This is a genomic window from Butyrivibrio sp. INlla14, assembly GCF_900102515.1.
Lineage (GTDB): Bacteria > Bacillota > Clostridia > Lachnospirales > Lachnospiraceae > Butyrivibrio.
The window spans coordinates 1-115,343 of sequence record NZ_FMVS01000004.1; the positions used below are offsets into that span (position 1 = coordinate 1).

The following is a 115,343-nucleotide window of genomic DNA, read 5'->3' on the forward strand; positions in this document are numbered from 1 at the left end:
TCCGTAATGGTGCTGAGACAGTTCCGTCAATCCTGAAAAACGTCTATGGTGTAAACAAGATGTGTGTCCATGGAAAGCTCCGATGTAAATTTTTCTTTGGATGCAAAATAGCGGCATTGAATTTCAGAAAACTCTTTCGATATCGGAAGGGTCTGGGGCACTATGCTCCGAATCCGGTACTTGCCGGATGATTAATAGGGAATTCCCTGCCATATCCACACTTTGAGAGTAAAATACTCAAGTTTTACATCAAAAATCGGTTTGTATGAATTTTCAAGGAGCAGATAAATTTATGTAAAGGGCTTTTGACCCTTACATCATGGGATTAAAGGAGAAATTCTTTTGTATAAACTCCCTGAAGAGATAAAAAAATCATATGAGAGTCTTATAGTTCCTATGATCATTATGGGGCCTTCAGCAAGTGGTGGTTATGAGCCACTTGCTATTTCTGATGGCTTTCTAGAGTTTCACAGTTTATCCAGAGATGAATTATATGGCAATTATAATGAAAGGGAGAAAGAAATTTTTTTCGAGAAGGTTCATCCTGAAGAGAAGAAAAAGCTTCGCGCAATCAGCCTGGATTTTCTTGATAGGAAAACTGACTATGATATCACTTTCAGAGTGAGAATGGAAGATGGTTATCACCTGATCCATTCAACCGGCTACTGGCAGACAATGGAAGACGGGACAGATCTGGCTTTTTTGGTCTACAACGATGTTCAAAAGCATGAGAATAAATTTTTGGAAATTGCAAATAAGTATAAGCTGTTTCAAAAAGATGATTTCTATGTAGATGCCTTGACTAACCTTCCAAACTTAAACTATGTCAACAAGAATGGCGACAGCAAAATAAAGGAAATTGTAGAAAAAGGCAAAACTCCGGTATTTATTTACATAGATATAGATTCAATGCAGTCCTACAACAGAAGATATGGCGTTAAAAGAGGCGATGATCTTTTATACCTTGTAGCAAATATCCTTGTGGCAGAGTTCCACCATGGACTAGTTGCACGTATAGTTTCAGACCATTTTGGCGTTATTGATGAATATGATGGCGAAGAAGATATTGTAAGCAAAATTGAAAGTGTCAATTCCAAGGTAAAGATAAGCGCTTTTGGTACAACAACCGGATTAAATGTCGGAATATATGTAGGGAACAAGAATGTTTCGCTTACAGAATCCATTGATCACGCTATAAGAGCCAACAAACTTGTTGGTGAGGATTTGAAAAAGTATTATAGGTTCTATACTGTAGAAGACGATATTTTATATAATCACCAGAGATATATAATTGAAAACTTTGACAAAGCAATGGAAAAAGGCTGGATCAAGGTCTTTTACCAGTGCTTTTTGCGCATAGAAACCGGAAGTGGAATGGGTTTTGAAGCTCTTGCCCGTTGGATTGATCCAGAGAAAGGACTGATAAAACCAGATGATTTTATACCAGCACTTGAAAAATACCATCTTATGCATGAAATGGACCTCTACATGTTTGAAATGGTGTGTAAAGAGGTAAAAATCCGATATGATGAGGGACTTCCTCTTTTACCTGTTTCCATCAATTTCTCCAGGCAGGACTTTGACTATATAGATGTTATTGAAGAGATTAATAAGATTTATGACAAGTACGACATTGATCAGTACGGTATTGACAAGAGCTATTTTATCATTGAGATTACTGAGCAGGGTCTGGCTAAAGCCACAGATAAATTCTATGAACAGCTTAGAAAGATTCGTGAAAATGGCTATAAGCTCTGGGTTGATGATTTTGGAAGCGGATATTCATCCCTCAATGTATTTAGTAGTTTTGACATAGACCTTATCAAGTTTGATATGAGTCTTTTGATAAATCTTGATGCTCATAATGGTGCTAACAGAGTCATTCTAAAAGGAATGATAGATGTTGCTCACGAGCTAGGAATCCATACTCTTTGCGAGGGAATGGAAACTGAGGAACAAAAGAAGTTCCTTCTAAGTGTAGGATGTGAGCTGGGGCAGGGGTACCTATACCATAAACCAGAAGGCCTAGATACTATTCTGCATAGACTTCATCAGGATATTCCTATTCCGAAGTGGGAATCGGAAAAAGAGAGAATAGCTCAAGATAATAACTGGAAATGAAAAAGTAGAGCTGGCTTGATTTTCAAGCTGGCTCGTTTTTTTCTTTTCATTGGATAGCCAAAATTCATGTATAATGAAGAGTAACAATGTTAGAAAAGGAGTAATCTCATGAAATTCATATCCTGGAATATAGATTCAATAAACGCAGCACTTACAGGCACAAGCCCACGTTCAGACCTAAGCAGACAGGTTCTTGATACAATTGCAAAAGAAAATGCTGATATTATCGCCATTCAGGAGACCAAACTTCCGGAAAATGGCATGAATGCCAAGCAGGAAGAGGCGTTGAAGGCATATTTTCCTGACTATGATTATGTATATGTTAGTTCAAGAGAGCCTGCAAGAAAAGGTTATGCAGGAACTATGGCACTTTACAAAAAAGATATCAAGGTAGTAGCAAGCTTTCCTGAGATAGGTGCTCCTGATACCATGGACAGTGAAGGCAGGATGATCACATTAGAGCACGACAAGTTCTTTTTTAACCTGGTATATACTCCTAACGCAGGCGATGGCCTAAAAAGGCTGAAAGAGCGCCAGGAGTGGGACGTTCAGTACACGAAATACCTGAAATCACTTGATGAAGTTAAGCCCGTTATATCCTGCGGAGATTATAATGTGGCTCACGAAGAGATTGATCTTGCAAATCCTGACAGCAACCATATGTCAGCTGGTTTTACAGATGAAGAAAGAGCGGGCTTTACAAATCTTTTGGATGCGGGATTTACTGATACATTCAGGCATGTGCATGGCAACACCCCAAATGTGTACTCCTGGTGGGCTCAGCGTATCAAGACCAGCAAGATCAATAATTCAGGCTGGAGAATTGACTATTTCCTTGTCAGCAACAGAATAAAAGATAAGGTTACAAGGTCAGATATGCTAGATTCCGGAGCACGTCAGGATCATACTCCAATCGCCCTGGAGATTGAGCTATAGTGGCTTTTCCCTGCAACAAATACTCATGCCACGATGTATAATAGCAGTAATCAATTTCTCTAGGAGCATGTTTTATGTTTAAAAGAAAAAAATATTTGGCCCTTCTTCTGACTCTGGCTATATCTACATTCACACTATCAGGGTGTGCTGACTTTAGCTCTGATCCTGATGCAGAAACAATAAATCAGCTATTTGATGCTACTAAAGAAAGTCTTTATTATGCTACAAGCCTATCTGTTTCAGGATTTGGCCAATGTACTATAGATTGTAATTTTACGTCAACTACTGATACCAGCTCAACTTATGAAGGACTCGATGCCTATACAGCTATCGAGCATATTAATTTCTCTTTTAACCGACAATATGCCGGAACTAAAGACTATCGTAATACACTTGTAATAGATGATGCATATGAACAAAAAGACGATTCCATTACATCAATTTTTTTAGACTACAATACATATGATAAGTCAGAGAACTACGGATACACACTGGTGCAAGAGGTAAAAAACGGTGAAGAAACCTCAGCTGGTTCATATGCTGATAGTTGGGAACCTATTCCAGATGTGGATATTATGGAGTTATTATTACCAGATCTTGATAAATGCTCATTATATATAGATGAGTCAGAAGGATCCACTAATACGGTTGTGCTGAGCCAGAATCCTGAATATGGCTTTGAATATTATAAGCCTTTTTTAAAGGCTTTCAGCCAAAAGATAAACTACGATAAGATTGATAAAGTCAAATACACTTTTGACGCAAACACTCATATTTTAAAATACTTATGTATAACTGGGCATTATAGGGAGTCCAAAAAAGGCTTTACTTCTATTACGTATAATTCCACTTGTTATTATAGTATTGTTATCACAGTTGATAGCTACGAATTTTAATTTTTCTAAAATGGATCAGATTATCTGGTCCATTTTTTTCTAAAATACTTTAAGGCAGATGGAAAGCTTACCAGGAGTACCTGGATAACTGTTGGCGACGCTAAATACTATACAAAAACAACTGGTAAACTTGCATCATATGTTCATCCCAGACTGTATTATAGATATAACAATGTGGAGGAGATAGGAGATATGAAGAATGCTTCAAAGAAAACACTTGGTATTTTAATTTGTCTTTTTGTAATAATCATAAGTGTACTGGCAGTTGTAATTGGATATTTTAATAAGTCAGCAAACATAGATGGTACCCCTGTTGTGGTATTAACTTACAGCTACTGGTCGGATATTGAAGCAACCCCCAATGAATATACTAATGAATTCATTGATTTAAAAAAAGGTGAAGTCATATATGAATATGCCCATTATAAATTAACAGTAAAAAAAATCAGCGAAGATGCTGTTGTATTGTGTTCTTCGGGTGGACTTATTGAGCAAAATCCAGATGGAACAATAAATCTTAACGATAAGGGTCCAAAAACCTTTACTATCCCTGTTAACAGCGAAATGAAAATAGCCAGCCAGTCTATGGATGGGGGCGTGAGCCTGACTATCAGCTACCGTATTGAAGAAAAAGAATAATGAAAAATTTGCCCTACTGCTGACTTATAAAAAAACCAAAAATACTCGTAAAAGATGCGGAAAAAAATACCCACCTTACTGGTTGTCCAGTAAAGAGGGTACATATCACACTGGTACTGTAATAAGATGCCTGTGATAGCATTTAAAACACCTTGTACTCGTGCTTAACATCGAATTTCTTTTCTATTGCATTCATCATGATATTCATGGCCAAGTTGGCTTTTTTCTCAATATCATAATGGATGGTCTTAAGACCCTTGGAATAAACATGAAGATTATCTTCACAGGAAACTACAACTAAATCCTTGCATTTGACATTCTGCTGAATTATCATTCCCAGCTGCATTCCATAAACAAGGACCTTTTTGCTTTTTAATATAGAAAAGTCACTGTCTTCAAAATCTGAGAAAAAGAAAACATTTTCTCTTGGGAGATCTGCTAGGAGATAATCGCAATATCTTTTATTGTTGTATTTATCAATAACAAGACAGTAATCTTCACCCAGAATATCTCTGGCCTGCGCAGCGATGCTCTCCATGTCAGTATGTATCTGATAAAAAAGAAAATCGTTGATCATCATGTCAAGGCAAAGGATAGGGATGAAATACTGTCCTGACATCTGCTTGAACACAGATTCTTCCAAGTCTATAGCTATTATGCCATCAAGCCCCTCGATAGGTTTCTGATATTCTGCTGCAGATTCCAGTGGAATGAGCTGGCAATTGAAGCCAATCCTAAAAAACCTGCCAGCCAGAAGATTTATAAGAGAAAGAATCTCTGCGTTTCTAGAGGGAGTATCCGCCATGAGCGTATACATAACGCCGATAGTATAGGCGCCTTTTCTAGCATCTATATTCTTGTACTTCTCAGGAATACTGTAGTTGAGCAGATTTGCGACCTGTAGTACTTTCTTTCTGGTTACATCACTTATTTTAGTATCCTTTTTATCATTAAGTACATATGAAACTGTAGCTACTGATACACCGGCCTTTGCAGCAATATCCCGGACAGTAGCTTTCTTTTCGTTAGCCATGATTATAAGTCCTTCAGAATGTAAATAATATTAACGTGTTGGTAAGCTGGGTTAACATGTTAAGTTAATAATAGCAGAGGTGCCAGATATTGACAAGGGATATTCAAAGTGTTATTACTAATTTAACAGTTAAGTTAACAAACTTAACAAATTTAACAAGATATAAATGACAAAACAAAATCTAAATGAATGTGTAAAGGGAGGACTAAACATGAAAAAGAATGGATTAGTAACAAGAATTTTAACCGGAACAATGGCAACTTTATTTGTATTATGCGGGCTTGCAGGATGCGGAGAGAAAGATGTGCAGGAGGCACCCAAGGAAGATATCACTATTACTTTTATGAATCAGGATACAACTCTTGGTACAGCCAAGGTAGCAGCAGGTGAACTTTTGGATAAAGCTTCTTATGAAGCATTTGAACAGACAGAAGGGGCTGAATTTAATGGCTGGTTCGAGACTCCATCATATCTTGAAACCAGCAAAAAAGATCTTTCTGTAGATACCTTTGAGAAAGACACAACTCTTTACGGAGATTTTAGAGCTAATAGTGTAGCAGAAGATACAAGACACTGGTATATTGCGGGTTCATCCAAGAAAGGTACACTTGCACTTAACAACTGGGCTGGAAGCCTTAGCGATGAAGAAAAAGCTACATTTGAACTAGTTCCAACTGGAAATGCTACTAATGAATTTGCTCTGACTATTGATCTTTTTGAAGGTGACGAATTTCAGATCATAGCAGACTGGTCATGGGATACACAGAAGGGCTTTGGTAAGTTTACAGAAATAGATGAGTCTCAGATGGAAAATGCCGGAGGCCTTGCCGGAACTGATGACAAAGCAAATGTTAAGGTTCTGACTGATGGTAACTATACAATTACTCTTACAACAAATCCTGATAACCAGGCTCAGGATACTCTTTCAATAGTAAGAAATTCTGATCCATTGACTGATGGAACAGCAAATGAGTAAAAGGAGCTGCTTAAATGAACCAGTTTGCACTTTTACACATTACAGATTCGGAATACTGTTTTCCCGTATCTGAAAATGAAATTGTCATAAGGCTTCGCACAGCCAAAAATGACATAGAAAGAGCATATATTATCTACGAGAGCAAATATGTTATTGGAAATAGTCAGCAAAAGCTTCAGATGAAAAAGGAATTATCCGGAGAGCTTTACGACTACTTTTCAATCAGTCTTAAGCTAGAGGACACCAGGCTTGCATATGTCTTTTACCTTTATGATGGAAAAGAGTATTACTATTTTTCTGAGGATGGCGCAACACTCACATATGATTTCACCAAGGGCTTTTACAATTTTTTCCAGTATCCCTACATTAACAGCGCTGATATTCTTAAAAAAGAAGAATGGTTGTCGCAGGCCAGCTTTTATCAAATCTTCATAGACAGATTCTGCATGGCAGATGAAAACAAAGATAAGAACTATATTAACCTTAAGTGGGGCGATATCCCTAATCCCAAGAGCTTTGCGGGAGGTGATCTTAAGGGGATCATCTCCAAGCTTGACTACATAAAAGCGCTTGGATGTGATGCCCTTTACCTTACACCTATTTTCAAGTCTCCTTCCAATCACAAGTATGACATTGTGGATTACTTTGATGTAGATCCAGATTTTGGAGACAAGACAGATCTTAAGAATCTGGTAAAAGAGCTACACAACAGGGAAATGAAGCTTGTTCTGGATGCAGTTTTTAACCATGTAAGTGAGCTTAATGATAAATTCCAGGATGTGATTTCAAAGGGAAAAGAGTCTGAGTATTACGATTGGTTCGTTATAAAGGGCGATTATCCTTGCGCTGAGCCGCTAAACTACGAGGTTTTTGCAGGATGCACCTATATGCCCAAGTGGAATACCTCAAATATCCATGTTCAAGACTATCTGATTTCTATCGCCACCTATTATATCAAGGAGTTTGATATAGATGGGTGGAGACTGGATGTATCTGATGAAATAAGCCACGATTTTTGGAGAAGGTTCCGAAAGGAAGTTAAAGCAGCAAAAGAATCAGCGGTGATCATAGGTGAAAACTGGCATAATGCTAGTAATTACCTAAGGGGAGATCAATATGACAGTATTATGAACTATGCTTTTACTAAGGCTGCATTAGATTATTTTGCTTATGGACAGCTTGATGCTCAGGGAGTAGCCAATAAGCTTAATGATATCCTGGCGAGAAATACTGATACTGTCAATGATATGATGCTAAATCTCCTTGATAGTCATGACACAGACAGATTTTTTAGCGAAGTTCATGAAGACAGAAAGAAGCTTAAGGCTGCGCTTACTCTTTTGTATATGTTTCCAGGTGCGCCATCTATTTTTTATGGAACAGAGTGCTATACTGTTGGAGGTTATGATCCAGATTGCAGAAGATGCATGGATTTTGCAAAAGAAAAAGAGGATACTCTTAATGATTACATAAAAAAGCTTGCTGATATAAGAAAAAAGTGCAGCTTCAAGTTCAGCGGAACCCGCATTTATGCTTCGGAGGATAAAAAGCTCTTTTGCCTTCAGAGGCAGAGTAGAAACGGTGACGTGATGCTGTATATAAATGAAACAGATAGCATTGGAAAAGAAAAAGATATTCAGGTAGAACCTGGAAACTTCAGATTATTTGTTTGTGGAGGAGAAGTACTATGAGAGGATTAAAGAAAGCGTTCGCGCTGCTACTTATATCATCACTTGGCGTCAGCATGACAGCGTGTGGAAGCGATAACACAAAGGCAGGCACTGATTCTGCAAATAGTGAGGTGATCACACTTCGCATTCTTGAAAATGATACTGCCAAACAGGAAGGATACCTTGATGAACTCTTGTCTGCTTTTAATGAAGCATATAAAGATAAAGGAATTCAGGCGGTTGATGCAAACATGGAGGAATACAGCAATCTGGCAGAAAACGGCCCTTACGGCTACGGACCTGACGTGCTTTATCAGGCCAACGATAAGTTGATGGCATATGCAGAAGATAAGCACATCCTGGCACTTAACAGGGATGATTTTGAGTGCGCAAGTCTCATCCCGGAAGAAGCATGGGATGCCTTTACCATAGCAGTCGACGGCAAACAGTACACCTGCGCCATTCCTGTCAATGTTCAGGAGCCAATGCTCTTTTATAGAAAAGATAAGCTGCCTGAAGGCTGGGAAGCCCAGTGGGATGAGGATGGAGATAAGACTCCGGATTTCCTTCAGAACTGGAGCAGCTTGTACCAGTATTCACAGCAAATTGTAGAATCCTCTGATGGTCAGAACTATGGTCTTGTTGCTTCCTGCAAAGATCTTTACATGATGGCGCAGTTTGACTTTTCTTACGGCGGATATGTTTTTGGAAAAGATGAGAATGGGCTTACAAAGGCAGAGGATGTAGGCTTTGGCAAAGGAGATGCTGCTAAGGGACTGTTAGCTCTTCGCCAGTTTGCAGGTCTTATGAATGAAGAGTGTATAGATGATTCAATTGCTCAGAATAGATATGCCAAGGTTGCTGATGGAACTTATTTTTGCTCTATTTCAACTCCAGATACCTATGTCCTTTTCCATGACAGGCTTGCTGATGTATATAAAGCTGAGGGAAGTAGTGACGAAGAAGCTGACCAAAAAGCTACTGAGAATCTTGGAATGGTGGAACTTCCTGGTAAAATGCCTGCAGATGGAGATTTAAGTAAAAAGGAAGATACCGTTGATACTGTAGTAATGGGCGGTGTTAATGGCTATGGAATCAGTGCTTATACAGAGCACAGAGAGGCCTGCATTGAGTTCGTAAACTTTGCAACAAGTAGAGAAATGATAAAGAGAAGGGCCGAAATTCTTGGAGTTGCGCCAACAAGGTCAGATGTAGCACAGGAAATGGGTGGAACAACAAGTATGATCTTTGATAGTCTTAACGCCGGACATATAAGCCTTATGCCGTCTGTTAAGGCTGTTGATCAGATATGGGATCCTATGGGAACCCTTCTTAGTGATGTGGCCAAGGATGCCTTTAGAGAGAAAAAAGGTGAAACTGTCAAATATGCAGATGAAGCTTCCATGCAGGAGGCACTGGATAAAGCATCAAAGAGTATCTACGATGCAATCTATACTTTGTCTAATTAAGGGAGCTTAACATGGATTCGAGAAATATAAAGACAAAATGCTCCTACGTCATCATGGGGCTTGGGCAATTCCTGTACGGACAGAGAATAAAGGGAATGCTTTATATGGCAGTGCTTGCCTTATATTTGTGGTATCTTTTTACTGCAGGATTTGGTGATATGGCAGGTTTTTTTACCCTTGGAACAATAGAAGGTGATCCATGGCTTGGCACAAAGGGTGATGACTCTATCATCATGATGTTAAGAGGAATATTGGCATTTCTGATACTTATTTCGGTCATAGTATTTTATCTTTCTAACATAAAAGATGTTAGAAACACAGAAAAGCTAGTGGAGCAGGGCAAGCCTGTTCCCGGCTTTTTGGCATCATTGCAGCTGTTTGTGGATAAAAAATTTTATGTTGTGGCGCTGTTTCTTCCTGTTGCGGGAGTTGCACTGTTCAACGTGCTTCCTATTATTTTCATGATCCTTATTGCTTTTACAAACTATGGCGGAGATATCGTTCCTCCCAAGCTTGTGGATTGGATAGGATTTGGGAATTTCATACAGATTTTTTCCCTGTCAGAAATAAAGGATACTTTTCTAAAGATACTTGGATGGAACGTAATCTGGGCCGTGTGCGCAACAACTCTTAACTATTTTGGAGGTTTGTTTCTTGCACTTCTTCTGAATAAGAAATGTGTTAGGGGAAAGACCTTTTGGAGAGCCTTTCCTATTCTTGCCTACGCTGTTCCGGGATTTATTACCCTTCTGGGATTTAAGTTTATGTTCTCTTATGGTGGCCCGATCAATTACTACCTGAAAGTTATGGGACTTGCGCCGGTAGGCTTTTTGGATATTGATGCCGGATGGAAAGCCAGAATTATAGGGCTATTGGTTAATGCCTGGATATCAATACCTACTTCAATGTTGCTGGCTACAGGAATTCTTTCAAATATGAATAATGAACTCTATGAGGCAGCCAGTCTCGATGGAGCAGGCAGATGGAAGCAGTTTACAAAGCTCACACTTCCTTTTGTGGTATTTTCTACAACGCCAACGCTGATCACTAGCTTTGTAGGGAATTTCAATAACTTCGGTGTGTTCTACTTTCTAAGGGGAGGTCTTTATCTGGATGATTATTTCCTGGCAAGTGACACAGACCTTCTCATCAACTGGCTCTATAATCTGTCTATTGACAATAATTACTACGGAATAGGCGCAGCAGTCAGCCTTATCATTTTTATTATTACTTCAGTGATTTCTCTGGTGACTTACGTGAATTCATCAGCATTTAAAAAGGAGGATACTTTCAGATGAAAAAAGAACGACTTTCAGAAGCTGTCGTTACACATATAGTACTTATCTTTGTATCCTTCATTTTCTTTTTTCCAGTGCTGTGGCTTGTATTGGCTTCTTTTTCAGCCTCTGGATCAATTTACGATTATGATGGATTTTTTCCTAAAAGTTATAGTCTGGGGACCTATATCAAATTGTTTACAGATACCCAGATGTATGACTATCCAAGCTGGCTCAGGAATACTCTTTTTGTGGCTGTTTTCTCCTGTGTGCTATCTACAGTACTAGTGATTCTGACTGCATATACAATGAGCAGATTCAGATTCAAAATGAGAAAGCCTCTTATGAAGGCAACGCTGGTACTTAGCATGTTTCCAAGCTTTATGGGAATGACGGCGGTTTATCTTATCATGATCAACTTCAATCTCATAAACAATCTGTGGAGCCTGATACTGGTGTATTCTGCAGGGGCACCTATGGGTTATCTTGTTCAGAAAGGGTATTTCGATACAATAAGTAATTCAATCTATGAGGCTGCCAGAATTGACGGAGCATCTAATCCAACTATCTTTTGGAAGGTTACAATGCCTCTTTCAAAGCCTATTTTAGTATACACAGCTCTTACATCTTTTGCTTGGCCATGGAGCGACTTCATTCTCCCAAACATGCTCCTTAAAAATAGGGACCTCTGGACCGTAGCAGTAGGGCTAACACATCTTGGAGAGACGGAGTTTTCAAGATTTGCGGCAGGAGCGATATTTATCGCGGTGCCGATTGTAATCCTGTATTTCTCTTTATCAAGATTCCTTATTTCTGGAGTATCCGACGGGGCAGTAAAGCAGTAGAGGAAAAGAAGTTGACATACAGTTGTCAGAAAGTTATACTAAAAACTAAATATTTTCTGAAAGCGATTTGAATTATGAAAAAACTTGATCTCGTCAATTCAATGCTAACTATTAAATCCATGAACAAATTTGATCAGGGATTTATTGTTAATGCATTTGATGAGGACGAGATAAATGCTTAGGTTTATACATTTTTAGCATTTTCATATTTTAACCGATGCCTCATCAAACTATAGATTTGATGAGGTTTTTTCATATTTATTTCAAGAGGAGGATAGTTATGGACAAATTTGTTGATGAAAGAGATTTTAAGCTCCTAGACCAGGACAGATATACGTTTTTTGTTCTGCGTCGCATCCTTGGAGGCCCCTGCAAGCTAATATTATCTGATCATGAGAGAGTAATAATCTGCTTTTCAAAAGAGCCATTTCCTGTATGGATCTGGACTCCGGATGATGCTACGGATAAAGATATGGCAGCTGCCTACGATGTAATTTCAGAAAACGGCCTTCTTGATGGAAATCACAACTACAATATTAAGTATAAACTGGCTGAATACTTCATAAAGCGGGCTAAAGAAGAGGGGAAAGAGCTTTCCATCAGACAAAATATGTATGCCTATGACTGTCCCAAGTCCGTAGAGCCTCAGGAGAAGGCATCTGGAGAACTGCACAAGTGCACCCAGGATGACTTTGAAGAGCTTGTTGACCTGATAGATGGTTTCCACAACGCAGTAGGCATAGATATAATGGACAGAGCCGCCTATGAGCAGAATGCTAAGAAATTTATAGAAGACAGAAGAACATTCTTTTGGCAAGATAACGGAATTACTACAGCTTGTTGTAAGTATGTTCCAAATGGTGATATGGCCGGTATCAACCTTGTGTACACCAAGCCAGAGTGCAGGAGGAAACACTATGCCGAAAATCTGGTTTACACAGTAACTGAACTTGCAAGAGCAGAAGGATATCTTCCGATGCTCTACACAGATGCAGATTACGTAGCATCTAATGCCTGCTATGAAAAAATTGGATATATTCGCCGGGGCGAACTCTGTACTGTCGGGTGAAATAGCAAGCGGCTAAATGTTCTAGAAAAAGAAATATATTGAGGAGAGAAAAAGTATGAGTCTGAAACTGATCAAGCTAACAAAGAGCTACGAGAAACAACTTGGAGAAATGATTGATGAGTGGAAAGAGGATCAGGAAAAGAACCACACAAACCACTCACCGTGGGCCATTTTTAAGAACGATTATCACGATTTTGATTATTATCTTGAGCATTTGGAGCTTACTAATCCCAGAGATGGCCTGGTTCCTGACTCAACCTTTTTCCTGCTTGATGACGAGAAAGATAGACTTCTTGGGGCAGTAAATATCCGCCACTATCTAAATGATGGCCTATTAAAAAGCGGTGGGCATATCGGAGACGGGATCAGACCTTCAGAAAGGCGTAAGGGCTACGCTACAAAGATGATAGGCCTGGCCCTTAAAGAGTGCAAAAAGCTTGGTATTGATAGGGCACTAATCTGCTGTGACAAAGATAATATTGGTTCAGCCAAGTCAATCCAGAACAACGGCGGTGTATTGGAAAATGAGCTTGTAACTGATGATGGCGAAATAGTGCAGAGATACTGGATTTCAATAAAATGATGTTACCATTGCTGGATGGATTGAGGAAAAACTAATGTCATGAAAAAGAGAAGGGACAAATTTATGATCAAGAGTAAAACGAAATATGAAGCTTCAATTGAAGAAATAAGGGAACTTTTCTCATTTCATAAACTTGGAAATGTGAAAACCATTGCTCCACTTGGGAATGGAGAGTTTAATTCTGCATATAAAGTAATACTTGATGATGGAAAGAGTTTTGCCCTTAAGATAGCGCCTCCAGAGAGCGCTACAGTTCTTTCGTACGAGAAAAACATGATGGAATCAGAAGTGTTCTGGTATAAGATGATGCATGAAAACACGGATATTCTTTGCCCGGAAGTATATGTTTCAGATTTTTCAAAAGATATAGTAAAAAGCAATTGTTTTATCATGCAGATGATGGAAGGAGAGCCCTTGTGGGCTGTAAACTTCTCGGACAATGAATATGAAAATGTTCAAAAGCAGAAAATTGAAATGCTCACCAAGATACACAGGATCAAAAATGACAGGTTTGGCTACAGGCAGGCAGGACTCCACGACACATGGTATGATGCCCTAAAGTCCATGGCAGGTAATCTTGTTAAGGATTGTAATGCGCTTGGATACAAGACACCTGATGGTGAGAAGTTTATTTCATATATTGATAAACATGCAAAGCTCCTTCAGAACGTACCTTGTCGAATGGTAAATTTTGATTTGTGGGACAGTAATGTTCTTTATCATGATGGTAAGATCTGCTGGATTGATCCAGAGCGCGGCTTTTGGGGTGATCCGGTAGCCGATTTCATTACCCTTGGAACCGGGCAAAAAACTCCACTGTCAGCAAAAGAGAAGGAATTAGAAATTTATAATGAAACTGCTCAGGAAAAGATAGTTCTTTCCCGCGAGACTGAAATAAGATATGCATTAGCAGTTTGTTACCTGGCCCTTATTGAAGAAGTTGAAAAATATGTCAGATATGAGCCTGATGAGCCCAATTACATCAGAAACACTGTTGATTCGAGAGAAATGTACGACATGGCCTTTGCCATACTTTAACTCCGGATCAGATATGAAATGAATGAGAGTAATTTAGCGAGAGATCTGTGCTTATAAAAAGAAAGCATCAGTATGTAATTACTGAAAGGATAGAGAAGATTTATTGATGGATTAAAAATCGAAACAGCAACTACGAGTTGCGTGTATTTAGAATCACTTCGTACTAGAATATTATTAGAGGAGGGATTCACATGAATACAAAAGATGTTTTACTTGAGCTTAGAACAAAGAATAATATGTCTCAGGATGATCTGGCTGAAAAGGTCTTTGTGACTCGTCAGGCAGTTTCACGTTGGGAAACTGGTGAAACAGTCCCAAACACTGAGACCTTAAAGCTGTTGTCAAACCTTTATAATGTTTCGATAAACACATTGCTTGGCTCACCGCATAAGTTGATATGTCAGTGCTGTGGCATGCCTCTGGATGATTCAATTATTGGCAGAAACAAAGACGGCTCTCTTAATGAGGATTACTGTAAATGGTGCTATGCTGATGGAACCTACACATACAGCGATATGGATAACCTTATTGAAGTATGCATTCCTAACATGGTTAACGAAAATTATACTGAAGATCAGGCTCGTGAATATCTGAAACAGGAGCTCCCCAAACTGGAGTATTGGAAAAGATATGAAGAGCTTAGCGATGATGGGCAGTTTGAAGCTTTTAAGAAAAAGTTGATAGATGAGATCAATGACCTTCATATTGAAGGTTTGCCAAGGGTAGAAAAACTTAATGCGCTAGTAGGAAGCTACGTTAATCTTGAATATCCATTACCCAACGGATTAAAGGTGAAATTCCTGGACGATAATGTAACATATCTCGGTAACCAGCTTGAGTCTGAGTTTGGGGGAGACAGATGTTTCGGAATTCTAGCAAATATGGACTTCATAATGGTATGCACATATGAGGCAGAGGGTGCAAATCCAGAACTTGTCCTATATAAGAAAAGATAAATCCAAATGATGGTATATGAATGAACGTCACTAATAAGCACACTAGTGGTATTGTCATCTTCTTTTTCTGCTATCAGACATTGACAAATGAAAGTGTGCTGATACAATACAAATATTATGAAGCAGAACACTAAAATCTACACACTTACGCATACAATGATGCTACTTGTAGCATCATTTTTTTGGGGAACTACCTTTGTAGCTCAGAGCCTTGGCGCAGAATACGTAGGCGCAGGAACCTACCTGGCTCTCAGAACCTACATTGGAATAATCTTTCTGTTGCCCTTTGTATTATACAGAGATAAAAAAGATATCAAAAATTCAGGCCTCGGGCCACAAGAACTGCAGGATAAACGCAGCAGAGAGAAACAGGCCTTTATAAAGGGCGGCATGCTGGCAGGACTCTTTATCTTCCTGGCAAGCTTTGCGCAGCAATACGGAATCGCCTATACTTCTGTGGCCAAGGCAGGCTTTCTTACAACACTTTACGTTGTGTTCGTGCCGATAATATCATTACTTTTTGGGCGCAGATTTGATAACAAGCTCTGGATCAGTATTACGCTCTCTGTGATAGGCATGTACTTGTTGTGCATGAAGGGGAGCTTCTATCTGGAAATAGGAGATGCCCTGATGATTTTATCTGCCCTTGGCTTCTCAATTCAGATTCTGGCAGTTTCCAGGTATTCCAAGAGAATTGATCCGGTTAAACTGACACTTGCTCAGTTCATTATAGAAGCACTACTTGCTACGATAGTTATGCTCGTAATAGAGAAACCAGACCTGTTCTCTATACGTAACGCTCTGCCTGCAATACTTTATGCAGGAATATTCAGTAGCGGAATAGCATATACACTTCAATCCCTTGGGCAAAAGAACTTAAATCCGGCCATAGCTTCTATTGCAATGTGCCTTGAGAGTGTATTTGGAACCCTATCTGGCTGGATTGTACTGGGCCAGAAGCTCTCGCTTCGCGAAGCCGCCGGATGTATCCTGATGTTTGTAGCAATCGTTTTAACTCAGTTCCTTGGAAATCAGGACTAACAACAGATAGGAAAAGAAAATAAAGATATCAGTGTATGTGTATAGTTGAAATTCCTGGAAATTCTTGGAAGATAGAAACATCAATGGAAAGACATATGTAGCAGTAATGAAATAATTGTCCTACTGCTGATTTATAAAAAAACCGAAAACACTCTTAAAAGATGCATAAAAATACTAACCAAAGGTTAATGTTTTTTCATTTGGTTCCATCCTATAATTTAAAATGATGAAGAGTGCTCTTTTTTGTAAAAAGAACTCTCATTAGAGCTTAACTATAGGAGGAAACAAAATGAAAAAAAGAAATGCATTGCTTCTGTCGACTTGTCTTTTGATCGTAATGGTGCTGTCCGCATGTGGAAGTAGTTCCAACTCTAGCCAAGGTTATAGAGATATCATCACTTCTGTCAAATATGGCGATGATACAACATATGTCATAGGCCATAAAAGCCCTGACTCTGATACTGTTGGATCCGCCATTGCCTATGCATATCTGCTCAATCAGCTTGGAATAAAGGCTGAAGCCGCTATAAGCGAAGAGATAAATGGTGAGACCAAATATGCTCTCGATTATTTTGGTATTGCGGTACCAGCAGAAATCAAGGATGCAACCGGCAAACAGTTTGTCCTGGTAGATCATAGCACTTACTCACAGACTATTGATGGAATGGATTCGGCAAAAATAGTGGGAATAATTGCTGATGTTATCGCTTTTGGCGAAGATAATACAAGAGCAATGGCCGATCGCATGTATGAAGTCGCAGCTGCCAAATATGCTGATTCAGGACTTGATTACCTATATGCCAAGGTTAAAAATCATGGCGATGATGATTCAGAGAACAGAATGTACACTATTGCTTACGGAGACGGAGCCGTAGAAGTGCTTGAGGAAGCCATAGGCGGCTATGATGGAACCAAGTATTTTATTCATAAGGAATCACAGTCCCGAAAGAAGGTAATGGTCCCAGCAATTGATAAGGTTCTGGAAAAGAAATAAAGATATGTTATTAGAACAAAAATCTCATCAAACAGATAGTTTGATGAGATTTTTGTGTTATCCTAGATATGCTGATTTTCAGCAGTAAGAAAGACAGTTTTGGTTTGGAGGAGATTATGAAAAAGAATGTAGTGATAATGCTGGCATTATGTAGCATTATAGGAACGACAGGCTGCGGGATTAATTCAAATGAAGGCACAGTAAATACGAGCTCTGAGAGCACTTTGTTTGAGCCAATAAGTGAAGGTGTCGCAAGCGGAGAGGCAAGCACAGGAAATGAGCAAACTGAAGCAGCTTCTAACGGTTCATCAGAAAATGAGGCTTCATCGGAAGATAGCTACGATGCATACCAGAAATATTTGGATTATATTTCACCCAAGGATAAAGCTACTGTAAAGCTTGACCCAGAGTCTGAGAAACTATATCAGGCATTCATAGATGGCACAGAGCCAGCGCAGTACGACATTGACGTAGATATTGCTGAGTACATATGCCTGTCTGAAGTTTTGGAAAATGGTAAGAGCTATACACTAAATGAGATAAAAGAAAAACTTTCATCAGAGGGCCAGTATGGTGAAGGCTGGTTGTATGAGATTCAAAGTGAAGGATATATAGATCTTGGCCTTGATGAGAGCTATGAGCTATGCATGGATATTGGTGCGTCAGAGTTTAATCTTACTCTCGTTGTAAAAAATATTGATGGCAAGCTAAAGATTTGCTTTGCAGGTGATTCCTGGAGCAGAAATATGACGGTTGTAAAATACTCCGGATATGTTGAGTCTTATGGTTCAGGCGGAGCAAACTATCACGGTGGTCAAACAGGATATATTGATGCAAACGGCAAGTACCATTTCTGGTATAGATCAACTGAAGAGGGTATACTTCCAGATGATGATGGCAAGCTTACTCATAACGATCAGCTTATCGGAGAAAATATCGGAATGTATCTTGATAGCTTCTCCTTTGATAGATCCTATGAGGGCAAGGAATATCAGTACGTCTACATAGTAGATTCTGAGGGCAGAGAAGACGTGGATGTAGACCTTTCTCAACCAGGTAACGCTTACGAAATGGCGCAGAAAGCTATAGAGTCAAGCGGCAATACCTATGTTTCTGATACCGAAGCTAAGGCCCTTATGGACGAGCAGAGGAAAACCATAGGTCTTTCCGATGAAATCTATAAGTATGGAGATGAACTATATCCTTACTAAAAAAGAATAGATAAGCTGAAGACTGTATACAAAGAGATTGGCTTTGACGATGAGTATATTGACTGGCTAAGTGGTTTTACGTCGAGCTATGGGTACGAGGATTACTACGATTTCAGTGATTTCGATGACAGCTGGGGCGGATGGGAATCATATGAAGAAGAATATGGCAACAACATAAGTGACGGCAGTCCCTGTGAATATGGTTATGACTATGAGAACGAAGATTACAATGATGGCTGGATCTATGATTTTGAGGAAAAGATCTGGTACATGTATGAGGACGATATACTCTATCTGTATGATGATGAGACAGGCACCACGTTCTATTATGATGAGCAGAACGACAAGATCTATTATTATGATGAAGAAATTGACGACTGGCGCGAAGTAGAAGAATGAAAGAAAGCTTTTAGTTTGAATTTATGTTATTATAGAAAAGAGGCAAAGGTGCTGATTTTGTAGGCGTCTTTGCCTCTTTTTCTTTGGAAAATTTGCAATAGATGTATCTGGAAGGGGGAGTTTGTGGTATATGGTTACGCTAAATGACTATCTTTACAATGGAGATACTGTACTAAAGATAATACAGATGTATTCCAGGGACTTAAAAGAATCCTCGATAAAGACTGGGAATACAGTAGATATGTTTCATAGCAACTTCCTTCTACGCATGGAGGAATTGCTTGTTCACAACGACTTCCTAACTTCTCAGTCTCAGAGAATAAGGGAACTTTATAAATATATGACCAGACAGTATCCGCAGCTTGCATTCACCTTCAAGGGACGGATCAAGTCGCTGATCAGAGCTGAAGAGAAGTTTAATGCTTATATAGTTGAAACAATCTACAATTACTACAAGAAAAACGGATCTTTTCCTGAGCCTACACTGGTCAAGAGTAAAATTGAGCATTTCAGGGATCTTATCGCTTATAGGATTGTAATTTCTATGCCTAAATGCCATGTGAATAACTCTGATGAGAGAAAAGAGATAGAGCTTCAGTACCTTTATGAAATAGCCAATATAATCCCTGATTTCCTGGAACAGCGGGGGTTCAGCCCGGAAATATCAGCTATTGATAATGCAGTTTCATCAAATATGCTAAAAGAATCTGCTCGTCCTTATTTTAGAGATTATATCAGCAATCCAAGTTCCTATGGCTACGAGTCTCTTCACATAACGCTTTATGACAATGAATCCCGCAGTTATGTCGAGGTGCAGCTTCGTACAAAGGATATGGATGATTACGCGGAGATAGGACCTGCTAATCATCTGGGATATGAAAAGAGGCAGCTAAAAGAAAGGACTCGAAGGAATAAGATTCCAAAAGGGGAAAGTATTTATTTCGATGAAGCCTTTGAAAGAGGAATGCTTCTCCAGCAGCTTGAGCTGTCAAAGGTCGATGTAAACATGTTTGGTGCTATTGATAACAGTCTGATAAATGACGGCTGTGGACTGTACAGAGGTCGACTAATTCTTCCCTTTGAGCACTTGTCCAGATTTCAAAACGATAAAATTGATTAAAATTTCCTGTCTCTGAAGAAAAGTTGTAAAATACTTTAAGACATGAGAGTTTTACTGTTTGAGAACAGGAAGGAAGAGAGAATATGAAATCTGAGGGATTTTTTTACGGCTGTATTCTGCTAATTATTTCACTGGTTTTTGCATATGTATTATGGCAGGTTTGGGACGGCCCCAGCCAAATCTCTAGTACAGATGATGAAGATGAGACACAAAGCGGTAATCAGATTGTACGCATCCTACTGCCGATAGTTATCGGTATGTTTGCGCTTTCATTTATTTTGATAAGCGGTGTTTATGTATATTTTAACTACATCGGCGCAGGTATTGCCGCTGGCGGAGCATTGTTTAGCTATATTGGCATTTTGTTCATAACATCTGGAAATAAAAAGAAAAAAAGGTGCACTGTCAGTTGCTTGGGATATGTGTCTGATCACTTGGAACAAGAAGATTCTGAAAATCGTGTGAGCTATGTACCAATCATCACTTATACTGTAAATGGTAATAAATATACCTTGCAAGGAGATTTCGGCGGTGGTAAAAATGCAATTCCGCAGATTGGTGACACTATAGAAGTTTTTTATGATCCAATGTCCCCCAAAGTGGCTCAGAGTGTACATGACCGTAAGGAAAGCAAAGTGTTTGCTATTTGGTTCCTAGCATTTGGAATTCCGATGTTTCTGATTGGTCTTGAAATTTGTATGCCATTGGAGCGCTTGTATTGGATTTTACGAGCTTGGTTTTTGGCAAAATGGAAGTAAATATAGAATCATATTTTTAAATTAATCCAGAGGGTTTGACTGTAATTTAACTAAAAAAATCGTAAATTGAGACCACTAGACCTTTTAGCCAGGAAACACGCTAAAAGGTCTTTTTATGATATAGGAAATCTTCGCAATACCGCTCGGGCGCGAAAGCGTCGCTAGCGGCTCTTTATTCTAGAAAATCCCCACGCTGATTTTATGCTTATTTAAGATAATTACATATCTATTAATGCTATTATCGATGTATAGCCGCTTATAAATTATCGTTATCAAGGTAAAACGGCGTTAGGAGAAGATTAGCTAATGATAGGCAAAAAATGGAATGTAATTAGAAAAACTACTTCAGTTATACTTTTGGCCGCTCTGGCTGTAATGTCTGCTGGATGTGGAAGTGCAGCCAGCACGGCAGACTCTGGAATGTCTTCTCAAAAAGTAGAAAGTACAGATCTTTCCGGCGTGCCCGGAGGAGGTAAATGGGTTGATTCTGACGTTTATGGCATGGTGAAGCCTGAAGATAACATACGTCTTCAGGACGACTTTGCTGCAGCTGCCAACAAAGACTATATTTTGTCTGCAGTTATGGATCCTGCTTATGAAGAGGCCAGTATAGTCCTTGATGCATCTAAGCTGGTTTATGAAAGATGTATGGCAATTGCCTCTGATGATACTATGACAGACGACAATGCTTTAAAATACAAAACTTTGGTAAAGCTGCACTCTAACTGGGATGAGAGAAATAAGCTTGGAGTGGAACCTCTAAAAAAATATATTTCAGACATACAGAGTATATCTTCTATAAGCGATCTTACGGAATATCAGGGGAGTACCAAAAGAAATCCCTTTAAACTCGGGTTACTTATGCCTGAATCCGCAGGAGTACAAATGCAATTCCCGGACAGGAGTACATTAAACCTTACGGCTCCAAGTCTTTCCCTCGGATCTGTCTCTTCATATGTGGAATATACAGGTAAAACATTATCAGCCAAGGAAAGATGCGATGATGTAATTGGATATTTTCTTGGAAGAATCGGTTTTTCTGAAAAAGAAATCAAAGATACTTTAAAAGGAAATTACAGAATAGAAACTTTTATCGCCAGAAACAGTAATATAGATTACTTCGGCGTAAATGAAATGTTTACAAAGGCTCAAAACAACAGAGAAGGGATAGGTGCCTTGCAGGGGGCTTATCCGCTCTTACAGATCCTGGATAGCAGGGGCTATTCCGGATGCAATAGTTTTTATGTGGATTACACATATCTCAAATCCCTGTCTGGGATTTATACAGAAAAGAATCTTAAGGATATCAAGTCATTTCTTATAGTCCATACCATCGATTCGACCAAGTATCTTCTTGACCGCGAATCATATGAAAAGATGGTTGCGCTATATAACCAGGGCGCCGGAAGCCATGAGGAATTTTCAGATGGCCAGCTTAGCGTCCTCTTTAGAAATGATATGAAAATCTGTGGTTTTCTTCCATTATTGGATACGTTATACCTGGAAAAATACTATAAGGACAGCGAAAAAACAGATCAGGTAAAAGAATTTACTGACGCACTTATAAAGGCTTATTTAAAAATACTAGATGAAGAAGACTGGATGTCAGATGGTACAAAAACAGCTGCAAAAGAAAAACTGCAAAACATGGCTCTACACCTCATAAAACCTGATAATGTCGCTGATTACTCATTAGCAGAAATAAAATCCTACGAAGAAGGAGGCAACTTAGTTGAAGCTGCTGCTGAGGGCAGACGCATGTTGGAAGCTCACATGGCAGAAAAAAGTAAGAATCCTGATTGGGACAGGTTCAAATGGGATATTTATGATGCAGGTAGAACTACTACCGAGGTTAACTGTGTTTATTATACAAACGAAAACGGCATCTATATAATGGCGGGTTATCTGGCCATGTGCGATGCCGCATTCGGAGATGCTTCATCACTTGAACAGTTTGCAGGAATCGTAGGAACTACTATTGGTCATGAGATAACTCATGGATTTGATTCTAACGGAACAAAGTTTGACCTGTACGGACGGCAGTTTGATGAAAATATAAAAGCCATCGACTGGATGGCTGTAGAGGACAGGTCAAAGATGGATGAAAAGGCATCAAAACTAGCAGGCTATTTCTCACTGGCAAGACCTATTCCCGGACAACAAAAAGTAAATGGAAGCAGCATAAAAGATGAAGCCATAGCCGATATGGGCGGCATCAAGTCAGTTCTATATGTGGCAAAAGATTTGCCTGATTTTGATTATGACGAGTTTTTCAGAGCCTTTGCAAGGCAATATGCGCAGCAGACAACTAAGGAAAACGAACTTGGCACAATGAAAGCTGACATACATCCACTTCCATTTCACAGAATAAACATTATGCTTCAACAATATGATGAATTCATCGAAACCTATGATATTAAGCCGGGAGATGGAATGTACCTAAGCCCAGAAAAAAGAGTATGTGTCTGGTGATGTCTTATTCAGGAAGGAGACTAATTATGGGATCAGAGACTTCAAATGCAGCAATAAGGCTTGATAATATAATCAAAAGCTACGGCAAGCATGACGTACTAAAAGGGGTAACCATGCAGGTTAATAAAGGCGACATCTACGGTCTGGTGGGCAAAAATGGTGCAGGAAAAACCACAATATTTAAGATGATCCTTGGATTGTCAGAATACACTTCCGGCAGTGTTTCCATAGCTGGCTCACAAAATCGAAAAGAACTCTTTGCAAACAGGTCAAAGGTTGGATTTTTTGTAGGGTCTAATTTCTACGGTTATCTTTCCGGGAAAGCAAACCTTGAATACTATGCAGCTGCAAAGGGACTCAAGGGAAAAGCGCTAAAACAGGAGGTTGATCGTGTTCTAAATGTCGTGGGCCTTACAGGCGGTAAGGAAAATCAGAAAGCAAAAGGATATTCCCTTGGAATGAAACAGCGTCTTGGAATAGGCAATGCAATCCTTGGTAATCCAGATATACTCATCCTCGACGAGCCAACCAACGGTCTGGATCCTCAGGGCATAGCCGATATCCGCCACATGATACGGCGATTCAGGGATGAGTTTGGTATGACAGTCATAGTGTCAAGCCATATTCTTGGTGAACTGGAAAATACCGCAGATCGTTTCGGCATAGTACACAATGGAGTTATAGCAAAAGAGATCACACAGGATGACCTTTCTGCGAAGCGCCCTGAAGTAGAACTTACAGTTTCTGCAGGAAATTTGGAAAGAGCCAAGAGTATTCTTGCAGAAAATGGAATTGATATCCTAAAAGAAGGAAAAGAGAAAGTTACTCTGGAAGATTATTACTTTGAACTCATTGGAGGATCAGCAGAATGAGAAATTTGTTAAGAGCAGATTTGAAACGTATCTTTCGGGTTGGCCTTATCTATGGAGGTCTTTTGCTTGCGCTGATCTATATTTCATATGCAGTACTTGAAGGTGTTGTAAATGATGGCTCAATCGGACTAATAAATGGAGTGCAGAAATCACTTAGCGGAGCACCTATGGCTCTTTTCATAGTATTCCCGACATTCTATGCTGTTTTTGCGCATGAGTTATCTTCAAAATCCATGCAGACAGTGCTTGGTCATGGTATAACTAGGAATAAGCTCATAATTGCCAAGCTCCTTGATGCTGCCATTCTACTTCTTTGCCTGTATCTGGTCATAATTATAGCGGCTCTCATTGTAATAAATACAGAATCGGCAATTGTATTAAGCCCGCAGCAACAGGTAAATCTTATTATATATATCATCCTGAGGTGGCTTAGACATTTTGGCTACATTGTCTTTTCTGCCATGATCATGTACATTTCCGGTTCTACAGTTCTTGGAATCATCGCATGTATCGCGTTTACGGTTGTGTTTAAACTGGTGTTTAACATAGTAGAATTTTTTTCTTCCCTTTCATTATACGATTATACCTATGATGGGTTGCTTGATTGGGCATATACCGGAATAGAAGTGGGAACAGTCCCATGGCAGCTTCTGCCTGCTATCTGTTATCTTTTGGCGGCACTGGCGATTACGACTTATTTTTTCCGGAGAAAGGAGTTTGACTTTTGAAAAATCTAATTTTCGCAGATGTGAAAAGAATCCTGAGAAAACCGTCATATTGGATCGTACTTGGAATTTGCCTCCTTATTTCACTCTTTTGGACTATTCAGTCAAACAATGACGGGGACTTAAGTGGCTTTTCATTTGCTTCTAGTCAGGGAACAGCTATAAACACAATGAATCTGTTTATAGGAATTGCAATATACGTGAGCGTATATGCCGATGAATTCACGTCAAATTCTATGCAGTGTCTTATTGGAAGAGGGATTTCACGAAGGAGACTCCTTATTGCCAAGTTCATTAATTGTGTAATCGTAACCTTTATTTCATATGGAATCTATACTCTTTTTATCACTGTTACAGGTCTGATAACGGGAGCGAAGATGAATGTTGCGGAAAGCAGCTTTTTATATAGCACGATTCTAACCAATGCCTTTACCGTTCTGGGTTATGCAACAATATCCATGATCATTCTTTTCTGGAGTAAAAACGTTGCCTATGCAACGCTTGTGGATGCATTCCTGCTTTTTGCAGGAGATACTCTGTTAAGCGGCCTTAATGCTATTCCTGTGATCAATCTCTGGCATATAGACAGGCATGTTTTTTCACATGCCCTCGAATGTGCAAAAGTAGATTTGCTGCTTACCGGTGGCACAGCAATCTTTACACTGATTTGGCATGTTGCAAAGATCTGCGCTATTTCCATTATTTTGGCATATTTGCTCTTTAGAAAAAAAGAACTGGATTTTTGACATTTTTTTATAGGCAGGGTAAATACAGGTATAACCTACTAAGGAGGTGTTCACTATGACAATCGCAATGGCAAACGATCATGCCGGTACGCAGATGAAGGAAGAAATTAAAGCTTACCTTTTATCGCAGGGCTACGAAGTAAAAGATTTTGGCGCATATGATGAAAAATCATGTGACCTGTCAGATTTTGTTTACCCAGCGTCTCTTGCAGTTGCCAGGGGAGAATGTGACAGAGGCATTTTTTGTGATGGAGTCGGTTACGGAAGTGCTCTTATAGCCAACAAAATTAACGGATGCTATGCGGCTGTATGTCAGGATCCTTTGTGTGCGACACTTGCCAGAGAGCACACAGATTCCAATATCTTATGCCTCGGAGCCAAGATCATTGGAGGTCTTATGGCTATGGAGATAGTTAAGACATGGCTGAGCACCGAGCCTCTAATGGAAGAAAAATATAGACGAAGAGTGCAGAAAGTCTGCGAAATCAACGATAAGCATTGCGTTCCGGTTAAATAATCCTGAATCAAAAAAATAGGGAGCGGGCGACCGTTCTCTTTTTTATGTCCTGCGCAACAACGCCAAAATTTACTTATGATGGTTTCAGACTTGTTGATGCAAATGAGATAAAGATGCTATGTCCTTCAGAAATAGATAATATAAGGCACCTGGCATATACAAAAGAAGAGATTGGAGAGTCTGATGGCTAAGGCGCTTCTTGTGATAGATGTTCAGTCTAAATACATGGCTGTATAGACATGAGTATGGGGATTTTTTGAGATGATAACGCTAGAAAGGAGCAGAAATCTGGGGAATTCTGCTCCTTTTCGTTTAAGTAGGGGGTGTGTATGTATCCTCAACTAGGGTATGTACTAAGTATATAGTGAGCATTGGCCTCTGTAATGAGTGGATACCGTGAAATAGCGCCTCTTAATTTTCTCCTGTCCATATATATTCTTACCAAAAGCGGCATTATACTTGATATCCATAAGGAGATCTATGATTATGACTGCTAAATTAATAATGATGTTGGTACTTGTTGCAACTATTATGCCTGTAACTTTGCTTTTTGGTGTTTCTGTTTCAAGAAACGAAAAGGAAATGGAAAAAAGGAGAAAAATAGATACAGACTATGTGTGACAAGGTACTTGCATATCTGGCTATTATATGCGCGATGTGCGGTTTTCTTTATTGTTTTTTACATTTTCTTACTCTTTTGAGACTGAATTATAGCTGTACTAAAAAGGTTGTAGGAGAGCTTGTTGATATGGAGATAACTGTAAGGAAGGAGAAAGTCAACTGGATCTACATTTATACACCTGTTTTCAGGTATCGCTATAACCGTCACTGGTACACTTCAAGATCGGCAATAGAGATGGTGCATGTAAAGGCAGATAAGCCACTTTACAGGATAGGTGCTAAAAAGGCTGTATATATATGTCCTGATGCTCCGGATAAATGTATCCATAGTAGGCTACGGGGAGATAACTGCTCTCAGGACATGTCAATAATCCTTGGTCAGTACGGCGCTGGCCTTGGACTTATGCTTTTTCTTGTACTGTGCTTTGTGATCTTCAGATGATGCAGAGTTTTTTGGATGGGGGGATGTTTATGACAGATGTATTTACAGATATTATCATACGGATTGAAGGGTGGGGATATGTACTGATTCCTGCTTTTTGCATTATTATGATGGTCCTTTTGCGTAAGAGATGGATCTACTCTCTTTGCACGGTTGCAGTGACTGTCTTTTATGCGTGGGTGGAGCTAAAGTTTATAAATTACAGGGCCCAGTTTTCTACTGATGTTGGGGGCATAGCTCTTGCACAGCTTATTTTCCCTGGGCTGTACATCATTTTGGGACTTGTTTTTTTACTTATAGGTCTCACTGTCCTGACGAAAAAGAAAAATGGAAGGCGCGGAGAGGAATATAAAGCGCGCCATTGAACATATTGGGGAACCCCATGACCCCCTTACCCGTTTCCCGACACCCTTCCCAGGCAACGCCCACAGGGGCTTATATGTTAAAAACATAGAAAAAAAGCGCTGTAAAAGCAACTGACAATACTATATACTTGATTTTAGGCGCATTAGAGACTTTTAATGATGCAGCTTGTCTATTTCTAGACTAAGTATAAAAAACATATAAATAATGTGTATGGGGGTAGTTAGCCATGTTGTTTGAAGCAATGCCCAGAGAGGAATTGGATACTCTCTTTGGTGAAAATTCTGATTTGAATAATAAAATTATTGTTATAACACTTACTGATGGAATTTCTTTATGTGGAGAATGTGATGGACGTATTGATGGAAAATCTTTGAAGGAAGACCTGAAAAAAGGTGATTGTAATGATGAGGACAGCTTTGTTGTTTTACGCTATGGATGTATGGATCGAGAGAGAGATTTTTTCGTACCTACTGAAAGAGTGGCAGGTATAACAGAGTTTTCTTATGAGCAGCATATGTATGTTGATTTAAATGCTTACAAACCAGATATTAAGTTAGCAGAAGATATACCTTGGGCTTTAATCTATGATAGCGTTTTGCATGAGGGAGAATATAGTACTAACTATTGTTTTTATGATGTGATTTCCAAAGAGCTATATCGTAAATGTAAGGAACGAGGTTTTTTATGGAAACGTCTGGATGTCTGCCATAACTCAATTGAAGGTTCTTTTGTTTTTGGTGCACTTAAAGCTAAAGAGGGATCTCCGATTTACATAGATTGGGAATACGTGAGCCATAAGGCAGGTGGATTAAATAATATTGGTGGAGGATTTATGGTCTCTGCTAGTGTGGGAGTGCAGAGATCTCTTTACTACGAACATGGGAAGTTAATGCGTAAAAAAGCGGCTGACTTTGGAACGGTATTTGAAAATAAAGAAGATTCAGTCGTTATAAATGCTTTTATTTATCACGATTTTTTTAAGAAGGTACGTGGGAAAAGAAATATCACGATGGATGTGGAAGGCGAAGAGTGGTCTGCAGTGTTATTAAGCTCTGAGCCGATAAAAGACAAAAAAGATTTACGAGACGACAATTGGTGTGTTGGGTTTATGAAGGATAACTGTATGCAGATTCCTAAAATGGTATTTAAGGATATACAGAAGCCTTTGAAGATTCAGGGAGAAGTTATACCGATGTCAATAGATACTGCTGTTGGCACTTCTAAAGTGTTTTTTAAGATTAGAAACATAGTAACTACATGATTATTGAAGCCAAGCTATTATATACTTGAAACATTATTGGTAATGTGGATGTATATTACGTAGAAGGATTTTGACAGATACTATACTGAGGCGCTAGATGTTCCTGCAGGATTTCGTTTTTAGAGATCGGTTTGAATTCAAGTCCAGTTTCAGGTATAAACGATACTAGCGCCCATCCTTTCGGACAGGCGCTAGTAACTCATCCCTTGGCTTGAATAAAGCATCCGCTATTCTCGCTGTAGATATTCTATTGATACCTCTGAGCTAGGCATAAGCAGCTCCCAGTATCTTTTTTCCCTCTCATAAGAACTTAAGATCCATCTCTATACTTTGGTAAAGCATCGCTACCTTTGCTGGGATGTTTCCTATAAATACGGCTCGCCTTCTGTAAAACATAAGCTACTTGGACTGCTGTATTTTTGATGTTCTATATATTTATACGAGCAGGAAATATTTGTGGCAAAAATATTTTGAGTAGCTTTTTTTATTATTGGCAGATGCTGGTTTTATGCATTTTCTTCCTGCATTTCTAACAGGTGATCCAGACAATTCATTACAAAGACCTGTTTTGGTTTGGACAGATCAGAATACTTTTTGGTTATCTCAGTCAGGGATGAGTTATCAGCTTCATTATTTTCTACATAGAATCTTTCTGACAGGTCATCCTGAGCATCATCCATTTGGCACCGGTGCTTGTCATATTTCCGTAGAGGGAAAATATTAAAGGTATCAATTATACCATCCCCATAACTCTATTTTTTATTGAGTTATGGGGATGGTATAATTGATTTTTGGCCAATTGTTTTTTATAATAAATGGAAGAAAATGGTGAATAATCACGCGTTTCAATATAATAAATGGAGATTGAATATATATGGACAAAAATTTTATAGGCCGTGACAAAGAAATAGAAATATTGCAAAAGTATTATGAGTCAGATAAAACAGAGCTGGTTGCTGTTTATGGCAGAAGACGTGTAGGAAAGACATTCCTGATACGTGAGACTATGGAGAAATTTTTTGACTTCGAATATGTAGGCATGCATAAAACGCCAGCAAAAGATCAGCGCAGTCAATTCCAGAGAAATATAGATGCACGAACAGGTTCTAAAGGCAAGACCCCTAAGGACTGGTTCGAGGCATTTGATAATTTAAAGCAGTATCTATTATCAACTAAGAAAAAAAAGGTTGTTGTGTTCCTTGACGAACTTCCTTGGATGGATACGCCTAAGAGTAATTTCTTAAGTGCTTTCTCCTATTTTATAAATACTTGGGGGATTAAAGATCCTATTTTAAAGCTCTTTGTTTGTGGCTCGGCAACCACTTGGATGCTAGATAAGCTGATAGGTGATAGAGGGGGCTTATATGGAAGAATAACCCGACCTGTCTATTTATCTCCATTTTCTCTGAAAGAAACAGAGGAATACCTTAACAAAGTTAAGAAAATGAAATATGGGAAGTTACAGGTTCTTAACGCATATATGATATTTGGAGGGATTCCATTTTACCTAAATATGCTGGATAATGATCAGCCTCTTTCTGTAAATGTGGATACTCTTTTCTTTTCGGTTGGTGCTCCACTGAGAACAGAGTATGAATTCCTGTTCAGATCGTTGTTTAAGGATAGCGTGAATTATAGGAAAGTGATAGAACTCCTGGCAACTAAGCTCTGTGGACTTACCAGAGAAGAAATACTGGATGGTACTAAGATAGAAGGCGGAGAGTTAACAACTATTCTAGAAAACCTTAACTCATGTGATTTTATCAGATGCTATTCGGATCCGGTAAAAAAAGAGCGTTCAAAGGTATATCAATTGACAGATTTGTTTTCTTTGTTTTATTTAAGGTTTGTTCAGAAGAACGATGGTCAAGATGAACAGTTTTGGACCAACCTTGGTAATACTGGGAAGAAAAATGCTTGGTCTGGATATGCATTTGAACAAGTGTGCCTGCATCATATTCAACAGATAAAACAGAAACTTGGTATTAGTGGTATTTTAAGCAATGCTTATGCATGGAGCAGTAAAGCCTATACAGATAAAGATGGCAATGAATGGGATGGTGGACAAATAGATCTTATTATCGATCGAAATGATAATGTGATGAACTTGTGTGAAATGAAGTACTCTTCTGACGAATACACAATAGATAAGGCCTATTCAGACAAGATTAGAAAAAGAACAAGTTCATTCAAGAATCAGGTGAAGACAAAAAAAGACCTTAGATGTACATTTGTAACCATAAATGGCATAAAGAAGAATGCAAATAGCAATATTGTGGATAATCAGATAGTAATGGAGGATCTATTCACATGATTATACCATCCCCATAACTCTATTTTTTTTTATGTTAGGGGGATGGTATTTCTATGCTTTTCGTGTATCGAAAAACAAATGATTTTCGTTACACTTTGGGTTTATGTATAATAGGGATTGAAAGAATGTAGGACAGTTTGTAGCTGATATGAAAGGGTAATTTTATGTTGGCAATTGATCAGGCAGGAAACAAGTTGCTCGAATTTATCAATATTTCTGAAGATAAAGCCTCTTTAGATTATACTCCAATAACAGTTTGTCTTCTTGTTGTAAAAATAGAGGATGACTATCTCATGGGATTTAATCATTGGAGAAAAGCTTGGGAAATATTTGGCGGTTGTCCAGAGCCGGGCGAGGATTTACGGACCACAATGATTCGTGAAGCAAAAGAGGAACTTGGAATAGAATGTGATCCGGAATGGTTGGGGCTTGCTCACTTTGAAATACAGCCAGATTACTTTAGTGATAAGATCCGAGAAGAATACGGCGCAATTTATGGAGTATCTTTAGGAAAAGAGTATCTGTCGCAAATAGAAGAATTACGAATCGATAGAGAAGAGATCGAAGAAATAAAGCTATTAAGAGAAATTACTTCTGGTGAAATCAGGGAATTGGATAGAAGGCTAACTGAGTTTTACTAAATACAAATCGTGGCTTTTCGAACTGTTACTATAGCTGACAAAACTACGCAAAGTAGGAAATGTAACATTTCTTCATCCCATCTATAATTGCATCAACAGGAGAAAAAAGTATGGAGTGGATATCGTCATTGCAAAAGGCAATTACCTATATGGAAGAGCATCTTCTCGAAGAGATCAATTATGAAGATGTTGCAAAGCATGTGCACATTTCAAGCTATGAGTTTCATAGAGCTTTCAGCTTTCTGACAGGAACCACGGCGAATGCTTATATCCGAAATCGAAGATTATCTCTGGCCGGAAGAGAAATCGTAGATACTGATATCAGAATCACCGATATTGCACTGAAGTATGGGTACGATACACCGGAAAGTTTCACCAAGGCTTTTACCCGTTTCCATGGCATATCACCCAGTGTTGCCAGGGAAGGTAATGCCAAATTAGTACTTTTCAATCCTCTTGTAATAAAAATTACAGTAGATGGAGGAAAAACAATGGAATACAAAATCGTAAAGGCAGAAGCGAAGAAATTTATAGCATTGGTAAGGAGTTTTAAAACAGAAATCATAAATGATGAGGCCAATCATGATGTGGCGGATTTCTGGGCAGAGTGCAATGCCAAGCAGATGCTTTCTCCTATATGGATGCTTAGGGAGGATGGAAAACGTGACCTATACGGGCTATGCTCACCAACTACTGAAGACTCTGATACTTTTGATTATGGTATTGGAATCATCGTTGATGAGGATACTGCCGATTACAATCCGGAAGAAATCAAGAAAGCAGGCTTTAGAATCTGGGATGTCAATCCAGGTACATATGTAGTTTTTGAGTGTAAGGGTGAAAACGGAGACTGCATAGCTAAAACCTGGTCTCAGTTTTATAAAGAGTTCCTTCCACAATCCGGCTACGAAGCATCTGAAGAGACTGATTACGAGCTTTACTTTGATAGTGAGCATGAGGACCTCTTCTGTGAACTTTGGATTCCTGTAAGAAAGAGGTAATAGATGGATAGACCAATCACAACATTGTTCATGCTTATGTCTGTTGATGGGAAAGAACAAACTGCAGAAATATTCACACATGAGCGGGGAAAGAAGATTTACTCTTTTGTTACTGATAATGAGGATATAGTTAAATATGCATTACTGCATGAACTTGTTGGAGTAGAGAGCGCTAGTAGATCAATTTATGATAATACATACTTGGATTCTGTTTTTGCTAAAATAGATTATCCCTATAGTGCATGGCATAAGCAGGGGATTGGATTGTTTCAGTTAGATAAGATATCTGGAGAAATGAGGGATACGTGATGAAATACTATAAGGAACTTACAGCGGCAATTATCTCAGAAGACTTTTATCTGACGGATGAGATAATATCCAAAATAAAAACAGAAGATGATTCTATTGAGTATGTCACGATGATTTTGACGTTTATGGAAAACAATCCGGATATTGATTATGGCATGCCTGGGCCGATAGTTCATTACGTGGAAAAGTATTACCAGAGCGGATATGAACAGCTACTACATGAGTCAGTTATACGAAAACCAACGGTTCATACACTATGGATGTTTAACAGAGTTATCAATGGTTCTGATAAACCAGAAAAAGAGAAGTACTTATCGTCCTTAAAAGAGATATCTAACAACATAGGCAATGTAGGGGTTATACATATCTGAGATCAGATATCTGACTTCAAGACGTTCTTCTATGGGAATGGATGTGAAATAGGGTTCAGTGACATTTGTGCGACGGCTTCTGAGCAGATCTATAGGATCACCTGTATGGAAATCCTGTATGACAAGAGCGTACTTACAATAATCATCCATGTCCAGAAAGACCTCATCAACTGATATGGCATCTGTCAGAGAAAGGCGGTCAAGCTTCACATACCGGTCAAATACCTCATGTGCGAACGTATCTGAGACATTGAATCTCTTTGCAATTGATGTAGATGACTCCATGAGATCTTTGTAGGCGCTTACTATGAGCATTTCAGTAGCGTTAGACATCCTGCGGCTTTTATTCACGAACTTAAAGGATTCGTTGGTGCTGTAGTGACAGTCTGGATTGATGCAGCGCCATCTTCGCTGCTTAAGGATAAGAACGAAAGAGTAATTATCCTGTAGAATTGGATGGTTGATAGTCCTTTTCTTTACGCCACGAGAGTACATCCTGAAGCCGCATACAGGACAGAAATGAGCTGTTGGTGGTGTTTCAAGCGTAAGGACTTTGGTCTGACCTTGGACATCGATGTTGCTGATGATCACATCGTTATCTTCAAGGTCCAGTAAATCTGTGATACTATTCATGTATCCTCCTTTGATATTTTTGTCCAAGAAACATCATAAGAGAAGGGGGAAGTGCAGGGAATGATCCCTACATTAAAAGAACCAGGATTAGTTAGTTTCAATAACTGATTACCCCTGGTTTTGTTTATTATCACGGTAGACCCTCAAACCAAACCCTCAAACCAGACCCTCAAAGTAGCCCCTCACGACAGACCCTCAAACTAGACCCTCAAAAACTTTGAATACCCTCAGTTTATTAGGCTGATCATTCTTGTTTTTTACTAACAATTAATAAAATTTTAAGCCAATTGCTAAACGCATAAATGTTATAATGTTATTAATATCTAAATAACATGGAGGTGGCAGATGTTTTCAGTACGTGGAATTAAATTCAAATATTTTATAGCAGTATTTTCGGCTGTCATATTTATTTTTGGTGTGTATATCACTTTTTTTCAGTCACGGGGCTTTATACAGACGCAGGGATCAATCATAGACGTTGAGGAGGATACCACCGGTGATGATCCTACTTATTGGGCTACTGTGGAATATTCAGTTGATGGCGTAACATACGCAGACAGGGCACAGGAGGCTGTAGGCGCCGATTCTCTTGGGAAAACTGTCACCATTTTATATAACCCTGAGAATCCTGCAGAGTTCCATATTAAAAGCTGGATGAGCATTTATGCCATGGTAGCAGGCGGAGTTCTTTTACTAATTGTAATTGTTTCCAGCATAATTGGAGGCAAGGATAAAAAGGAGATAAAAAAGCTTCAGGAAGAAGGAGGTTATACCGGATATGCTCCTTCAGTAAAGGGCGATGAAAGAGAACTGTACTTTCTTACTGATCTTGGTACTGCAAAATATGGGCATCGTATTGAAGATGGAAACAGGAAGGTGCTCTATGAAGCCAAAATGAGCAAATTCTCTTTAGCTAATGCTTATAAATTTGACTTTATAGACCATGAGCATGGAACTACCACATCACATCTTGTGGGACACGAAGAGGAGTCACAATGGAGCTCGATCATACTGGATAACCATAGCACCTTTGAGTTTGATGGTGTCGATGTATGGAAGCATCTTAAGGAAAATGGTATATCTGTCGATACAAGTTATACAGCTGGAGACGCTACAATTGTGGGGATGAAATATGTTATTTCCCGTGATGGTGTAGAGATTGCGCGGGCTGAGCAGACAAGCCAATATCCTCATGAAGATGATGCAGCAGATCATAAATTGGCAGCTGCGATACCTGTTGATGGATTCTATCGTTTGTGGACCAAGGAGCAGAATCTGGACCTTTTGTTTGTAACACTTCTTGCTTTTGCGCGTTCCAAGGCAGCTGATGACAAGGGTGGCAGCAACGGAGCTATACTGGGAACTCTTAAAAATCTGCAAGGAAAAACACCCAGAGACTTTACAACATAAGTCCTGGGTGATAATATAAATATATAGTATTTTGTACAATATATTAGTATACAATTCGATAAATCTGCGTTTTGCGAATAGTTATGAGTGTGGTGCAATACTCATAGACCTCATAGACTCACCTAACGTAAATGTAAGTGTACGGATATATTCGGATATAACGCGCCTCCACTTATGACTCATTAACCAACTTTCCAGTCATATGTTCAGGTATAAACTCCAGGCATTGAACACGCGGTAATGCGTTCTTTAGCTCTTTTTCCAGATATTCTTTATCATCGGTAAACTTTCTGACCAAAGCTGTGCATATTTCTCGCGCCTTTTCTTCATCTTCTACAAGGCCGATCCTGCCAAAAGTGATAACGCTCTTTATATTAAGAGCCCAGTCACCTTCCTTACGAAATCCTTCATCATAAACGCAGTAACTGGCCTTACCACAAGCTTTTATGGAGTCAATCTTATGACCCTCTTTGGCGCCGTGAAAATAGATTTTTCCATCATCTTCGCAGTACCAGTGATCTATCGGAAGTCCGTATGGGTACCCATCATCACCTATTAATGAAAGTACACCCCTCTTAGTGTTCTCAAGTATTTCTATACACTCTGAATCAGAAATCTGCTGATTAAATCTTCTCATCTTTCTAAACATGGTAAACCTCACTCTTTTGCTAAAATCTTAAGTCCAGCAATTCCAACTACAATCAGAATAACACATATTACCTGTGGAACTGAAAGCTTTTCATGAAAAAGAAATATTCCCAGCAAGGTAGTTCCAACAATTCCCATTCCGGTCCACATAGCATAAGCCGTTCCAAGCGGCAGTTGTTTCAGCGCTATCGAAAGAAATACTGCACTGGCTATATATCCTATGCCTGTAATAATAGATGGTATCAGCAATGTAAAACCGTTCGACATCTTCATGGTTACAGCCCACGTAACCTCAAGAGCACCTGCAATAAACAAATAAATCCACTTCATAGAAACCTCCGTAGGTCTGAAATTAAAATACGCCATTTCCTTACCTGCTAAGACCTAACGGTAAAGAAATGACGTCAATCCCACTACTCGGTAGCAATGGGCGTCTGTTTATTTTGTTTTATCAACTATACTTGGTAACAAGCTATTTTGTCAATATTTACTGGAATTTTATGCGCAGCAGTTTAGATTGATTTTCCCAAAGCATAGGCCTCGTTCAACGCCTTATGCCCTGCAATCTCACCACGATCATTTACGCCGCCAGCAAAAACCTTCCCCTTGAACTTAACCTTTTCAAAGCAATCAATCCAGCCGTTCACACCACTGACAGCTTTTTCATCTGTATAATCTTCATCCTCTGCCGCAGTTGATAACAGATAAACCTCTCTGAACTTGTAATCCCTTGGATATAGAGAATTAGTCCTGTCGATCATGGTCCTATCTTTATACATATTTCCTTACAAACTCTTCGATATGGTTAAATGGGATCACATCGAGATTATCATACAAATCAGTATGAACAGCATCCGGAATGATCATGAGTTCCTTATTATCCGTATACTTGCTGTCCTTTATCATATTTGCATAGGCATCCTTCGAGAAATAGCAGGAATGCGCCTCCTCTCCATGAATAATGAGCACTGCGCTTCTGATCTCATTTGAATACTTAAGGATAGGCTGATTCATAAAAGACTCACATCCGATCACATTCCATCCGTCATTGGAGTTAAGGGATCTTTCATGATATGCCCTGCCCTTATAGTATTCGCTGTAATCTTTACTCCATGTCACACAGCCTACTCTTTCCAAGGCATTAAAGAGCCTTGAGGAAGAACTTGGAAAAAAACTATTCACAAGGCATAGTTTTTCCATCAAACTCACAGATGAAGGAATGCTACTGCGTGACCGTGCTGAGGATCTTGTTTTAATGGCAGATAAGATCGAGCAGGAATTTGTCTCCTTGGATGATATCACAGGTGGAGACATATACTTTGGTCTGGCGGAATCCTATCAGATCTGTCATCTTGCCCGAGAGATTAAAAAGCTAAAAGACAGATATCCTTCCTTCACCTACCACATCACCAGCGGTGATACTGAGCAGGTAACAGAAAAGCTTGATAAGGGGTTACTGGATTTTGGCGTAATCTGCGAAACACCTAACAAAGATAAATATGACTATGTCACATTCCCTGATACTGACCGCTGGGGTGCTATTATTTTAAAGAGTCATCCCCTGGCAAAGAAAAAGAGCATAAAAGTAGCCGACCTTATAGGACAGCCACTCTTCTGCTCTGAACAAAGCTGGAATATCGAGATCCCGGAATGGTCCGGGGAGAATTTTTCCAAGCTCCACCTGGAAGGTTCCTTCCGTCTTTCTTATAATGCATCAATGTTTGCCAAGGAAGGCCTGGGTATACTTCTGACCTTTGAGCATCTGATAGACTGCTCCGAAGAAAGCGACCTTGTATTCCGTCCACTTTCTCCCAAGCAGGAAACAAAGCTATATCTTATCTGGAACAAGTACCAGACCTTCACACCTATTGCAGAAAAATTCCTGGCACAGGTAAGGGAGACGTTTTAAATTATGCACCAACTCCCTGGCAGATGGAGCGTTTTACTGTAATCTTATATCTCTACCTCAAAAGGTGATTCGCTATCAAAAATATCACTGTAGAAGCCAAACCAGCTAAGCCCCTCCACAAGGCACTTCACATTGTAGCTTTCTTCCTCATCGAAAACGAAATCTTCGCCGGAAGCCTTCTTTACCTCAAAGACATCAATGATATTTTCCATCAATACTGCATTGACCATCATTTCCAGATGCTCAAGTTCTTCATCGGTTATGGTACACTCAGTCCGGTATCCATTAATGACTGTCTGCATATATTTTTCCATATATGCCCGTCTTTCATCTGCGTCTTCATTCCAGGCAATCCACCCAAGACCATGGGACCAATCATTTAACATAGTCTCCTCCGTCTACTAATCCCGATTCTTGTTCTAAATTATCCTGGAAGTTATTTCTTGATTCTCAACAAGTAATGCTCCGAATCCTCTCCCGCTATATATGCCCCATTATTCAACATAGCCTTTTCCTCGTTTGTCTTTTCGAATACTGTACGGAAGGATTCCAGTCATACCATCTCCATTAAAGCCGTGTTCTTATATCTTTCAGTTCCTCGATACTGAATTCTATAGGCGATGCATTATCAACCTCTATCGTATGCGACTCCTCAAATGGTATATTTCTTTTCATAGCAAGAAGCGTCATAATGACAGCACCGTGCGATATTATAAGCAGGTTTTTGTCTGAAGAAGCATCATGTTGCCCAAGAATATAATCCAGCGCATTGAATAATCTCTCCATTACCATTTGGTATGATTCACCACCAGGACTACGATTGTACCTTTTATTTGATAGCCACAGTTTATGTTCTTCAGAATATAAAGAAAGGATTTTATCCCAAGTATGCCCTTCAAACAATCCCAGATTCATTTCTTCCAGGCCTCTAACTATTTCATATCCTGTATGGAAATACTCATCTACTATCTGCGCAGTTTTTACTGCTCTAGCCTGATAGCTGGTGTATATCTTTTCAAAAGAAATATCTCTATCTTCAAGATTCTTGCAAAGAAGTTGCGCCTGCGCTATTCCATTCTCATTCAAAGGAATATCAGTCGTACCTTGAACTTTTCCTAATATATTCCAATCTGTTTGTCCATGCCTCGCAAAATATATCTTCACAATACGTCCTCACCCTTTGTACACTTTTTGTCTATCACACAGAATGGCGTTTGATGTCCACACAATTTCCAAGCTCATCAAAACTAAATACCACAATCCATGGCATCCAACTACTATATTTTTTCCTGTCTTCCATTCCTCGCGGACTTAACTCACGAGATCTGTCATCATAATTGTCATAATTTGGTTCTGCATGCCTTACAAAAAATACTTTTGTCATAATCCCTCTTATTCATCCAAACTCTTTCGAATGAAAAACTAGAATATATTCCGGTATAAAGCTCCATGCAAATCTTACTGTTTCACCCATAAAAAAGTCCCTTCCTTTTATCGCTTTAAATCAATGAAGAGATTATAACAAAAAAGAAAGAAAAAATGCTAGTATTCCCTACATTTTCTCCTTCTTTTTTGTTTGATTTAAAGCGAACTATATTAGATGTAGTCAAAGATTCCCTGAATAGCATCTGTTATGTTTATAATGTCAGGATAATGTATCCTATCTATTTTTGAATATCCTCTTACATTCATATCAAGAAGCGACATTTTTTCACACTGTACATATCCTTCAACATCATCTGTCTTGATATATATGTGAAGTGGCCCTGCTTCTCCTTTTTCGAAAATAGGACAGCCAATTATCTCATATGTCTGGTTGAAAAAATCCTTACTTACAACAAGAACCGGCTTCTTGATATGCTCAATCTTAAGTATATCCCCCTGGTGTAACTCTTCCTTCATTACCAAATCTCTCTTCCTACCGGTTCACCCCAGTCAAATTCACCATCTAAATGGAGCTGCCCACCATACTCTGCAGCACGTTCCTCTAATGACTTATGTCTAAATGGTTTAACCAGCATAATCATGCCATTAGATACCTTGACATCGAGAACATCATCAACTGAAATAGCTGCTTCCTGAAGCACTTCTTTGGGTATTCTAATTCCCTGACTATTTCCCCATGCTTTAACTTGAGCCTGCATAAGCAATACCTCCTTTGTGTATATACATTGTATATCCTTACAGTAAATAAATCAACTCATATACCACAAAAACTGTAGCGAAAATCATTTGTTTTATGGCACCCCTTAGAAGCTAAAAAGAGCCATGTCGCCTTCTTAAAAACCTCCCTTGCTTCCGGGAAGTTCCGCTCCACCTTCTTATAGATATCAATAAAGCTGATCACGCAGGTCTTCGTATATCCTGACAGCATAGTAGCCATCTGTTCAAACTGAGTGATATGCCAATCCACAGAATGTTTATCATCCACAACCTCGTAAGACAGACTGTATCTTGTCACCTGTGAAGGGTTATAGGGATTGCGTACCAGCACAAAGCCTTCTTTTATTCTGTTTATCAGCCATTCATGATAGAACGCCGGTATGTCCGTGCGCATCCCTGTATTTATGATCATGAAATCACTTCCTTAGTTTTTCTATCACCTGCCCGATATCCCCATCGATGCATATGGCCTGTTCTCTGATATCCTCAGGACAGACTGCTTCACCAAAATTCACACAGGCATAGACAGCATCCGGATTGTCAGAAGTCATCTGCCAGAAAGGATACTTGATGATACCGGGAGTATTATAACCTACACCCAGTTCCAGATACAGGATCTTTCCGTCATGGCTTTGCAGAAAATCACGATATCTCCTCGCCGCCTCATGCCAGCCTTTATCCTCAACAAATTTATCGTCCGACCTTAGATTCATCGTAAGAGGTTTCCCACATTTCGGACATTTCGGTATCAGTTCCGCCGGGATCTTCATGTCCTTCTGCTGCTCTGCCATGTTTCTGACCATCTCTTTATTTTCATAGGTCTCATCCGAACACGGTTCACTACACTGGAAGAGTCCGTAATCCCCCTGGGTATAAAACAGTCTCTTCTTATCAAAACCAGCTTTTTGGAAACAATGATCGACATTCGTTGTGATAACGAAATGATCCTTATCCTTTACCAAAGAATGCAGATGCTCATACACCGGCTTCGGGGCATCCATATATCTGTTGACAAAGATGAACTTCGACCAGTAAGCCCACATTTCTTCCGGAGTCTCATAAGGATAGAAACCGCCGGAGTACATATCCTGAAAGCCATATTTCTTCCCATACTCAGAGAAATACTTCTCAAAACGCTCTCCGTTATAAACAAAACCGGCAGAGGTCGAAAGTCCCGCTCCTGCTCCGATTACAACGGAATCCGCTTCTTCTATGGCCTTCTTAAGTTTCTTTATCTCATCTGAGTAGTTCCCGGTAGATTTCATAGTCGATATCCTTCCAAACATTAAAAATCACCTCCATTCCATTACCAAGTTCATTCCTGTATTCCCTTACAGTCTGAACTGCGATCTGTGCAGCTCTTTCATTCGGGAACATGAATACACCTGTTGAAATACAGCAGAATGCAATACTCTTCACGCCATTCTTATCCGCCAGTTCCAGACATGATCTGTAACATGATGCAAGAAGTTCTTCATGCTCTGTTGTTAAAGTTCCGCTCACAATGGGTCCGACAGTATGCAGAACATATTTACATGGAAGATTGAAACCCGGTGTGATCTTTGCCTGTCCTGTCGGCTCCTCATACCCCTGCTTTTCCATGATGTCAGCACAGGCATTTCTGAGCCTGATACCTGCATATGTATGGATACAGTTATCGATACAGTTATGGCAAGGCTGGTAGCAGCCTGTCATCCCGCTGTTAGCTGCATTGACGATTGCATCACACCGAAGCGTTGTGATATCACCCTGCCAGAGATAGATACCTTCTTCAATCGACTGCAGATCTTTAAGATCCGTAATCCCTTTTTCTAACGCCACCTCCTGAAGGTATTCATCCTGGATCTTCAGAAAATCCTCACTGATCTTACCCGGCATGCGCACATTAAAGAGGCTCCTGAGAAGTCGTTTCTGTTCTCCGGCTTCTTCAGGGATTTCCATGCCTCTGTACTTCGGCTGTTCAGCCAAAAGTGTCTTTATCAGGTATTCTCTCTTCTCTGCCAGTTCCATGCCATCACCTTCTTACTCTATGATCTGTACTCTTCCGGGCTTTCTCGGCTTGCTGACCGGCTGGTCTCCGTCAATATATCCGAGGATCACAAAGCCCTGACATATATAATTATCGGGAACGCCCCATTCTTTCATGAGTGCCCGTCCTTCTTCGCTGTCAAAAGTCTCTTCGCCTCTGGAAATGATACAGGAGGCGATACCCAGTTCCGTAGCCTGCAGAACGATGTTTTCGGCCATACAGAAAGCGTCCGCAGTCTTAAACAGGAAATTCCCCTGTGAAAAGATAGCAACAACCGTCGGTGCCCCGTAAAATCCGTCCTTCATTGTCGGATCATCGATAACACTGGGCTGCTCCTTCGACACATAAGATCCAACAAGGTTCCCTCTGTTGAACTTTGCAAGATTCATGACACCTAGCTTTCTTGTAAGCTCCCAATTGTGAAGAGCCACCATCATGCTGCGTTGTCCTCCGCCCGCATTAGGTGCATAATTTCCGGCTTCCAGAATCTTCTCAAGATCCTCACGGCTGATCTGTTCGTCCGTATATTTCCTGATCGAATGTCTGCTCTTTATGATATCCATCAACATGGTAACACCTCCCCTGTGATCTCGTTCCTTATTTTCCAGCACTGCGGATCCGCAGCATAAAAATCTCCGTATGTGCCCTTTGCTACTGCAGGACACCCCCTGCACCAGGGCTTTAGTTCGCACTTGGAGCACTTGCTGAACTTCTCATACTCTCTGTAGCTTTCCATTCTACATACCCACACATCCACAAGTCTGTCCTCGAAGACATTTCCGACTTTGCTCTCTGCCACTCTGCGGCAGGCATATATATCACCGTTTGGAAGGATCGTGATATGGCAGTTGCCACAGTTGCATCCACCGTAGATCATTCCCTCTTTTACATTCTCTGGGATCTTATACTCTCCGTTTTCATATTCATATAGCGTCCAAAGGTGGTCTTTCTTGTTAAAGTAGGTATCACATCCTTCCGCTTCATATTCTTTGAATTTCTTGTCACATACAGTCAGAAGCTCTCTGTATTCCTGCGCGGTCATGGATGCATCCAGTTCACCGCCACTTGGCACATATCTTGAAAAAGCAAATACGTTTGCACCTGCCTTAACTGCTGCATCTATGATACCCGGAACCTCCATGCGGTTTGTTTTTGAAACCGTAGTCATGATTACGCTGCGGATTCCCGCCTTATTGATACAGGTGATCTTTTCAAGCGTACAGTCAAAGGACCCCGGCTTTCTGAACCAGTCATGAGTTTCACGAAGCCCGTCAAGGGAAAGCTGGTACTTCTCGCACCCATACCCTTTAAGTTCCATACAGACCTGATCGTTTAAGTGGAAAGGATTCCCCAGGATCGTAAACTTGATATCATGTTCCTTCATCAATGACAGAAGTCTCCAGAAATCCGGATGCAGGATCGGATCTCCGCCCGTGATGTAGAAATACGGCGTGCGGCCATACATTTCACAGAAATCAAGGCAGTTATAGAACGTATCCTCCATCTGTTTCCAGTTCATAGACTGCAGACAGGTATGATTTCCTGCCGAGTAGATGTAGCAGTGCTTACATCTCTGATCGCATTCATCCGTTATATGCCATTGGAATGAAAAGTAGGCCGCCATGTCCGTATCCCTCCTATGATCTTCTTATTTGTCCCCTGCTCCGCAAGCACTACCACAAGCTGCAGGTTTCTCTTCAGGCTTATCGGCTGCTCCGCAAGCTGCAGGTGCTTCAGCATGCTTGTCTCCCGCTCCGCAAGCGCTTCCCTTCACGTTCTCGTTCCATCCTGAAATGTTTGTCAATGCCATGATATATACCTCCTGTAAATTGAGTTCAGTAGGCCCTATTGCCTTCCTGTTGTCATGATTATCACAGAGGGTGAGAAACATTGTAAGTACGCACTTTTTTATTAGATAGTTACCTTTTTGTAACTTATTGACTTACAGAAGCTAAAACAATACAATTTATATGTAACATTCAAATATGAAGTTTTGTGAAAAATGAGGTGCTGATCATGAAAACAAAGGATGAATTACCTGATTGTCCGGTGGCTACTACAGTCAGCCTTATCGGCAGCAAATGGAAACTGCTTATCATGCGAAATCTCCTTGTCCGTCCCTGGCGGTTTAATGAATTACAGAAATCCCTTGACGGGATCAGTCAGAAGGTACTTACAGACAGCTTGCGTTCCATGGAGGCAGACGGTATCATTACCCGAACCGTATATCCCGAAGTTCCACCCCGGGTTGAATACGCATTAAGTGATCTCGGCGAGTCCATGCGACCGATCATAAAGTCTATGGAAGTCTGGGGCAATAACTACAAACAAGGACTTGAAGAATGAAACAAAAATGGCGGTTATGATTTCTCATTTCCGCCATTTTTAAATCCCGACCTTATATTATTTTCCGGTATAATCGGCAATGCGCTTTTTCTGTGCCATCCCAAAATAGCCCATTTTACATAAAAAAGCGAATAAATAGTCACCTCTTTATTTACTTCATAATGATTTAATAAACTCCAAATCTTTTTTAAGAACAGCCTCAACTGGCATATCAAGCCAGTTCTTACCAGATCTTGAAACAGAATCTACATAAGCCTTATTGCTAAAAACTCTTTCCACACGTTTAACAACATCGTCCATTGTTGCTACGTTTCTAAGTGTTTCATCAGAAATGATATACTTACCAATACAATCTCTAAGTTGCTCCTTGTCCACATCATCGCTTAGATAACAGATATCAAATACATCCTTATATCTCGTCGATCTACTTGCAAATCGAACAAGTGATTTCAGTTTTTCTGTACTCATCTGCGCTTTGGAATTAATCAAAAGACTAACTGCATCTTCCTGAAATCCTATATCAAAAGCATAATCTTCCTGCTCCAATGATAAATCAGCATGAACACCTATATCCATTTTTAGTGATAAAACTGTATCATTTGAATCCGTTATAGTTATAGTAATCCTTTTTCCTTTGTAGTCTTGATGGTTGCATTCCTCGCCATTCCGCTTTCTGCAATTGCCTTGAGTACTATATCCTGACAGAGCTTAGATTCTGCGTTTGCTTCGCTATACCCCTCTGTTTTTATCTTTTCTACCTCATCCCTTAAATTCATGAAATCAAAGAACCTCCATCTGTATCTGATTCATAAGTGTATTACCATTTCGGAACATGTAGGCATACTCCTCAACAAGTCCAAAATCCATTTCCTCTACTACGCGCCTATAGTTTTGTATTATCTCCTTGTACAAATCAAACGGTACGCTTTTTCTAAAGCGCATAAGTTCTATAAGCATTCTCTCCCTATCATATATCCTAATACTCGAATTATTATACTTCATCTCAATTATGCCAGGCTCAAAAATATCATCTTTGAGAAAAGACTGTATTACTCTTTGATCCTTAATCCTTGAATCCTCTCGCCGAGTTGCAAGATGAAAATGATCCGGTATCACATCTGTAAGTGAATGGTAATAAAACGCACTTTTTCCGGTAAACACTGCCCTCGGAAATTTACTTGTTATGATATCCAGATCCGAAGTATTTCTTACAGTAGAATATATCCCCTTTTCTTTCATAAAGAGCTCTCCCTTGCTCAGCTCTTTCTTGATCTTATAATCCGATCCATATTTTTCAATACATTCATTATAGGTAAGAACCATGTTGTGCCTCCTTTGCTGAAGGTTTAGCATTTTAAAGCAATCATACACACATAGCTGTACAAGTGTGTATTTTTACTTTAATAGTACAACATCACTCAGGATAAATCAATTACATATTCAAGTATATATACACACATTTGCTCTTCGTGTGTATTTTTACTGTAATGTTTTAATAAAAATAATGGAAATGCCATTGCTTCAACCCAAGCATTCCCATTTTATGCAAGAAATATACAGATTGTTAAAGAATTTGTAAGCATTTTATCTTGATACATAAACAATCGGTGTAAGACCAAACAAAAAACAGACTTCATCCCGACAAATCTTGGAATTTAATGAGCCATTGCTTGTTCTATAGCCCATCTTTGCATCTCTAAATACATCTTATTTTCAATATCTTCAACTTTAACAAATTTAAAAACATGGTCAGGTTCAACTGGTTCTTTTACCTTATCCAATAGTTTTCCAACATAATATGTCTGAATAGGATGAAAATATCCTATCGTCGGATGTAGCATGTAGGTTTCTGCAGAACCAACTTTTCCACCAATTTCAACCTCATATCCAGACTCTTCTAAGCATTCACGTTTAATGCAATGAAAATCTGTTTCATCGGCATCCAAACCTCCGCCTAATAAAAAATAACCTTTTGGCGTTTCTACGACACCAACTTCATTTCCTTTAACCGGAATAATATAAGCGCCTATTCTGTCTTTATATTCTTTATCTTCTTTTGTGCCAAAAATCTTATGCATCATTACCTCTACAAATCTCGACTTTTCTTAATAAAATTTACTGGAACATAATAAAAGGGTGATTCTTGTCGCCTCATCCAATCATCGGTTTAATTATCGTCATTATTGTCTCTACAGCATCATCGACAAATTTGTCCGACATCTCTTTTGTAAGATACTGATAATTTCTGTGAAGATCGCCATGATTGTCACTGTGATAAAAGCCGCAATATACTCCTGCCATAACCAGCATTGCTATTGCAGACACTATAGAAAGAATGGTCTCAATATAGTCCCTTGGGTTAAGACGAGGTCAACACACTTTTGGGGGCGATTTTTCCCATGTTATAGAAAAAACCTTGGGTCAACCCAAGGTTTTGAAAGTGTAAATGCCATATTGTATTTCAATGTCTGTTTTGTTTTCAAGAATACTCCAGTCGTTAGATTCCTTTGTTAAAAGAATATTTTTCGTTTTGTAGGCTGAATGCTTTTGAAATCCAAGGTTTTTCATATCATCAAAGAATTTCTTTTCATCAGGGCTTGGCGGATCTGCCACATGAAAAATAGTCTTAAAGCTGTCTACGATTGCCCCTTTTGAAAGAAAAGCCTTTGTTGTACTCAGACAGCTTATCTTCGATTATCTTGTTTACCCTCTGAAGCTTTTCAATCTCTTTCTGATTTTCCAAAAGCTTCTTTTCAAAATCAGTCTTAAAGCTGCCAAGATAGCTGTACGTACTACTGGTAAACATAGTCTGCACGAGCAGGTATGCCTTCATTTCATCCAGCCTGAAATTCATGCTCTTCAAAAGCAGGATTGTATCCATTACCCCATCATCAATTTCAGAGAAGTTATACTGTGTATTCTCCCGAAGTGGCGTAAGCAAGCCTTCGTTTATATAGTGACGGACTGTATCAACAGTTACCTGATGCTTTTTGGCAAATTCTCCAATCTTCATACATATATTCTCACTTATTTTTAAGCTTATCCACCAATTCTCAAAACCACTTTTCTACATTCTGAAACTATGAAAAAATCAATCTTCCGTCAAATTTCAAAAGCCGTGAATGTAACATAATAAAAGTGACCTACGCATGCTCGGATACACCTTTGTTATATCATACAAATAAATCTTCCAATGTTATCACATTAGTAAATATATCACTATAGGTATTTTTCTTTAATCCATAAGTCGTTACCAGCGTATTTCTGACTACTTTTTTTCTGGAAATCTTTTCCATTACAAGTCTGTCTCTAGTCCGCATCTTTTCTTCATAATTATAGTCAACTGAAAATTCACCACTATAAAACTTTAACTCACAGAGGTTCACTACATTATCTGCGCGGTCTATCAGAAGATCTATCTGAGTTCCTTCTGAATCATCAGTTTTTTCCTTTATCCACATAGACATACTTGATTCAACACCGCTGATCTCAAGGGATTTCTTTATCTGAGGATAATGCAGGTAACAGACATTTTCAAAAGCCAGACCTCTCCAAATATTTAAACTGCTTGAGTTTACATTGGATTGCCAGAAGTTTTCTCTTTTCTTTTGGCCTTTAATAAAGTGTAAGTATGTAAGGCAATACGAATCTGACAATCTGTATTTTTCTTCCCTTTTGCCATCGGCAAATGGAATATATTTTATCAAGAAATCGCTTTCCTCAAGTGCAGACAAAATCTTATTTAGTTCACTACCTGATATATCCTTAAATTTTTCAGCTATTTCGCTTCTTGTATATCCTATGCTCTTTTCAAATAAAAACTCAACAATTTCTCTAGTTTTAGTAGGTTTATCAAACGCTGATGTAAAGAGGTTTTCATATTCTCCTTTCAGCATCGGGTTTTCATTAAACAATATCCTGTCAATGTTCTGAGCTAGTCTCAACCTGCCATCCATATATCCAAGATAAAATGGGACTCCCCCAAATACCATATAGCTTTGCGCAATATCATACCTTGAGAATTGGATGTTTTGACTCAGGAAATATTCTTCACATTCTCTTAGTGTAAAGGGCGACAATTTGATCTTATGTGTAATTCTGTTATAAAGACCACCTCTGTTATTTATCAGCTTGTTCTGAATCCACGAATTAGCGCTTCCGCATACTATCAGCATAATATTCCCACGTTCATTACACCAACCATTATAGAATTCTTCGAAAGCAGAAATGAATCGGGATCTCTTGGTATCCATCCATGGGAGTTCATCAATAAAAACCACCTGCTTTGAACCATCATCTTTTTCTGTAAGCAGCTTCTTAAGCATAAAAAATGCCTCAAGCCAACTAGATGGCCTTGCGCTTTTTTTCATTCCGTACATCTGTAGGGAAAGATAAAAGCTTTCAAGCTGATCTTTTAATGTGACGCTTTCTCCCTTTTCATTAACAGGTGACAATCCAGTATGATGAAAAGCATACATTCCTCTAAACGTGTTGTTGACCAGAAATGTTTTTCCAACACGTCTTCTACCATAGATCACCACTAGGTCTGACTGCTTTCTTTCATATATCCTATTCAGTTCTTCTTGCTCTTTTATTCTTCCTATCATGATTACAATTATATCTTATTTGTCCTATTTGTCAATTTATAAATGATAACAGGACAAATATAACGCATTTATAGCCTTATATTTGTCCTGTTATCATTATTCTGGCGCTACTAGGATTATTATAATTGAGAAAACAACTATATGATGTTTTAGTAAATAAATCGGTTCGAAAGTCAAGGACTTCTTTTTGACAGATTTTAATTATTCATGGAACTTAAATTAAAAAATCTCAGCAAGCCTAAACCTGCTGAGATCATCATCTCATGTAAACGTCGAGGAACTTAATAACCGGAGCATAGTGAAAAATAAGCAAATAATCAGCATACTTCTTTAACATCATCGTTATAGTACTGGGCCTGTGCATTCCACAGCTCATAATACTTTCCAGTTGTATCTGCAAGTAATTGCTCATGTGTACCTTTCTGAATAACGCCACCTTCATGGAAAACTGCTATTTCATCGCAGAACTTACATGATGAAAGTCTGTGGCTGATGTATACCGCAGTCTTATCTCCAACTATATCGTTGAACTTGCTGTAAATCTCTGCCTCAGCCACCGGATCAAGAGCTGCAGTGGGCTCATCAAGAATGACAAATGGCGCATCTTTGTAAAGAGCTCTGGCAAGAGCAATCTTCTGGGCTTCTCCTCCGGAAACCTCAACGCCCTCCTTATCAAGCTTCTTATAAAGAAATGTATCCAGTCCTTTAGGAAGCCGCTTTAATCTATCAGCAAAGCCGGCTTTTTCAAGACATCTTGTAACTTCATCCCTGTCATAATCAGAGCTTGTAGCGACATTTTCTCCAAGAGGCATAGCAAAAAGCTTGAAATCCTGGAATACAATGGAAAAGATATTCATGTATTCATCATATCGATACTTCTTTATATCTATGCCATTTAAAAGAATCGTACCTTCTGTGGGATCATAGAGTCTGCATAAAAGTTTAATAAAGGTAGTCTTGCCACTTCCGTTCATTCCGACAACAGCAAGCTTCTCTCCTACTGTAAACTTAAGATTTACGTTCTTCAGGGCATAATTATCACTTCCGGGATATTTGAAAGAAACGTCTCTAAACTCTACTTCATAGTGGGTATCGCTGCGTTTCTCTGTAGTAAGGCTTCCCTGATACATGTTGTTGGGATAGTCCAAGAACTCAAAAGTGTCAGCAAGGAATCTGGCTATATCCAGTGAATATGGCATTATACCGCCAAAGCCCCAGTCAATTATATAAGCCTTTCCGCCAGAGCCAACAGTATTAAACTCCATAAAATCAACATTACTATTCTCATACCTACCAATATTCAATGGTATACGCCTCCGTCCTCGTTATTCGTCTGCCTTCTTATACAAAAGCGGGAAACTAGCACGATCAAACACATTTAGTAGTAAAATCAGCATAATCGCCATGCTACCAACTGCAGCAACAAAAAGCCAGGCACTACTAAAGCCATATGTATCAAACAGTTTTCCTATCAGGATATTTCCAAGAGACGTTACGGCCATACAAAAGATATTGATTGTTGAGTTTACCCTTCCCCAATGTGTTGAAGGCACACGCCTTGTCATGTAGGGTGAACTGGCTATGGTACAGAAGATTTCTCCTATCGTAAACACTGCCATCAGCATAAAATAAATAGGAATCCATCTGCCAAAAAAATTAAAGCTGACAAGACCAATTACGATCAAGGCTTCGCCAATCAGGAATTTCCTGACATCTATAATATTTGCAAGAAGCGTTGTTATTAGCGGAGTTCCAATTACAACCACTATCGCATTTGTACTGGTTAGTAGTCCAAATATCGTTGCGCCTTTAGCATCATAAAGGTGCTCCATGTGAAGCGGCAAAAGATAATTGAACTGCGAGTAAACCAGATTGCAGAATCCCGAGGCAGCAATGTACAAAAGCAGTATTTTACGCTCCTTCAGGATTTCCAATAGCTTTGTTCCTTCGCGTTTTTCCTCATATTCGCTGACATTTTTCTTTTCCACACTTAGCTTCTTGATAAAAAGAATAATTAAAAGTGTTGAAGAAAACGTCGCTACTGAGGTTATCAAAAAGGCAAGCCATAAATAGTGTTCAAATAATAACCCGCCAAGCGTAGGCGCAAGCACAAGTCCCAAATTCATGCCAAGGTACTGAAGACTATATGCCTGCTCTCTGTTGTCAGAATCACTAAGGTCAGCAATAAGCGCATCATAAGATGGTCCTTCTACCGCTGCAAAAAGACCTGCAATATAGAAAAGAGCGACACTGACAAAGGATAGAGGAATCAAACCGCTGATAAAATAGCAGATTACAGTTACCATATCACAACAAACTATAATCTTTTTTCTACTAACACTGTCGGCAAGCTTTCCACCCAGTATTACAATTGGGAATTGGAATATTGCCAGTACCATATCTATAGTTGCAATGGTTGTAGCATTGTAACCAAGCTTATTCTTGAGAATCAGTGTCATTATGGGCCAGATAAGAGACCCCATGCTTGTTACTATGCGTCCAAAAAATAGGACGTAGATTTCTTTGCTTAAATTCTTGTATTGCTTTAAATACTTCATTGCTAGTTAATGTTCCTTATGTATGTTATTTGCTAAGTTCCTCGATGGTCTTATCGATCTCATCAAGTTCTCTGCCATATTTTACACCCCATTCGGTCTTAAGGAGCTGTTTCTTTTTCTTATAGTACTTGATGGCAGATTCTGTGTCGCCTAGCCTTAAATAGCACTGGGCTGTGGATTCGTAAAAGTCTGTATAACGCGGTTTTTCCATAGCATCATGCCCTTTGAGCCAGTATGTGATTGCCTCCTCATAGTGCTCATAATGAGAGAGCTGATTGGCTACATTAAATAAAACGCGCCAATCTTTAGGGTGTTTTTTTGCCAGCGTCCTATACTTGTCAATCACTGCATCGAAGCCATACTCGCACTCTTCAATCTGTATTTCATAGGCTTCATACAGAGTATCTTCATTAACAGTCCTTGCTTCTTCCAGCACCTCTTTTGCCTCACGAAGGCGCCCGGCGTCCATGAGATCATCCAAAAGATACAGATAAGCCCTGACGTTCTTGGGCTCAGCCTTAATGATTGATTTCCAATAATCAATAGATTCCTTGTGATTACATACATCCCAATCATAGAGCTTACAATGAAGTGCATGGGCCACAATCGTCATGTCCTGCTTGGAATTAGGCTGAAGCTCTATTGCTCTCTTTGCATATACAAAAGACTTCCTCTCCATGAAATCCGCCCAGGCCTCATAGAGATTTGCAATCAGATTAATTGGTCTGTAATTCTCCGGATTCTTTTGTATTTCTTCCATCAAGAAATTTTCCATGTTCACAAACTGAGTAGTGCTGATCTCGTTTGCATGGTCTATTGTATTTTCAATCTTTTCATACTGCTTTTCCTTTGAATACTCAAAGAGGTCATCAATTGCCACTCCGAAGCATGCAGCCAGATCCGGCAAAAGAGATATATCCGGATTTGAGATATCTTTTTCCCACTTACTGATTGCCTGGCTGGTAACTCCAAGAACCTTTGCCAGTTCACTTTGAGACATGTTCTTGTCACGTCTTAATACTCTTATTTTTTCACCTATAGTCATAGAAGTGCTCCTTCCTATATGTCGTCTATAGCCAAACAACGTTTTATTCGTTCAGATCTGATGTGTTAAAGATATCATTCATCTATTCAACAGTAAATCGATTTATTGGAGTTTTTTTACAACCATAGGTTGTAGAAATAACTTTTGACTAGAAAGGACCTTGTAAGGTCCAATGCACTGTGATAGACTACTATTTAGTTTTATTACAGCAGAGGTTGCGAAAGATGAGACGTTGATTTTCTAACGAAAAGTAAAAAAGCAAAAACAGTTATGCCTGCATGACAGGTTTATTTTTGTTATCTTAAATACTTACTTTTTGTTGGAGGATTCATACGATGAATAAAAAACTTAATATAGACAACCTTGAAGCTGTGTCATTCTTAAATGGCCTTGTTTTCTTTGCGCCAGTGGCGCTGCTGGTCAGAACCCGTGCAGGTGTCAGCCTTGACCAGTTCTTTATTTTGCAGGCGATTCTGTCTGTTACTATTTTCCTTGGAGAAATCCCAACCGGAAAGATTACTGATGTTGTTGGTTATAAGAATACTATTGTGCTTTCCCAGATCATGCTCCTTATTGCCAGAAGCATGATGCTTGCCGCCTTTCTTTCAAAAAATTACTATCTGTTTATCGCAGAGGCGATTATTGAGGGAATTGCAAACTGTTTTACATCTGGAACCATCAGCGCATATCTGTATCAGAAATATGATGAAGGTGAATACGTTGTTAAGAGCGCAAGAGTCGGGAACTTTGGTACTGCAGGATTCATCGCAAGTACCATAATGTATGCCGGTATCTATCACTTCTTTGGTATTGAGGGTTTACTACTACTCACGGCTGCAATGAACTTAAAAGCTGTTCTGGTAAGTTTTGGCATAGAAAAAGAGAAGGCCAAAAGCGGTACTGATACTGAGGCAAGTGCTGCTTCTAAGGAGTCTTGTGGCAAACTCAGCAAGCTCTTTATTCTTAAAATAAATGCTGAGAACATCATAATCATGATTACCCTTGCATGCGTCAGTATTTCTTTTATCCTTATCAATTTCTTTTACGTAGACAAGCTGGAAATTCTTGGGATTTCTGAAGAATGGATGACAGCTATCATCCTTGGATACTCAGTATTTCAGATGGCTGCTGAGAAGATACTTGATACTATCGGAGAAAAGAATTACTTCAAAACTTTTGTTATCGGCTTCATCATTTCAGGTATCTGCATGCTCCTATTCGGAAGAATAAATATCACGCTGGTTATCATACCAATCATGTTAGTTCTTCCACTTATAGTTTCAGTTCCGGCGTATATTTTTGATGAGATGGAGAATAAGGTCATAGACAAGAACCATCTTGAAGATAAAAGAGCCGAGGTTTTATCTGCATACAACATGGGCGTAAACCTTGTTGAAGTCGTATTCCTGTTTGCATCGGCATTTGTCGCAGAGCTTGGCGTATCAGCCTGCTTCACAGTTGTTGGTGTTTTGATGATATTGCTAGCGGCCGTTCATATAATCAAAAGATAATTCAAAAATATTGGCGGAGAAAGCTAAATTGCTCTCTCCGCCATTTTATCATGATAAAATATCAAATTCATTTGTAAACAATATCGAAGTTCTATTGTTCCTATGCATGTTTTGATAATTCAGATATAACAGGCTCAATAGTTCTGATTAAATATTGATGGAGCAATTCTATTCCGCTAGTTGACTTCATCTGATATTATCTATGTTTGCAGTCAATATGCAAAGTTCTACTGGTTGACTCAGCATCCAATTTTACAGTATGCGGTCATAGTGAATCAGGGTATCAATTGACTCATTATCTACAAACTGTAATTGCAGTCAACAATCTACAACTACATGATTGACCCATTTTGAATTATTAAAAAATGAGGTCAAATAAGACTTTCTAATACATTGACTCAAAAAGCAGAATATAATAATGCGAGTCAATCACCAGCATATATTTGCATGACTCATATAACAAATTTGCGAAAAGAGGTCAACTCAGATACTAATACTCCAGCGATCCAATCCCCCATCAACTTCGTCGATTATGCTGTAATATAAACACTTATAATATATTCATTTCTTCAGTCTTTCTCTGAGTGCAAATATCAGCGCCACAATCACCAAACCATGAAAGAAACTAACAGTAATTATTCCAATGTTCGCACCGATTGTGGCCGGTTCAGACATAGTGTGCAAAAAGTTGATAAATCCGATAAGAGCCGTGAAAAAACTTGCTATAACCGTGGATCTTATGGCAAATTTCAAGTCTTGAAGATATAGCTTTCTGGAATCATCATCCAAAAGAACATTATTTCTAATTGAGGCAATAAGTGCCCTAAAAAACCTTCTAAACCTTCCGGCAATCAGTTCTATTCCTATAAGTATACCCACAATCATCATAAGTGTCGGCAAGTCCAGATAATAATATAATCCTCCGATTCCTCCTGCGAATATTATTGTGAATTCAATAAAAAGCAAAAGCACCAGTATTCCACAAACAGCACCTATTATTCCAACTCTTCTTTTATTGTTTTTTCCTTCCTGAGCATCTTTAGCCAAATCCATCATATTTTCTTCCGCCTTTCCGTTATAACTCTCTTTAGAGAGTCTTTCCCCAGACAGAAGTTCATTCAGATTGACAGATAATTCCTGATTCATTTATTTATCCTCCTGTCCGCGACAATAGATTACGGATAAAGCGTATCAAGTTACATGTCATAGAGCTATCTGCGCTAAGCAGAATACCCTCTATACAACTCTACGGATCATAGAATACATAATTATTATTTTTCTCTTGTATATGGATATACCGTTCCACAGTCATTACATTTGAAATACTCAGTGAAATTTCCTTTTACTACGGGCGTACTGCTGGCCATGCGAGATCTGCCTCCGACATCAAAAGCATTAAGCAACCGCGAAAGTTCCCACAAGCCAACATACGGAAAAGACAGCTCTTTTTATTCTATTATCTGTTTCAAATTGGAGGAAATCCCCCAGAAATTGTCTGATCACAAGCAACAAGAAAAAGTTGCAGATAATATTTATCAGGTAGTATTCCATTTAGCCCTCACAACACATTTTTTTCCAACGGGAAAAGATTTTATCTTTAAAAGAATCTGCGTATTTTCTGCTGATACTGATCTGCTCATCATTATTCATGATCACATAATCAGTTCCACTCTTCTTAAGTGCATTCAGATTGATCACATATGAATTATGAATCTGCACAAAATAATCTGGAAGCTGTTTCATCTCTTCTGAAAGTTTTCCGTAATATTCTATGGTTTCATCCCTACAGACTACAGAGATTATTCTTTTGTTGCTGCTAAGATATAATATGTCCTTACAGCTGATGGTTATGTTCTCTCTTTTTACATTGCAAATGAAAAAGTCTTCCGATTCTCCAATTATTTCAAAGCCTCGCTTCAATGCCTTAAAAAGGGATTCCTCAGTGATTGGTTTTACAAGAAAGTCCAGCGGTTGAACAGAAAATAGTTTCATGGCATAAGTTTCTTTTGACGAAACATATATGATCTGAGTATGGAAGTTTCTGTTCTTCTCACGCAGAAATTTTCCAACGTCAATGCCGCTCATTCTGGCGAGTTCTATATCAAGAATCAAGAAATCATAAGACGAGCCACACCTTATACTCTCTATCAGTGCTTCCCCTGTGTAGAATATCTCAGCGTCAAATTTGGCGCCGATCTGCTGTGAATTCTCAATTAGTATCTTTTCAATTTCCTGGCAAGTTAGTGATTCATCATCACATATAGCTACTTTGTAGGTGTTCATAAGCTCCCCCATCAGCATAATAAGTATATAAACACACAAGGGAATTATACCATCCCTGCAGTAAATAAGGCCGCTAATTGTAATAATTAACGGCCAGATTGTAATAATTTGCAGTTAGTAATGAAGATTTGTGTTGTTATGATTTCTTGCATCAGAGATTCTGAATCATAGAAAAGCACTGTGGTTCAGCAAAAATAGAGAACCACAGTGCCAGACATTTCATAACTAATTCTTATATAACCATATGCTATCCAATATATCTCTTATGAGAAATCTTCAAATTGTATACTTCCTTTCCACCTATATTAAAATCGTAAACTCCCCTAAAATTTCCCTCTTCATCCAACAAAACATTCGTATCATTTATATCCGCCTGAAACACTGACGTCGGAAGCCTATGATATATCTTTTCAAGTTCTCTCCTTGATACAAGCCAGTTGTTCCATATTCTTTCAATCTGAGCAGTAAACTTCTCAGGTAACGTTTTGGCCATTTCCAGCCACTTCATGTCTTTATATACAACCGTCGGAAATGTGCCGTCCAGCGCTCTGATAAACTTAGGACAATAATATCCGAGATTGCGGTATTCTTTAGCGATCCGCTCCCACAGAACAAGATGTTTTTCATCTGTAAATCCATTTGAAGAAATCTTTATTACTATTTTCTCCTTACCTAAGTCCACAAGAAGCGTTTCTCTAAAATCATCATCCCCGTGACTAGTGTTCTTAATATCTATATTCAATGGCATAGCTTTACAGAAAAGCCCTTGTTCTATCAGTTAGATTTGTTGTCTTTCTTCCTTTTTGCAGCCTCTAGCACGCTTGCCAAATTACCTTCATTAAGAAGCTTCGGATAATTATCATCGATATCCTTGAGTATTACCCGGTTATCCGATTCTGATGTTCTGGTACTGTCATATAATTCATCCAGGTTATGCGCAGAAAAGATGCTATCAAGAAGTTTCTTTGCTTCAGCGGGATGAGACAGATTTTCGAATCCTCCATAAAAATCTACAACTGCTTTTTCTATCTGCTCTCTTGTAATATTCTCTGACTTTATGATGCCAACAGCATCTGACATATCATACTTGTACGGTCTCAATGACGCAAGTTTCATTGCTACATCGTACTCGGAAGGAAGCATCCTCGCTTCTAGAATATTTGCAAACAGCTTATAATGCTTGGAATACTGCCTGATCTTCTCAGTGTATGAACTTGTTTTTCTGAATTCCTCATTGATCCAACCTGTGGGCAGTCCATTTTTGTCACCTACGGTATTTATTGCATCCTTCATTGAAGACGAGGCAAAAATCAAACTATCAATATCCGTTGTTGACGCCCGGAAGCCATATTTGGACACTATTGCTGCTCCACCTATGATAACAATCTCTGCCGGTGTATTTTTTCTATTGATCTTTTTGTATTCTTTTGCCAGTTGGAACAGCAGATTGTCTATATTATCTTTCGTAAACAAAACTTTATCCATTTATGATCTCACATTCAACAATATTAAAATTTAGAAACTCAGGTATAGCATTATTCAAAGCTTCTTGGTGTGCATCCTTCCCCAAAAGCTTTTCTGATAACTCTGTATCAGCGGGAAAAACCGGCTTTTCCAACTTATATCGTCTGATGTTCTCATACTCAGTACATTTAGGAAGGTCGTTCCGCCTGCTCAGATAATCAAGCATTGCAAGAAGATAAAAAGCTTCTGCTTTCATATCCAATTTCCAGTAATAATCTATCTTTTTCTTTTCCAAAAGGTCGATTACGTAATCTATCTCACCAATACGATTTACTAGATGACACTGCTCACTTCTGAAAAGATTGAAGGAATGGTTCTTATCACACAGGGTAAGCAGCTCGTCTATTGTGAGGTTAAGAGCATCCGCTATCTTTTTTACAACACCAAGAGCACAGTTTAGGATATCTACCTTCCCATTAACAATGTTAAAGACCGTAGGATAAGCAACCAGAGCGCTATTCGCCACTTTATATATAGATATACTGTTATCTTCAAGATATTGCTTAATGTACATAGTCGCATCCTCCTTCCACCTTTATTATATACTTAGAATTATATATACGCAAGCGTATATATATCAAAAAATATCCGGGCAATGCGCCCGGATGAAATTTTATGCAGTTTATGCCAGTTTGTGAAGCATATAACGACCATTTTAAACTGCAAGTTAAAGGCCTGATCTTAACGCATCCCTGACTGCGTCTTTTATTACTTCACTGGACATCGTTGCACCCGAAACCGCATCAACCTCTACTGTATTACCTTTGACCAGATTACCTGCCATAGCCCAACCTCCGTAGCAGATCGCGTCAAAATCCTTGAAGTAATCAGCACTCTTTTTCTGAGCATCCCTTAGATCAAGATGCTCACCGCTCATTTTTTCTGCAATCCACTCTGCGATACCAATTTTTTAGGAATCTTTTAGGAAATCTTTTAAGGACAATTACGCATCATGGTTCACAGTTATTTTTCCTAGTGTAATCTTGCGCAATATCTTATCGCTTATTGTTACTTCATGTTTTGGGAGGATTTCTTCCTGATAATACTCTCCATCCCAGTTTAGAAGCTCATCTGGCTCTTTATCGTACTTACTAAAGTTCTGCTCGCCAGAGAGCTTCTTCGCATATTTTGAAGCAATCACATGCCTATTATGCATTTCAATGATAAGTTCTTCATCCAGCCCTGTAGCTTCAAGCTGCAGGGGAGTCATGTTTAGATAAAGAGCTCTTGCTTCTCCTATAGTCTGTGATGTCAGTGCTTCTTCGGGGCCTATTCCAGATTTAACAGCTTCCTCGTAATATATCTGATCGCAAATACAAGTGTTCAATGCCACTTTTTTAGCATAATCGCATACAAACTGTGAATCAGGGCCGGCAGAAAAATGCGTATTCCACCAGTGCTTAGGATTCTCAGGATCATACAAGAGTGCCTGGTTTTGCACAAAGCTCTCTACTTCGTAAATGTAATATCCAAATTCTCTAAGAGTAATGTCTGTTCCGTCAACAGATATCACCGTATCATCCAGATGATCCTCATAGTCGAATCTTGTAAGCATTTTTCCGGCAATAGCAAAAAGAACCAACATGACATTAGCTATGATTATGGCGATAATGGTTTTCTTATTGGATAATCTCATCAATGCTCCCGAAAATGAAACTAACACTGTACCTACATTGACTTTATCACGCACACCTCAGAAATTATATAGTACCTTTTGTCAATAACAATCGTATGTTATTTTGTTATAAGACTAGTTTACTTCAATCAGTTAGTCACTTCAAATGACTTTATCAGATTTACCATCTCTATTGCTCCCTGAGCACATTCAAAGCCCTTGTTACCAGCCTTGGTACCCGCACGCTCAACGGCCTGCTCGATAGTATCTGTGGTGAGTACTCCGAACATCACAGGAATTCCAGAGTTCATACTGACCTGCGCAATTCCTTTTGAAACCTCTGAACAGACGTAGTCATAATGAGATGTGGCACCACGAATAACCGCGCCGAGGCAGATAACTGCGTCATATTTGCCAGACTCCGCCATTTTCTTGGCGATAAGAGGGATTTCAAAGGCTCCTGGAACCCAGGCAACCTCTATATCTTCTTCCTTGACATTTTCACGCTTAAGGCCATCAATGGCGCCCCCCAGAAGCTTTGATGTGATGAACTCGTTAAATCTTGCTACAACGATTCCAACCTTAACACCTTCTGATACCAGTTTTCCTTCATAAATATTCATACCTTTATACCTCCAATAAATGTCCCATACGGGCTTTTTTTGTTCTTAAATAAAAAATGTCATAGCTATTTGCCTTGATTTCTATGGGAACTCTCCTTGAAATCTCTATCCCATAGTCTTCAAGCTGATAAACCTTGTCAGGATTATTTGTAAGGAGCTCTAATGAACGTATGCCCAAATCCCTTAATATCTGGGCTCCAGTGTAGTATTCACGCATATCACCAGGAAATCCCAGGGCAATATTGGCATCCAGAGTATCCATTCCTCCATCCTGGAGCTTATAAGCCTTTAACTTGTTAACAAGTCCTATTCCTCGACCTTCCTGTCTCATGTACAAAAGAACTCCCCTGCCTTTTGCTGCAATTGCCTTCATTGCAGCATCGAACTGCTGGCCGCAATCACATCTCATGGAACCAAAGACATCTCCTGTTAGGCACTCGGAATGGACGCGGCAAAGAACTTCCTTGCCATCTTCTATATCTCCTAAAACCAGGGCAACGTGGTGTTCTCCGTTTAATTTATTGATATAGCAATGAGCCATGAACTCGCCATATCTTGTAGGCATCTTAGCTATTGCAACACATTCTACAAGCTTGTCGTAGACCTTCCTGTATTCAATAAGCTGCGGAATTGTTATAAATGTAATGCCCTTTTCCTTGGCCAGTTTTCTAAGCTCATCTCCTCTCATCATAGAGCCATCCTCTGCCATTATTTCGCAGCAAAGGCCGCACTCTTTAAGGCCTGCAAGCTTTAAAAGATCCACTGTTGCCTCTGTATGCCCTGGGCGCTCGATCACTCCGCCCTTTCTTGCTACCAGAGGAAACATATGCCCTGGGCGCCTAAACTCCATAGGAGTAGCATCGTCTCTTACGCAGTGCCGAGCTGTCAACGCCCTTTCTGCCGCAGAAATTCCTGTGGTCGTGTCCACATGGTCAATTGACGTCATAAATGCAGTCTCATGATTATCGGTATTGTGACTAACCATAGGTAAAAGAGCTAACTTATCCGATATTTCTTCGCTCATAGGCATGCAAATGAGGCCTTTTCCCTCTGTTGCCATAAAGTTCACATTTTCTGTCGTAGCAAATTCTGCAGCGCAGATAAAATCTCCCTCATTTTCTCTGCCCTCATCATCCATGACCAAAATGATCTTTCCATTTTGTAAATCACTTATGGCTTTTTCAATTAATTCTTTTTCCATAACTTAACCTTTCCTTATGATTTTCTCTGATAATTCCGCTCTTATAAACTAACTGGGCAACTCAAAATCCATTTGCCAAGAGAAACTCTCTGGTTATACCAGTACTATCCTGGCACTCCATGAATTTCTTTACATATTTTCCAATCACGTCGTTCTCCAGGTTTACAACATCCCCTATTTTCCTGTGTCCTAAAACTGTTTCCTGTAACGTATGCGGAATTATCGATACTTTAAAGCTATCTGCAGATACCAAAGCTACAGTCAGGCTTATTCCGTCTATGGCAATAGAGCCCTTTTCTACGATTCCATCAAGGATATCTCTGGCAGTACCAATTTCAAACCAGACAGCATTTCCATCCTGACGCATACTCTTTATTTTCCCGGTACCATCTATATGTCCGCTGACTATGTGCCCTCCAAAGCGGCCATTTGCAGGCATAGCCCTTTCAAGGTCTACCGGACTTCCTATGGCAAGACTACCAAGCCCAGATCTGGAGAAAGTTTCATTCATAACATCCGCTATAAAAAAATCCTTCCCATAATCCACTACTGTAAGGCACACGCCATTGACAGCAATGCTATCCCCCACATGGATGTCCTCAAGAATCCTGTTACAACTAACAGTAATAGTCTGCCTGTCGCTCCCTCTTGTGATTCTCTTTATCTTTCCAAGTTCTTCAACTATCCCCGTAAACATCAGTAGACCACCTCGTTTTCTATGACAAGGTCATTTCCGCACCAGGTAGTGACAATGGGCTTTAACTGTATGGCGCTTCCAATGTCACTTATGCCAAGGCCTTCCACTGGTGACTTGCCATTTCCCCCAAATATCTTTGGAGCTATATGAATGTGAATTTCATCTACAATCCTGCTCTCTAGTGCACTGTAATTGATCGTGCCACCCCCCTCTAGAAGTATGCTGTCTATCCCCATTCCACCAAGTTCCTTCATAAGGATATTTAGATCAATGCCATTACTGGTCCTTGGAACCTGCAAAATCTTACAGCCTCGCTCCTCATATTTCTTTTTCCGCAGAACATCTTCACTGGATGTAGCAATTATTGTCTGGTTTTCTCTAGCCGTTGTGACAACCTTGGAATCCAGAGGCGTCCTGAGGTTTGAGTCACAGATTATTCTGACTGGATTTTGGGAGGGTTCATCAAGCCTGCAATCAAGACTTGGATCATCGGCTATAACCGTAGACACCCCAACCATGATTCCGGAGAGGTTTTTACGCAGTCTGTGAACATTTTCTCTGGCCGCATCCCCTGTGATCCACTTGGACTGGCCGCTTGCTGTTGCTATCTTGCCATCTGCTGTCATAGCGTACTTCATCACCACATAGGGAAGCCTTGAAGTCATGTATTTATTGAATACTCTGTTGAGCTTTTTACATTCTGTCTCCAGCACTCCAACCTCAACCCTGATGCCGGTTTCTGCAAGAATTCTGGCGCCTTTCCCAACTACAACGGGGTTAACATCCAAGGTTCCTATGACCACTCTTTCTATTCCGCTCTCAATTATCGCCTCTGTACAGGGCGGCGTTTTGCCGTAATGGCAGCATGGCTCAAGTGTGACATACATTGTTGCTCCCTTTGGGGATTTCCTGCAATTTTTCAGTGCATTTCTCTCGGCATGGAGTTCGCCATATTTCTCGTGGTAGCCCTCGCCTATAATTTCCCCATCTTTGACAATCACTGCTCCCACCATGGGATTTGGGCTGACAAAGCCTGCACCTTTTCTGGCAAGTTCCAGGGCCCGTTCCATGTATTTTCTATCTTCCATCCTCTCCTCCAACAAAATAGATTTAAATATTGAAAAAAGCCCCGGAAACCTAAGCTCCGGGGCAAAAATAAACTCGTTTTCCAGTAATATAAAGACATAGCTGAAATACTTCATATCAGCGGCCTTGTAAAAAGAAAAGCTCTGAGATATAAAATCTCAGAGCAATACATTACTAAAAGAACCATCTTCTTCCATCCAGACTATACTGTCGGCTTCGGAATCACACCGAATCATGCCTTGCGGCTCGTGGGCTATACCACCGGTAGGGAATCGCACCCTGCCCTGAAGATACTATTTAATTGTGTACATGATACCTCATGATACTACATTCGTCAACAATTTATCGAAATAAGTGACAACAGATCAGTAAATGCCCTGTAGTACTTGAACTGATACTGATTCCACTGATTCTTTTTCCCAACACTTGTAATGATAAGTATGCACTCTTTTTGGTTTATGTCAAAGAATCTTATGATGATCATGGAATATATGCCTCTGTTCACAAGGAATTCCTTGATATCATGTGCATGTGGTGGTAACATTTCAAGTCGGTTAATGACAACAAAATCACCCAGAGAAAAATATTTCTCTTTTGCATCACTATTAAGAATCTTGAGCACGAACTCAATCGCATCCTTATCATTGATGGCACTACTGCCGGCAGCATATCTAAACTCAAAAGGATTTCCATCAAATAGCATGACATTTTGAAACTCAAAAGTTTCCGCAAACTCATTCATGAATTTCTCATAATTGTTATCTTTATTATGAAGAGCTGTATCAAACATCCTCACAATTACATCACCACAGGAAACATCTCTTTCGTTCACCATGGCAGAAGAGCCATTTTTAAGCTTTATGTTCTCTAAAGTGCCATGCTTTTCCCGTGTGTAAACAATATATCTGTTTCTGCCCTTTTTCTTGGCCAAATACAGGCAGTGATCCGCCAGCATAAAAAGATCATCGTAACAATCTGCATCCTTCGGAAATACAGCTGCACCAATAGAAACCGAAAGAGGAGTATCCTTGTCCAGCCCCTTGTCAGGAAAAGTTGAGCTGACCTTATTCTTGATGGCCTTTAGTATAGGCCTTATCTCATCCTCTGACATAATATTGTATAGAACAATAAAAAACTCATCTCCGCCAAAGCGCCCGGAAACACCATGCGTCCCTACTTCATTGGATATTATATCTGCCACTTTTTTGATAACTTCGTCGCCAAATTGATGACCATAGCTGTCATTGACGCTTTTAAAGAAGTCCACATCTATTATAGCTACAGCTGTTCCCTCAAGGCGCCTGTCATCTATCCTCTCCTTGGCAATCCTGATAATATCCGTCTTATCTATAAGGCCGGTAAGGGAATCATGCTTGATGTCATTGACCTTGACAGATTCGTTATCTCTTTTAAGCTGAATGTGCCCAACTACGCCCTCGCTGTCCGCTCCGTAGAAAATAAAAGCCTCATCTAATACTGTATGTGTCACACTTGGATCATCACTTAAGATATTACCATCTATTATAGTAGTACTCCTACCAACACCAGATTTAACCTGGGTTATAAAGCTCTTAACGGCGTGCCTCTGCTCTTCATCTGCCTTGGCGAGCAAAAGTTCCTCAAATTCACTAAGAGAATATGTTCCTGTGTCAAAATATGCGCGCTCAGTATTAGAAACCTCTACCGTGCCAAGATCTTTGTCATACTCAAAGAAAACATCCTCATACAAATCAAGTTGTGTTCTAAAAGCATTGATTGTCTTCATAAGTGAAGAGTGTGCATTCAAAAGATCATGCGCATTGACTACAGTAAGCCTTATCAGGTCGTTATCAGCCTTAGCCCTCATATATGTGTAGTACATAGTGTCAGGTGCCATTATCTTACTGGGATAAAAGGTGCCATCGCAATTTTTGATATTATTTTTATATATTTCCATATCCTCGACGGCAATCAGCTCATACATTGGCTTAACAATATAATTGCCAAGAGCATCATAGACCTCCGAATCAGCGGAAACTATCCTCTGATCATCTCTTGATATGATTATTTCATGAAAACTTACGTCTTTCATATGGCTATTCCTGTCTAAATAACGATAATTAATCCCACATTAAAATTTTAATGCATAGATTTTTAACGGTCAACAATTGCTATCCTCTTAATATTGCACACTATATCATAAAAAATCGCCCGGCACATCTGTGCCGGACGATTCCGAATCATTTATGTTTGATTTTTATATATTATCCCTCAATAGCTATCAGATTCTTTTCTGGAATCTTCTTCTCTAATGCCTTTTTAGGCATTGTCAACGTCAATACACCGTGCCTGTAGGTAGCCTCAATGTCTTCCTTCTCTACATTGTCACCAATGTAGAAGCTCCTTGCCATAGATCCTGCGTATCTCTCCTGCCTGATAAGTTTGCCCTTCTTGTCGTTCTGGTCCTTATCAAGACCCTTGGCAGCGCTGATCGTCAGATAACCATTATCAAGTTCTACAGTTATCTCTTCCTTCTTAAAGCCTGGCAGATCGATTGATACTTCATAATTGTCATCTTTCTCTCTGATATCTGTTCTCATCATCCTGTTTGCTTTTCTGCCATAAAGTTTACGCTCCATGTCATCAAATTCCTTCATAGGGAAGCCAAACAGATCATCAATAAAATTCTCTTCAAAAATACTAGGTGCTAACATAATACATACCTCCTTTGCACAAGAACAATTATTAACTGTTATTGAGCATTGGGACGGAGGGTTTGGATCTTAGGAAACTGTAAGTCCTAACGGTCTTCTCTGTTCCTTTGTTCTACTTTATATATAACACCATAATTAGCACTCGTCAATGCAGAGTGCTAATAATTTATAATTATTTAAGAATTAGTTTATGAATTGTCTGATTTTATGCGGTTTTCCAGACTTTTGATTTTATGATTTGAATGAGATTTAATGGATTTACACCACATTTACACCAATTCAACCGATTACTGCCATAACATCAACCTTAGCCATTTCCTTTTGAACTCTCTGCAAATCAGCAATGTGATTGTAAACATCCATAGTTATTGCTATATCCTTATGTCCCATTATATATTGCAATACCTTAGGATCCATCCCTGATTCTGCCATTCTGGTACATCCAGTATGTCTTAACGAATGAGCAGAAATCTTTGGCAATAATTCTGGCTTTCTTTTTTCAGATGCAGCCTTGCCCTGTTCTAAGGAATTATACTTATTGATAATGTTATATAGAATGCTATTAACTGCATTTGGGGCTAAAGGTCCACCTGACTTAGCTGTAAATACAAAATTCTTAAGTCCATCAACCTCAACATCATGGTTTATGTTTAGTAGAAATTGCTGTTCCTTCTGCATCAACAGAACTCTATGCATTGTTTCAGTCATTGGAATAGTGCGATTTCCAGCCTCCGTCTTAGGAGTAGACTTGTGAAATTTGCAGCCATCTCCATAATTTTTGTAAACAAGCTGATGGTCAATCCTAATTTCTCTAGCCTTGAAATCAATATCATTCCATGTCAAACCACTCAATTCGCCAATTCTAAGAGCAGTTGAAATCATGAATTGAATCATAGGGTAGTGCTTATTAAAACAAGCATTACCCTGGATGAACTCCAAAAGGTTATCCTGTTCTTCATTCGACAGAGCCACTTTTTCCTTTGGCTTTACACCATAGCCGCTAAGTGTACCTTTAACTGGACTTTTCCTAACAATATCATCCTCAAGTGCACTCTCGAAAATTGGAGCAAAAATACCATGAAGAAGCTTCAAGGTTCCCCATGCATAACCAGCAATGGTCTTTTGATTGTAAAAGGTCTTAATATGAGAGGCTCTTATATCAACCAACTTCATATTGCCAATCGAATCTTCAACATGGTTTTTCCATAATGCAAGATAATTGTTACGGGTTGTTGGTTCAAGCTGAATCATTCCCATGTATCGCTCAAATGCCTCATTTAAGGTAATGTTTTTCACATTAGCAGCCACGACCAGTCCAACAGCTATATCATGTTGAATGTCCTTTTCAATCTCTCTAAGTGATGGTAAATCCTTGCTGTATTTACATACACGCTTACCTGTTTTTGGATCTGTGAACCTATACATATAGGTTCCATCCTTACGTTGACTTTCTCCTTCCTTAAGGTTTCTTCCTTTATTATCTTTACGTGCCATATTTTCCTCCTTTGATAAGCACTCAGAGTGAAAATAATTAGCACTTTGTCTAACTCTGAGTGTAAATGAAAAGGGACAGATTCTCAATAAGAACCTGTCCCTAAATGTTAATAATTGTTATTAAATTGCCATTGCTTCAACGTACTTTTCGACCTTGCTGACAGAATATAGAACTCTGCGTCCTATATTGAATCGGGCGCAGGCGTCTTCTCCAATCTTTCGCGCGCTAGCCTCTCCACAGGAAAGCATAGCCGCTAATCCATTAATATCTACTGCGATTAGCTTGTCAGCTGTTCGTTCTGTTGTTTTTCTCATATATAAAATCCTCCTCAAACTAAATGTTTAAACATCAGGTCAAAAACCTATTTCTTATTTACAAATATTTATTATTTTTGTTGTTTATTCGTTTATTGGTTTAATAGTAAATGGTATTTCTTCATTGTCTGTGATTGGTCTGAAGCCATCAGGCGAAAGTGAAGCCCTAACCCATGCTCGCTGAGTTCCGTACTTCTCAAACTTGTGCGAAGAAATTTTCTTCCATCCATTAACCTTCTGGTCCATGATTTCACCAATTTCAATTGATTCCCATTTCTTGGGGATTTCAAAAGATGCATGTCCAAGCCCCTCATAAAATAGCATCATAGTGCAAACATAATCTTCTGAAGTCTCTTCCAAGAAGTTTATAATCTGAGTCTCAATTGGGTCTTCAGGTGTAAATCCTTCTTGAAGAGCTTCTAACTCAGCTTGTAGCTCCTTTGATAGAGTCAATGTGAAATCGCCACTTTTAAACACAACCATCATTTCTGCCCACATCTGTTCAATGTAATGCCTAGATTCATCCTCATTTTCTAATATATGAACCTCAGCTTTATTTAAATTGCATTCAATAGGAATAAATCGTCTATTGCCTGATTTATCTGGTGGAAGAAACTGTCTTTTGTTTGAAGTTCCAGCAAAGACACATTTTCTTGGATGTTCAGAAGAATACTTATCATATTTGATTCTATAAGTATCAGTCTGGCGAGTAATGAATGATTTTATTTCCTCTGCATTGGCAGCTCTAATTGCTGCAAGCATTTCAGCAAGCTCAATAATTAGATGCCCCTGCAATTTCTCAAATACATCATCCCCATCAAGACGCTTTACATCATCAGTAAAATACCTGTCATCCATTGCAAGAAATCTAAGGAAAGTAGACTTACCTGCTCCCTGACCGCCTACAAGACAGAGCATATAGTCAAACTTGTGCCCAGGATCATAAACTCTCGAAATAGCACCTAGCATAAATAGCCTCAGCGCCTGATAGTTTAATTCTGTCTCATCAGCTCCGAGAAAATGATGTAAGGCATGTCTAACACGTTCAGTTCCATCCCATGCTAATGATTCCCATTTCTCTTTGATTGGATTATATGGATTATCGTAGGCAACTGTCTTGATATTTCTTGTAATCACCTTATCAAGCTTTAATTCATAATATGTCTCGACATAAGCAATGATATTCGCTTCATCAACATCACATAAAGCTTTTCCGACCCTGCGCCAAGGCATTTCAGAAACGATATCAATTCTTTCATTCAACTCGTTGTACCTAATTGCATTCTTTAAAATAGGGTCATTCTTAAGAACATATCTACAGTTCTTATTTGTTTGCTTGATACAGCCCTTATAGTCTGTATCAAGTTCATCATAAACTCTTTGTCTAACCGCTTCGACTGGAATATCATCCATGTCAGAAACTTTGTCTTTAAGCTTATCCAAGAAACCTGACTGGATTAAGACCTGTGCCATCTTTTCAATATCTTCATTATTCGTATTTATTAATTCGTTCTTCAAGTAATCTAATCTCCCTTCCGTAAGTATCAATGATTTCTATCTGTAGCTCTCTAGAGCCGAAATTCAGTCCATCTAACAACTCGTTTACAATATCCAACTTATTGCATGCTTCCACGAAAAAAGGATGCCAATTGGCATCCTCAGTTTCGATTGCTGGAGCATAATCCCTTTTCCATTTCCAAAGCAATCTGTGATATTTAGATAGAATATTAATGTAATCTCGCCTTGTAATTTCAAAAGCCTTTGTAATAGCATCACTCAATTCTTTCTGCTTCTGTCTTTGAAGCTCCTCAGGTGATTTAACAGTAGGCTTAACCTTAAAGCTGAAGTCAATTCCAAGGTTAAAATCATCATTAAGCTTTTTAGCTGCTTCAATGGGAGATAATCCATAATATTTTTCTACAAAGTTAATTACATCGCCATCAGCTCCACAAGCGAAACAATGAAAGCGATTATCAACCTTCATGCTTGGATTTTTATCATTATGAAACGGACAGCAACACATACTGTTGCGATTAACAGCAATACCATAACCTTGAACAGCTTGCTTTGTTGTTATTACGTCTTTGATTTGACTAAAAACACTCATTATCGGATTTCCTCCTTTCCACGATTGATTGATTTAATCTGAGGTCTACTCTTATCAGCTTCATCAATTTTCTTTTTGGTTTTCTTCAGCAACTCAAGAATACTTGGCTGAGCTTCTTCAACGATTTCTTTTGTATAAGCCTGTCTCTTTTCTGGAAGAAGTAAAGACTTTCTGATTTTTGAAATAACCTTTTTCTTTATTCCAGCAACTACAGAAGCAACCTTATTTAAGTGTTCAGCAACAAAAGGCTTAATCTTCTTAGGAAGCTTACACTCATCAGATTCAACCCATCTTTTATAGTCCTTGATGAGCCTTAAATCCTCAGCTTGAGTCTTATCAATAATTTCATCAACCAGAACATCACAAGCTTTGTTATAGGCTATATCTGAAACCTCTTTAACAAGACCTTCCATGTCTTCAATCTTAATTTCAAGATTGTCATTCTTCTCAGCAAGCCTCTTATTCTCAGCCAGAAGCTCCTCATACTTTGAATTAACTGCTTCAAACTTTTCTTGCGATTCTGCAATAGTAGCATTCTGCTTCTGAATTATATAATCCTGCTTCTCTAAATATTGCCTACCACCATAAATAGGTTCTTCTTCAATAGTGAGTCCATGTTTTTTGCAAATCTCAATAAAAGTCTTTCTGCATTCATCATCAAATTTCATTTTTCTGTTATTGAATTTGCTTGGCTTCTTGTCAGGATCAGGCAAGTCAATTCCCATTTCCTTAAGAGCCTGCTCCTGTTTAGGCTGACGCTCTCCATATTCATTGAATACATCAAATACGTGACGTTCATGAATGTGTGGTGTGCCTTCATCAACATGAAGTGCCCAGTTTAAAATGTGCATGTGCTCACCATACTTTTCTTGAATGGCATTTAAAAATTCCACAGTGATTTTAAGAAGCTCATCATATGAAACTGATTCATCAATATTTCCAATCTGATAAATTGTTTCTTCTGGACATGTTCTTTTATTTTTTCTAATATCTTCCATGGTCTTACAACGATTAGCATGACCGCTTTTAATATAACGATTGCTCTGACCTTCAAGATAATCCTTGTAAAGCAGATCATAAAAATCTGTTTCAACCTCAGTGAAGGTTTTGTAATCCTCTGGCCTGTCTTTGTGAAGAACAAGCTCTCTGTCAAAGCAATTCCAATAAACATTGTAGGGAGTTTTAGTTGGGTCAATATTGTCTGCCTGCTCTACATCGAACTCTCTGTCATTGTGCTTAGGATTGTAAGAACCATTTTTCCCCACGCGTCCATTGTGACGTGAACATCTCATAAATAATAATCTCCTTTGTCTTAAAGTTTTTTGTTTCTAGTTTTTCGTTTTTGCAAAAACTTTAATTGTCGACAACTCTGTCCATTGAAGGTTTTAGAGGTCTTTTTCGGCAAGAAATACCCAGTACTATATGCCGACAAGCAGCATATAACTGGGTGGGGTTTCACCCTCAACCTGACAAAAGGGCGTTGCCCTCTTGACTCCCTCTTTTTGAAAATGTGTGCACTCATTTTCAAAAACATAATGGACAAATCAAAAGCCACAAGCATTCCTATACTTGTGACTTTTCATTAGTTCATTATGAAAACCAAAACCTAAAAAATCATTTGTCATCTCCCCACATGGGTTCCTAGCAGGTAACCTCTGGTGTCGTTAGCCTCGTGGACTGTTTTGGACTGTGCCGTTTTGCTATCCTTGGTCCGCTCCGTTTTCACATCATCGCTTGACTTCCCCGAAATAGTATCCATGTGGAATGCTCATTCAGTTGTTATACTGATTTTCGCAAAATGGGGATGCCAAATCGGTATATCCGTAATGTAGGTTTTTTCTAGCGAGTAAAAATATTTCCGAGATTACGGATAGAAGTCTTTTAGCTTGAAAGTAAGAAATGATATACTTATCAATAGAAATTTTTAAGGGAGTAATAAGCTATGAAATCTAAAATCACTTTGCAGGAACGCTTAAAAGATTTAAGGGTAGAAAAAGGCTTGACGCTAAAACAACTGTCAGAGGAAACAGGACTATCTAGTTCCGCTCTGGGTGAATATGAGATTAACGAAAGCAAAGGTATTCCTCATCAAGCGCTTGTTACTCTTGCTGACTTCTATGATGTATCTCTTGATTATTTATTTGATAGAACAGAGGTTAGAAATCTTGCTGGCAGGGAAATTTCAGATTTAGGTCTTTCTGATGAAGTACTAGATGTTTTATCCTCAAAAAAATTAAATAATAGACTTCTTGGTGAAATAATTTGCCATCCAAATTTCAAAAACTTTATGGCAAATATTGAAATCTATGTTGACGGTATAGCTTCTCAGGGGATTCATGCATTGAATGCCTATACTAATATTTTAAGAAAGAAAATAACAGGGGAGTTTGAGGCTAAAGACACTGATCCAGAAATGATAATGCTAGATGCTTGTATCGTAGAAGAGGAACGATACTTTATAAATAAGCTTGAAATGGATATAGAGCCTATCGCCAAAGACATAAGAGAAGCTCACAAAAAGGATGAAGAAACCGCTACTGATACAACCGTAACTGACAGAGTAAATGAAATATTTGATGATATTGAAAAATCTCATGGAAACTTTATGAAAGTGTTAATCGGTACTTTCTGTAGAGAATCTGGAATCTATATTGATAGCCTTACCCCAATTGAGGTACAAGTTTTAGAAGGGTTATTTAGCAGAGGAAAAAATTATAAGAAAGCCTTGGCTACATCCAAAAATAACAGAAAAAAGAAGTAAACGTATCGTTTATTCACAACCTATCATAGGTAAAGGAAGCATCGGTTGTTGAATATAGTGCATTATCATAAGCTAAAAGCAAATAAAAAACATCAAAGGAGATTATTGATATGGATGCACAAAAACTTGGAGAATTTATTTCAGATCAGCGTAAAGAATGTGGAATGACTCAGTCAGATTTGGCACAAAAACTATTCGTTACCGACAAGGCTGTTTCCAGATGGGAAAGAGGTTTGGGGTTGCCAGACATCAACAATTTACTTCCATTAGCAGAAGCACTTAATGTTGATATTGCTGAACTAATGAACGCAAAAAAGGCTAATGAAGTAATCACATCTGACGATGCTTCAGGAGCTGTTAAAAATGTTTTGGATATTGTAGATCAGAAAAAGGAAGAGCGAAAAAGAGTTGAACGTGTTATAGGAGCTACTGCTACACTAGTACTACTGATTTTATTATTTGATAATGCAGGTATTGAAGGATTTATTGGTGTCTGGCTTCCTTGCTTTGGTTTAGTAGCTGGAATAGCTTTATTGGTAACAGCTATTATTCAAAAAAGAAGAAGCATGCCTATTAGACGAACTGTAGTAGTTGCTTTACTGCTATTGCTTATACCTATATTATTTGTGATATTGTTTGCAATGGTGGGAGTTTTAGGTATAGGTCCTGTTGCTAATTAAGTAATATGTAAAATGTATTTTTAAAATACTACGCAAAATAATAATATAAAAATGAACTTTTTGTTTTGGTTAATGCTCTTATAAGTAGATGCATCAATAAAACAAAGGAGGAATAATCGTGGACGACAAAAAGCTTGTCAAAGAATTGATAGCTGGAAATAAAAAAGCATTTGAAGAATTCTATGACAAATATTATTTATGTTTATATCGCAGCGCGTATTTTCTTGTTGGAAACAAGATGGATGCGGAAGATATTCTTCAGGACACTTTTATCACTGCATGGAATCACATTGGAGAACTAAGAAGTGTCAACAGCTTGAAGACTTGGCTATATAGAATTATGATTCGAAAGGCATATAGATCTGGAGAGCGTAAATCAAAGGAAGTTCCCGATGAATATGTGCAGGATAAAACGGATACCACGATGTTAGAAAGAGGTGTAAGTAGTGATTTTACTCAGGACATTTCTCAAAAAAATGAGCTTCAACAAGCTCTCCAAATGCTAGACATAAAGCATAGGGAAGTAATTGTTTTGTTCTACTATGAGGAAATGTCAATTTCTGAGATTGCAAAAACCTTGGGGTGTTTTGAAGGCACTGTAAAATCAAGATTAAGTACAGCCAGAAGAAAATTACGGATAATACTGCAAAGTAATGATGATACTTTTAATAATTTGAAGATGGAGGTTGTATAAAATGAGTATGGCATTTGAAAACAGTTTTGATATTGAATTAAATAGAGAAATGAGAAACGCTGTATCCGATATCTATCCTTCAGATTTATGCAAGGCAAAGATATTTAAAGAAATTAATGGAGGCTCCATTAACAATAAAAATATTAGAAAAATCCCAGTAACACGAGTAGCAGCCATAGCTGTAGCTTGCCTCTGCTTAATGAGTATTTCTGCATATGCTGGAGGTCTTATAACTGGAAAAGTTTCGGGACATTTGTCAAATCATAACTACTCTGAATATAAGGATATGGACAAAGTTATCGATAAGGTTGGATATGATTTCTGGATACCTGAAAGCTTTGATAATGGTTACCAGTTCGAAGGTTACTCTACAGGATTTACAGCAGATATTGATGATGACGGAAATAAGTACAACGAAAAAGGAACAGTTGTAGTAGATTATATAAATGGGGAGCAGCCAATGATTTCGCTCTATATTGAGCCAGTTGAGTCAGATGGAGATTATATATCAGACACTGAAGCTAGAGAAATTGAGGGAATTACTGTTCATTATAATCTTGATACCTATCTCGAAGTTACTGAAGATTATAAGATACCTAAAGAGGAATTAGATAGAGCTGAAACAGATCCTCATTTTTTCATATCTGATGGTGCTGATGAAGTTAAATATTCCGAAGTGGCAGCTATATCTTTTGATATGAATGATGTGAACTATTGTATGATTGCGAATAGCAATGAGTTCTTAACAGCAAATAATATGTTTGATATGGCAGAAGAAATCATTAACAATCAATAAAATGATATTGACTAATCATAGCCTTATGTTAATATATTATTAACAGGAGCCCCCACACCTCTCTTTGAAGTGTCAAATGGGGGCACATTTTTTACCTAAAATTAAGGAATGTTATGAATACCAAAGATTTTAAGAATATCGAAGAACAACTAAGCGAATTAAAGAAAAAAGGTCTCATAATTTCAGATGAAGATATTGCCAAATCTTTCTTAAAACAAGTGAGCTATTATCGTTTTTCAGGTTACTTTATCCCATTTCAACAATCAGATAAAACTTTTTTTCCAGGAATATCATTTGAACAGCTTCAGAATATATATGAGTTTGATTGTGAACTAAGGAATCTGATAACAGGAGCAATTGATACAGTAGAAACATATCTGAAAACACAGATAGCTTATTATCATGCTGAAAAATATGGTCCTGAAGGCTATATGGATGCAAACAACTTTAATAAAAATCATGATGATTCGAATTTCAAAAAAAGAGTAAATGCTTGCATAAAAGAAAATGCTAGATCTCTTGTTGTAAAGCACCACCAACTAAAATATCAAGGACATTTTCCACTTTGGGTAATGGTTGATTATTTCTCTATGGGGATGCTTTCTTACTTCTACAAGGATTTACTAAATCATGATAAAGCTGATATTGCCCAAAATTTATATGGAACAACATATCAATCGATGGAAAGCTGGTTGCGCTGCTTGACGGATTTAAGAAATAAGTGTGCTCATTACTCAAGACTATACTATTGGATATTTCCAGCATTACCGAAGCTGCCACAAAACTCAAAATATGTACCAACTCGACGTCTTTTCACACAGCTATACACATTAAAGCTTTTATATCCTGACCATGATAGATGGAATAATGATTTTGTAAAACCGCTGATAAAGCTGTTGAAGAAATATAAGCCTTATATTTCAAATAAGCACTTAGATTTTCCTTATAGATGGAAATCGATATTAAAATACTAAATTGGAGCTATAATTTGCCAGTACAGTTTGATTATGCAGTAAGTGAATATAAATATAGAGCTATGCGGGTTGCATAGCTCTTTTAATGTTAATGAATTATTATTTCGCATATTGTAAAACATTTCTAACTCAGGACATATATATATTATAAAAGTCTCGCTTCATAAGCTGAAAGTACTGTAGATATCTGCGCATCTAATGGTATTGGTACAGCATCTTTATATTCAGTTGGGGTATTTGATTTCAATATGGCTTGCCCGTTCAAGAAATCATGATATGCTCGTCTTGCATCTATTGCTTCTTGCTGCCATTTCTTTTCAAGAGCTCTTTTTTCTAATAATCTTTTTCGTTTCTCTTCTTGTTCTTCCTCAAATCTACGTTGTTCTTCCTTTGTCGGTCCAGAAATATTACCTCCACCACCAGTTACCCTAAAATGAGCAATATCTCCGTTTTCATCTAATGAAATCAAATACGAACATATTCTGCCAGGTCTTGTCGGATGATATGTAATAAAGTCAGCTACTTTATCCATCACTCTTTGTGCAAGTGCTGGGTCGTTTTTCATTTTCTCTTCCAGCTCTGGCGGAACAATAATAGACTTTTGTCCCAATGTAGAGTTTAAACGCCTTTGAACACTACCATCTGCCATAGCCGGATCCTTACCAGATGGCTGCCATTTCAAAATTGATTCATCTACATTATCTTCAAAGAACTTTTCGAATGGAAAATCATTTCTTTCCCATACTCCTTGGGAAATTTTTGATGCATCCATAACATGGTATTTTGCACCTGGATACCTTGATGTCCACATTTTTTCAAAACTATTATCTGTCTCCAGCACGTTATTTTCGTCAACAGCCTTTGACTCTTTCATCTTTGACATCAGTGTAGAAGAAAAAGTAGTAGTTGCTTCAGAAGCGGCATATGGCATTGAACTGGTCATAGTATAATCATTTTTCTTTGGATTTACAGATTGAACAAAGCTATTGTAACTACTTGTAATTCCATTTCCATTGACATTCATAATGTACCTCCAGAAACTCTTGCGCAATAGTAAAAAAACGGCAGCTATCATAGATTGACAACTACCGCCATCCTTGGCATCCATATTCCTATATCATATATCGCCATTTTTTATTTATCCTTAACTAGAATTTCATAAAACGCGTATAAAATGGAATGAATCGTTATTGCTACACCAACATTTACACCAAATTTTGTAGATTTGATAAAATCAGACAAGGTTTGAAAAAAATAGAAAAGTGCCACAAAGCCTTTATTTAAAGGCTTCATGACACTAGATAAGCTTAGACAAAGTTTACTAATTTATTTTCAATGCAGAGTGCTAATTTGGATAAAATTGTATTATGTTTTACATGACAAAATTACTGTCACCATCGACCCATAGCCGCAAATCTGCTAGGGCGGTCTTTTCAAGACATAGCCTGACATTTACCATATCACTGTAGTCAACAAAAGAAGTGGCGGTCTCTCTGTCATTTCCGCTCTTCATCTTTCTGTCAATAAGTCTGTCCCTTAGCATTTGCTCATCAGCAGCAAGGCTAATTGTGTAATCCGCATATTTTCTAAGATTTTGCCAGCCTTCCTCTTCCAATAAAAGATAATTGCCCTCTAGAAGGACTATTGGCTCTGTTATATGTATGGCATCTTCTATTGGATTGTGCAAATGTCTGTCATAGGTGGGCCAATAGCAATCTGCTCCAGAAGCCACTTTTTCTATGGCACTTGTAAGTTTCTCAAGATCAAAGGTAACTGGCGCTCCCTTGATCTCAACCATTTTTATTTCTTTTCCATCTCTGATTGTTGTATGTGTCTTAAGATATTCCTGCTTTCTGTGAAATCCATCCATTCCTATGGCCTGAACAGTAGTAATATCATCGTATTCTGATGATAGCTTCTCAAGGAAGCTACAAAGAGTACTCTTTCCAGTTCCAGGAGGAGCAGCAAGCAAGACCAATATTCGTCTTTTCTTTTCCTTTTGTATCTTAGTCAACTTCCTAAGTAGTGGTAAAAAAATGTCTTTTACAGCGGCTTCACTGTATGTGGCGTCAACTTTTATTCCGTTGATTTCTACTGAATGATTCATGTCTACTACTCCCTGATAATGCTAGTTTACTAGATACATATTACTCAGTTATAAGTCTGTCCCCTAGTATTCTTACAAGCTCAGGATCATCAGGAACTTTCTCCATGATCACATAGTCAAGCACAGACAGCTCGGATAAAGTCAGCAGTGTTTCAACTCCGACTTTGCTGCTGTCTGCAAGAAGTATCCTCTTTGAAGTATGTCGCATCATCTCCTGGCTTACCTCCACTACACGCGGCTCAAGACTGGTAAGGCCTGCAGAAGCTGATATTCCGCTGCAGGAAAAAAACATCAAATCTGTATGATACTGTCTAACAGCCTCTACGACAGTGCGCCCCGCCAATATTGTGCCTTCATAAACATGACCGCCCAGAATAATAATAGAAGCCTCTGTCTCATTGGCAAGCATCTTACTTACATGAAGGGAGTTTGTAACTACAACAAGGTTTTTCAGGTCCTTCATGTATTGTATCAGAGGTAGGCAGGTGGAGCTTGGGTCCATGAAAACCGAGCATGAATTATGAAGAAATCTTGCAGCGATCCTGGCTATTTTTTCCTTGGCCGCCTGATTAGTCTGCTCTCTGACAAAAAGAGGTGCATCCTTGTTTACTGTTGGAAGCATAGCTCCGCCCCACACCCTTTTTATCAGATTGCTCTTTTCCATATCTGACAAGTCTCTGCGGATTGTTGCCTCAGAGGTATACAGTTTTTTGCTAAGATACTGAACTGTAACACTCTTTTTATCTTTTACCAGATCATATATTTTGGAATAACGTTCGGTCTTAAGCATGATATATGCCTCTCCTGAGATGATCGATTTTGATTATATTATATCAAATTTGATTAAAAATTGATTGAATTTTCAATCTTATCACCGCCAATTGTATGAAAACTTTTCCAGCGATACATTTGATATATGGGGAAGTTCTTTCCTACAAAAAAATAAAGGGGATGGTATGAAATGAAAGAAAAGCAAAAACTAACAAAAGTATTTCTGGTTTCACTTGCAGTCTTCTTTATAGGTCTCATTATTGCCTATAGCACTATGACTGATGGAGGAAATGTAGAAATGAGGCGTCTGTCCGTCATGACAGACAGGGGTGTTGCGATCAGTCTTGAAGTATTCAAGCCAAAAAACGCAACCAGGGAGAATCCAGCACCTGCGGTAATGCTGATTCCAGGTGGAAATGCTAGCGTTGAGTACATGTCAGATGCAGGTATGGAGCTGGCTCGCAGGAACATAGTAGCCATCGGCATTGAGCCATATACTATAGGCCGCTCAGATGTAGAAAAAGATAATGACGGCCTTGGATCAATTGATGTCACTGATTATGTTTATGGTCTTGACTTCATAGATACTACAAATATTGGATATATTGGATGGTCAATGGGAGCTTCCCGCGTCAATGCTGCTCTATATGTCCCAGATCCATCTGGTGAAATGGTAAAAGATGATGCTGGCAACGAATCGCCCAAGATGATCATTCGAGATGGTATTAAAGGCGTAATGTACGTTGGAGCAGGCGGTCTTTTAACCAACGAATATCAGATAAACAGCGCATTATTTGAAGGAGAATGGGACAACCTCTATAGAGGGGACAGACGAGAAATGAACAAGAACCCTCAATATACTGAGGTTCTTGGTGTTGATCAGTTTGATTTCTGGAAATGGTATGGAGATCCAGCAAGTGGCACTGGCCGAATTTATTATGAAGGATGGACCGGCCATGTAGCAGGGCTTGCAAGCCCTTCCTTTGTAAAGGCAGCCTGTGATTTCTATACAACAACCTTTAATCTTCCTAACAATAAACCTATTCTGTTCATGTGGAAAGAACTTGGCACAGCCCTTTCCTTTATAGCTGTAATCATAGCCATGATATGTGTAGTTTCATTCCTGATCGATCTTGATTTCTTTAAAGATGATCTTGTAACAAAAGAAAGAGTAGTACTTGAGGCAAGTCCAAAGAAATGGTTTGTATGTCTTGGGCTTATTCTTCCGGCATTGTTTGGTGCTGCCACCGCAGCCTGGGCAGTTCCTACAGGACAGGGGATCCTTAATAAATGGGTTTCCAAAAATCTAGTTCATGGAACAAATATTCAAAATGTAAATGGCCTTGTATTCTGGCTTTGCTGCTTGCAGCTCTTTGGCCTTCTCTTATTTATTATCATGAATTTTGTAATTGTTAAGGCTGATAAGAAAGCACTTAAGGAGCAGATCACTTTACCAGGCACCAGAATGATTCCAATGCTGTTAAAGGGAGTATTATTCAGTTTCTTGTCACTTTTATTTGTTTACTTTATTGTTACCTTTGGTGAACAGCTTTTTGCTATCAGCCCAAGACTTTGGAAGGTCCAGCTAAATAGCCTCACAAGGCTCAGAATGGAGAAGTTCCTTATGTACTTCCCTCTGTACCTTATTCCTTTCCTTGTTGCAAATTACCTTCACTCAACAAGTTTTTACATTAAGGATAAGCCTGTTGTCTCAACGATTTTGTTCTGGCTGGCAAATGGTCTGCCACCTATGTTCTTCCTGCTCTACGCATATGGAAAAATCGCATTCTTACATACAACGCCAATCACAAGCCTTGGCATGTCGAGAGCTAACGGTTCTCTTGTAGATGCTGCCATAATGATGATTCCTGTTGGAATCCTTGCAAGCATCCTCTACAGAAAGACCAAGAATTTCTACTTACCAGCAATATTTAATTCTATGTTCTTTACATGGATGGCCGTTGCAACAGACCTTATCTTTGTAGGTAAATAGAGTTGTAGGTAAATAGAGCCCAATTAATTGCAAACAACTAATTGTTAAAAGTTGAACAATCCTCCGAATAGGTTTATAATTGCGTCTTGGTGGCTATTCACCGGAGGAGGAAAAAAAGATGTTAAAATTTGAAAAAGTATTTAACATGGAAAAGGAAAAGAATGTTGCCGCAGTTACTAAGGCTCTTGAAAATGGCCGTGGCATTGAGCATTTGAACGCATTTCTTGCAGAGGCTCAGGGCGCTGGCGCAATGAATCTGGCTAAGGCACATATCATGATCACTGCTAACTATGTATGTCACTACGGTGACTTTAAAAGATCATTAGTTATTCTTCCAATCAAGGATATCACTAATGTCTACAGTTCAAATTGCTTCTATGGCAATTATGACTACAGCTTCAAGGCTATTGCCGTTGAGACTGCTCAGAATGAAGTATTTTATTTCTCAAAGTGCTCTAAGGCACAGAACGTTGCTGACTACAATACTACACTTAGCACTTTAACAGAACGTTGCCGCATGAATGCAGGTAGCCTTATAGCATAAGAGGAGGAACAAAATGTTTATTTTATATGGTAGCAGAAAGAAGATAAAAGTTGATAAGGACCTTGGCAGATGCATATGCCCTAACTGTCATCACGATGTAAATCGTTCACTTGCAAGGGAGAAGACAGCTCTTACTGTTTTCTACATCCCAGTAATCGGCTGGACTTCAAAGCGTCTGATCATCTGCCCTTGCTGCGGAGATTCAGAAATCCTTACAGGTTCCAGATACAAAGAACTCAAGAAAGCTTAAGTTAATGGCGCAGGGATTTACCCTGCGCCATTCTTTAAAAACTTTTCTTCAATATTGTTCTTCAATTTTATTATTTATCCAAGCCCAATATCAAGGGCCATCATCAATATAAATCCCATGGCAAAAGAGATAGTGCCTACATTGGAGTGGACTCCCTCAGACATCTCAGGGATAAGTTCCTCCACAACAACATAGATCATGGCTCCTGCCGCAAAACTTAATAGGTATGGCATAAGAGGAATAAAAAAGCCAGAGGCAAAGATAACTAAAAGTGCGCCTATAGGCTCAACAATTCCTGATAACATGCCGTACAAAAAGGTTTTGCCTTTTGGAACTCCCTCACCTAGAAGGGGCATGGACACAATCGCGCCTTCAGGGAAGTTCTGAAGTGCTATACCAATTGCCAGGGCAAGTGCACCAGCAAAAGAAATAGCGCTGTTTCCATACATCCAGCCGGCACAAACTATTCCAACAGCCATTCCCTCGGGCAGGTTGTGAAGAGTTACCGCAAGAACCAGCTTTGTAGTTCTTTTAAGACCGGTTCTTGGTCCTTCCTCGCATTTATCCAGATGCATATGAGGAATCACCATGTCCATAAATAATAAGAACAACATTCCAATTCCAAATCCAATGGACGCAGGAATAAATCCCAATTTGCCCATATCATTAGACAATTCAAGAGCTGGGAGCAGAAGGCTAAAGAAAGATGCCGAAACCATTACTCCAGAAGCAAATCCCGTAAGTCCTCGCTGCAACCTGTTTCCTATTTCTCTTTTAACCAAAAAGACACTGGCCGCTCCAAGTGTTGTTCCTAAAAAAGGAATTATCAGAATGTTCCACATATGCACCCCCCTATTTACATGTCGCGAAAGTTTTATTTTGAAAAACTATCCACCATTTCCTGTAGTTCAACAAATCTATCCATTTTACGCTCTATTTCTGCGTCAACTTCCTCTTTTTCCTTAGTAAGAGCAACAAGCCTTGGATAATCAGTTGCTGCCTCGGCAATCTGCCCTTCAAGCTCCGCGCTTTTTTGTTCCAACTTCTCAATCTCTTCTTCTATACTATCGTACTCCTTTTGTTCCTTGTAAGAAAGCTTGGTTTTTTCGCGAGGAGCACGGTACTTGCCATTTGAAGGCTTCTCCAATTGGTCAGCACCATTATCGCTGCATGGTATTCCCTTCCCACCGGTATTGCCTGCATTTTTCTTGGAACTAGCACTTGAATTGCTGTTACCATCAGCGCTTTCCATGCTCTTTTTGTGTATCACATAATCTGAGTAGCCACCTTCGCTTTGGTAGAGGTCTCCGCCCTCTTCGAATGCAAAAATCCTTGTGACCACGCGATCCAGGAAATATCTGTCATGGCTGACCGTTATGATTATTCCCGCAAATCCATCAAGATAGTCTTCGAGAATCCTTAGAGTCTGAATATCAAGATCATTGGTGGGCTCGTCCAGGATGATGACATTTGGCTGCTCCATCAGTACTCTTAAGAGGTACAGCCTTCTCTTTTCCCCGCCTGAAAGCTTGGAAATAGGCGCATACTGCATATCCGGGCTAAAGAGAAATCTCTCGCACATAACTGATGCAGAAACCAGGCCCTCTGCTGTTCTGATGAACTCAGCTGTATCCTTGATGTAATCTATGACTCTTTTACTCTCATCAAGAGCTTCATTTTCCTGGCCAAAATAGCCTATCTTTATGGTCTGACCAATCTCAACAGTGCCTTCATCCGGCGTAATAGCCCCAATTATGCACTTCAAAAGAGTTGACTTACCACAGCCATTGGGCCCAATGATGCCTATTCTGTCAAGCTTGTTGAAGGTATAGGAAAAGTCCCTGAACAAAGTCCTGTTCTCATAGGCCTTGGAAATATGCTCAAGTATTATGGTCTTGTTCCCCATTCTGCTAGGAAGAGAGCTGAGCTCTACAAATCGCTCTTCCTCGGGCTTTTGCCTGTCACGAAGCTCTTCAAACCTCTGGATATGGGCCTTTTGTTTGGTTGAACGAGCTCTTGCTCCTCTAAGCATCCAGGCCAGGTCTTTTCTGTATAGAGACTGCGCCTTACGCTCAGCGGCCTGCTCATAGTCCATGCGCTGCTGCTTTAGCTCCAAAAAGCCTGAATAATTAGCTTCGTAGCGGTAAACACTTCCCTTATCTATCTCCAGGATCTGATTGGTCACTTCATCTAGGAAATATCTGTCGTGAGTGATCATAAGAAGTGCCCCTCTAAAGTGCTGCAGAAAGTCTTCCAGCCACTCGATCATCTCAGAATCCAGATGGTTAGTAGGCTCGTCCAGGATCAATAAATCTGACGGAGTCATGATAGCTGCTACAAGCGCAGCTCTTTTCTTCTGTCCACCAGATAAGATCGATGGATCACACTCCGGGTCATCTATGCCAAACTTGGCTAGGGTTGCCTTGATTTCCCCCATCTTATCCCAGTTCTCGCCGCCTGCATAAATTGTATCTGTGATATTCTGAAGAAGATTCTTGCTCATATCAAAGGCAGGATTCTGCGGAAGATATGATATCCTAAGTCCGTTACTTGCTACAACCTGCCCGCTATCCGGCTCTGTGACACCTGCCACAATAGAAAGCAAGGTAGACTTGCCTGTTCCATTTGTTCCAACTACTCCAATCTTGTCTGTATCACTGATTCCAACGGAAATGCCTTCCAAAACTGGCTTGGACATGTATGTTTTTGATACGTTTTCTACATTTAATATATTCATTAAAAAAGCTCCAATACACTGAACTGATCTGCCACCATTAGATAGCATTTCAGCATTATATCATCTGATGATATACCTTTCCAGATTAACATTATCCTCCTCAAGGAATACTGTCTCAACATATTCGCCACCATTAGCAAGAATCGTCTTTCTACTGGCCTCATTATCCGGAAGGCAGCTCACACCAATCTCCTCAATACCAAAGCTCCTCAGAAAATCACAGGCTTTGGATAGCATCTTGGTTGCGTAGCCCTTTCTTCTTTCTGATGGTCGCACGCTGTAGCCCACGTGACCTGTATAATTTTTCATTCTGTCATTCAAAACATTGTGAACCTGCATGCAGCCTACCATTTTATGGTCAGACTTTCTGATAACAAGGATAACATTTCCCCAGACTCCACGCTCATCAGCTTCTCTGCTTGGATTGGACCAATTTATACAGTCATCGACAAAGTCTCTTACATTGTCATGTCTTTTCATAGAAAAGCATCCATCAAAGCTTGAACCCGCTTCCAGCATTTCCTTTTTGTAGCTTTCAATTTCTTCCGCATAATCCATTGATGGCTCAGCAAATAACAATTCCTGTTCGACATCCTTGCCTGGAACGTACTCTAGAGAGAACTTCTCGCATACAACCTTTAAATCCTCAGTAAAGGATAAATCTGTTTCCTCAAGCTCCTCTTCAAAGAATTCCTTATGAACCTCTCTCCAGTACTTTAAAGATTTATCACCTTCACCTTCTGAATATGCATGGAAAGGCGATACTTCCTTAAAAGGTCTGACATATACATCATAATCCCTGATAATGCAGACTGCTTCATCGTTTCCATCAAGTATCACACTATAATCACCAGCCCTTGGAAGCTCGTCTAATGCGTCTTCTAATTCATACAGATCATAACTACTTGCTGTTCCAAATTTGATGCCTTCTTTTACAAGCTTCGCAAGCCTGCCAGGAACATCGTCTCCTGATCCTCCAAATCCCCATGCTTCATAAGGTGTGTTAATATCTACATTTTTCTTTGAACAAAATTCTGCCCATAACTCTTCTGCTGTCATTACTGTGTCTCCAATTCTGTCTTATTTGCTAGTGCACTATGCTTATTCAATCGCCTTTGAGATTCTAAATTACCGGCGATTAACTGCCCAAAAACACGCGTAACTACCATGCTTATGTAATCGCATGTACATCAATTATCTTTCTTTTCTTTTTGTACACGCCTTTCAGAACATAATTAATTAGTGCATGCATCCCCGTAAAGCAGTTAACACGCAGTTTATATCTCTTTTGAAATTCGCATGTTCTCAGAAATTATATCATACACGCAAATCTATCTCATCTTTGTATACGCATGTTCACTGGATATTTCTAATTGCAATGCTATACATGTATATCTTCATTACTGCATATCTTGCGTGTATCCCGCCTCTTTTGAATTTTGCATATAACACGCATTTTCTAAATTAGTCATAATATGCGTGTCGATGCATCATTTCAAATGCTCACTACAAACATACTTCGACCAATTGCCACAGCAATTTCTCCTTCGTATATATATGTAGGTGCCACAAATGAAATGAGTACCTGCTAAAACACGGAAAATTATTAAGGGGGTTAGTTAGATGAACAACTACGTTGAAAAAATCAAAAATGAAAAAGCTATAGGAGAGGGAAGCTCCTGCACTTCACAGCTTAGTAGCATTGCACTTGAAAAAAAGCTTGAATCCTTCGGCGCTCTATCAGCCGTCGGCCTGATCAGAAGAAGCACATTGCTCTTTAAATAAAAAATGATAAATCAGGTACTGTGAGTAAGTTGTCATCACAGTACCTGGTTTATTAGTTCCACATTAATTAAATCGATGCCTTCGATTTTACCTTCTTTTATTCCATCAAGTCTATTGACTTCTGCAATATCTTTCAGATGCTCAGCTTGATCAGCCTTAGGAATTTGTACCAGAAGCTTTATTGGCGTGTTTCCAGGCTTCGTATTCAGCAAAGAGCTGTGTTAGGAAGTCAGAATCATCGATTGCGGTTAATACATCTGAGGCTCGTCCATTGGCTTTTAGCCATGAGAATAACTCGGTTGTATCCTTGACCCCATTATTGTAACTTTCATCCTGAAGAACTTGCATATGACGTTCATAGGAATATTCCAACACACCCACGATTATGATCTCCTCTCTGTACTCTTCAAAGAAAGATTTAAGGACATTTTCCTGAATGCACTCATCAATGGCTAGAGTAACTGCTTTTTTGATGAGATTGTTCATTACGTCTCTTTTGTCTGCTAAAAGTTTGAGTGGAGTAGAGTGTGACAAGTCATACTCATCTTCCACTAACTGCTTATATTTTCGCACTTTTGAGACGAAAATGGAATAGCCCTTTAAGGTTTTACACGCCTCCATGAGCCCGGCATTGTGACCGTTGTTAACATTAAGCGCAGTAACTGCTAGCTCCACAGAAGGATTATCATCTTTCTTGATAAACATATCAGATAGACGATAGATTACTTTGTCGTTCATTGGAGATGTGCCGTTGTAGAATACTATAAATTTTGGCACCGGAATTTTTATCATAGCAGGACTATAGATTTTTTCTGTTGGATACCTTTCTTTCAGTGTAGCTGCCAGATAATACAGATTTCTAAGAGGAATGTTTGGACATGGAGTAGACTGGTGCTCAAAGATATTTAGCTCGAGATTTATGATAAATGACAGATCATTTTTGACTTTTAGAAAAGTTTCTCCGTTAAGGGTAGTGATTGTCAGATCATCTGGATTGGTGTAGCTGGTGCCGTTTATGGCATTATAAAGCTCTAATAAGTTGAGCTTATTGTTAAAGAGCATTCTAAATACGGTGTCTTTATACTTCTGATTTTCGATTTGCAATAATTTTGATTCCTTTCATTTTTTTCTACAATGCTTGCAAGCTGCTGTAGGAAATAGCTGGCGAATTGCCAGATATGATGGCTCATGTGTCAATAGATATGTTGACTGAAAACTTAAGCCGGAATCTATGCTAACACAAAATTCTTAAGAAATACCATCGAAATTTCTTAAGATTTTATGTATGTCGAAAAACAATATAAATATATATGCACTATTATATTATTGCATTAGTTCAGGACATCAAAAATATGTGGACCAAAACACCGCCTTCGATGCCTTCAACAGTAGACTTAAGTTCAGCATTTTCAAGAAATGATAGTGCGTTGCTGTCAGTAATGATGTGGGGGATGGCAGATATCTGGCCATTCTTGTCTACCTGGCCATTGTTCTCTATAAATATCCTACAATTTTGGCCCTCGCTGTCTTGGCCTTCGAGGATATATCTCGCGGATAGCATAGTTTCTTTCCCTGCTAAATCCTTTTGCGTATCAACTCCGCCGGGAAGAACCTTTCCTTTGAAATATTCGCAATCACAAGTACCATCAAACAATATCATTCTTGCGCACTCACTTTTTCCCTTTACCTCAAGGCAATCAGTGATAGCAACCCTTATCGTAAGTACTTCTTTCATTCAAGTTTCCCCCAACCTTCTAAAGCATCGCTAATGCTGATTCCCATTCCTCAACCCAATCCTGGTGTCCATTATCTGCAAAAGTCTTTATGTAGCTATTTAAAACATCCTTTACTTCTTCTAATGACCTTTCCTCATGAAAACTGTCATCTGCATAGAAATCATTTTCAATCCACTTGTAATCAACATAAAATTTATTATTCGAATCTATGCCCCATTCCCAGGTCTCCAAAGGGCCAAAGCTCGCTTGAGATATAAGGACACGATTGCCCTCTTTGTTTGGAGACATATTGGGAGCATTATAAAACCACCTGTCTATGTAGATTTGTTTTACCTTGGGCTTATCATTGATTTTTTCAGTTGCAACATTAGTACTTGTGCCATGCTGTGTACATGTACTCTGGGTTTTCATAGTTTTCATCTGTTTCAAAGATGATAAGATATGCTCCATGGTTTGCAAAAACATAATACTTAAAAACCTCCGTGCCGTCTTCATAAACAGTTTCCGGATATTTCATATAAAATTTGTTACCCTTTATGTACTCAACATTAGAACCTAGCGCAATGAATCTGTATCCGTTGGTGTTGTAATCATCTATACTGTACTCGCGGCTGTTATCAAATTCCTGGATTATCGCCAGATTGCCTTCCAAGCCATCACAATCCTTCTTATAGGTGTATTCACCATAAAAAGCTTCCATAGCATCATAAAAGGAGTCACTTGCATCATTAACTATTTTTTCGCTGTTATCGTCATAGCCAAACTCGGTTGCAGCCGTCGCTGCACCCCATTCAGCTTTCGCGGGCTGATCAAAGATATCCTTCATAAGCTTTTCGTACTCATCCATAGTGATCTTCTGGCCTCTAAAGGTAAAGTCACTGTCAGTGTCGTAGAAGTCATATTCAGAATCCCAATATTCTGCAGTCAGGTCAAAAGAGTCTGTGACCTCACCATCACCGTTGTAGCAGTCAAAATGATATGATTGACGGCCTCCATGAGAAGTATCCCTATGTATGATGTATGTTTTACCCTCATAATCTACATGACCAAGTTCTCCTGTAGTACCCTCACCCTGAGCCAGGACAAAGAACTTGCCTCCTCTTTCATCCAGATACATTCCCCCATAAGGGCCATTTATTATAAGCTCAGTCTTGCCGTCATTATCAAGATCAACCTTCTCATCGCTTACACTGTAACTGTCCCACTCCTGTGGATCCTGCGGAAGATCTTTAAACCATACTTCGCTCTCCTGCCCTTCGTAAATTGCTATCGCAGGAGCCTTACTTTCAAGGAAATCGCTGTAGCTATCTGCATCACCTGCACTTGCTTCAGCAACTACGCTATTACTCTCTCCCTCTTCTGCTCCGCTATTTACAGCCTCTGCTTCATCCACCTTTTGCCAGATATCATCACTTTTTTCGCTCTGGCTATGTCCGCATCCGCAAAGACATACCATGAGCCCAATGCTCATAACTAACTTGCTGTATTTTTTCATAATCCTCATCTCCAAAAAAATTTATTGAAATGCATACCTTTTTATCTCGCAGTTCCTAATGCCACAAGAGGAAAAGGTTTCATTATCCATCTCTCTAAAGTAAGATTCAATAATTCTCACAATACCATTGTGAGCCACCAGAATAACTTCTCTATCTCCAGCTTTGATATCATCCAGAAGATTGTAAATCCTCTGGGCCACCTGCAGCATAGATTCGCCTGTTCCGAAGCGGCTTGCAAGCTCTTTCTTGGCTTCATGAAACTCTTTTCCATCCCTTGGTGTTGATTCATATCTTCCAAAGTTCTGCTCTATAAGCCTAGGTTCCACCTGCATGGGAATCCCTGTCATTTCGGAAATATGTCTTGCAGTCTCAGCAGCTCTAACCAGAGGAGAAGTCAGTATGATATCTGCATGAATGCCCTTCTCCAATAGATTTTTCCCAGTTTCTATAGCCTGCTCGTGGCCTTTGGCAGTAAGCTCAATATCAGTTGCTCCGCAGATCTTGTTCTCTACGTTCCAGACAGTCTCTCCGTGCCTGATAAAATAAAAATGATCCATTATCTTTTTCTCTCCAATTTTAGGATAAGTCAAAAGAACCTTCCCCTGACTTCCACTAATTTTAGCATATTTTCATTATTGTGCTATACTATACCCATGAAAATACTAATTACTGGAACAAGCCGCGGAATAGGGCTTGCATGTGCAAAAAAATATATAGAAATGGGCCATGAAGTTATTGGCTTTGACATTGAAAAAAGCGGCCTGCAGTCGCCTTTATACACTCATATGCAGGTTGATGTGACCAAAGAGCTACCTACGATAGATGGTATCAATGTACTAATTAACAACGCCGGAATTCAGGAAGGGCCTGGCGTTATAGATACTAATCTTAAAGCCACCATTGCAGTTACTGAGAAGTATGCCTTTCAGGAAAGTATTCACTCGGTTCTTTTTATGGCCTCTTCAAGTGCTTCAAACGGCGCAGAATTTCCTGAATATGCAGCCAGTAAGGGCGGAGTAGTTACATATATGAAAAACACCGCACTTCGCCTTGCGAAATACGGTGCAACCTCTAACAGCATCTCTGCCGGCGGTGTATACACACCACTAAACGCCCATATTATTGATGATCCAAATCTCTTAGAGCAGTGTCTAAACGAGACTCTTTTACACAGATGGGCATCAGCTGAGGAAATTGCTGAACTTTCTTACTATCTGACCAATATAAACAAGAGTATGACTGGTCAGGATCTGCTCATAGACAACGGAGAGCAGCTAAAATCAAACTTTATCTGGTAGTAGCTTTAGTCTGCTACCTTTTCTTTTGCCTTCTTATTATCTTCAAAGTGTGTAAGCTCGTAAGGCAGATGTTTCATGGATACTACAACAAGAATAATAGCAATGAGCTTATCCACATAGTCTGTAACAGCCTGTGTCAGGAACGCACTGCCAAAAAGCTTAAGCGCAGTCTGTGAAAGGGCCTGAATAATGAAGGTTGTTACAACTGCAGAAGTAATGCCACCAAAAAGGAAGGTCTCAATACAGGCTGACAGAGCAGATGCAGGAAGTGTTACAACAAGGGTCTTAAGTGGCAGTAAAACCCAGGAATTCTTTTTATTATGAAAAAGAAATCCCGCAAGTACGCCCATCAAAACTCCGCTGATAGAAAAATAAATAGCGTAAATATCTCCCAGAACACCGTTTACAAGTCCGCCAACCAGCGCTGTAAGACCACCTGCAAGAGGTCCTAATGCAATTCCTGCAAGCATTGTTCCTATACTGTCAAGAAAGATAGGCAGATTCAGAAAAAGAGCTATCTTACTTCCAACGATGTTGATTGCAACTGCTACAGCCATAAATGTTAGTTTCTTAATATTGTTACTCATCTCAATTCTCCAATCTCATGTAAAAAATTGCGCAAATCTCTCCTTGTACTCAGATTGCGTGATTCCCAATATCCTGGTCAAAAACATTTCCCAAAAAGTCTTCTTGTCTACCCGGGTAAAAATTTGAGCATTACTCTCCTTGCGGTAAAAACCCATGGAATCCACAACAGTTTGTCCCATGCTGATTCCACTAGTTTCCACCTCGGTAAATGCCTCTATTCCTGTAAGAATATTGGGATTTATGAACTGCGCAACAGCCAAAGGATCATTTATGACACATCCTCTTATATGCTCCCATTCCCAATGGAATTTGAAGTAGAAGACTGTTATTTTCTCAATAAAATCACCTGTTACTGAATTGACTTTTTTCATCTGATCAAGGATTTCCGGCGTGAGAACGATTTCCCTGGTTACATCAAGGCCAACCATCTCGATTCTTCCATGGTGCTCATAAAGCGTATCAAAGACAACCTTGGCACTGTCAGGGTCTTCCCAGTAGTTGTATTCAGCAACTGGTGAGCAGTTACCATGGCTTCTAAAGTTTCCGCCCATGGACACTAACCTTTCTATTGAAAGAAATGCCTCTAAATCTTCATCAATAAGCCTTGCCAGATTTGTAAGGGGTCCAAGAGCTACAACTGAAACGCCGCCCTCTTTAAGTGTCTCCCTCAAGAACGAAACCGCAGTCTTATCCGGTATCTCCTGCCCAGGAACTTCAGGCAAAAAGCTCTCGCCAAGGCCATCTTCCCCATGCGTATCAAGGGCGTTTACATATTCTCTTACTCTTGGTCTGTCTGCTCCTACAAACACTGGCACATCAAGCCTTCCAAGGAAGCTTAGGATTTTTTTGGCATTATGAAAGCCCATAGTTACAGGAGAATTCCCAGCTACTATTGTTATTCCTACAACCTCAACCTCGGGGCTATTAAGCGCCAGCATTATGGCAAGCGAATCATCAATTCCAGGATCGCAATCGATAATAATTTTCTTCATTCTCTTCACCCATTAGAGCGCGCCCATGGCGCGCAAAATCGAGTAGGCTGACTCCTACTCGATTTCGCACACGAACATTCCGCACTTAGTGCTCCATGTTCTTACGACCGGCAAATGAATTTGTATGCAAGCATCCATTCGCTTGCCGGTCTTGTGCAACAAAAAAGCTCTGCGTATAAACGCAGAGCTACATAAATAGACATAGTTATTTCATGTAGTCCTGGTTTTGTTTAGCGACAGGAAGGTACAAATGAACTGTCGTTTATTGCGCTATCGGATTATACAGCCAAATAAGAAAATAATCAAGCATTATCCTTATTTGATTTTAGACGCTTTTCATAGCTTGTGTAAATGATCCAGGCAGCAAGGCCAAATACTACAGGACCACTAAGTGACCAAAATGTAGTCTTAAAGTCGCCATCAAGGGCTGGCTGGATAATAGCAAATACATTAGCCAGTAAAAGTGTAAGTGTTACAACATAGCCCCAGATATTAGCTGAAGCCTGTGATTTATATATTACAAAGCTTCTGTCAACGTCCTTCATTTTTTTGAACTTAGGGAAAGCAAATGATATAAACATGTAAGGCACTGTCATTCCTACATTAACCATAGCTGTCAAAATAACGAAAAACTGCTGCATTGTGTCGCCACCAAATGATACTAAAAGTACCATTATGCAAACGATCGTGCACTGTATCCACATAGCATTCCTTGGCATGCCGTCCTCAGAAATCTCGCCCATTTTTCCAGGCCAAAGTTCCTTGGGAGTGCCCTCGATAAGCTGTTTTAGCGGAGAATATACAAGAGTAAACATAGCTCCCATAAGTGCAAGAAGCATGATAAGTGCGTATACTCTGGCAAAGCCGTGAGCAAGTGCTACCTGCGTAGCCTGTGATGCGCCAAAAGCCTTACCAAATGATGCAGCAAAGTTTGACATGATCACATATGAAACGTTGCCAAGCGTGATGCTGTCTGATCCGAGGATCTCACTGTAATTTGTAAAAGAACCAACAAGCATGATCAAAAGTGCATATCCAACAACAATAACAAGTGCCGCTGACACAATTCCCATAGGAAAGTTCTTTTTGGGGTTTTCTGTCTTATCTACAAAACCGCCTACAGCTTCAATTCCGCCATATGCGAAAAGTGCATAAACGATAAATGATAAGATCATGATAGGACTCCCCTGGTAAGCTGCGTTAAGCGGAGTCTTAAGAGACTCAAAGCCTATAAATGGCTGCTCAAGCTGTCCATGGCGAGCAATGATCATAACAATTGAGCCAACTACAACCAAAATATTGATCGTAAGAACAGCTGTACCACCAACAGATGTTACAGCGCTAATCTTATCTATTCCCTTTGAATCAAAATAAGTAATAATAATGAAAAATGCTACCGCCATCAGTCCAAGTAATCTTGAACCAGATAAAAACTGTGATCCAAAAAGCGACCAATTTGCTGTGTTGTCCTCACCAAAAATGATATTTGATACTGGTACCCAGATACCTGAGGATACGTTTACCATCCACAGTATGTATGATGTGTACCACATAAGAGTTCCTACAAATGCATATTTGGGCCCTACAGATTTGCACATCCAGGAATACATACCACCAGTTTCATTTCTAAATGCGGAACCAAATTCTGCAATCATAAATGCGAAAGGTATAAAGAACAAAATACCTGCTATAACAAACCAAGGAATCGCTGCATAGCCCATCAAATAATATGACCTTGGAATGTTATTAAAACCATAAACTGATGTGAAGATCATCAGTATAAGAGGCATAAGCCCCAATTTCTTTTCTTCTTTCATTTTGTTACTAAAGACTCCCATTAAAAAATTCTTTGATAAATTTGCGACAGCGTCGTCAATTATATCACTTTTTTGAGGTTATCTCTAGAAACAATTTTTATTTGCATAATCTTTGTCCATTACTGACATTTCTCTGTACTTTAACATTTACACCATTCGTCCTTAACTCATTTAAGTTTTGCAATCATACCGGCCAATGCCAGGAAATTTTCAGTTTTGACTATGGCAATTCCCTGGCCTTCGTCTCCCAGAACAACCAGCTGGTCGCCGGCAGATATATCGAACAGCTTTCTGGCTTTTGCAGGAATCACTATCTGCCCCTTGTCTCCCACTGTCACAAGGCCAAAAAGATGCTTGCCCTTAGGTGGAACTGCAAATCCCATATTGTCCTCGGGCTCGTAATTAGCCAGGTCGTCAAGAGATACTCCAAAAATATTGGCAAGCTGCTTGCATTTATCAAGATCCGGAATACTCTCTCCGGCTTCCCATTTTGCAACGGACTGCCTTGTAACGCCAAGTTTTTCTGCCACATCCTCCTGAGTCATCTGTAATAATTTACGCAACTGAACCAGATTGTCCTTAAACATTTATTTCTCCTTTTTAATTCCCAGCACTGCCCACCTGAAGAACGGAATCCTTGAAATAATAGCATATAGCCCGTATCCGAATACAAGCCCTGCCGAAAGGCTTAATATGTAACATACAGGCGCAGACAATAGTCCAGGTTTTGCAAATATCAGAGCAACGGAAGATATTCCAAGGTAGTGGAACACATATAGTCCGAAACTATGCCCTGACATCCATTTGGATAAAGATCCCGAAAAGTCCCCAAAGCGTGCCATTCCGGCCAGCATTGCCAGTGATCCCACGTATGCATCAAGAACATATAAGAAGCCTCTGTTAATTGGCTTATCTGCATAATTATTACCAAAATACATAACAGTGAAAGTCACGCATATCGCAACAGCTAACATGATCAAAGGTACTGCTATCTTCTTCAGTCTTTCAATCACCTCATCATTGGAGAACACGAAGTAACCAAGCATGAAGAAAACGAAGTAGAACGCAACTCTGTAAACAGGAACTATGGGAGTGTTAAAAATCTGAGCCGCTCCCCAAATGGGTAAAATAAAAACTGCTACAAGCCACAAAGGAGTCTTAGCCCCTGCTTCCAAAAGCTTTCCTTTTTCAATCTTTCTGATAAGAACAAGCACAACACAGTATATCCACAGGAGATGCATATACCAGAGTACTCCACTTCCGGAGGCAACCATTATCAAATAGATAACAAGCTTCGGAACGCCCTCTGATACAAGACCTTCGAATCCTCCACCCAATGACATGCTCACATACCCCTGAATGAATTGAAATACAAAAAGACCTATTGTCGATGGAACCAGAAGCTTTAAAGTTCTAGACTTTATAAACTCTTTGTCTGAATGCGAATCAAGTGATAACCTGGCGCTGATTCCTGAAACAACGAAAAGTACAGGCATAAACCATGGATAGACCAGATACTGAAAACCATCGTAGTACTGAACCGGAAGATCTGTAATCTTTCCCAGACCTCCAAGCACGCCCTCAGCGTTATACATATAAAACACATGATAGATAACAACGATGACGACAGTGACCCAGCGAATGTTGTCCAAATAGTGTTTTCTCATACTAATCCCACCTTTGCAATTTATTTTAACACTATTCTATTGCACTAATAAGTATGAGTCCACCAACCATAATTAACATTTAAGAATCATTAGTGTTAAAAATTGTTGCCTTTCTGAAATTCATTTTGTGCTATACATACAATCTTTTCTGCGTTTACCATATTGTCTTCGACACTAAACAGTTTTTTCCCATTATGGTCAGTTGCAACGATGCTGTAGCCCATATGAAAACAACTTCCCCATCGAAGCTTCGCCGATGCTATATCTTCTCTTCGAAAATATCTTTTTTTACCAATTAATGGGACATAACAATATTCATGGCCAGATCTGATCACGTAAAGTGCTCTGCGCTTGTAATCCAGCAATAGAAGTATTCCTGGCAAAAGAAACGCTATAGTACACCCCAAAAACCATCCCAGCTGGGTCATATATCCGGTAATTATCTGATCCACCCCAATTAAAACAATGATCAAGTCCAAAAAAAGGCATAGTCCAGCCAGTATAGCAACAATTTTCGGCTCGTGAACTTTGTATTCATATTCTTTCATTTGTCTACTCCATAGCTTTTTCTATTCCGTATCCATTCCGATTCTACTATAAACTCCGTTTTTTGTGATTATATATACCATATTTCATCAAAAACAATGATCTCACGTCCACATTCAGGACAAATATCGCCGTCCTTAGGTTCTTCGGAGCAGCCAAGAACAAAACTTCTTAAGTCCAGGCAATGCAGGATTAACCATTTTTTGGATTAATCCTGCATTTTATTTCACACGCGATATGTTACCATTAATATGTGGTGACATATTTCTTTTCGTGATATCGCAAACAGCATTAACTTTTGCCTAATGCCTAATATCATTCACGGCCCCGAATTTGGGTCACTGCGCATCAGATGAGGAGGACGATTGCATGGGAAGTAATTTAGAAGCTCAGTATCTTAGGATTTTATCTAATCAGTTTCCAAATGTAGCAACGACAGCAACGGAGATCATAAACCTTCAGTCAATACTCAGCCTTCCAAAGGGCACAGAACACTATCTATCGGATATCCATGGAGAATATGAGCAGTTTGCCCATGTGCTCCGAAACGGATCTGGTGCCGTTAAACGCAAGATAGATGAGGAGTTTGGCAATATGCTCTCCGAAAAAGAGAAAAGAGATCTTGCGACTTTAATCTATTACCCTGAAGAGCGCATCAGAATGATCAAAAATACCACCTGGAACATGGATGAGTGGTATGTAGTTATGATAAATCGCCTGATACAGGTGTGTAAGAGCGCAGCCAGCAAGTACACAAGGTCCAAGGTTAGAAAGGCTCTTCCCAAGGACTTTGCATATGTGATTGAAGAGCTGATCACTGGACGAAGGGACTTGGGCAATCAGGAAGCCTATTACAACGAGATAATCCATACAGTCATCAGAATTGGCAAGGCGCCAGAGCTCATTGTGGCGCTATCAAACGCTATTACCCGCTTTGTTGTTGATCACCTTCATATTGTAGGTGATATCTATGACAGAGGCCCAGGGCCGCATCTGTGCATGGATACTCTTATGCATCACCATAGCGTTGATATTCAGTGGGGCAATCACGATGTAGTATGGATGGGCGCAGCAACCGGCCAGCTAGCCTGCATCGCCACAGTTCTGCGTTTCTCTGCAAGATATGGAAACCTTGATATTCTGGAAGACGGTTATGGTATCAATCTTCTTCCACTTTTCAAGTTTGCTCTTGATACCTACAAGGATGACCCCTGCGACTGCTTTAAGCTGCATTACAGAGAGGGCGAGTATGACCTTTCCAATGCAGATATTGACCGCAAGATGCATAAGGCAATTGCAGTAATACAGTTTAAGGTGGAAGGCCAGCTTATTAAGGCCCATCCTGAGTTCCACATGGAGGACAGGCTTCTTCTTGATAAGATGGATCTTGAGAGAGGCGTTGTCCATATCCGGAATGTTGAATACAAGCTCCTTGACACAAATTTCCCCACAATTGATCCTGCGGATCCTTATGCTCTGTCTCCGGAAGAAGCTGAAGTTATGGAAAAGCTGCGAAATGGCTTTATCAGGTGCGAGAAACTCCAGGAGCATGTGAGATTTCTTTTCCGCAAGGGAAGTTTATATAAGGTATATAACAATAACCTCTTGTATCATGGCTGTGTACCGCTTACAGAAGATGGCAAGCTCAAGGAAATAGAGCTCTGCGGCCACAAATACAAGGGCAAGGCTCTGTATGACGAGCTTGAGAAGATCCTAAGGAAAGGCTACTACGCTCTGGACCCTGATGAGAAGCAGCTTGGAATGGACATGCTGTGGTACACTTGGTGCCATGAGAATTCTCCAGTGTTTGGCAAGAACAAAATGGCTACCTTTGAGCGCTACTTTATTGCTGAGAAGGAGACTCACGAAGAGAAGAAAAATCCCTATTACAGCTGGTATGACGATGAAGAAACAATAAACATGATCATGAGTGAGTTTGGTCTTACATCTCCTGAGAGCCGCATTGTAAACGGTCATGTGCCTGTGGAAGCCAAGAAGGGCGAACTTCCTATTAAGTGCGGCGGAAGACTTATCGTTATTGACGGCGGATTTTCCAAGGCTTATCAGCCAAAGACCGGAATTGCAGGCTATACCTTGACCTACAATTCTTATGGATTCCTTCTGGCAGCCCATGAGCCTTTTGAATCTGTTGAAAAGGCCGTGGAGACTGGAAGTGACATCCATTCAGATACTGTACTGGTCCAGCATGTTGACAAGAGAAAGACCGTGGCAGACACTGACATCGGCCAGAACATCAAGGAAACTATTGCTCAGCTTGAAAAGCTCTTAAATGCCTATAGAACAGGACTTCTTGCTGAGAAGGAGTAAGGTAATATTAAAATGCAGGATCAATCCAAGAAGGATTAATCCTGCAGCTAAAACTAAATTAGAATTTTATAGTATATAAATTCCCAGACTAATTCATCCAGTATATATTACAGTTCCTCTACAACCCTAAGCTTTGCAGACTTAATGCAAAGTCCGCCCTGAGTCAGGAAGAACTTAAGATAGAAAGTGCCGATATAAGAAGGGAAAAGAGTAACTTTCACTGTCTTCCAGTCTCTGTCCATACCGGTAAGTGTAATAGTCTTTACAAGACCCTTATCCTGGAAGATAGAAATAGGAAGCTGCGCCACATCAGGCTGATCATCAGCTTTAAGCACAAGCTCCAGTTCAACAACGCTTCTCTTAACTTCAGTTAAAAGAAATGTTGTCTCATCTCCTCTTCCTGTCTTTATGAGAGATGTATCCAGGGAAACCTCGTTGCCAGGCATCTTTACATCTATTATCTCCTGAAGACGAACATCCTCCGCAGTAACTGCACTCTTTAATTCCTCATCAAGCTCTGACTCTTCTCCCAAGAGGTGTCTGTAAGCCGGGCTCTTTAGCAGGAATCTTAGGATATTCTCTGCACATCTTGCAAGCTCTGCTCTTGAAAGTCTTCCATCCTGTAGAGCCTTCTCAAGGTCATCTCCGTTTGAGTTAGTCTCTGCATTTCCATTTACCATGTTAAGGTCGTTCTGAGCGCGAACCTGAGAAGATACATTCTTGTAATCACCAGCATCTCCTGCAAAGTTATTGCCCATTGCCCACCAGTCTGTCATTACAATTCCGTCAAATCCCCACTCTCCGCGCAGGATAGTAGTAAGAAGATCATAGCTGCTGGCAGTCCAGATGCCATTTACAGGGCCATAGGTGCTCATTATTGCTCTGGCATTGCCCTCTCTTACTGCGATTTCAAAGCCCTTTAAATAAATCTCACGAAGGGCTCTCTCAGAAACAATATTATTAACGTTATGTCTCTTAAACTCCTGTGTGTTTCCAGCAAAGTGCTTGATAACACCAGTCACATCATACTTGTGAAGTCCACGCAGCTGAGCAGCAACAAGCTTACCTGTAAGGAAAGGATCCTCAGAGAAATACTCAAAATTTCTACCATTCATAGGATTTCTGTGAATGTTCATACCAGGTCCCAAAAGGGCATCAATCCTATATCTTCTAAGATCAAGTCCTTCCCAGTTAAAGAGCTCTTCGTTAAGCTCCTCGTTGAAAGTGCAGGCAAGACAGGTTCCGTTTGGAAGAGAAAATGCATGGGTTCCGCAGTCCATACGAATTCCAGATGGGCCATCAGAGCAGCCCGCAACAGGTATTCCAAATGCCGCAAGCTTATCTGTAACTCCGCCGAAGGCTCCTGCAATTCCTGCTGTTACCTTAGGTGAGCACATTCCTTCACCTCTCATCATGCAGCAAAGATCTTCATCTGAGAGCTGTGCAATAAACTCATCCATGGAGACCTTCTTATTCTCCACATCCACAAGCTTATAGCCCTTATCTCCTGTAAAGGGAAGTGCCTTAGGAAGTCTGTCCTTGCTTCTCTTATTTGGGTCAACTGTTCTTACAGGAACTTTCTCATAGGTCTTTTCTACACTTCCATCCATGCAAACCGCCTTAAGGCGCTTGAAGTCATAGATTGGCGCATATGCCTCCTCACAGGAGCACACAACTTCAGTCTTTTCAACAGTAAAAGAACCCGCAAGCTTAGCGCTTCTTATATCGCTTCCGATATATATGTTATATATACCATCCTCTAACACATAGCAGGACTTATGACCTGTAACACCGCTATCATCATAGGATGCAAGATAGTACAGAGGTATCTCAAAGCTAATTCTCTGGGAATCTCCCTTGCGTAAAAGATCTGTCTTATTAAATCCACATAAGGCTCTGCTTGCCTTGCCTAGCTTGCCCATAGGAGCCTCTACATAAACCTGTACAGCCTCCTTACCATCTACATCTCCAGTATTGCGAACCAGAACCTCCAGAGATATTCCATCTTTTTTGTCAAAAGAAAAAGCTCCCGGCGCTATATCAAAGCTTGTATATGAAAGTCCATAGCCAAAAGGATAAAGAACGCTTTCTTTGTCAAAGGTCTCGAAATAGCGGTATCCTACATAGATATCCTCAGTCTGATAGTTTTCCTTATCAGAGCCAAAGTTTTCTGTAGATGAATAGTCGCTTATATTAGCTGCTATTGTATCAGGAAGCTTACCTGATGGATTTACCCTGCCGCTTAATACGTCAAATACGGCGTTTCCGCCTTCCTGACCTCCCTGCCATACATAGAGAACTGAAGAAGGCTTTATCTCTTTTACCCACTTCATATCTATGATATTTCCAACATTTAAAAGAACTACTGTCTTATCAAAAGCTCTGCAGACCTTGCTCAGAGCATCCTTCTCCTCATCAGTCAGAAGAAAACTGCCCTTTTCATTCTTGTTATCCTGATCCTCACCTGCTGTTCTACCAATGATAAAAATAGCAGTTCCAGACTCTTTAGCTGCCTCTTCTACAAAGTCTTCTGTAAGAGGCATTTCCTTCTGAAACCATGGCTCAGCGGCCCAGCCTATACCTGTGTCAAAAGGATTTTCCTTAACAAATTCTTCATAGGCCTTTCTTACAGCCTTATTAATCTTAAAATATCGTGAATTTTCCAGGGCTTCAAAGATTCCAACAACATAGTCAACATTTACCATGCCGCCTGACCCGGTTCCACTCTTGTAATAATTCATCTGGCTTCTGCCAAATACTGCAATCTTCTCATTCTTTTTAAGAGGAAGAACATTCCCCTCGTTCTCCAAAAGAACTATTCCTTCCGCAGCTGCAGCGCGGATAACTTCCTGAAACTTTTTGTAATCCCAGATTTTACTCATAACATTCTCCTACTTTGAACCTCAGCCAACTCTCATTGATTCTTAAACACACTTTACCTATGATATCCTAAGTTGCTTACAATAGTATATGGTACTATTCAATAATATTTTGGCCTTTTCTTAGTTAACCTTTCCTTAAAAAATGTTTCGATACTAATCTATTTTGCATTATTTTTTACCATATTTTTAGTCACTTTATTTATTTTGGGTATTGATTTTTTGTAAGCTTTATTAATTGACACTAATAATGCCGTACTATAGACTATTATTACACTATTTAAATTTCTAATTAATTATTGGGGTAGGGGGAAAAGTGAAAGACTTAAGGCATCTGATATTCTTTGAGAATCTTCTCTTAGAAGCAAATAATGAACTCGTTCAGAAGGCTCAGGCAGATTCAAAGGTTTGTGTGGCATACACCTGTGAAAATGTTCCTGAACCTCTTATTAATCTAGAGGGGTGTTTTTCTGCAAGACTGCGTGCACCCAGGACAGGATCTCTTGATATTTCCACATATTATATGACCAGCTTTTTATGTGAATACTCTCGTGCTCTTCTCGAGCGCGCTATAGAAGGCGGCTTTAACTTTGCCGATTGTATGATCACGCCAGATGGCTGTTCCATGATGAACCGCTGTGTAGAGAATATGGAACTTTTAAAGACCCTTGGCAGTGGCAAAGAGAAGTTCTTCTTCGAGTACATGGAAATTCCAATGAAGGCCGACGATAACGGTCTTAATCTATATGTAGTACAGTGCCGCAACCATATTTTAAAGCCACTAAACGAAAAATATGGCATAGACATTTCTGATGCAGCCATCAGAAAAGCTGTGGAGGATCACAACCGTATCTGCAGGCTGATCCGCGCCATAGGCGAATTTAAAAAAGAGGAAAAGCCAAGGATCACCGGTTATGAGTTTGCTGTAATAACACTGGCAACCTACGTAGCTCCGAAATATCTTTTAATAGACAAATTAGAGGAAACTCTTGAAGAAATAAAGACCAGAGAACCTGATGAAAAGAGTAAATTCAGAGCAAGAGTACTCGTAGCGGGCTCTGAAATTGACGATACTGATTTCATAAAGCTTGTGGAAGACTGCGGAGCTTATGTCTGTGCAGACCGCTTCTGCTATGGCTCTCTCCCCGGCAGAAATCCTATCGAACTTAATGATAAAGAAGATGCTCTAACTCAGGTCTGCAGAGCATACATGAACAGGGGCGAATGTCCAAGATTCATGAATACCCACAAAATGGATCACCGTCGCGAATACGTCGATCAGCTGGCAAAAGAGTATAAGGCTGACGGTATCATCTATGAACAGATGAAGTTCTGCGACCCTTGGGCCTATGAAAAGATGATGGGCTCTACCATCTTAAGAGACAAGTACGGATATCCTGTTCTTGCAGTTGACAGGCCTTACTCAATTGGAACATCAGGTCAGATGCAGACAAGAGTTCAGGCCTTTGTCGAGAGTATTGAGATTAAAAAGATCCAGAGAGGTGGGGAAAATGGCTAAACAGATTGGCGCCGACAGATTAGGCGATTTTTATAAAGAAGGTTCAAGAGTCCGCAAACGCCGCGAATGGCGAGGCTTTAGAGATACAATGTACGATTACTCCAGATGGCTCTGGATCATGATGACTCTGGGCAAGTTCGTTATGAAGCCCAGAAACGTCAAGGCCATGTTCCGCTATCGCTGGATGGCCAATTATCTTGCAGTACCTATGATGGTTGACAGACACACTCAGGGTCTTCGTGGTGAATACCTCAGAATCTGTCATACTGAACAGGACCTTGTAATCAAGGATGTAGCCAATCTTCTGGATTCTCTCTTTAGAGGCGACAGACGAATCGGCAACGACAAGAAGTTTTCAGATAAGGTTGTTCTGGTTGATGAAAACGAGATGACAGCTGTAATGATGGGCTTCCCTGATCTTAAGGTCTTAAGCCGTGAGACTCCGTCAACCTACGTTTCAGTACTTCTAAACCAGCGCGCTGCCTGCCACTACATAGATGTAGCCCAGGAGTTTGGCCTCGCTGGTGATGTCTGTCCTATGCCTGAGGCAGAAGCCGGAGTTTCAATTGATGATGATGCTCCTATCCTGGGTGCCTGCGCGATCCAGTGTAACACTACCTGCGACGGTTCACTTCTTGGAAACGGTGTTATCTCACAGAGACTAGAAAAAGAGAATGGTATTCCAGTATTCCAGCTTGCTGCTCCACTTCGTCACAGAGAAGACGACGTTCAGGACTACGCTGCACAGGAGATAAGAAATGCCATCGCTTTCGTAGAAAAACACACTGGTCACAAATGGAATTGGGATGCATATTTCGAGTGTGCAAAGCGTGTCAATTACTTTACCAAATGCCGTCAGGAGTGGCTTGAGATGAATCGCACTCCATATCCTCAGGTATTTGGCTCAAACCTTGCTCTTTATACAGAGACCAACTACATGGCAATCTGCGGCAGAATCCCTGCTTTTGAAAAAGCAGATGCCAAGATCACCAAGCTTGCAAGGCAGGCCTACGCCAAAAAGAAAATGGCAGCCAAGGAATACCGCCACCGCGCTATAGTTTGGGGTGTTCAGTCTCACTACTACATGGATTTCCTCGTATGGCTCCTTAACTGCTGGGGCATCGTTCCTCTTACAGATATGCTCTCAATGGTATCAACCAAGGAGCTTGTAACAGAGGACACTCCTGAAAATAGAGAACAGGCCATCTACGACATGGCATGGCTTACAGAGAATATGATCATGAGAAACAGAACCCACGGCGGCTACAAAGTACTACTGGATGAACTCTGGGAGTTTGTTGAGATGTTCAACGCAGATATGGTTATTCTCTGGGAGCATATGAGCTGTAAAGCCCTTGATGGAATGCATGGAATGTTTGAGGAAAAGGCCCGCGAAAGAGGAATCCCTCTTGTATGGGTATCTCACGACCTTTTTGATCCAAGGATCATATCCCGCCAGGGCGTTCGTGATCAGATCAATTCCTTCATGCGCACAGTAATGCAGGAGGAACCAATTGATCCATCACTGGAAGTACTTCCAGACGATCAGAGCTGGTAATTGCAGTTTTTATCTATAACCTCTTGTGGGCAAAATAGGAATATGCCCACAGGAATTTAAACAATAGCATTTTTATAGGAGGAAAAAGAAATGACTACATTTCTTCTGGTACTTAAGATAATAGCAATCGTACTTGTAGTATTCTTTGTGCTGACTTTTACCGTTTACTTCTTTAACCTTGATATGAAGCTGACTGCAGCAATTGAGCCATGGTTACTGAAACATTATGACAAAATAGATAGAGACCAGCATCTTTGATGCTGGCCTCTTTTTTTTAAACAAATATTTACTTTCCAGAAAACTCTATGCACAACATTGTAATATCATCAAACTGTTCTGCCCCTTCTTCAAATGCATCAATTGCCTGATGCATACCTTCTATCAGGGACTGAGGATCCTGCTTCACCAGTTTATTAAGGTTCTCTCCGATGCGATCAAGTCCAAACAGCTCTTCTTCCTTATTCTGGGCTTCAGCGACGCCATCAGTATAAACAAAGAGCTTTCCGCCCTTTGGAATAGTCATTGTATAGTCCTCATAGCCCTGATCCTCAAGGGCTCCTATCATAATGCCATGGGGATCCTTGAACATGTGGAACTTGCCCGTTTCATCAGTAATAAATGGATATTCATGGCCTGCACTTGCGGCAATTACCTCTCCATTTGTGATATCCATGATTCCAAACCACACAGTAACAAACATGGTATTGGAGTTTTCTTCGCACATGCGGTCATTAAGATATCTGAGTATCTCTGAAGGCTTAGGATTTTTAGTGTTTTCGTATTGGTTCATCAAAGCAATGGCAGACTCATACTTGCTGAACACCTCTTCAGGGCCGTTTGCCATAGGCTTTCTAAGCTCATCATCCAAAAGCTTCAGGCTATTTTTTATGCTTTCCATAAGTCCGCTGTCCTTGGAAAGTTTCTTGTCATTACAAAGAAGAATCGCATGGTTTCGTGCGAGCCTGGTCTTATCCTGGGCAGTAAGACGCTCTCTCATCTCCTGACTAATTTCGCCCATAAGACTTTCATCCTGAAGACGACTTGCGATCATATCATTTTCACGGGTAAGTTCTTCTTCGCTATAGCCCGATTCACCGAGGACTCTTTGACTCATACGATTCTCATGCAGAGTCTCATTCTGCATTTCCTCTGATATCTCTACTGAAAACTTATATTCGTCATTCTGTTGTCTTTTACTAAAATAAGCATCCTTCGGCATAGATTCGTCTCCATAGAAAATTAAGCTGCTCTTGCGCAGTAATCCTCTTTATAATTTTACTTCATGTCGTTAATCAATATTCTTAATTTTGTCTTAAATAGCCAAAAAGATTGTATAAAACGAAGAATTAATTCTTTCTTATTTGGAAAAACAGGATTCAAGCCGCATTTTTACTAAATGTGCCCTTTCGTTTTCTTCAGATGTTATTCCCTCGTCTTCTTTTTTGCCGTAAATTGAGCGATAGTAGATTGCAAAAACCCAGGCGACCTCAGGCCGGATATCCTCTGGTACACGCTCTTCATAATCCGATAAAAGACCTCTGTCTTCAAAATCCTCATTGGATTTTTTATGGATAATTCGTTTTATGGACTCCACATCCATTTTTAGTTTCTGCGTTGGAGTACCATATTTATAGCGAAGCTTTTTAAGGAGAAAGGCTCCAATGATCAAAATAAGCAGTATTCCAGCAACACTAATGGCAACTTTGGCTCCAATACTGATAAGCTGCGGAGCGATTTCCTTCTCTATTGCATTTTCAGACTCTTCAGGGTCTATTTCCTCGCTTTTTACTTCTGATTTTGGAATCTGTAGGCTTTCGTAGGATTGCTTCTCGATTTCCAGATTTTTTTCCTTACGATTCCAGGTAAAATCCTCTGCTGTCAGATAGCCACTTGTTGGTTCAAATGGAATCCATCCTACTCCTTCTATGTAGGCTTCAGGCCAGGCATGGGCCAGACTGCTGCTAACTTCATAGTTTTCCTGTGCTTCAAAAGGGAATGCATAGCGAAATCCCACTGATACTCTCGCTGGTATGCCATTGAGACGAAGCAGCATAACCATGGCTGAAGTAAAATGGACGCAATATCCACTTTGAGTTTCAAAAAGGAATCTGTCAGCAATATCTGCCATTCCTTGAGCTGAACTAAGGTCAGAAGAAGGATCTTTTCCGCCTAGAGCCTTCTCATTGTAGGCATATTGCCTCAGATAGGCTTCAACCATTTTGCATTTATCGTAGGTAGATACAGATTTTATGGTACTTATGTCACCATCAGATTTTATGCTGTTCTTCAGAGCTTCACTCAGAATATTCTCCGCCAATTCGGACATTCTATTCATTGCTCCGCTTGTATCAAGGTATTGCCCCATGTTAGTCTGGGAGATAGCACTTGTTTTCTGAAGTTCAAGATTGCTCTCATCAATTGACACCATTGTCTTGTTGTATGACGCTTCCGTCATAAACTCTTCTAAGCCTATTCCATACAGGCTTCGCATGTAATTGCAGGCATCTGCATAGGATAGCATTTCACTTTCTTTTATGTTGTTACCACCGCGGATCAGTTCTATATAATATGGGCTTCCGTAATCTATCTCAAGATATTTTGCATTTATCTTATATCCTTTATGATGACGCTTATCTGATACTCCTGCCGTTATTTCTTTTCCCTTTCCGCTTCCCTTTTCGTCTGCATACAGCGACAATGAATTGATTGGTGCTATTTCATCTCTGGTATCAAGAAAAACATACTGAAGATTTAATTTGGAGATTCTGGAAAAAAGTGCAGCGTATTCCTTGTCAGCCTCATTCTTATATAGAAGGTTCAGGAAATTCACGATGTTACTGTCATCTTTTCCTCTGCCTCCTGCAAGATAGGCCACTCTTCTAACCTTGAGATTTCCGCCATTTTCTTCATCAGCAAAAACAAAATATGGCTTATCCTCTGATTTTAATAGGATCTGAGTCTTATCCGTTTCAGAATATGAATCCCCAGTCACTCTGAAAGAGCTATAACCTGCAGAATACTTATTTTTCCCAAAGGATAATGACAGCTTGTAAGAAACTTCATCTGCCATATCCACGAAGCCATAAACGATTCTCGTACCAGCATCTATTACAGGAGTCCAATCTATGGGTTCGCTTTTCATGGGAATAAATGAGATCAGTATTCCAAGGACTACAAAATAATGGAATGGAAATGAAAACGATAATTTTTCATAGAAAATCTGCTGAAGAGATGAAAGAGTTAAAATAACTAATGATATGAATAGAAGGCGGTCTGTAAGCGTGTTTGCAGAGAATGAGTCCGTAAAAAAATACGCCGCTAAAGCTATAAGATCAATAATGAATATTCCCCATAGCATTATTTTATGGCCTGAAAATTCAAGTGAATCCGATACTTCCTTCTGGAAAAAGAGGGAAATTATCACCCTTGCTGCAAAAGCCAACACTATAGTCATAGAGAGATATGGCATAACCTCCATATCTTTAAACAAAAAATAAAGGAGAATAGCTGGAAATGCTAAAAAAATCGAAGTAAATCTGCTCTTAGCAAAGATTTTGAAAAGATAATCAAAAGCACTGAACAGTGCAAAGAATGCAAGAAAACCAAAGCAAAATTCATCTACAGAAAAATGCGAAACCTCCTTGGCCACAACGCCCCCAGAAACACCCACATTTTTTCCATTGACCATTAGGGTAAACTCCACCACAATAGCAATAAGAATAAATGCAAACATATGAAGCTTAATCTCAGCCACAAGCACAGAAATCATCTTGCCCGGGCTGAGTGTTCTCTCTGACCAGAATCCAGGTGTCATTGTCATATAAATCGTCACTCCTCTTATCGTCTGCCAGCTTATGGATCTCAGCATAGTCGCTCTCTGAGCGGTAAAAAATACTGTCAGCGATAATGCTGTAGAACTCGCGGAAGCTATCGTAGGAATCAACCAGTGCTTCGGTGACTTTTCCTGATGGATAAATAATGCGAACTGGGACGTTTTGCTGTCCAAAATGCCATGCTGCGGATACTACAAACTCCAGAAAAGAATCTCGTTTCTTAAGAAACTCCGTGTCCTGGTCTCTTTCAGGAACATCAGAAGCTATCATCAGAATAGTGACAGCTCTTTTCTCCATTCTGTCTGGCACTCGGACCACCAGATCTGACAATCTGGCTGATACTTTCCAGTTAATGGCTGACATTGAATCGCCCTTTTGATATGGCCTCAAATCGCTTCCTGGAATGTTTTCAAAAAGCTTCTGGCTCTTAAAGCCGGTACTATTGAAGATGTTTTCAAGATCAAGAGCTTTATTTGCTATATCAGTGATCTGGGGGCTTACCACAGCCCTGAAGGAATAGGGCACATCCCGCTCATAAGTAAATATGTGAAAGGGATCATCAAAGGCTACCTTCTCGATTCCCACATAGTAAGCACCTGCGAATCGGCAGCTTATGCCCGAAAGAAGTTCTTTCTTTTCACGGATATTAAGGGAAATCTCCTGTCCGTTTGTAATTTCGTACAGATCGCATCTGTCATCATAGACATATATCCGCATTCTGTGGATTGGGAAAATTCCTTCGTTTTCAAAGGATGCTCTGAAGCCATGCTCCTCGCCCTTGGTGAGCTTATGGACCTCCACCTCCTGATAAATCCTAAGGAACGTGCTATTTACAAATATATAAACTATAGAAACGGGAATAAGCAGCAAAATGGCATAAAGCCACCCGAAAGAAACCGGACCACCGTAAAAAGACGCAAAAACCAGACTCGCAGCCAGAACTGCAAGATATAGTAACAATCCTCTTTTGTGGATCAGGATATTCATGATACCTTCACCTGTTCAAGAATCTTCCTAATCAGGTCTTCCTTGGTGACACGGCTAAGCCTGGCCTCAGAAGTTAGTATAAGTCTGTGCGGAAGCGTAAGCTGTGCTGCACTTGCAATATCCTCAGGAATACAGTAATCTCTGTCATTCAGATAAGCTATGGCCTGGGAATAACGAAGCATAGCCAAAAGAGCTCTCGGAGAAGCACCACAACTGATCTCAGCCTTATTTCTGGTGGCATCCACTATAGCCACAGCATAAGAGCGCAAATCCACATGAATAGTGACCTTGGCCACATCTTCACGCATATCCAGGATATCTTTTCCCGTAAGGACAGGGCTTGTATCCTGATGAAGACTTCCTTCAAGAAAACGCTTTGCCATATCTTCAGATGCCTGAACATCCGGGTATCCCACAGATAATCTGACCACAAATCTGTCCAGCTGAGATTCTGGCAGTGGATAAGTCCCTGCCATTTCCGCAGGATTCTGGGTTCCGATTACCATAAAAGGCTCTGGAACAGGGATTTCTTTTCCGTCGATTGTGACCCTGCGCTCCTCCATTACCTCAAGAAGGGCCGACTGGGTCTTGGGAGAAGTTCTGTTAAGTTCGTCCGCAAGAACTATATTATTAACAACAGGTCCTGAAAGAACCTGAAAACTCTTAGTTTCGGAATTATACATGGAAAAACCGGTGATATCAGAAGGTGTAGTATCCGGAGTACATTGAATTCTAGAAAAAGAAATAGATAGAGAATCTGCAAGAGCCTTTGCAAGAGAGGTTTTGCCAACACCAGGCACATCCTCCAGTAGCACATGTCCCCCAGACAAAAGCGCAGTTATAATGTGCTCAATAACCTGGCCCTTCCCCACAATGCGTTGTTCCATGCTGTCTTTCAGCTGCTGTACCTTGTTATTCATGTTTTTCTCCTCCAAAAATATTGTAGCATAGGCGATGGTCCCTGTGGTATGATACTTTCCGTAATCGCTTTTAAATCTCATATTCAAGGAGGATCCCATGGGAGGATTTTTTGGAGTAGCATCTCGTGAGAGTGCAGTTTTTGACCTTTTTTACGGAACTGACTATCACTCACACTTAGGTACAAGGCGCGCCGGAATGGCTGTTTATGACAAGAAGAAGGGATTTGACCGCTCTATCCACAATATTGAGAGGTCGTATTTCAGGCCCAAATTTGAGGAAGACATGCTCAAGATGGAGGGCAATCTTGGTATCGGTTCTATTTCAGACTATGAACCTCAGCCACTTATCGTCAGATCACATCACGGCACATACGCCATCACCACTGTTGGCAAGATCAACAACATCGACGAGATCACCAATAAGCTCTTTACTGACAACCATTCACATTTTCTGGAGATGAGTGGTGGAGATATCAACCCTACCGAGCTTGTTGCATCTATCATCAATCAGAAATCTACAATCGTAGAAGGAATCCGTTACGCACAGGCAATAATAAAGGGATCTATGTCTCTGCTAGTTATGACTCCGGAAGGAATCTATGCAGCAAGAGACCGTTATGGCAGAACTCCTGTCCAAATTGGACACAAGGACGAGGGATTCTGTGTCGCATTCGAAAGTTTTTCCTATTTAAATCTTGGATATATTGACTATAGAGAGCTGGAACCTGCAGAAATCGCATTTATCACCCCGGAATCTGTAGAGATAGTTGCTCCTGGAATGGGAGATATGCGTATCTGTACCTTCCTGTGGATCTACTATGGTTTCCCTGCATCTACCTACGAGGGATTGAACGTAGAAAGAATGCGTTATAATTGCGGTGCCAAGCTGGCTCAGCGTGATATGCAAAGGGGGATTCATCCCGATCTGGTAGCAGGCGTTCCAGATTCAGGTGTTGCACACGCGATCGGTTACTCCAACACTTCTGGAATTCCATATTCCAGACCTTTTGTAAAATATACAGCTACCTGGCCAAGGTCCTTCATGCCTACAGTTCAGTCAAGGCGTGACCTTATAGCCAAGATGAAGCTTCTACCTGTTAATCAGCTTATTAAGAACAAGAGCCTTCTTCTGATCGATGACTCCATAGTAAGGGGAACCCAGCTTCGTGAGACTACCGAGTTCTTGTATAAGAGCGGCGCCAGCGAGGTACATATCCGTCCTGCCTGTCCACCTCTGATATATGGCTGTAAGTATCTTAACTTCTCCCGTTCCAACTCAGAAATGGAACTTATAACAAGACGAGTTATTGAAAAGCTTGAGGGATATCCATCTCCAGATGAGGAGACAGTAAGAAAATATACAGATCCCGATTCACCTCAGTATGAGGCTATGCTGGAAGAAATCAGAAAAGAGCTGAATTTCACTTCACTTCATTATCACAGACTTGATGACATGATAGAAGCTATTCCACTTGAACCCTGCAACTTATGTACATATTGCTGGAGTGGAAAAGAATGATCAGCAAAGGAGCCAGGCGTATAAACGCCTGGCTCCTTTTATCATTTATCATTCTCAAATTGTTATAAACTGCCTTGTACTATCATTAAGCTTTTCTGTAACATCGTTATTAGTATCCATAGCAGAACTGATACCGCTGATCTCATCAACAATATCCTGTGAATGTTCTGCAGATTGATTGATTGCTTCAGATGCCTGCTCCACAGATTCAGAAATGGATGTTACTGAATCAGCCATCTCACCCATAATTGTGTTAAGACTCTGGGACTGGGTTGAAATACCATCCAGCATTTCATTGATAAGTCTTGCTGTCTCTTCATATTTTTCACCCGTATCTACAAAGGCATCGTAATCTGCAAGAACTGTCGTGTTGATAAACTCAAGCACCTGATTGGCGTTAGTTGCAAGAGATGTAACAGCCTCTGTAACTTCATTACTGATAACCTGAATATTTCCAGCAGTCTGACGGGAGTTCTCAGCTAGTGAACTAATCTCCGAAGCAACAACCGCAAATCCTTTTCCAGCTTCTCCAGCTCTTGCTGCCTCAATAGAAGCATTGAGAGCCAGAAGGTTAGTCTGGGATGCAATATCAAGGATTACCTTGGTAAGTTCGTTGATCTGTGCAACCTTCTCACTATCTTTAACTGATTGCTCAAGAACAGTCGATAATTCTTCCATCTTGGCTCCAGTGTTGTCCTTCTTGTTCTGTGCATCTTCCTTGATAACAATAGCCTCTGCCCTGATTTCCTCAGCCTTGGCAGTTCCATCCTCTACACCATTGTTGATATTATCAGTAGCGCCCTTTACATCATCAAGCTTATCATTCATCACTCTGGCTGTATCTGATACATTCTGCATGCTGGCAGACAACTCTTCTAGCGCTGCAGAAGTGTTTGTAATATTGTCACTAGCCAGCATGATCTGATTTGTCATATTCTCTGAGGACTCAGTAAGTATGACAGTTCCATCCTTGACCTGACGCAGGATTCCCTGAAGAGTTTCTATAAAGAGGTTGAAACCATCTTTGATATGTACAAGCTCCGATGAAGTCTGAGTCTCAACCCTAGCATTAAGATTACCTTTGTTGTTCTTAATATCACTGATGATCCCGTTAATTTCATCTGCCATCTGGTTAACCTTACGTCCGATGGACCTATAGTTCCAGAACAGGAATGCAATGATAAAGATGACATAAACAACCATCATGAGGTTGACCATCATAATCGCAGATTGTGTTTTTGCACGAACATAGTTCTGAGTTGTGTTCTGAATAGTTACCAGCTCTTCATTTAAGATAACCAGCTGCTCTTTCATGTTAGCAAGCTGAGTTGATGCGTCACCATATACAACACCTAAAATTGTATTGACATCTCCCTCCTTGGCTGCTTTCATAACTGCCTGATAACCTGCTTTATAAGGAGTATAATTCTCCTGCAGGATAGCAGCCGCCTGTTGAGCAGTACTACCTGCACTTGTAACAACTGCCATGGTAGAATTGATTCCTTCCACAGCCGCATCCATCTCGGCAATGCATTTTTCCATTTCTGATAGTTTTCCATCCAGCTGTCCAATAGATACGATTGTGTCATACATAGCCGCAAAGGCAAATCCATCATTATCCAGAATACGCATATCTACTTCAAATACACGAATATCATCCATGACTCCTTCTACCGTTGTAGAAGTACCTATGGATGTGGATGTAATATCGTTCATTTGCCCGATAACAATAAAGATAGAAACAACAAATAGCAGCAATAAAGCCGCATATGAAATGCCACTCATTCCTGCTACCGTCTTGAAAAATGGTATTTTTTTCTGATTATTATTTGTAGCCATTGTTGTCTCCTTTTTAACATCATCTGCAACAGTAAAATCTGTATCAGTTCACTAAAAATCTTACACCATGGACGATGGTGCTTCTAGATTTCTCGACGATATTTAATACTAATTTTAGTGTTTTTACAAATATTGCATTAAATCTAAAATTAATAATTTGCACGTCTACGATGTCAAAGAGACCACATTAGTTACATATCTATGTCTTCTTGCTCCTGCTCAGGACTGTTATCATTGTCATCATCATCATAGGACATGAACTCACGGCCAGAAATACGGTTTTCCTTGCGCTGATTCTCAACCTTCTCAGACAAGAGCTCTTTTACATCCCTTGAATGACAGACAGCTTCGATTACAAAGTTCTTGAGTGTCTTGTCGGAAGTCTTGAGCTCTATAGAACCAAGGCCCAATATCCTCTGCCCAAGTGTCTGCTTGAGACTGATGTCCAACACTCTGTAGAGTCTTACCTCGTCCTCTGTTATGTTAAAGAAACCTCTTTTTACAAATAATCTGTCCTCAGAAACTGAATAAACTGTAAAAGAAAAAGGAAATCCAAGAAATGTGTGCTTCCGGTCCTTCCAGAGAATGTTTCCCTCTTGCTTTAAGCTCTTTCTCTTTCTATTGAGAACTGCTGATAAGATAGTAAGTACTACAAATACCGCAACCACGGCGATCAAAACAATAAGTGTAATTTCTAATGCTCTGTTTTCCATTATGTAATGCTCCCTCCAAGCTATGATGACTAATTATATCACAAAAGTTTTTTTAATATAGGTATTAACAAATGTACTAAAATGCGATAATATTTTTACATGAGGGCAATAAGGCCCCACAAACACAATTTTCTTTTGGAGGAAAAAATATGAATAAGACAGAACTCGTTGAAGCTATCGCAAAGGCTACAAAGCTCAGCAAGAAGGACAGCGAGAAGGCTGTAAAGGCTTTCACAGAAGTTGTTACTAAGGAGCTTAAGAAGAAGGGCAAAGTTCAGCTCGTTGGCTTCGGAACATTTGAGACTGCAAAGAGAGCAGCTAGAACAGGTAAGAATCCTCAGACTGGCGCTACACTTAAGATTCCTGCAGCTACAGTTCCTAAGTTCAAAGCTGGTAAGGCTCTCAAGGAAGCTGTTAACAAGAAATAATTATTAAAGATTTTAAAAGGCAGTCGGTTTTGCACTGGCTGCCTTTTTTGCATAATATCGTTTGTCGTGGTATTAAAGATCAAACTTGGAAACAAAGTCCTGGAGATCCTGAGCATTACTTGCAAGCTTATCTGAAGCTTCTGCAACCTCATGCGAAGAAGCTGTCTGCTCCTGGGATGCAGCTGATACGTTCTGGGTCTCATCTGCAACGTTGGCACTCATATCCTCGATCTTACTGATGTTACTTGCAATAGTTTCAGTTCCTTCTGAAAGCTGAGTAACAATCTCGCTCATTCTCTCAGACTGCTCAGAAATCGAATATACCATGTCTACAATGTTGCTGAAGGTATTACCTGCCTCGTTTACAGTTTCTGTACCTTCTACTACATTCTCTGCGCCCTG

124 protein-coding genes, 2 pseudogenes and 1 riboswitch (1 of these 127 running past the window's edge) are annotated in these 115,343 nt (G+C 39.6%); of the genes and pseudogenes, 54 read left to right on the top strand and 72 right to left on the bottom strand.

What is annotated here, in order from left to right:
• From BLO53_RS19430 to BLO53_RS02425, 5 genes and pseudogenes are all read left to right on the top strand, one after another.
• Positions 1–191 (top strand): annotated as a pseudogene (locus BLO53_RS19430) (transposase); the annotation flags it as partial.
• Positions 192–342: 151 nt separating this feature from the next.
• Positions 343–2,121 (top strand): sensor domain-containing phosphodiesterase, encoded by a 1,779-nt coding sequence (locus BLO53_RS02410; RefSeq protein WP_092058898.1) that lies wholly within the window; start codon positions 343–345, stop codon positions 2,119–2,121.
• 108 nt (positions 2,122–2,229) lie between these two features.
• Positions 2,230–3,057 (top strand): exodeoxyribonuclease III, encoded by an 828-nt coding sequence (locus BLO53_RS02415; RefSeq protein WP_092058900.1) that lies wholly within the window; start codon positions 2,230–2,232, stop codon positions 3,055–3,057.
• A 74-nt stretch (positions 3,058–3,131) separates the two neighbouring features.
• Positions 3,132–3,953 (top strand): hypothetical protein, encoded by an 822-nt coding sequence (locus BLO53_RS02420; protein WP_092058903.1) that lies wholly within the window; start codon positions 3,132–3,134, stop codon positions 3,951–3,953.
• A gap of 192 nt (positions 3,954–4,145) precedes the next feature.
• A complete protein-coding gene (locus BLO53_RS02425; RefSeq protein WP_092058905.1) occupies positions 4,146–4,592 on the top strand; it encodes a hypothetical protein in 447 nt (148 codons plus the stop codon).
• 142 nt (positions 4,593–4,734) lie between these two features.
• Here the strand turns inward: BLO53_RS02425 and BLO53_RS02430 are convergent, their stop codons facing one another.
• Positions 4,735–5,625, bottom strand: coding sequence for a LacI family DNA-binding transcriptional regulator (locus BLO53_RS02430; RefSeq protein ID WP_092058907.1), 891 nt, complete (start codon positions 5,623–5,625; stop codon positions 4,735–4,737).
• 211 nt (positions 5,626–5,836) lie between these two features.
• Here BLO53_RS02430 and BLO53_RS02435 point away from each other — a divergent pair, with 211 nt between their 5' ends.
• The 24 genes from BLO53_RS02435 (at position 5,837) to BLO53_RS02540 (ending at position 29,053) form a co-directional block, all read left to right on the top strand.
• Positions 5,837–6,601, top strand: coding sequence for a hypothetical protein (locus tag BLO53_RS02435; RefSeq protein WP_092058909.1), 765 nt, complete (start codon positions 5,837–5,839; stop codon positions 6,599–6,601).
• A gap of 14 nt (positions 6,602–6,615) precedes the next feature.
• Entirely contained in the window at positions 6,616–8,292 is a 1,677-nt protein-coding gene (locus BLO53_RS02440; RefSeq protein WP_092058911.1) for a glycoside hydrolase family 13 protein, read from the top strand.
• Positions 8,289–9,740 carry a sugar ABC transporter substrate-binding protein gene (locus tag BLO53_RS02445; RefSeq protein ID WP_092058913.1) on the top strand — a complete coding sequence of 484 codons (1,452 nt, stop codon included), beginning with the start codon at positions 8,289–8,291 and terminating at the stop codon, positions 9,738–9,740. The genes BLO53_RS02440 and BLO53_RS02445 overlap by 4 nt, the downstream gene beginning before the upstream one ends.
• An 11-nt stretch (positions 9,741–9,751) precedes the next feature.
• On the top strand, positions 9,752–11,038 hold the full coding sequence (locus tag BLO53_RS02450; RefSeq protein ID WP_092058915.1) for a carbohydrate ABC transporter permease: 1,287 nt from the start codon (positions 9,752–9,754) through the stop codon (positions 11,036–11,038).
• Positions 11,035–11,862 (top strand): sugar ABC transporter permease, encoded by an 828-nt coding sequence (locus tag BLO53_RS02455; protein ID WP_092058917.1) that lies wholly within the window; start codon positions 11,035–11,037, stop codon positions 11,860–11,862. The genes BLO53_RS02450 and BLO53_RS02455 overlap by 4 nt, the downstream gene beginning before the upstream one ends.
• Positions 11,863–12,142: 280 nt before the next feature.
• Positions 12,143–12,931, top strand: coding sequence for a GNAT family N-acetyltransferase (locus BLO53_RS02460; RefSeq protein WP_176757128.1), 789 nt, complete (start codon positions 12,143–12,145; stop codon positions 12,929–12,931).
• A gap of 55 nt (positions 12,932–12,986) precedes the next feature.
• Positions 12,987–13,514, top strand: a complete 528-nt coding sequence (locus tag BLO53_RS02465; RefSeq protein ID WP_026490116.1) for a GNAT family N-acetyltransferase — start codon at positions 12,987–12,989, stop codon at positions 13,512–13,514.
• A 63-nt stretch (positions 13,515–13,577) separates the two neighbouring features.
• Positions 13,578–14,552 carry an aminoglycoside phosphotransferase family protein gene (locus tag BLO53_RS02470; RefSeq protein ID WP_176757129.1) on the top strand — a complete coding sequence of 325 codons (975 nt, stop codon included), beginning with the start codon at positions 13,578–13,580 and terminating at the stop codon, positions 14,550–14,552.
• A gap of 191 nt (positions 14,553–14,743) precedes the next feature.
• On the top strand, positions 14,744–15,508 hold the full coding sequence (locus BLO53_RS02475) for a zinc ribbon domain-containing protein (RefSeq protein WP_092058923.1): 765 nt from the start codon (positions 14,744–14,746) through the stop codon (positions 15,506–15,508).
• 117 nt (positions 15,509–15,625) lie between these two features.
• Entirely contained in the window at positions 15,626–16,549 is a 924-nt protein-coding gene (locus tag BLO53_RS02480; protein ID WP_092058925.1) for a DMT family transporter, read from the top strand.
• A 289-nt stretch (positions 16,550–16,838) separates the two neighbouring features.
• Positions 16,839–17,543 (top strand): DHH family phosphoesterase, encoded by a 705-nt coding sequence (locus tag BLO53_RS02485; protein WP_092058927.1) that lies wholly within the window; start codon positions 16,839–16,841, stop codon positions 17,541–17,543.
• Positions 17,544–17,659: 116 nt separating this feature from the next.
• On the top strand, positions 17,660–18,754 hold the full coding sequence (locus BLO53_RS02490; protein ID WP_092058929.1) for a hypothetical protein: 1,095 nt from the start codon (positions 17,660–17,662) through the stop codon (positions 18,752–18,754).
• Positions 18,755–19,024: 270 nt separating this feature from the next.
• Positions 19,025–19,153, top strand: a complete 129-nt coding sequence (locus tag BLO53_RS19745; protein ID WP_255363867.1) for a hypothetical protein — start codon at positions 19,025–19,027, stop codon at positions 19,151–19,153.
• A gap of 130 nt (positions 19,154–19,283) precedes the next feature.
• Positions 19,284–20,273 (top strand): guanosine polyphosphate pyrophosphohydrolase, encoded by a 990-nt coding sequence (locus BLO53_RS02495; RefSeq protein WP_092058931.1) that lies wholly within the window; start codon positions 19,284–19,286, stop codon positions 20,271–20,273.
• 83 nt (positions 20,274–20,356) lie between these two features.
• A complete protein-coding gene (locus BLO53_RS02500) occupies positions 20,357–21,031 on the top strand; it encodes a DUF3592 domain-containing protein (protein WP_092058933.1) in 675 nt (224 codons plus the stop codon).
• A gap of 306 nt (positions 21,032–21,337) precedes the next feature.
• Entirely contained in the window at positions 21,338–23,503 is a 2,166-nt protein-coding gene (locus BLO53_RS02505; protein WP_092058935.1) for a M13 family metallopeptidase, read from the top strand.
• Between the two features lie 26 nt (positions 23,504–23,529).
• The gene (locus tag BLO53_RS02510; protein ID WP_176757130.1) at positions 23,530–24,375 is read left to right on the top strand and encodes an ABC transporter ATP-binding protein; all 846 of its coding nucleotides are present in this window, start codon (positions 23,530–23,532) and stop codon (positions 24,373–24,375) included.
• The gene (locus tag BLO53_RS02515) at positions 24,372–25,103 is read left to right on the top strand and encodes a hypothetical protein (RefSeq protein ID WP_092058939.1); all 732 of its coding nucleotides are present in this window, start codon (positions 24,372–24,374) and stop codon (positions 25,101–25,103) included. The genes BLO53_RS02510 and BLO53_RS02515 overlap by 4 nt, the downstream gene beginning before the upstream one ends.
• Entirely contained in the window at positions 25,100–25,846 is a 747-nt protein-coding gene (locus tag BLO53_RS02520; RefSeq protein ID WP_092058941.1) for an ABC transporter permease, read from the top strand. Before BLO53_RS02515 ends, BLO53_RS02520 begins: the two co-directional genes overlap by 4 nt.
• A 55-nt stretch (positions 25,847–25,901) precedes the next feature.
• The gene (locus BLO53_RS02525; RefSeq protein ID WP_092058943.1) at positions 25,902–26,363 is read left to right on the top strand and encodes an RpiB/LacA/LacB family sugar-phosphate isomerase; all 462 of its coding nucleotides are present in this window, start codon (positions 25,902–25,904) and stop codon (positions 26,361–26,363) included.
• A gap of 486 nt (positions 26,364–26,849) precedes the next feature.
• Positions 26,850–26,984, top strand: coding sequence for a hypothetical protein (locus tag BLO53_RS19750; RefSeq protein WP_255363868.1), 135 nt, complete (start codon positions 26,850–26,852; stop codon positions 26,982–26,984).
• Between the two features lie 127 nt (positions 26,985–27,111).
• Complete coding sequence (locus BLO53_RS02530; protein WP_442857209.1) at positions 27,112–27,426, top strand: hypothetical protein; 315 nt, start codon at positions 27,112–27,114, stop codon at positions 27,424–27,426.
• 29 nt (positions 27,427–27,455) lie between these two features.
• Positions 27,456–27,791, top strand: coding sequence for a hypothetical protein (locus BLO53_RS02535; protein ID WP_092058946.1), 336 nt, complete (start codon positions 27,456–27,458; stop codon positions 27,789–27,791).
• A 227-nt stretch (positions 27,792–28,018) separates the two neighbouring features.
• Positions 28,019–29,053: a hypothetical protein gene (locus tag BLO53_RS02540; protein WP_092058948.1), complete on the top strand. Its 1,035-nt coding sequence runs from the start codon at positions 28,019–28,021 to the stop codon at positions 29,051–29,053.
• Positions 29,054–29,559: 506 nt separating this feature from the next.
• On the opposite strand, the gene BLO53_RS19070 is transcribed toward BLO53_RS02540, so the two are convergent.
• Complete coding sequence (locus BLO53_RS19070) at positions 29,560–29,733, bottom strand: hypothetical protein (RefSeq protein ID WP_176757132.1); 174 nt, start codon at positions 29,731–29,733, stop codon at positions 29,560–29,562.
• 194 nt (positions 29,734–29,927) lie between these two features.
• Between BLO53_RS19070 and BLO53_RS02545 the strand changes: the two genes are divergently transcribed.
• The 5 genes from BLO53_RS02545 (at position 29,928) to BLO53_RS02565 (ending at position 33,689) form a co-directional block, all read left to right on the top strand.
• The gene (locus tag BLO53_RS02545; protein WP_092058950.1) at positions 29,928–31,367 is read left to right on the top strand and encodes an AAA family ATPase; all 1,440 of its coding nucleotides are present in this window, start codon (positions 29,928–29,930) and stop codon (positions 31,365–31,367) included.
• A gap of 164 nt (positions 31,368–31,531) precedes the next feature.
• A complete protein-coding gene (locus BLO53_RS02550; protein ID WP_092058952.1) occupies positions 31,532–32,008 on the top strand; it encodes an NUDIX hydrolase in 477 nt (158 codons plus the stop codon).
• A 110-nt stretch (positions 32,009–32,118) separates the two neighbouring features.
• Entirely contained in the window at positions 32,119–33,009 is an 891-nt protein-coding gene (locus BLO53_RS02555; RefSeq protein WP_092058954.1) for an AraC family transcriptional regulator, read from the top strand.
• Positions 33,010–33,012: 3 nt separating this feature from the next.
• Positions 33,013–33,318: a hypothetical protein gene (locus BLO53_RS02560; protein ID WP_092058956.1), complete on the top strand. Its 306-nt coding sequence runs from the start codon at positions 33,013–33,015 to the stop codon at positions 33,316–33,318.
• Entirely contained in the window at positions 33,318–33,689 is a 372-nt protein-coding gene (locus BLO53_RS02565) for a hypothetical protein (protein WP_092058958.1), read from the top strand. The genes BLO53_RS02560 and BLO53_RS02565 overlap by 1 nt, the downstream gene beginning before the upstream one ends.
• On the opposite strand, the gene BLO53_RS02570 is transcribed toward BLO53_RS02565, so the two are convergent.
• Positions 33,639–34,322 (bottom strand): transposase, encoded by a 684-nt coding sequence (locus BLO53_RS02570; protein WP_092058960.1) that lies wholly within the window; start codon positions 34,320–34,322, stop codon positions 33,639–33,641. The two genes, BLO53_RS02565 and BLO53_RS02570, sit on opposite strands and share 51 nt — an antisense overlap.
• Positions 34,323–34,667: 345 nt before the next feature.
• Here BLO53_RS02570 and BLO53_RS02575 point away from each other — a divergent pair, with 345 nt between their 5' ends.
• A complete protein-coding gene (locus BLO53_RS02575) occupies positions 34,668–35,732 on the top strand; it encodes a DUF3592 domain-containing protein (protein ID WP_092058962.1) in 1,065 nt (354 codons plus the stop codon).
• A 172-nt stretch (positions 35,733–35,904) separates the two neighbouring features.
• On the opposite strand, the gene BLO53_RS02580 is transcribed toward BLO53_RS02575, so the two are convergent.
• From BLO53_RS02580 to BLO53_RS02595, 4 genes and pseudogenes are all read right to left on the bottom strand, one after another.
• Entirely contained in the window at positions 35,905–36,381 is a 477-nt protein-coding gene (locus BLO53_RS02580) for a pyridoxamine 5'-phosphate oxidase family protein (RefSeq protein ID WP_092058964.1), read from the bottom strand.
• A gap of 8 nt (positions 36,382–36,389) precedes the next feature.
• A complete protein-coding gene (locus BLO53_RS02585) occupies positions 36,390–36,710 on the bottom strand; it encodes a DMT family transporter (RefSeq protein WP_092058966.1) in 321 nt (106 codons plus the stop codon).
• 182 nt (positions 36,711–36,892) lie between these two features.
• Positions 36,893–37,159 (bottom strand): hypothetical protein, encoded by a 267-nt coding sequence (locus BLO53_RS02590; protein WP_092058968.1) that lies wholly within the window; start codon positions 37,157–37,159, stop codon positions 36,893–36,895.
• Positions 37,152–37,487, bottom strand: a pseudogene (locus BLO53_RS02595) (alpha/beta hydrolase); the annotation flags it as partial. The pseudogene BLO53_RS02595 and the gene BLO53_RS02590, both read right to left, overlap by 8 nt.
• A 148-nt stretch (positions 37,488–37,635) precedes the next feature.
• Here BLO53_RS02595 and BLO53_RS02600 point away from each other — a divergent pair.
• A complete protein-coding gene (locus tag BLO53_RS02600) occupies positions 37,636–38,289 on the top strand; it encodes a LysR family transcriptional regulator substrate-binding protein (protein WP_242875276.1) in 654 nt (217 codons plus the stop codon).
• Between the two features lie 44 nt (positions 38,290–38,333).
• Here the strand turns inward: BLO53_RS02600 and BLO53_RS02605 are convergent, their stop codons facing one another.
• From BLO53_RS02605 to acgA, 11 genes are all read right to left on the bottom strand, one after another.
• Entirely contained in the window at positions 38,334–38,675 is a 342-nt protein-coding gene (locus BLO53_RS02605; protein WP_092058970.1) for a hypothetical protein, read from the bottom strand.
• 181 nt (positions 38,676–38,856) lie between these two features.
• Positions 38,857–39,453, bottom strand: coding sequence for a histidine phosphatase family protein (locus BLO53_RS02610; RefSeq protein ID WP_092058972.1), 597 nt, complete (start codon positions 39,451–39,453; stop codon positions 38,857–38,859).
• A gap of 34 nt (positions 39,454–39,487) precedes the next feature.
• Positions 39,488–39,673, bottom strand: coding sequence for a hypothetical protein (locus tag BLO53_RS02615; protein ID WP_092058974.1), 186 nt, complete (start codon positions 39,671–39,673; stop codon positions 39,488–39,490).
• 212 nt (positions 39,674–39,885) lie between these two features.
• Positions 39,886–40,191, bottom strand: a complete 306-nt coding sequence (locus BLO53_RS02620; protein ID WP_092058976.1) for a type II toxin-antitoxin system PemK/MazF family toxin — start codon at positions 40,189–40,191, stop codon at positions 39,886–39,888.
• Positions 40,191–40,433 (bottom strand): AbrB/MazE/SpoVT family DNA-binding domain-containing protein, encoded by a 243-nt coding sequence (locus BLO53_RS02625; protein ID WP_092058977.1) that lies wholly within the window; start codon positions 40,431–40,433, stop codon positions 40,191–40,193. The genes BLO53_RS02620 and BLO53_RS02625 overlap by 1 nt, the downstream gene beginning before the upstream one ends.
• 56 nt (positions 40,434–40,489) lie before the next feature.
• The gene (locus BLO53_RS02630; RefSeq protein WP_330388788.1) at positions 40,490–40,864 is read right to left on the bottom strand and encodes a DUF1848 family protein; all 375 of its coding nucleotides are present in this window, start codon (positions 40,862–40,864) and stop codon (positions 40,490–40,492) included.
• A 4-nt stretch (positions 40,865–40,868) separates the two neighbouring features.
• A complete protein-coding gene (locus BLO53_RS02635; protein ID WP_442857210.1) occupies positions 40,869–41,738 on the bottom strand; it encodes an SIR2 family NAD-dependent protein deacylase in 870 nt (289 codons plus the stop codon).
• Positions 41,689–42,462 carry a protein-ADP-ribose hydrolase gene (locus tag BLO53_RS02640; RefSeq protein ID WP_092058979.1) on the bottom strand — a complete coding sequence of 258 codons (774 nt, stop codon included), beginning with the start codon at positions 42,460–42,462 and terminating at the stop codon, positions 41,689–41,691. The genes BLO53_RS02635 and BLO53_RS02640 overlap by 50 nt, the downstream gene beginning before the upstream one ends.
• 12 nt (positions 42,463–42,474) lie before the next feature.
• The gene (locus BLO53_RS02645; RefSeq protein ID WP_207648457.1) at positions 42,475–43,050 is read right to left on the bottom strand and encodes a nitroreductase family protein; all 576 of its coding nucleotides are present in this window, start codon (positions 43,048–43,050) and stop codon (positions 42,475–42,477) included.
• Positions 43,044–44,105 (bottom strand): radical SAM/SPASM domain protein, ACGX system, encoded by a 1,062-nt coding sequence (gene acgM, locus BLO53_RS02650; protein ID WP_092058980.1) that lies wholly within the window; start codon positions 44,103–44,105, stop codon positions 43,044–43,046. The genes BLO53_RS02645 and acgM overlap by 7 nt, the downstream gene beginning before the upstream one ends.
• Before the next feature lie 24 nt (positions 44,106–44,129).
• Positions 44,130–44,291 (bottom strand): ACGX-repeat peptide, encoded by a 162-nt coding sequence (gene acgA, locus BLO53_RS02655; RefSeq protein ID WP_092058981.1) that lies wholly within the window; start codon positions 44,289–44,291, stop codon positions 44,130–44,132.
• 206 nt (positions 44,292–44,497) lie between these two features.
• Here acgA and BLO53_RS02660 point away from each other — a divergent pair, with 206 nt between their 5' ends.
• Entirely contained in the window at positions 44,498–44,827 is a 330-nt protein-coding gene (locus BLO53_RS02660) for a winged helix-turn-helix transcriptional regulator (RefSeq protein WP_092058982.1), read from the top strand.
• A gap of 156 nt (positions 44,828–44,983) precedes the next feature.
• On the opposite strand, the gene BLO53_RS02665 is transcribed toward BLO53_RS02660, so the two are convergent.
• The 11 genes from BLO53_RS02665 to BLO53_RS02705 all read right to left on the bottom strand — a co-directional run bounded on the left by BLO53_RS02665 (position 44,984) and on the right by BLO53_RS02705 (position 53,037).
• Positions 44,984–45,451 (bottom strand): nucleotidyl transferase AbiEii/AbiGii toxin family protein, encoded by a 468-nt coding sequence (locus BLO53_RS02665; protein ID WP_330388800.1) that lies wholly within the window; start codon positions 45,449–45,451, stop codon positions 44,984–44,986.
• A complete protein-coding gene (locus BLO53_RS19565) occupies positions 45,442–45,603 on the bottom strand; it encodes a hypothetical protein (protein WP_242875277.1) in 162 nt (53 codons plus the stop codon). Before BLO53_RS19565 ends, BLO53_RS02665 begins: the two co-directional genes overlap by 10 nt.
• A gap of 4 nt (positions 45,604–45,607) precedes the next feature.
• Positions 45,608–46,150, bottom strand: a complete 543-nt coding sequence (locus BLO53_RS02670; RefSeq protein ID WP_092058984.1) for a type IV toxin-antitoxin system AbiEi family antitoxin domain-containing protein — start codon at positions 46,148–46,150, stop codon at positions 45,608–45,610.
• A gap of 332 nt (positions 46,151–46,482) precedes the next feature.
• A complete protein-coding gene (locus BLO53_RS02675; protein ID WP_092058985.1) occupies positions 46,483–46,905 on the bottom strand; it encodes an NUDIX domain-containing protein in 423 nt (140 codons plus the stop codon).
• A gap of 73 nt (positions 46,906–46,978) precedes the next feature.
• Entirely contained in the window at positions 46,979–47,152 is a 174-nt protein-coding gene (locus BLO53_RS19075) for a hypothetical protein (protein ID WP_176757133.1), read from the bottom strand.
• Positions 47,153–47,248: 96 nt separating this feature from the next.
• Positions 47,249–47,440, bottom strand: a complete 192-nt coding sequence (locus BLO53_RS02680) for a hypothetical protein (protein ID WP_092058986.1) — start codon at positions 47,438–47,440, stop codon at positions 47,249–47,251.
• A 13-nt stretch (positions 47,441–47,453) separates the two neighbouring features.
• On the bottom strand, positions 47,454–47,840 hold the full coding sequence (locus BLO53_RS02685) for a MerR family transcriptional regulator (protein ID WP_092058987.1): 387 nt from the start codon (positions 47,838–47,840) through the stop codon (positions 47,454–47,456).
• A gap of 160 nt (positions 47,841–48,000) precedes the next feature.
• A complete protein-coding gene (locus BLO53_RS02690; protein WP_092058988.1) occupies positions 48,001–49,434 on the bottom strand; it encodes an AAA family ATPase in 1,434 nt (477 codons plus the stop codon).
• Between the two features lie 317 nt (positions 49,435–49,751).
• Positions 49,752–50,738, bottom strand: coding sequence for an ABC transporter ATP-binding protein (locus BLO53_RS02695; protein WP_242875278.1), 987 nt, complete (start codon positions 50,736–50,738; stop codon positions 49,752–49,754).
• A gap of 21 nt (positions 50,739–50,759) precedes the next feature.
• On the bottom strand, positions 50,760–51,992 hold the full coding sequence (locus BLO53_RS02700) for an MFS transporter (protein ID WP_092058989.1): 1,233 nt from the start codon (positions 51,990–51,992) through the stop codon (positions 50,760–50,762).
• Positions 51,993–52,017: 25 nt separating this feature from the next.
• Positions 52,018–53,037 (bottom strand): helix-turn-helix domain-containing protein, encoded by a 1,020-nt coding sequence (locus tag BLO53_RS02705; RefSeq protein WP_092058990.1) that lies wholly within the window; start codon positions 53,035–53,037, stop codon positions 52,018–52,020.
• Positions 53,038–53,372: 335 nt separating this feature from the next.
• On the opposite strand from BLO53_RS02705, the gene BLO53_RS02710 reads away from it, so the two are divergent.
• Complete coding sequence (locus tag BLO53_RS02710; RefSeq protein WP_092058991.1) at positions 53,373–54,548, top strand: MFS transporter; 1,176 nt, start codon at positions 53,373–53,375, stop codon at positions 54,546–54,548.
• A gap of 561 nt (positions 54,549–55,109) precedes the next feature.
• On the opposite strand, the gene BLO53_RS02715 is transcribed toward BLO53_RS02710, so the two are convergent.
• The 18 genes from BLO53_RS02715 to BLO53_RS02800 form a co-directional block, all read right to left on the bottom strand.
• Positions 55,110–55,694 (bottom strand): hypothetical protein, encoded by a 585-nt coding sequence (locus BLO53_RS02715; protein WP_092058992.1) that lies wholly within the window; start codon positions 55,692–55,694, stop codon positions 55,110–55,112.
• A 405-nt stretch (positions 55,695–56,099) separates the two neighbouring features.
• The gene (locus BLO53_RS02720; RefSeq protein ID WP_176757134.1) at positions 56,100–56,831 is read right to left on the bottom strand and encodes a LytR/AlgR family response regulator transcription factor; all 732 of its coding nucleotides are present in this window, start codon (positions 56,829–56,831) and stop codon (positions 56,100–56,102) included.
• Between the two features lie 247 nt (positions 56,832–57,078).
• Complete coding sequence (locus tag BLO53_RS02725) at positions 57,079–57,579, bottom strand: hypothetical protein (protein ID WP_092058994.1); 501 nt, start codon at positions 57,577–57,579, stop codon at positions 57,079–57,081.
• Positions 57,580–57,605: 26 nt separating this feature from the next.
• Complete coding sequence (locus tag BLO53_RS02730; RefSeq protein WP_092058995.1) at positions 57,606–58,316, bottom strand: DUF6036 family nucleotidyltransferase; 711 nt, start codon at positions 58,314–58,316, stop codon at positions 57,606–57,608.
• Positions 58,309–58,869: a helix-turn-helix domain-containing protein gene (locus BLO53_RS02735; RefSeq protein ID WP_092058996.1), complete on the bottom strand. Its 561-nt coding sequence runs from the start codon at positions 58,867–58,869 to the stop codon at positions 58,309–58,311. Before BLO53_RS02735 ends, BLO53_RS02730 begins: the two co-directional genes overlap by 8 nt.
• 153 nt (positions 58,870–59,022) lie before the next feature.
• Positions 59,023–59,232, bottom strand: a complete 210-nt coding sequence (locus BLO53_RS02740; RefSeq protein ID WP_092058997.1) for an FMN-binding protein — start codon at positions 59,230–59,232, stop codon at positions 59,023–59,025.
• A gap of 66 nt (positions 59,233–59,298) precedes the next feature.
• Positions 59,299–59,991: a hypothetical protein gene (locus BLO53_RS02745; protein ID WP_092058998.1), complete on the bottom strand. Its 693-nt coding sequence runs from the start codon at positions 59,989–59,991 to the stop codon at positions 59,299–59,301.
• Between the two features lie 128 nt (positions 59,992–60,119).
• A complete protein-coding gene (gene ribH, locus BLO53_RS02750) occupies positions 60,120–60,593 on the bottom strand; it encodes a 6,7-dimethyl-8-ribityllumazine synthase (protein WP_092058999.1) in 474 nt (157 codons plus the stop codon).
• 4 nt (positions 60,594–60,597) lie between these two features.
• Complete coding sequence (locus BLO53_RS02755) at positions 60,598–61,794, bottom strand: bifunctional 3,4-dihydroxy-2-butanone-4-phosphate synthase/GTP cyclohydrolase II (protein ID WP_092059000.1); 1,197 nt, start codon at positions 61,792–61,794, stop codon at positions 60,598–60,600.
• Between the two features lie 61 nt (positions 61,795–61,855).
• The gene (ribE, locus tag BLO53_RS02760) at positions 61,856–62,491 is read right to left on the bottom strand and encodes a riboflavin synthase (RefSeq protein ID WP_092059001.1); all 636 of its coding nucleotides are present in this window, start codon (positions 62,489–62,491) and stop codon (positions 61,856–61,858) included.
• Entirely contained in the window at positions 62,491–63,579 is a 1,089-nt protein-coding gene (ribD, locus tag BLO53_RS02765; protein ID WP_092059002.1) for a bifunctional diaminohydroxyphosphoribosylaminopyrimidine deaminase/5-amino-6-(5-phosphoribosylamino)uracil reductase RibD, read from the bottom strand. Before ribD ends, ribE begins: the two co-directional genes overlap by 1 nt.
• A 179-nt stretch (positions 63,580–63,758) precedes the next feature.
• A riboswitch (FMN riboswitch) is annotated at positions 63,759–63,873 on the bottom strand.
• A 38-nt stretch (positions 63,874–63,911) separates the two neighbouring features.
• On the bottom strand, positions 63,912–65,648 hold the full coding sequence (locus BLO53_RS02770; RefSeq protein ID WP_092059003.1) for a GGDEF domain-containing protein: 1,737 nt from the start codon (positions 65,646–65,648) through the stop codon (positions 63,912–63,914).
• 172 nt (positions 65,649–65,820) lie between these two features.
• Positions 65,821–66,270 carry an Hsp20/alpha crystallin family protein gene (locus BLO53_RS02775; protein WP_092059004.1) on the bottom strand — a complete coding sequence of 150 codons (450 nt, stop codon included), beginning with the start codon at positions 66,268–66,270 and terminating at the stop codon, positions 65,821–65,823.
• A 279-nt stretch (positions 66,271–66,549) separates the two neighbouring features.
• A complete protein-coding gene (locus BLO53_RS02780; protein WP_092059005.1) occupies positions 66,550–67,764 on the bottom strand; it encodes a tyrosine-type recombinase/integrase in 1,215 nt (404 codons plus the stop codon).
• A gap of 120 nt (positions 67,765–67,884) precedes the next feature.
• A complete protein-coding gene (locus BLO53_RS02785; RefSeq protein ID WP_092059006.1) occupies positions 67,885–68,079 on the bottom strand; it encodes a hypothetical protein in 195 nt (64 codons plus the stop codon).
• Between the two features lie 84 nt (positions 68,080–68,163).
• The gene (locus BLO53_RS02790) at positions 68,164–69,597 is read right to left on the bottom strand and encodes a virulence-associated E family protein (protein WP_092059007.1); all 1,434 of its coding nucleotides are present in this window, start codon (positions 69,595–69,597) and stop codon (positions 68,164–68,166) included.
• The gene (locus tag BLO53_RS02795; RefSeq protein ID WP_092059008.1) at positions 69,569–70,186 is read right to left on the bottom strand and encodes a CHC2 zinc finger domain-containing protein; all 618 of its coding nucleotides are present in this window, start codon (positions 70,184–70,186) and stop codon (positions 69,569–69,571) included. Before BLO53_RS02795 ends, BLO53_RS02790 begins: the two co-directional genes overlap by 29 nt.
• Positions 70,186–71,478, bottom strand: a complete 1,293-nt coding sequence (locus BLO53_RS02800) for a plasmid recombination protein (protein ID WP_092059009.1) — start codon at positions 71,476–71,478, stop codon at positions 70,186–70,188. The genes BLO53_RS02795 and BLO53_RS02800 overlap by 1 nt, the downstream gene beginning before the upstream one ends.
• Before the next feature lie 650 nt (positions 71,479–72,128).
• On the opposite strand from BLO53_RS02800, the gene BLO53_RS02805 reads away from it, so the two are divergent.
• The 5 genes from BLO53_RS02805 (at position 72,129) to BLO53_RS02825 (ending at position 76,091) form a co-directional block, all read left to right on the top strand.
• Positions 72,129–72,947 carry a helix-turn-helix domain-containing protein gene (locus BLO53_RS02805; protein ID WP_092059010.1) on the top strand — a complete coding sequence of 273 codons (819 nt, stop codon included), beginning with the start codon at positions 72,129–72,131 and terminating at the stop codon, positions 72,945–72,947.
• 110 nt (positions 72,948–73,057) lie between these two features.
• Positions 73,058–73,627, top strand: coding sequence for a helix-turn-helix domain-containing protein (locus BLO53_RS02810; RefSeq protein ID WP_092059011.1), 570 nt, complete (start codon positions 73,058–73,060; stop codon positions 73,625–73,627).
• A gap of 118 nt (positions 73,628–73,745) precedes the next feature.
• On the top strand, positions 73,746–74,321 hold the full coding sequence (locus tag BLO53_RS02815; RefSeq protein WP_176757135.1) for an RNA polymerase sigma factor: 576 nt from the start codon (positions 73,746–73,748) through the stop codon (positions 74,319–74,321).
• A gap of 1 nt (position 74,322) precedes the next feature.
• Positions 74,323–75,117 carry a hypothetical protein gene (locus BLO53_RS02820; protein WP_092059013.1) on the top strand — a complete coding sequence of 265 codons (795 nt, stop codon included), beginning with the start codon at positions 74,323–74,325 and terminating at the stop codon, positions 75,115–75,117.
• A 113-nt stretch (positions 75,118–75,230) separates the two neighbouring features.
• The gene (locus tag BLO53_RS02825; protein ID WP_092059014.1) at positions 75,231–76,091 is read left to right on the top strand and encodes an Abi family protein; all 861 of its coding nucleotides are present in this window, start codon (positions 75,231–75,233) and stop codon (positions 76,089–76,091) included.
• 145 nt (positions 76,092–76,236) lie between these two features.
• Here the strand turns inward: BLO53_RS02825 and BLO53_RS02830 are convergent, their stop codons facing one another.
• The 3 genes from BLO53_RS02830 to BLO53_RS02840 all read right to left on the bottom strand — a co-directional run bounded on the left by BLO53_RS02830 (position 76,237) and on the right by BLO53_RS02840 (position 78,988).
• The gene (locus tag BLO53_RS02830; RefSeq protein ID WP_092059015.1) at positions 76,237–77,115 is read right to left on the bottom strand and encodes a hypothetical protein; all 879 of its coding nucleotides are present in this window, start codon (positions 77,113–77,115) and stop codon (positions 76,237–76,239) included.
• A gap of 348 nt (positions 77,116–77,463) precedes the next feature.
• Positions 77,464–78,198 (bottom strand): nucleoside/nucleotide kinase family protein, encoded by a 735-nt coding sequence (locus BLO53_RS02835; RefSeq protein ID WP_092059016.1) that lies wholly within the window; start codon positions 78,196–78,198, stop codon positions 77,464–77,466.
• A gap of 40 nt (positions 78,199–78,238) precedes the next feature.
• A complete protein-coding gene (locus BLO53_RS02840) occupies positions 78,239–78,988 on the bottom strand; it encodes a DeoR/GlpR family DNA-binding transcription regulator (RefSeq protein ID WP_092059017.1) in 750 nt (249 codons plus the stop codon).
• 171 nt (positions 78,989–79,159) lie between these two features.
• Between BLO53_RS02840 and BLO53_RS02845 the strand changes: the two genes are divergently transcribed.
• From BLO53_RS02845 to BLO53_RS02855, 3 genes are all read left to right on the top strand, one after another.
• The gene (locus BLO53_RS02845) at positions 79,160–80,962 is read left to right on the top strand and encodes a hypothetical protein (RefSeq protein WP_092059018.1); all 1,803 of its coding nucleotides are present in this window, start codon (positions 79,160–79,162) and stop codon (positions 80,960–80,962) included.
• 118 nt (positions 80,963–81,080) lie between these two features.
• Positions 81,081–81,506 carry a hypothetical protein gene (locus BLO53_RS02850; protein WP_092059019.1) on the top strand — a complete coding sequence of 142 codons (426 nt, stop codon included), beginning with the start codon at positions 81,081–81,083 and terminating at the stop codon, positions 81,504–81,506.
• Positions 81,507–81,519: 13 nt separating this feature from the next.
• Positions 81,520–81,756 (top strand): zinc-ribbon domain-containing protein, encoded by a 237-nt coding sequence (locus BLO53_RS02855; protein ID WP_092059020.1) that lies wholly within the window; start codon positions 81,520–81,522, stop codon positions 81,754–81,756.
• A 74-nt stretch (positions 81,757–81,830) separates the two neighbouring features.
• On the opposite strand, the gene BLO53_RS02860 is transcribed toward BLO53_RS02855, so the two are convergent.
• From BLO53_RS02860 to BLO53_RS02870, 3 genes are read right to left on the bottom strand one after another with little or no spacing between them, the layout of a single operon-like run.
• Positions 81,831–82,598 (bottom strand): ZIP family metal transporter, encoded by a 768-nt coding sequence (locus BLO53_RS02860; protein WP_026489879.1) that lies wholly within the window; start codon positions 82,596–82,598, stop codon positions 81,831–81,833.
• A 32-nt stretch (positions 82,599–82,630) separates the two neighbouring features.
• Positions 82,631–84,493 (bottom strand): ABC-F family ATP-binding cassette domain-containing protein, encoded by a 1,863-nt coding sequence (locus tag BLO53_RS02865; protein WP_092059021.1) that lies wholly within the window; start codon positions 84,491–84,493, stop codon positions 82,631–82,633.
• A 60-nt stretch (positions 84,494–84,553) separates the two neighbouring features.
• Entirely contained in the window at positions 84,554–85,552 is a 999-nt protein-coding gene (locus tag BLO53_RS02870) for a GNAT family N-acetyltransferase (protein ID WP_092059022.1), read from the bottom strand.
• Between the two features lie 564 nt (positions 85,553–86,116).
• On the opposite strand from BLO53_RS02870, the gene BLO53_RS19080 reads away from it, so the two are divergent.
• Entirely contained in the window at positions 86,117–86,278 is a 162-nt protein-coding gene (locus BLO53_RS19080; RefSeq protein ID WP_176757136.1) for a hypothetical protein, read from the top strand.
• A gap of 156 nt (positions 86,279–86,434) precedes the next feature.
• On the opposite strand, the gene BLO53_RS02875 is transcribed toward BLO53_RS19080, so the two are convergent.
• From BLO53_RS02875 to BLO53_RS02895, 5 genes are all read right to left on the bottom strand, one after another.
• On the bottom strand, positions 86,435–87,382 hold the full coding sequence (locus tag BLO53_RS02875; protein ID WP_176757137.1) for a hypothetical protein: 948 nt from the start codon (positions 87,380–87,382) through the stop codon (positions 86,435–86,437).
• Between the two features lie 232 nt (positions 87,383–87,614).
• Positions 87,615–88,013 (bottom strand): DUF3237 family protein, encoded by a 399-nt coding sequence (locus BLO53_RS02880; RefSeq protein ID WP_092059023.1) that lies wholly within the window; start codon positions 88,011–88,013, stop codon positions 87,615–87,617.
• Between the two features lie 19 nt (positions 88,014–88,032).
• Positions 88,033–88,425, bottom strand: a complete 393-nt coding sequence (locus tag BLO53_RS02885; RefSeq protein ID WP_092059024.1) for a hypothetical protein — start codon at positions 88,423–88,425, stop codon at positions 88,033–88,035.
• Positions 88,382–89,509 carry a hypothetical protein gene (locus BLO53_RS02890; RefSeq protein ID WP_092059025.1) on the bottom strand — a complete coding sequence of 376 codons (1,128 nt, stop codon included), beginning with the start codon at positions 89,507–89,509 and terminating at the stop codon, positions 88,382–88,384. Before BLO53_RS02890 ends, BLO53_RS02885 begins: the two co-directional genes overlap by 44 nt.
• Before the next feature lie 21 nt (positions 89,510–89,530).
• Positions 89,531–90,067, bottom strand: coding sequence for a histidine phosphatase family protein (locus BLO53_RS02895; protein WP_092059124.1), 537 nt, complete (start codon positions 90,065–90,067; stop codon positions 89,531–89,533).
• 96 nt (positions 90,068–90,163) lie between these two features.
• Here BLO53_RS02895 and BLO53_RS02900 point away from each other — a divergent pair, with 96 nt between their 5' ends.
• Positions 90,164–90,808, top strand: coding sequence for an SDR family NAD(P)-dependent oxidoreductase (locus BLO53_RS02900; protein WP_092059026.1), 645 nt, complete (start codon positions 90,164–90,166; stop codon positions 90,806–90,808).
• Between the two features lie 5 nt (positions 90,809–90,813).
• Here BLO53_RS02900 and BLO53_RS02905 read toward each other — a convergent pair whose 3' ends face one another.
• The 6 genes from BLO53_RS02905 to BLO53_RS02930 form a co-directional block, all read right to left on the bottom strand.
• Positions 90,814–91,395, bottom strand: coding sequence for an ECF transporter S component (locus BLO53_RS02905; RefSeq protein ID WP_092059027.1), 582 nt, complete (start codon positions 91,393–91,395; stop codon positions 90,814–90,816).
• Positions 91,396–91,410: 15 nt separating this feature from the next.
• Positions 91,411–92,388, bottom strand: a complete 978-nt coding sequence (locus BLO53_RS02910) for a nucleoside hydrolase (protein WP_092059028.1) — start codon at positions 92,386–92,388, stop codon at positions 91,411–91,413.
• Between the two features lie 302 nt (positions 92,389–92,690).
• On the bottom strand, positions 92,691–94,205 hold the full coding sequence (yjeM, locus tag BLO53_RS02915) for a glutamate/gamma-aminobutyrate family transporter YjeM (protein ID WP_092059029.1): 1,515 nt from the start codon (positions 94,203–94,205) through the stop codon (positions 92,691–92,693).
• Between the two features lie 167 nt (positions 94,206–94,372).
• On the bottom strand, positions 94,373–94,792 hold the full coding sequence (locus BLO53_RS02920; protein ID WP_092059030.1) for a helix-turn-helix domain-containing protein: 420 nt from the start codon (positions 94,790–94,792) through the stop codon (positions 94,373–94,375).
• Entirely contained in the window at positions 94,793–95,872 is a 1,080-nt protein-coding gene (locus BLO53_RS02925; protein WP_092059031.1) for an acyltransferase family protein, read from the bottom strand.
• Positions 95,873–95,967: 95 nt separating this feature from the next.
• Positions 95,968–96,420 carry a hypothetical protein gene (locus BLO53_RS02930; RefSeq protein WP_092059032.1) on the bottom strand — a complete coding sequence of 151 codons (453 nt, stop codon included), beginning with the start codon at positions 96,418–96,420 and terminating at the stop codon, positions 95,968–95,970.
• A gap of 367 nt (positions 96,421–96,787) precedes the next feature.
• On the opposite strand from BLO53_RS02930, the gene BLO53_RS02935 reads away from it, so the two are divergent.
• A complete protein-coding gene (locus BLO53_RS02935; protein WP_092059033.1) occupies positions 96,788–98,746 on the top strand; it encodes a fructose-1,6-bisphosphatase in 1,959 nt (652 codons plus the stop codon).
• 107 nt (positions 98,747–98,853) lie between these two features.
• On the opposite strand, the gene BLO53_RS02940 is transcribed toward BLO53_RS02935, so the two are convergent.
• On the bottom strand, positions 98,854–101,628 hold the full coding sequence (locus BLO53_RS02940) for a glycoside hydrolase family 3 protein (protein ID WP_092059034.1): 2,775 nt from the start codon (positions 101,626–101,628) through the stop codon (positions 98,854–98,856).
• Positions 101,629–101,941: 313 nt separating this feature from the next.
• On the opposite strand from BLO53_RS02940, the gene BLO53_RS02945 reads away from it, so the two are divergent.
• From BLO53_RS02945 to BLO53_RS19085, 3 genes are all read left to right on the top strand, one after another.
• Complete coding sequence (locus BLO53_RS02945) at positions 101,942–103,144, top strand: 2-hydroxyacyl-CoA dehydratase family protein (RefSeq protein ID WP_092059035.1); 1,203 nt, start codon at positions 101,942–101,944, stop codon at positions 103,142–103,144.
• Positions 103,137–104,702 (top strand): 2-hydroxyacyl-CoA dehydratase family protein, encoded by a 1,566-nt coding sequence (locus tag BLO53_RS02950; protein WP_092059036.1) that lies wholly within the window; start codon positions 103,137–103,139, stop codon positions 104,700–104,702. The genes BLO53_RS02945 and BLO53_RS02950 overlap by 8 nt, the downstream gene beginning before the upstream one ends.
• Before the next feature lie 90 nt (positions 104,703–104,792).
• The gene (locus tag BLO53_RS19085; protein ID WP_176757138.1) at positions 104,793–104,960 is read left to right on the top strand and encodes a hypothetical protein; all 168 of its coding nucleotides are present in this window, start codon (positions 104,793–104,795) and stop codon (positions 104,958–104,960) included.
• A 28-nt stretch (positions 104,961–104,988) separates the two neighbouring features.
• Here the strand turns inward: BLO53_RS19085 and BLO53_RS02955 are convergent, their stop codons facing one another.
• From BLO53_RS02955 to BLO53_RS02970, 4 genes are all read right to left on the bottom strand, one after another.
• Positions 104,989–105,921, bottom strand: coding sequence for a PP2C family protein-serine/threonine phosphatase (locus tag BLO53_RS02955; protein WP_092059037.1), 933 nt, complete (start codon positions 105,919–105,921; stop codon positions 104,989–104,991).
• A gap of 138 nt (positions 105,922–106,059) precedes the next feature.
• Positions 106,060–108,522 (bottom strand): transglutaminase-like domain-containing protein, encoded by a 2,463-nt coding sequence (locus BLO53_RS02960; RefSeq protein WP_092059038.1) that lies wholly within the window; start codon positions 108,520–108,522, stop codon positions 106,060–106,062.
• Entirely contained in the window at positions 108,449–109,522 is a 1,074-nt protein-coding gene (locus BLO53_RS02965) for a DUF58 domain-containing protein (RefSeq protein ID WP_092059039.1), read from the bottom strand. The genes BLO53_RS02960 and BLO53_RS02965 overlap by 74 nt, the downstream gene beginning before the upstream one ends.
• Positions 109,519–110,442, bottom strand: coding sequence for an AAA family ATPase (locus BLO53_RS02970; protein ID WP_092059125.1), 924 nt, complete (start codon positions 110,440–110,442; stop codon positions 109,519–109,521). The genes BLO53_RS02965 and BLO53_RS02970 overlap by 4 nt, the downstream gene beginning before the upstream one ends.
• Positions 110,443–110,539: 97 nt before the next feature.
• Here BLO53_RS02970 and BLO53_RS02975 point away from each other — a divergent pair, with 97 nt between their 5' ends.
• Positions 110,540–111,961, top strand: a complete 1,422-nt coding sequence (locus BLO53_RS02975) for an amidophosphoribosyltransferase (RefSeq protein ID WP_026489856.1) — start codon at positions 110,540–110,542, stop codon at positions 111,959–111,961.
• 54 nt (positions 111,962–112,015) lie between these two features.
• On the opposite strand, the gene BLO53_RS02980 is transcribed toward BLO53_RS02975, so the two are convergent.
• Together BLO53_RS02980 and BLO53_RS02985 are read right to left on the bottom strand one after the other, a co-directional pair.
• Complete coding sequence (locus BLO53_RS02980) at positions 112,016–113,800, bottom strand: methyl-accepting chemotaxis protein (RefSeq protein WP_092059040.1); 1,785 nt, start codon at positions 113,798–113,800, stop codon at positions 112,016–112,018.
• Between the two features lie 191 nt (positions 113,801–113,991).
• The gene (locus BLO53_RS02985) at positions 113,992–114,513 is read right to left on the bottom strand and encodes a PH domain-containing protein (protein WP_092059041.1); all 522 of its coding nucleotides are present in this window, start codon (positions 114,511–114,513) and stop codon (positions 113,992–113,994) included.
• A 149-nt stretch (positions 114,514–114,662) separates the two neighbouring features.
• Here BLO53_RS02985 and BLO53_RS02990 point away from each other — a divergent pair, with 149 nt between their 5' ends.
• The gene (locus BLO53_RS02990; RefSeq protein ID WP_026489853.1) at positions 114,663–114,941 is read left to right on the top strand and encodes an HU family DNA-binding protein; all 279 of its coding nucleotides are present in this window, start codon (positions 114,663–114,665) and stop codon (positions 114,939–114,941) included.
• Between the two features lie 72 nt (positions 114,942–115,013).
• Here BLO53_RS02990 and BLO53_RS02995 read toward each other — a convergent pair whose 3' ends face one another.
• On the bottom strand, positions 115,014–115,343 hold the 3' portion of the coding sequence (locus BLO53_RS02995) for a methyl-accepting chemotaxis protein (RefSeq protein ID WP_092059042.1). Its footprint extends 1,473 nt past the window's final position; 330 of the gene's 1,803 nt are visible here — the last part of the coding sequence; the start codon falls outside the window, past its right edge — the gene reads right to left on this strand; its stop codon occupies positions 115,014–115,016.

Bases quoted from the DNA above. Each gene is read 5' to 3' on its own strand.
- BLO53_RS02415 (WP_092058900.1), top strand. From the start codon at position 2,230: ATGAAATTCATATCCTGGAATATAGATTCAATAAACGCAGCACTTACA.
- BLO53_RS02420 (WP_092058903.1), top strand. From the start codon at position 3,132: ATGTTTAAAAGAAAAAAATATTTGGCCCTTCTTCTGACTCTGGCTATA.
- BLO53_RS02425 (WP_092058905.1), top strand. From the start codon at position 4,146: ATGAAGAATGCTTCAAAGAAAACACTTGGTATTTTAATTTGTCTTTTT.
- BLO53_RS02430 (WP_092058907.1), bottom strand. From the start codon at position 5,625: ATGGCTAACGAAAAGAAAGCTACTGTCCGGGATATTGCTGCAAAGGCC.
- BLO53_RS02435 (WP_092058909.1), top strand. From the start codon at position 5,837: ATGAAAAAGAATGGATTAGTAACAAGAATTTTAACCGGAACAATGGCA.
- BLO53_RS02440 (WP_092058911.1), top strand. From the start codon at position 6,616: ATGAACCAGTTTGCACTTTTACACATTACAGATTCGGAATACTGTTTT.
- BLO53_RS02445 (WP_092058913.1), top strand. From the start codon at position 8,289: ATGAGAGGATTAAAGAAAGCGTTCGCGCTGCTACTTATATCATCACTT.
- BLO53_RS02450 (WP_092058915.1), top strand. From the start codon at position 9,752: ATGGATTCGAGAAATATAAAGACAAAATGCTCCTACGTCATCATGGGG.
- BLO53_RS02455 (WP_092058917.1), top strand. From the start codon at position 11,035: ATGAAAAAAGAACGACTTTCAGAAGCTGTCGTTACACATATAGTACTT.
- BLO53_RS02460 (WP_176757128.1), top strand. From the start codon at position 12,143: ATGGACAAATTTGTTGATGAAAGAGATTTTAAGCTCCTAGACCAGGAC.
- BLO53_RS02465 (WP_026490116.1), top strand. From the start codon at position 12,987: ATGAGTCTGAAACTGATCAAGCTAACAAAGAGCTACGAGAAACAACTT.
- BLO53_RS02470 (WP_176757129.1), top strand. From the start codon at position 13,578: ATGATCAAGAGTAAAACGAAATATGAAGCTTCAATTGAAGAAATAAGG.
- BLO53_RS02475 (WP_092058923.1), top strand. From the start codon at position 14,744: ATGAATACAAAAGATGTTTTACTTGAGCTTAGAACAAAGAATAATATG.
- BLO53_RS02480 (WP_092058925.1), top strand. From the start codon at position 15,626: ATGAAGCAGAACACTAAAATCTACACACTTACGCATACAATGATGCTA.
- BLO53_RS02485 (WP_092058927.1), top strand. From the start codon at position 16,839: ATGAAAAAAAGAAATGCATTGCTTCTGTCGACTTGTCTTTTGATCGTA.
- BLO53_RS02490 (WP_092058929.1), top strand. From the start codon at position 17,660: ATGAAAAAGAATGTAGTGATAATGCTGGCATTATGTAGCATTATAGGA.
- BLO53_RS19745 (WP_255363867.1), top strand. From the start codon at position 19,025: ATGTATGAGGACGATATACTCTATCTGTATGATGATGAGACAGGCACC.
- BLO53_RS02495 (WP_092058931.1), top strand. From the start codon at position 19,284: ATGGTTACGCTAAATGACTATCTTTACAATGGAGATACTGTACTAAAG.
- BLO53_RS02500 (WP_092058933.1), top strand. From the start codon at position 20,357: ATGAAATCTGAGGGATTTTTTTACGGCTGTATTCTGCTAATTATTTCA.
- BLO53_RS02505 (WP_092058935.1), top strand. From the start codon at position 21,338: ATGATAGGCAAAAAATGGAATGTAATTAGAAAAACTACTTCAGTTATA.
- BLO53_RS02510 (WP_176757130.1), top strand. From the start codon at position 23,530: ATGGGATCAGAGACTTCAAATGCAGCAATAAGGCTTGATAATATAATC.
- BLO53_RS02515 (WP_092058939.1), top strand. From the start codon at position 24,372: ATGAGAAATTTGTTAAGAGCAGATTTGAAACGTATCTTTCGGGTTGGC.
- BLO53_RS02525 (WP_092058943.1), top strand. From the start codon at position 25,902: ATGACAATCGCAATGGCAAACGATCATGCCGGTACGCAGATGAAGGAA.
- BLO53_RS19750 (WP_255363868.1), top strand. From the start codon at position 26,850: ATGACTGCTAAATTAATAATGATGTTGGTACTTGTTGCAACTATTATG.
- BLO53_RS02530 (WP_442857209.1), top strand. From the start codon at position 27,112: ATGGAGATAACTGTAAGGAAGGAGAAAGTCAACTGGATCTACATTTAT.
- BLO53_RS02535 (WP_092058946.1), top strand. From the start codon at position 27,456: ATGACAGATGTATTTACAGATATTATCATACGGATTGAAGGGTGGGGA.
- BLO53_RS02540 (WP_092058948.1), top strand. From the start codon at position 28,019: ATGTTGTTTGAAGCAATGCCCAGAGAGGAATTGGATACTCTCTTTGGT.
- BLO53_RS19070 (WP_176757132.1), bottom strand. From the start codon at position 29,733: ATGGATGATGCTCAGGATGACCTGTCAGAAAGATTCTATGTAGAAAAT.
- BLO53_RS02545 (WP_092058950.1), top strand. From the start codon at position 29,928: ATGGACAAAAATTTTATAGGCCGTGACAAAGAAATAGAAATATTGCAA.
- BLO53_RS02550 (WP_092058952.1), top strand. From the start codon at position 31,532: ATGTTGGCAATTGATCAGGCAGGAAACAAGTTGCTCGAATTTATCAAT.
- BLO53_RS02555 (WP_092058954.1), top strand. From the start codon at position 32,119: ATGGAGTGGATATCGTCATTGCAAAAGGCAATTACCTATATGGAAGAG.
- BLO53_RS02560 (WP_092058956.1), top strand. From the start codon at position 33,013: ATGGATAGACCAATCACAACATTGTTCATGCTTATGTCTGTTGATGGG.
- BLO53_RS02565 (WP_092058958.1), top strand. From the start codon at position 33,318: ATGAAATACTATAAGGAACTTACAGCGGCAATTATCTCAGAAGACTTT.
- BLO53_RS02570 (WP_092058960.1), bottom strand. From the start codon at position 34,322: ATGAATAGTATCACAGATTTACTGGACCTTGAAGATAACGATGTGATC.
- BLO53_RS02575 (WP_092058962.1), top strand. From the start codon at position 34,668: ATGTTTTCAGTACGTGGAATTAAATTCAAATATTTTATAGCAGTATTT.
- BLO53_RS02580 (WP_092058964.1), bottom strand. From the start codon at position 36,381: ATGTTTAGAAAGATGAGAAGATTTAATCAGCAGATTTCTGATTCAGAG.
- BLO53_RS02585 (WP_092058966.1), bottom strand. From the start codon at position 36,710: ATGAAGTGGATTTATTTGTTTATTGCAGGTGCTCTTGAGGTTACGTGG.
- BLO53_RS02590 (WP_092058968.1), bottom strand. From the start codon at position 37,159: ATGTATAAAGATAGGACCATGATCGACAGGACTAATTCTCTATATCCA.
- BLO53_RS02600 (WP_242875276.1), top strand. From the start codon at position 37,636: ATGGCAGATAAGATCGAGCAGGAATTTGTCTCCTTGGATGATATCACA.
- BLO53_RS02605 (WP_092058970.1), bottom strand. From the start codon at position 38,675: ATGTTAAATGATTGGTCCCATGGTCTTGGGTGGATTGCCTGGAATGAA.
- BLO53_RS02615 (WP_092058974.1), bottom strand. From the start codon at position 39,673: ATGACAAAAGTATTTTTTGTAAGGCATGCAGAACCAAATTATGACAAT.
- BLO53_RS02620 (WP_092058976.1), bottom strand. From the start codon at position 40,191: ATGAAGGAAGAGTTACACCAGGGGGATATACTTAAGATTGAGCATATC.
- BLO53_RS02625 (WP_092058977.1), bottom strand. From the start codon at position 40,433: ATGCAGGCTCAAGTTAAAGCATGGGGAAATAGTCAGGGAATTAGAATA.
- BLO53_RS02630 (WP_330388788.1), bottom strand. From the start codon at position 40,864: ATGATCATAAATACAGGGATGCGCACGGACATACCGGCGTTCTATCAT.
- BLO53_RS02635 (WP_442857210.1), bottom strand. From the start codon at position 41,738: ATGTTTGGAAGGATATCGACTATGAAATCTACCGGGAACTACTCAGAT.
- BLO53_RS02640 (WP_092058979.1), bottom strand. From the start codon at position 42,462: ATGGAACTGGCAGAGAAGAGAGAATACCTGATAAAGACACTTTTGGCT.
- BLO53_RS02645 (WP_207648457.1), bottom strand. From the start codon at position 43,050: ATGTTGATGGATATCATAAAGAGCAGACATTCGATCAGGAAATATACG.
- acgM (WP_092058980.1), bottom strand. From the start codon at position 44,105: ATGGCGGCCTACTTTTCATTCCAATGGCATATAACGGATGAATGCGAT.
- acgA (WP_092058981.1), bottom strand. From the start codon at position 44,291: ATGGCATTGACAAACATTTCAGGATGGAACGAGAACGTGAAGGGAAGC.
- BLO53_RS02660 (WP_092058982.1), top strand. From the start codon at position 44,498: ATGAAAACAAAGGATGAATTACCTGATTGTCCGGTGGCTACTACAGTC.
- BLO53_RS19565 (WP_242875277.1), bottom strand. From the start codon at position 45,603: ATGAATTTAAGGGATGAGGTAGAAAAGATAAAAACAGAGGGGTATAGC.
- BLO53_RS02670 (WP_092058984.1), bottom strand. From the start codon at position 46,150: ATGGTTCTTACCTATAATGAATGTATTGAAAAATATGGATCGGATTAT.
- BLO53_RS02675 (WP_092058985.1), bottom strand. From the start codon at position 46,905: ATGCATAAGATTTTTGGCACAAAAGAAGATAAAGAATATAAAGACAGA.
- BLO53_RS02685 (WP_092058987.1), bottom strand. From the start codon at position 47,840: ATGAAGATTGGAGAATTTGCCAAAAAGCATCAGGTAACTGTTGATACA.
- BLO53_RS02690 (WP_092058988.1), bottom strand. From the start codon at position 49,434: ATGATAGGAAGAATAAAAGAGCAAGAAGAACTGAATAGGATATATGAA.
- BLO53_RS02700 (WP_092058989.1), bottom strand. From the start codon at position 51,992: ATGAAGTATTTAAAGCAATACAAGAATTTAAGCAAAGAAATCTACGTC.
- BLO53_RS02705 (WP_092058990.1), bottom strand. From the start codon at position 53,037: ATGACTATAGGTGAAAAAATAAGAGTATTAAGACGTGACAAGAACATG.
- BLO53_RS02710 (WP_092058991.1), top strand. From the start codon at position 53,373: ATGAATAAAAAACTTAATATAGACAACCTTGAAGCTGTGTCATTCTTA.
- BLO53_RS02715 (WP_092058992.1), bottom strand. From the start codon at position 55,694: ATGAATCAGGAATTATCTGTCAATCTGAATGAACTTCTGTCTGGGGAA.
- BLO53_RS02720 (WP_176757134.1), bottom strand. From the start codon at position 56,831: ATGAACACCTACAAAGTAGCTATATGTGATGATGAATCACTAACTTGC.
- BLO53_RS02725 (WP_092058994.1), bottom strand. From the start codon at position 57,579: ATGCCATTGAATATAGATATTAAGAACACTAGTCACGGGGATGATGAT.
- BLO53_RS02730 (WP_092058995.1), bottom strand. From the start codon at position 58,316: ATGGATAAAGTTTTGTTTACGAAAGATAATATAGACAATCTGCTGTTC.
- BLO53_RS02735 (WP_092058996.1), bottom strand. From the start codon at position 58,869: ATGTACATTAAGCAATATCTTGAAGATAACAGTATATCTATATATAAA.
- BLO53_RS02740 (WP_092058997.1), bottom strand. From the start codon at position 59,232: ATGAGCGGTGAGCATCTTGATCTAAGGGATGCTCAGAAAAAGAGTGCT.
- BLO53_RS02745 (WP_092058998.1), bottom strand. From the start codon at position 59,991: ATGAGATTATCCAATAAGAAAACCATTATCGCCATAATCATAGCTAAT.
- ribH (WP_092058999.1), bottom strand. From the start codon at position 60,593: ATGAATATTTATGAAGGAAAACTGGTATCAGAAGGTGTTAAGGTTGGA.
- BLO53_RS02755 (WP_092059000.1), bottom strand. From the start codon at position 61,794: ATGGAAAAAGAATTAATTGAAAAAGCCATAAGTGATTTACAAAATGGA.
- ribE (WP_092059001.1), bottom strand. From the start codon at position 62,491: ATGTTTACGGGGATAGTTGAAGAACTTGGAAAGATAAAGAGAATCACA.
- ribD (WP_092059002.1), bottom strand. From the start codon at position 63,579: ATGGAAGATAGAAAATACATGGAACGGGCCCTGGAACTTGCCAGAAAA.
- BLO53_RS02770 (WP_092059003.1), bottom strand. From the start codon at position 65,648: ATGAAAGACGTAAGTTTTCATGAAATAATCATATCAAGAGATGATCAG.
- BLO53_RS02775 (WP_092059004.1), bottom strand. From the start codon at position 66,270: ATGTTAGCACCTAGTATTTTTGAAGAGAATTTTATTGATGATCTGTTT.
- BLO53_RS02780 (WP_092059005.1), bottom strand. From the start codon at position 67,764: ATGGCACGTAAAGATAATAAAGGAAGAAACCTTAAGGAAGGAGAAAGT.
- BLO53_RS02785 (WP_092059006.1), bottom strand. From the start codon at position 68,079: ATGAGAAAAACAACAGAACGAACAGCTGACAAGCTAATCGCAGTAGAT.
- BLO53_RS02795 (WP_092059008.1), bottom strand. From the start codon at position 70,186: ATGAGTGTTTTTAGTCAAATCAAAGACGTAATAACAACAAAGCAAGCT.
- BLO53_RS02800 (WP_092059009.1), bottom strand. From the start codon at position 71,478: ATGAGATGTTCACGTCACAATGGACGCGTGGGGAAAAATGGTTCTTAC.
- BLO53_RS02805 (WP_092059010.1), top strand. From the start codon at position 72,129: ATGAAATCTAAAATCACTTTGCAGGAACGCTTAAAAGATTTAAGGGTA.
- BLO53_RS02810 (WP_092059011.1), top strand. From the start codon at position 73,058: ATGGATGCACAAAAACTTGGAGAATTTATTTCAGATCAGCGTAAAGAA.
- BLO53_RS02820 (WP_092059013.1), top strand. From the start codon at position 74,323: ATGAGTATGGCATTTGAAAACAGTTTTGATATTGAATTAAATAGAGAA.
- BLO53_RS02825 (WP_092059014.1), top strand. From the start codon at position 75,231: ATGAATACCAAAGATTTTAAGAATATCGAAGAACAACTAAGCGAATTA.
- BLO53_RS02830 (WP_092059015.1), bottom strand. From the start codon at position 77,115: ATGAATGTCAATGGAAATGGAATTACAAGTAGTTACAATAGCTTTGTT.
- BLO53_RS02835 (WP_092059016.1), bottom strand. From the start codon at position 78,198: ATGAATCATTCAGTAGAAATCAACGGAATAAAAGTTGACGCCACATAC.
- BLO53_RS02840 (WP_092059017.1), bottom strand. From the start codon at position 78,988: ATGCTTAAGACCGAACGTTATTCCAAAATATATGATCTGGTAAAAGAT.
- BLO53_RS02845 (WP_092059018.1), top strand. From the start codon at position 79,160: ATGAAAGAAAAGCAAAAACTAACAAAAGTATTTCTGGTTTCACTTGCA.
- BLO53_RS02850 (WP_092059019.1), top strand. From the start codon at position 81,081: ATGTTAAAATTTGAAAAAGTATTTAACATGGAAAAGGAAAAGAATGTT.
- BLO53_RS02855 (WP_092059020.1), top strand. From the start codon at position 81,520: ATGTTTATTTTATATGGTAGCAGAAAGAAGATAAAAGTTGATAAGGAC.
- BLO53_RS02860 (WP_026489879.1), bottom strand. From the start codon at position 82,598: ATGTGGAACATTCTGATAATTCCTTTTTTAGGAACAACACTTGGAGCG.
- BLO53_RS02865 (WP_092059021.1), bottom strand. From the start codon at position 84,493: ATGAATATATTAAATGTAGAAAACGTATCAAAAACATACATGTCCAAG.
- BLO53_RS02870 (WP_092059022.1), bottom strand. From the start codon at position 85,552: ATGACAGCAGAAGAGTTATGGGCAGAATTTTGTTCAAAGAAAAATGTA.
- BLO53_RS19080 (WP_176757136.1), top strand. From the start codon at position 86,117: ATGAACAACTACGTTGAAAAAATCAAAAATGAAAAAGCTATAGGAGAG.
- BLO53_RS02880 (WP_092059023.1), bottom strand. From the start codon at position 88,013: ATGAAAGAAGTACTTACGATAAGGGTTGCTATCACTGATTGCCTTGAG.
- BLO53_RS02885 (WP_092059024.1), bottom strand. From the start codon at position 88,425: ATGAAAACCCAGAGTACATGTACACAGCATGGCACAAGTACTAATGTT.
- BLO53_RS02890 (WP_092059025.1), bottom strand. From the start codon at position 89,509: ATGAAAAAATACAGCAAGTTAGTTATGAGCATTGGGCTCATGGTATGT.
- BLO53_RS02895 (WP_092059124.1), bottom strand. From the start codon at position 90,067: ATGGATCATTTTTATTTTATCAGGCACGGAGAGACTGTCTGGAACGTA.
- BLO53_RS02900 (WP_092059026.1), top strand. From the start codon at position 90,164: ATGAAAATACTAATTACTGGAACAAGCCGCGGAATAGGGCTTGCATGT.
- BLO53_RS02905 (WP_092059027.1), bottom strand. From the start codon at position 91,395: ATGAGTAACAATATTAAGAAACTAACATTTATGGCTGTAGCAGTTGCA.
- BLO53_RS02910 (WP_092059028.1), bottom strand. From the start codon at position 92,388: ATGAAGAAAATTATTATCGATTGCGATCCTGGAATTGATGATTCGCTT.
- yjeM (WP_092059029.1), bottom strand. From the start codon at position 94,205: ATGAAAGAAGAAAAGAAATTGGGGCTTATGCCTCTTATACTGATGATC.
- BLO53_RS02920 (WP_092059030.1), bottom strand. From the start codon at position 94,792: ATGTTTAAGGACAATCTGGTTCAGTTGCGTAAATTATTACAGATGACT.
- BLO53_RS02925 (WP_092059031.1), bottom strand. From the start codon at position 95,872: ATGAGAAAACACTATTTGGACAACATTCGCTGGGTCACTGTCGTCATC.
- BLO53_RS02930 (WP_092059032.1), bottom strand. From the start codon at position 96,420: ATGAAAGAATATGAATACAAAGTTCACGAGCCGAAAATTGTTGCTATA.
- BLO53_RS02935 (WP_092059033.1), top strand. From the start codon at position 96,788: ATGGGAAGTAATTTAGAAGCTCAGTATCTTAGGATTTTATCTAATCAG.
- BLO53_RS02940 (WP_092059034.1), bottom strand. From the start codon at position 101,628: ATGAGTAAAATCTGGGATTACAAAAAGTTTCAGGAAGTTATCCGCGCT.
- BLO53_RS02950 (WP_092059036.1), top strand. From the start codon at position 103,137: ATGGCTAAACAGATTGGCGCCGACAGATTAGGCGATTTTTATAAAGAA.
- BLO53_RS19085 (WP_176757138.1), top strand. From the start codon at position 104,793: ATGACTACATTTCTTCTGGTACTTAAGATAATAGCAATCGTACTTGTA.
- BLO53_RS02955 (WP_092059037.1), bottom strand. From the start codon at position 105,921: ATGCCGAAGGATGCTTATTTTAGTAAAAGACAACAGAATGACGAATAT.
- BLO53_RS02960 (WP_092059038.1), bottom strand. From the start codon at position 108,522: ATGACAATGACACCTGGATTCTGGTCAGAGAGAACACTCAGCCCGGGC.
- BLO53_RS02965 (WP_092059039.1), bottom strand. From the start codon at position 109,522: ATGAATATCCTGATCCACAAAAGAGGATTGTTACTATATCTTGCAGTT.
- BLO53_RS02970 (WP_092059125.1), bottom strand. From the start codon at position 110,442: ATGAATAACAAGGTACAGCAGCTGAAAGACAGCATGGAACAACGCATT.
- BLO53_RS02975 (WP_026489856.1), top strand. From the start codon at position 110,540: ATGGGAGGATTTTTTGGAGTAGCATCTCGTGAGAGTGCAGTTTTTGAC.
- BLO53_RS02980 (WP_092059040.1), bottom strand. From the start codon at position 113,800: ATGGCTACAAATAATAATCAGAAAAAAATACCATTTTTCAAGACGGTA.
- BLO53_RS02985 (WP_092059041.1), bottom strand. From the start codon at position 114,513: ATGGAAAACAGAGCATTAGAAATTACACTTATTGTTTTGATCGCCGTG.
- BLO53_RS02990 (WP_026489853.1), top strand. From the start codon at position 114,663: ATGAATAAGACAGAACTCGTTGAAGCTATCGCAAAGGCTACAAAGCTC.